A 114,649-nucleotide genomic window follows, 5' to 3' on the forward strand; every position below is an offset into this window, starting at 1 on the left:
GTCGCGTCGTACAGGATCACCGAGAGCAGCGCGGTACCGATCGACGCCGCCACCTGCTGGATGATGTTCAGGCTCGTGGACGCGCGGGCCACGTCCTCCTGCCGCAGCGTCTTCAGTGCCGCGGACATGATCGGCATCATCGTCATGCCCATGCCGATACCCATCACGAACAGGTCGGCCCCGATCAGCATGTACGAGGTGTCCGCCTTTAGCTGGGTGAACAGCACCATGCAGGCGACGATCACGATGACACCCGCCTGGGCGATGCGCGCCGCGCCGACCCGGTCGACGACCAGGCCCGCGATCGGCATCATCACCATGGCGCCGATGCCCTGCGGGGCGAGCAGCAGACCCGCCTGCAGCGCACCCTCACCCCTGACCTGCTGGAAGTACAGCGGGAACAGGAGCATGGCGCCGAAGAACGCGACCACGAACAGGACCATGGTCACCGAGGCGACCGTGAAACCCCTGTCCTTGAACAGCTTGAGGTCGATCAACGCGTTCTTCGTGCGCAGTGCGTGCCACACGAACAACGCGACCAGGATCGCGCCCGCCCCGGCCGGGAGGTACGCCTCCGGGCTGCTGATGCCGTCCTGCGGCGACGCGATCTTCGCGAGACCGTAGATCAGGGCGGCGAGACCCGGCGACAGCAGGACCAGGCCGAGCACGTCCAGCCGCTCGGTCGGGCGCGGCTTGTCCGCCTCGAGGATCCGGGAGCCGAGGATCAGCGTCACGATGCCGATCGGCACGTTCAGGAAGAAGATCCAGCGCCACGAGACGTCGTCGACCAGCCAGCCACCGAGGATCGGGCCGACGATCGGGCCGAGCAGCATGGGCACGCCGATGACGGCCATGACGCGGCCGACCCGCTCGGGGCCGGCGGCCTTGGTCAGGATCGTCATGCCGATCGGCATCAGCATGCCGCCGCCGAGACCCTGCAGGACGCGGAACCCGATCAGCGACTCGACCGACCACGCCGAGCCCGCCGCGGCGGAGCCCACCATGAACAGGAAGATCGCGAGCAGGTAGATCCGTTTGGTGCCGAACCGGTCGGCCGCCCACCCGCTCAGCGGGATGACGGTCGCGAGGGCCAGCGTGTATCCGGTGGCCACCCACTGGATGGTCTCCAGCGTGGTGTTGAACTCTTTGGTCAGGTGGTTGATGGCGACGTTGACCACGGTGATGTCGAGCATCGCCATGATCGCGCCGAGTACGACCACCGATCCGATGGCGAGGATTCTGCGGTCGAGCTTCTGCGAGCCCGCTCCGCCAGCCGAGGTCATCGGCGGAAGCGCTTCAGTCACAAGTTTCCCCTCTTCAACAACCGGTCGTGGTGGCGGGCGGCAGAGCATCCCGGGCGAGGATCGGCGCCAGTGCCTGTGAGAGCTGGTCTCGCTCCGGGTCGCTGAGCGACTCGAGACATTCGCGTACGGCGTCGCGGTGAGCCTGCACGAGCCCGTCGACGAACCGCCGACCCTGCTCGGACAGCCGAACCCGCTTCACCCGGCGATCGTGTGCGTCCTCCCTGCGCGTGACCAGGTCCGCCCTCGCCAGCCCCTGCACCGCTCTGCCCGTCGTCGCGACGGACAGGCCGAGCAGCGAGGCCAGCTCGTGGACCGCCAGTTCCCGCTGGCTGTCCGCGAGGACGAACAGGGCCCGCATCTGCGACAATGACAGATCGAGTCCACGCGCGACACCTAATATGTGCGCTTCTCCGCTCTTCTTCAGCCGCGAAAGAAACGCCATCACCTGATCGGTGACAGTCTCCACGCAGGAGAGCGGCTTTAGTTGCACGCTACAATCATCGCACCGACGCAACTAACTGCAAGTGACTGTGTCCGGCCTCTCATTACCCGTTTGGCGTAATGCTGACGAACCTCGCGCTACGGACTGCCATCGCCCGCCTGTCCTCCTGGACGAGAGCCGCGCCCACTTCGTGACAGCGGACACGACACCGGACTCGGCGCTGTCGGGGGTTGCGGGCAGAATGCTCACCCGTGACAGTCACGGCCACTCCCCCGTCCGTCTTCCTGCGTATAGCCGAGGAGCTCTCCGTCGCCGAGCGGCAGGTCCGCGCGGCAGTGGAGCTGCTCGACGGCGGCTCGACCGTCCCGTTCGTCGCCCGGTACCGCAAGGAGGTCACCGGCTCGCTCGACGACGCCCAGCTGCGCACGCTCGACGAGCGCCTGCGCTACCTGCGTGAGCTGGAGGAGCGCCGCGCCGCGGTCCTGGAGTCGATCAAGAGCCAGGACAAGCTGACCGACGAGCTCGCCGCACAGATCATGGCGGCCGACTCGAAGGCACGCCTCGAGGACATCTACCTCCCCTACAAGCCCAAGCGGCGCACCAAGGCGCAGATCGCCCGCGAGGCGGGCCTCGAGCCACTCGCCGACGGCCTGCTCGGCGACCCCGGCACCGACCCGCAGGCCGCCGCCGCGGTGTTCGTCGATCCCGAGAAGGGCGTCGCCGACGTGCAGGCCGCGCTCACCGGCGCCCGCGACATCCTCGTCGAACGCTTCGGCGAGGACGCCGACCTGATCGGCGGGCTGCGCGAGCGCATGTGGGAGAAGGGGCGCCTGGTCGCCAAGGTCCGTTCGGGCAAGGAGGAGGCAGGCGCCAAGTTCGCCGACTACTTCGACTTCTCCGAGCCGTTCACGCAGCTCCCCTCCCACCGCATCCTCGCCATGTTCCGCGGCGAGAAGGAGGAGATGCTGGAGCTGGTGCTCGACCCGCACCCGGACGAGGAGCAGCCGCCCGGCCCCTCGGACTACGAGGTCCGCATCGCCGCGAAGTTCGGCATCGACGACAGGGGCCGCCCGGCCGACAAGTTCCTCACCGACACCGTCCGCTGGGCCTGGCGCACGCGCATCCTCGTCCACCTCGGCGTCGACCTGCGCTCCCGCCTGCGCCAGGCCGCGGAGGACGAGGCGGTCCGCGTGTTCGCCGCCAACCTGCGTGACCTGCTGCTCGCCGCGCCGGCCGGTACCCGCGCCACCATGGGCCTGGACCCCGGCCTGCGCACCGGTGTGAAGGTCGCGATCGTGGACGCCACCGGCAAGGTCGTCGCCACCGACACCATCTACCCGCACGCGCCCGCGAAGCGCTGGGACGAGTCGCTGGTCAAGCTGCACGCGCTGGCCAAGGCACACGACGTGGACCTGATCGCCATCGGCAACGGCACCGCGTCGCGCGAGACCGACAAGCTCGCCGCCGAGCTGCTGACCAGGGCGCCGGAGCTCAAGCTCACCAAGGTGATGGTGTCCGAGGCAGGCGCGTCGGTGTACTCGGCGTCGGCGTACGCGTCGCAGGAGCTGCCGAACCTGGACGTCTCGCTGCGTGGCGCGGTGTCCATCGCGCGGCGCCTGCAGGACCCGCTGGCCGAGCTGGTCAAGATCGACCCGAAGTCCATCGGCGTCGGGCAGTACCAGCACGACATCTCCGAGACCAAGCTGTCGCGGTCGCTCGACGCGGTGGTCGAGGACTGTGTGAACGGCGTCGGCGTGGACCTCAACACGGCGTCGGTGCCGCTGCTGACCCGCGTGTCGGGCATCGGCTCGTCACTCGCGGCCAGCATCGTGTCACACCGCGACGCCAACGGCCCGTTCCGCTCGCGCACGGCGCTGAAGAGCGTGCCGAAGCTGGGTCCGAAGGCGTTCGAGCAGTGCGCGGGCTTCCTGCGGATCCCGAACGGGGACGACCCGCTCGACTCCTCCAGCGTGCACCCGGAGGCGTACCCGGTCGTGCGGCGGATCGTGTCGGCGACAGGGCTCGACCTGGCCGAGCTGATCGGCAACACCAAGACGCTGAAGTCGCTGAAGCCCGCCGAGTTCGTCGACGACACGTTCGGGCTGCCGACCGTCACCGACATCCTGGTGGAGCTGGACAAGCCGGGCCGCGACCCCCGCCCCGCGTTCAAGACCGCGACGTTCAACGACGCCGTGCACACGCTCAACGACCTCCAGGTCGGCATGGTGCTGGAGGGCGTGGTCACGAACGTGGCCGCGTTCGGCGCGTTCATCGACATCGGCGTGCACTGCGACGGGCTCGCGCACGTCTCGCAGCTGTCGCGGAACTTCGTCAAGGACCCGCGCGAGGTCGTCAAGTCCGGCGACATCGTGCGCGCGAAGGTGCTCGAGGTCGACACCACCCGCAAGCGGATCTCGCTGACGCTGCGGCTGGAGGAGGAGACCCGTGACCGCGGTCAGCAGCAGCCTCGCGGTGGTCAGCAACGCGGTGGCGGCGGTCAGCGCAACCAGCGTGGCGGTGGCGGTGGTGGCCAGCAGCAGCGCCGGGGCGGTCAGCGCCAGGACGCCGGTGGCGGCGGCGCGATGGCGGAGGCACTGAGGCGGGCCGGGTACAAGCCCAAGTGAGGGACGAGGACTCCGGGTTCGCCCGCGTGCGGGACTGCGCGGTGGCCCCGGGGTCCGACTCTCGTCTGTGGACCCTGTCGGCGGATCTGACCAGGTAGATTCGCGTGCATGGGCAAGGTTTACGAAGGGATCACACCGCGGCTGCGTGAGTTCATCGAGGAGCAGAAGGTGTTCTTCGTGGCCTCCGCGCCGCTGGACGGTGACGGACACGTCAACCTGTCACCGAAGGGCCGCGACGGCACGCTGGTCGTGCTCGGCGAGCATTCGCTGGCGTACCTGGACTTCGGCGGCAGCCACGCCGAGACGATCGCGCACCTGCGGGAGAACGGGCGCGTCACGCTGATGTGGTGCGCGTTCACCGGACCGCCGAAGGTGCTGCGCGTGCACGGCCGCGGCACGCCGGTCTTCCGGGACGACCCGCGCTGGCCGGAGCTGATCGGCGAGTTCGAGAACGCCGACGGTCCCGGTGCCAGGGCGATCATCCTCGTCGAAGCCGTGCTGGTGAGTGACAGCTGCGGGTTCGCGGTGCCGTACATGGACTACCGTGAGGAACGCACCCAGCACGCCGGGTACTTCGGCCGCAAGTCCGAGGACGAGTTCGCGGAGTACTGCGCCGGCAAGCCCCACAACGGCACCAGCATCGACGGCCTGCCGGGCCTGCCCCTGCCACTACCGAGAAGGACGGCGTGACATGCCTGTCGCCCGCATCGCGATGACCACACTGGACTGCGCCGACGCGGTGGCGCTCGCCGACTTCTGGGCGTCGTTGCTGGAGGGCACGGTCATCGTGCGGAACGACAAGGTCTCGGTGGTCCGGACGGACACGATCATGCTTGGCACGGTCGCCCTGCCCGACTACACACCGCCGACGTGGCCGGGCGGCACGACGCCGAAGCACATCCACCTCGACCTCGCGGTCAGCGACCTGGACGAGGCGGATGCCGAAGCGGTGCGGCTCGGTGCGACCAAGGCAGGTCACCAGCCGCAGCCCGACCAGTGGCGGATCTTCCTCGACCCGGCCGGCCACCCGTTCTGCCTAACCTCGAACATCCCGTTCTAGGCGGAGCGTGTGGTACCAGACGGACATCTCGGGCCGCACCAGCTCCCGGCTCACGACGACCGTGCGGGTGAACCCGTTAGAAGACGCCCGGTGGCACGACGATGGCGAGCCCGAGGTGGTCGACGGTCTGCTCGCCCGCGGCACGCATGGCGTCGTAGGCGGAGTCGTGCCACGCCCTGATGCGTTCCGTGTCCACCGGCGGCTGGAAGTCGCTCGCGGTTTCGCACCGCAGCGGGCGGGCTTGTGCCGGTGCCTCCCGTTTTGGCACGGTGCCGGCATGGCGAAGCGCGCGCTGCCCAACCACTTGTGGCTGGTTCTCGCGATCCTGTTCACGCAGATCATCCTGAACGTGTTCGGCGGCTCGGTCCTGCTGTACACGATCAGCACCCGCGCCGATGCCGGGCTGCTGTACTTCGTGGTGTGGTTCTCGCTGCTGGCATCGGCGGTGCTGGCGGTGAGCGCGCTGTTCCTGGTGCTGCGCAACGCATGGGCGCGTTATCCGGTCGTCGGCATCGAGGCACTGACGATGGCGAGCGGGCTGGTGGCGCTCGCGACGTCCGGTACCCCGACCGGCATCACGAACGTCGCGCTGGGGTTCGCGGTGATCGCCATGCTGTACCGGCCCGAGGTCCGCACCTGGCTCGCGGACGTCCGCACCCCGACCGGCACCCGCATGACGGTGGCAGGTTCAGGCCACGACCTCGATGGTCAGTGACGTGTGCTCGCCGGGTGCCAGGTCGGTCAGGGGTCCGAGGATCTCGCACTCGACGATGTGTGCCGGCGGGTTCAGGTTGCCCAGCGCGGCTATGGGCTCGGGCTGCGGGTGCTCCAGCCAGACCTCCACCGGCGAGCCCTCGTCCGGATAGGTCGCGGCCGGATCGACCTCGAACGTGAACGTGACGCCCGCGTAGGCGAGCGAACCCGCCGCGCCGGGGAAACCGAGCTTGCCGACGACTTCCTGCGGTGGGACGCGGGCGCTGCCGGCACTCAGCTCGTAGCGGGGGTTGGCGGTACCGGCGATCAGGTCCACGACCGGGTTCGGGTGGTCGCGCAGTGCCACGAGGACCTCGCCGCCACCGGGGAACTGGGTCACGTTCCACAGCGCCCAGCGGACCTCGCGGTCACTCACGTTCGTGGCCGTCAGGTTCAGGGTGTAGCCCGTGGCGGTCAGCGCGAAGTGCCGGGTCAGGCGCAGTCCCGTGCGGGGATCCGGGGCGGAGGTCATCGTGACGGACCCCCGCGCTGTGTCCACCGTGTACGGACCCGAGTCCAGGACCGGGTCGGGCGGGCCAGGCCACTCCCCGTGGCCGGACCAGCCCTGGGGCGCCGGCCAGGTCTTGTCGCCGCCGTAGTTGACCCAGTCACCCATGTCGCCGTCGTTGGGGCCGACCTCGCCACGTGGTTCCAGAGCCGGTGTGAACAGCGTGGGGTCGCGCCACAACAGTTCCGTGCCGTCACGCTGGAGCGACAGCAGCCGACCGCCCAGCTCCGGGACGAACCCCAGCCTCAGGCGCTCGTTCCCGAGCCAGAGCGCGGTCACCACTCCGCCAGGCTGCCGTCGTCGTGACGCCACACGGGTGGGCGCCAGCTGTGTCCTTCCTCCGCCGCCACCCGCACCGCCGCGTCGTCGATCTCGATGCCGAGCCCGGGTCCGACGGGACGATCCACGTAACCGGCCACGCACGTGAACGGACTCGCGTCCAGCAGGTAGCGGCCCATCTCCACGCCCCCGTGGTAGTGCATGCCCACACTTCGTTCCTGGATCAGGAAGTTCGGCGTCGCGAAGGCCACCTGCAGGCTCGCCGCGAGCGCGATCGGCCCGAGTGGACAGTGCGGGGCCAGGGAAGCGCCGTAGATCTCCGCCAGCGCCGCGATCCTGCGCAACTCGGAGATGCCGCCCGCGTGTGCCGGGTCCGGCTGCACCACCGCCACCCCGGCGTCCAGCACCGGTTTGAAGTCCCACCGGGAGTACAGGCGCTCGCCCAGCGCGATGGGCAGCGCCGACGCCGCCACCACCGACTCCAGCGCCGGCCCCGTGATCTCGGGTGGGATCGGCTCCTCCACGAACATCGGCTGCACCTCCTCCAGCATGCGCACGAGTCGGCGGGCCATCGCCGGGGACACGCGCCCGTGGAAGTCGATCGCCAGGTCGCGGTCCGGCCCGAGCGCGGACCTCGCCTCCTGTGCCCGCACCAGGGCCGCCGCCACGTCAGCCGGTGTCGCGATCGCGGGCATGGGCCCCGAGACGTTCATCTTGACCGCGGTGAAGCCCGCCTCCACCTGCTCGGCCACCGCCTCGTACACGCCGGACGGGCGGTCGCCGCCGACCCACGAGTACATCCGCACGCGGTCACGGACCGGGCCGCCCAGCAGCTCGTGCACGGGTGCCTCACGCACCTTGCCCGCGATGTCCCACAGTGCCTGGTCGAAGCCGGACAGCGCGCTCGACAGGACCGGGCCGCCCCGGTAGAAACCCGCGCGCCGCAGCACCTGCCAGTGGTCCTCGATGCGCAGCGGGTCCTTGCCGTGCACCAGCTCCGCCAGCTCGTGCACGGCCGCACGCACGGTCTCGGCGCGGCCCTCCACGACGGGCTCGCCCCAGCCGGTGACGCCCTCGTCGGTGGAGACCTTGAGGAACAGCCACCTCGGCGGCACGAGGAACGTCTCGATGTCGGTGATCTTCACGGGTGTCCCCCTCAGGACGAGTCCTTGGCCGCCGACCAGCCCCCGTCGACGAGCAGTTCCGCACCGGTGACGAACGACGCAGCGGGCGAGAGCAGGAAGGCGATGGCCTCGGCCACCTCGGCCGGGTCACCCAGGCGGCCTGCCGGAGTGGCACGTGCGCTGCGCTGCCGCTCGGCCTCGCCGATGCCGTCCCAGGCCGCGGTCAGAACCGGCCCCGGCAGCACCGCGTTCACCCGCACAGCGGGGGCGTACTCCACGGCGAGCTGCCTGCTCAGCGACACCAGTGCGCCCTTCGTGGCCGCGTAGGCGGAGTGGCCGGGCAGCCCGAACCTCGCGTGGACCGACGACACCAGCACCGCGGCGGCCAGACTCGGCAGGCACACGCGAAAGCCCAGGTAGGCGGCCGTGAGGTTCACCGCGAGCTGCCGGTCCCAGGCGGCGCGGTCCTGCTCGTGCAGTGGTGCGACCGTGCGGGCGAACGCGTTGCTGACCAGCGCCGTGACCGGTCCCGGCGCGGCGGCCACGACCGCGTGCCATGTGTCCTCTTCGGACACATCGCCCAGTACCTGGTGGACGTGTTCCGCGTCGGCGACGGGTGCGATGTCCACGGCCACCACGTCGTACCCGCCTGCCACGAGCCTGCGGACGGTGGCGGCACCGATACCGGCCGCCGCGCCCGTCACCACCGCGCACGTCACAGCGCGTCCTGGTGCACTACGTTGTCCTGCTCACGCACCGCGAGCCAGGCCGACCCGCCCCACGCCCTGTCGACGAAGTTGGGCGGCCACAGGATGCAGTGGCTGCCTCGGGCGAACAGGTCGACCTGGCCGGGGCTGGCGAACGCGCCCGGCCCTCCGAGCATCGCGCCGTGAGTCGGGCCGCCGAGCCTGGTCCAGCACGCCACCGACCGTCCATTATGGATCTCTGACGGAGCGCCCCGTCGGCCCAACGAGCGAAGTCGATACGGACAGGCGGACGTGTCTCCGCCGAGATCTGTCGGCTGTGCCTGCGCCTCTCCCCGGTACCACCGCCCGCTCGCCCCGGTCGACAACGGTATTGGCATACCAGCTGCCCTCCTCTGGGGGTTAGGGTGACGCGCATGGATGTCTGGGTCGGTAGCTACACGTCCGCCAGTGGCGGCAACGGGGTCGGGATCAGCACGTTTCGCCGCTCGCCCGACGGCTCGCTCACACCGGATCGCTCGCTGGAGATGACCTCGCCGTCGTGGCTCACCGCACACCCGACCGCGCCGGTCGTGTACGCGACGAACGAGACGACCGATGGCGCGATCACCACCGTGTCCTCGGAGCTGGAGATCCTGGACACGACCCCGACCGGCGGCGCGGACCCGTGCCACCTCGCACTCAGCGCCGACAACCGCTTCCTGTTGTGCAGCAACTACTCGAGCGGCAACCTGTCGGTGTTCTCGCTCGACGGGGACGGCCGGATCACCGAGCGGACCGACTTCGTCCAGCACGAGGGCAGCGGCCCGCACGCGGAACGGCAGGAGGCTGCGCACGTCCACATGTCGACCGTCCGCGACGACGTCGTGAGCGTCGTCGACCTCGGCACCGACGAGATCACCAGCTACACGTTGGGGGACAACGGAAAGCTGACGCAGCTGTCGGTCTCGGCGATGCCACCCGGCACCGGGCCGCGCCAGCTGGTCCGCCGCGACGGCAGCGACCTGGCGTACGTCGTCGGTGAGGTCAACGGGACACTGGTCGTCGTGCGTGAGGGCCCGGTCGGGACGTTCACGCCGGTCACGGCCGTGCCCGCCACCGCGAAGCCGTGGACAGGCGACCGGCCGAACTGGGTGGCGCACCTGGAGATCCGCGGCGACCGGCTCTACCTGTCGAACCGCAACCCCGACTGTGTCACGGAGTTCGACATCTCCGGCGAGGTGCCGGTGGCGCTGGGCGACCACCCGTGCGGCGCGTTCCCCCGGCACTTCGAGATCGTGGACGACGTGATCTACGTCGCCGCCCAGCGGGACGACGCCATTGTCGCCTTCCCGGTCGGCGGCACCGCGGTCCGCTACGAGACCGGCACGCCGACCTTCGTACTCGTCAGGTAGCCACCTGGTCGAGGACCACGACACCGGTGGGCCGACATCGGCCGGGTACGCACCCGATCTTCTGTCCACATAGGAGGGCGGCCCGACCCTGACACGCGCGGTGGTCAAGTACCGCACGGCGTTCTCCGTTCGGTAGACCTCGCCGATCTGCACGATCCGGCGAATTTGCGGCGCGCACGCCGGCAGAAAGCCGTCTCGGTCCGGCTCGTATCACCCCGTGGGGACATGCCGACAAGGTTGCAACCGGTCTGCCATGCTGTCAAGATGTATTAGTAATTTATGACTTAAGGAGCCTCGGTGTCCCGGTACCGGCCGCGCGGGATCCACGGCCAGACCGTGGAGATCCTGGCCAGCCGCATCCTGTCGAACGAGTACCCGGAGGGAGCGACCCTCGACCTGACAACGCTGCGTGCCGAACTGGACGTCAGCCTCACCGCGTTGCGTGAGGCACTGAAAGTGCTGAGCGCGAAGGGAATGATCGACGCGAGGCAGAAGCGCGGGACGTTCGTCCAGCCGAGGACGTCGTGGAACATGCTGGACGCGGACGTGATGCGCTGGCACACCACGGGCGAGCCAGATCCCGGGCTGTTCGACCAGCTCACCGAGGTCCGGGCGGTCGTCGAGCCCGCCGCGGCCCGGATGGCGGCGGAACGGGCGACCGAGTCCGACCTGACCGGCCTGTCGTCGGCCCTGGACGCGATGGTCGAGGCGTCCGATGTCGACACCGAGGTGGCCGCGGACATCGCGTTCCACCACGCGCTACTGCTGGCCACCCACAACGACTTCCTGGCACAGATCGCCCAGATCATCGCGATCGGACTGGCCGAGCGCGACAAGTTCGTGCACCACGCCACCTCCTCCAACCCGGTCCCCAGCCACCGAGCAGTCCTCGACGCGGTCGTCGCCCACGACCCGGTAGCCGCGGAACGAGCGATGCGGGCACTGGTCGACCAGTCGATGACAGACCTCAAGAACGCGGGCGACAACCGGCTGCCGTGAGCTACCGCATCTCGACCGGGTTGCTCAGCGTGCCGATGCCCTCGACGGTGATGGAGACGTTCTGGCCCGCCTTCATGGGACCGACACCTGCCGGGGTACCGGTCAGGATGACGTCCCCTGGCAGGAGGGTCATCACCTTCGAGACCCACTCGATCAACGCCGGGACGTCGTGGAGCAGCAGGGACGTGCGGGAGTCCTGCTTGGTCTCGTCGTCCAGCTTGGTGGTGATGGCCAGGTCGGCGGGGTCGACCTCCGTCTCGATCCACGGCCCCAGCGGGCAGAACGTGTCGTGGCCCTTGCCCCGGGTCCACTGGACGTCGGCCTTCTGCTGGTCCCGCGCGGTCACATCGTTGGCGATCGTGTACCCCAAGATGACACTCGCCGCGCGGGAAGCCGGGACATCGCGGCACGGCTGGCCGATGACCGCCGCCAGCTCACCCTCGAAGTCCACACGGGACGAGTCCGGCGGCATCTTGACCGGCGCGTTCGGCCCGATCACCGACGTCGACGGCTTCAGGAACATCACCGGGTCCGCGGGCGGCTCGCCGCCCATCTCGCGGGCGTGGTCGGCGTAGTTCTTGCCGATGCAGATGACCTTCGACGGGAGGATGGGGGCCAGCACCCGCACGTCGGCGACCGGCCAGGTGTTGCCGGTGTACGTGGGAGTACCGAACGGGTGGTCCGCCACCTCTCTGGCGACGGCCCCCTCGGCGTCCACGGTGACAAACGCTACCCCGCCTGGGTGGGCTATCCGAGCAATACGCACGTACCGCAGCCTAGCTTCGTCCGGATAGCGGCTAGGCACCGTGGCCGCCACCTGGTTGTGTCGGAGACGTCTGTTAGATCTTTGTCACACTGGGGTGATAATGCGAAGACTATTCACGACACTCGTCGCCGTCGCGGCCTGTCTGGTCGGCCTACCAGCCGGAGCCAGTGCCGCCGTCCAGGACCCGCTCGGCAGCGGAACCGTCCTGTTCAACCCACAGGCCCCGACCAACCGCTCCTGCACCGCCGCGTTCGCGGCCACCGACGGGAACAAGGGCTTCCTCATCGCGGGCCCGACCTGCACCTCGGGCACCCTCTACGCCACCAAACCCGGCGGCGGCATGGCGCTCGTCGGGAACGTCACGACCACGAGCCCCTACAACGGGTACGCCGTCGTCACGGTGTCCAACACGGCCGACTGGGTGCTCGTGCCGTACGTGCTCGCCGGCAGCACCAAGATCGTCATCACGGGTTCGAAGGAGACTCCGGTCGGCGGCAAGGTGTGCCACGTCGGCCCGACGGTCGGGTCGCGGTGCGGCTCGGTCGACGCGACCAACCAGACCGTCACCTTCCCCTGGGGAACGGCCACCGGCGTGACCCGGACCAGCATCTGTTCCGGGTCACGTGACCTCGGCGCCGCCTACCTCACCGACGACCAGGCCCAGGGAGTGCCCCTCGGCGGCCCTGACTTCTGCACCACCGCCGGGGTCAGCTACTTCCTGCCCGTCAACCCGATCCTCGACAAGTTCGGGCTGAAGCTCGTCACCGGCTGACGCCTCACGTCGTCGGCGGGCCACCGTGCCCGCCGACGGCGGTGAGCGGCCTCGACGCCCGCATCGCCTTGTGCACCAACGCGTCGCACAGCGCCAGCCAGCTCGCCTCGACGATGTTGCCGTGCACGCCGACCGTGGTCCACTCGCGTTCGCCGTCGGTCGACTCGACCAGGACCCTCGTCACCGCGTCGGTGCCGGGGTGGTCGACCAGGATGCGAACCTTGTAGTCGGTCAGCTGTACCGCCGAGAGCCACGGCAGGTGCGGCAGCAACGCCTCACGCAGCGCGGCGTCCAGCGCGTGCACCGGGCCGTTGCCCTCCGCCGTCGCGAGGACGCGCGCGCCGTTCACGTGCAGCTTGACCGTCGCCTCCGACACGACCGTGCCGTCGATGCTGTGGTCCATGATCACGCGGTAGGACTCCAGGGTGAACGGCGGCTCGTCCACTTCGGACAGCTCGTGGCGCAGCAGCAGCTCGAGCGACGCGTCCGCCGCCTCGAACGACCAACCGTGGGACTCCAGCTCCTTCACCTTGCGCACGGCGGCGGTCAGCACCTCCGGCTGGCCGGCCAGGTCGACCCCGAGCTCGCGTCCCTTGAGCTCGAGGCTGGCCCGGCCGGCCATCTCGGTGACCAGCACCCGCATGTCGTTGCCGACGACGGTGGGATCGATGTGGTTGTACAACAACGGATCCACCTTGATCGCGCTCGCGTGCAGGCCCGCCTTGTGGGCGAAGGCCGACGACCCGACATAGGCCTGGTGGGTGTCGGGTGCGATGTTGGCGATCTCGGCAAGAGCGTGCGAGACCCGCGACAGCTCGGGCACGGCGTGCGCCGGGATCACCGGCATGCCGAGCTTGGTGACGAGGTTGCCGACAACGGAGAAGAGATCCGCGTTGCCCGCTCGCTCGCCGTAGCCGTTCGCGGTGCACTGGACGTGGGTGGCACCTGCCTGCACCGCGGCGATGCTGTTCGCGACGGCGCAGCCCGTGTCGTCCTGGCAGTGGATGCCGACACGGAAACCGGTGCGGGCGATGACCTCGCCGACGGTGTCGGCGAGGTGGAGGGGTAGTTGGCCGCCGTTCGTGTCGCACAGCACGGCGACGTCGGCGCCCGCCTCGACCGCGGCGGTCAGCACGGCGAGCGCCGTGTCCGGGTCGTGGGCGTAGCCGTCGAAGAAGTGCTCGGCATCGAGGAAGACGCGGCGGCCCTCGCCGACGAGGAAGGACACCGTGTCGCGGACCATCGCGCACGCCTCGGGCACGTCGGTGCGCAGTGCCCGCTCGATGTGGCGGCGGTCGGACTTGGCGACCAGCGTGACGACCGGGGCCGCCGAGTCCAGCAGCGCCCGGACCTGCGGGTCCCGGTCCGCGGTCGTGCCCGCGCGGCGCGTCGACCCGAACGCGACGAGCGCCGCGTGCTGGAGGTCCAGCTCACGTGCCTTCGCGAAGAACTCGGTGTCCTTCGGCATCGCACCCGGCCAGCCGCCCTCGATGAACCCGACACCGACCTCGTCGAGCAACCGTGCCACGGCGAGCTTGTCGGCGACGGAGTACGTGATGCCCTCGCGCTGGGCACCGTCCCGGAGGGTCGTGTCGAACACGTGGAAGGAGTCGCCGAGCGGGGTGTCGGCCGGGGTCGTGCGGGTCACGACAGGTGCCTTTCCTCGGAGCGGAGCTTGCGGAGCGACCGTTTCTGCCGTAGGGCACAAAAAAACCTCCCGCAGGATGCGAGAGGTCAGCGCGTCGGGTGAAGTAGCTCAGCTACCCGACGCGCTCGGCGATAATGATCACGGCAGAGAAGGTCACGGTGGCATGCTGCCACACAGGACAGCCGGGTACCAAGTCCCGGGCGCGTCCTCCCACAATGCGAGAAGGCCCCCTCCGCGTGGAGGGAGCCTTCTCACTGAACTCGATCTACAGCTCGACGTTCGTCGTCGGGGTGTTCGACGACACCAGTGCCGCCAGCCGGTCGCCGATGGCGTAGGTGTTGCCCGGTGACGGGTGGTCCCGCGTCGCCAGGTCGAACGCCACCGACGCCTCGATGCGCCGGGCCGCCTCGTGCTCGCCCAGGTGGTCGAGCAGCAGCGCGACCGACAGCACCGCCGCGGTCGGGTCCGCGACGCCCTGGCCGGCGATGTCCGGCGCGCTGCCGTGCACCGGCTCGAACATCGACGGGTTGCGCCGTGTGATGTCGATGTTGCCGCTGGCCGCCAGGCCGATGCCACCCGTGACCGCCGCGACGAGGTCGGTGAGGATGTCACCGAACAGGTTGTCGGTGACGATCACGTCGAAGCGGGCCGGGTCGGTCACCATGTGGATCGTGGCCGCGTCGACGTGCTGGTAGGACACCGTCACGTCCGGGTGCTGGAGCGAGACCTCCTCCACCACCCGCGACCAGAGCGAGCCTGCGTGCGTGAGCACGTTCGTCTTGTGCACCAGTGTCAGGTGCCTGCGCGGCCTGGTGACCGCGCGGGCGAACGCGTCCCGGACGACCCGCTCCACGCCGTAGGCCGTGTTGACGCTGACCTCGGTCGCGATCTCGTGCGGGGTGTCCTTGCGCAGCAGGCCGCCGTTGCCCGCGTACAGGCCCTCCGTGCCTTCCCGGATCACGACCATGTCGATCTCGCCGGGGTTGGCCAACGGGCTCTGCACGCCGGGGTAAAGCCGTGCCGGACGCAGGTTCACGTGGTGGTCGAGCTCGAACCGAAGCCGCAGCAGCAGTCCCCGCTCGAGGATGCCACTCGGCACCGACGGATCGCCGACCGCGCCGAGCAGGATCGCGTCGTGCTGCCGTAGCTCGCCGAGCACCGACTCCGGTAGCAGCTCGCCAGTCGCGTGCCACCGGGTCGCACCAAGGTCGTACTTGGTGACCTCGACGTTCGGCACCACCTCGTTCAGCACCTTGAGTGCCTCGGCGATCACTTCCGGCCCGATCCCATCTCCTGGGATCACCGCGAGCCGCATGCACACCTCCCGGAGTTTCGGGCTCTCTTAGTAGTTCGTGCAGGCTACCGGGAAGACGTCGGATCTCCTTGCCTGGCCACCCGACTAGGTGGTGTCGCCTAGCCGAAATCCACCGTGCGGATGATCGTCGCGCGCACCGACGCGCCGATGGACTCCAGGATGGAGGGGTCGACCGGGCGGTCCACACGCAGGATCATCACCGCGTCCTCGCCGTCACCCGTCTGGCTGATCTGTGCGGCCTCGATGTTGATGCCGACCTTGCCGAGAAGCGTGCCGACCACACCCATGACGCCGGGTCGGTCCTCGTACTCCAGGAACAGGTTGGCGCCCTCGGCGCGCAGGTCGAACGACCGGCCGTGCACCTCGACGACCTTCTCGACCTCCGCGATGCCGCTGATCGTGCCGCTGACGGTCAGGACGTCGCCGTCCGGGTAGACCGCACGCAGGGTGACAAGGCTGCGGTGGTTGGGGCTCTCCGCCTCCTTCTCCATCGACACGGCCACGCCGAGGCTCTCGGCGATCCTGGTCGCGTTGACGAAGGTGACCTGGTCCTCGACGATCCCGGAGAACACGCCACGCAGCGCGGCGAGCGAGAGCACCGAGGTGTCCTCGTTCGACAGCTCGCCACGCACCTCGACCGCGACCGAGGTGGGCGGGGTGCTGCTGAACGCCGACAGCACCAGCCCGAGCTTCTGGGTGAGCGACAGGTACGGCCGCACCTCCTCGCCGACCACGCCACCCGACGCGACGTTCACCGCGTCCGGCACGAAGTCGCCGCGCAGGGCGAGCATGACCGAACGGGCCACGTCCGTGCCCGCGCGGTCCTGGGCCTCGGCCGTCGACGCACCGAGGTGCGGGGTGACGACCACGTTCGGCAGGCCGAACAGCGGGCTGTCGGTGGTGGGCTCCGACGAGTACACGTCGACGCCCGCACCGCCGATCCGGCCGTCACGGGCCGCGTCGGCCAGCGCCTGCTCGTCGATCAGGCCACCGCGTGCCGCGTTGACGATGATCACGCCCGGCTTGACCTTGGCGAGCTGGTCGGCGCCGATGAGGCCCTTGGTCTCGGGGGTCTTCGGCAGGTGGATGGAGATGAAGTCGGCGCGGGCGAGCAGCTCGTCGAGCGTGACGAGCTCGATGCCCAGCTGCGCGGCGCGGGCCTGCGACACGTAGGGGTCGTAGGCGATCAGCTCGGTGCCGAACGCGGCGAGGCGCTGGGCGAAGAGCTGGCCGATCTTGCCGAGGCCGACGACACCGACGATCTTGCCGTTGATCTCGGTGCCGGAGAACTTGCTGCGCTTCCACTCGTGGTTCTGCAGCGTCGCGTGCGCGGCCGGGATCTGGCGCGCGGTGGACAGCAGCAGGGCGACCGCGTGCTCGGCGGCGGAGACGATGTTCGAGGTCGGCGCGTTGACGACCAGGACGCCACGGGAGGTGGCGGCCGGGACCTCGACGTTGTCGAGACCGACGCCGGCACGGGCGACGACCTTCAGCCGCGTGGTCGCGGCGAGCACCTCGGCGTCGACCTTGGTGGCGGAGCGGACGAGGAGGGCATCCGCGTGCGCGACGGCTTCGAGGAGAGCGGGGCGGTCCGTACCGTCTACGTGACGGACCTCCACCTCGTCTCCGAACACGTCGAGCACGGACGGCGCCAGCTTCTCGGCGATGAGGACTACGGGACGAGTCTGCTGGGTCACGACGCGAACTCCAGGATTGCGCGGCTGTTGAGGGCGCGGTTACGGCGTTGTAACCAACCGAGGGCAGTCTAGGAGCTTTGCTGAATCGTTTCCTCACCTGGTGAGCGAGGCGACAGCCTCGTACGAGTGGTATCCGTCATGAATACGAGGCGACTGTCCGGTTCGTGGGGGCGTATCCAGTTCACGAGCCGTTCACCCTCAGGTCGTCGATCCCGAGGAGCATCACGCGGCCGACGGTCGCGATGTGACCTCGGTAGGTGTCCAGTCCCTCGTCGAGCGTGACCCGGAGGTCGTCGACCTCGTGCCGTGCCCGTTCGGCGTCCATGAGCCGCACGGCCGTCGAGCGGACGGCGGACGCGGTCTCGGCGGCGGCGCGCCGGAGGCGGTCGACGACGGGAGACGCACCCGGCCGTTCGCTCAGCCTGCCCAGCAGTTCCGCCAGCACCTCCTCGGCCTCGGCGAGGTCCGTCATCGGCTGGTACGCGGCCGATCCCTTGCGGGGCACCCGGTACCGCGACTCGATCTCGAGCGTGGGCCGCGGGGTACGCCGGTTCCGGATGGCGAACAGGCCGGAGATCACCATGGGCAGACGATCACGGCGACGAGGACACCGCCGGCGGCGGCCTCGTAGTCCCGCGCCGGGTCGAGCCCGGTCCACTGGGCGACGCGAGTGCCGGGCCGCCAGCTCCACGGAGTCCAGCGTTGTCGCGATCGCGCGGAGCTTCGACGCCGTTCGGCGGCCGTGCGCCAGGACTCCTCGACCACGGACGGCGCGACCCCGGTGGTGCGTATGCGGCCGATCAGCTGGGACAGCGCGGACTCCGTCGCCGCCAGCTGTCGCATGGGCTGCCAGGCACTCGAGTCCGGCGACGGTGACCGGTCGCTCTCGTCGCGGTGGATCGGCGGCAGTGGTGAGGCCTGCGGCTTCGGGACGCTGCGAAGGCGGACCGTGAGCACGCCGAGGGCCGTCAGCACAGCGAAGGCGATGCAGGCGTAGACGCCGCCTACCGTGTCCGGCTCGCCGTCCGACCACGGAGGTACGAACACGGTGGCGGAGACGGCCAGGATTCCCCAGAAGTACGTCCAGACTTTCGCGAACCCGAGCCAGGTCCGTCTTCGGCGGGCCTGGGCACGCCGTGCCGGGGCTTGCTCGTGGCGGGCCATGACCCATGGTCAGTGTGAAACGGCCGGCCCACCACGAAATTTCACCAGGGTTCGTCGAACTCGCCGGCTTTCGCGCCGGCCACGAACGCGTCCCACTCCGACTCGGTGAAGACCAGCACGGTGTCGTCCGGGCCGGTGAACTTCGAGTTCCGCATCGCGATGTAGGTCTTGCCGTCCGTGTGGGGCACGAAGGCGATCTCCACGTACTCGCCGTCCGGGTCGGCGTCCGGCTCGGCCGCGCGCTGCCACTCCGCGTTGGTCAGGTCCAGCTTGCCCCGGACGTGCGCCTTGTCGTCGAAGATCGGGGCCGACGCGCGGGCGGTCGGTTCGTTACTCATGTCAGTCACGCTAACCGATGACCCGGTGGCCCTAAAGAGTGACCACCGGGCCGTCGAATTCACCCGATCAGGCGGTTTCCGTGATGGGGCGGTCTACCCACGACATGAGTCCGCGCAGTTTCTTGCCAACTTCCTCGATCGGGTGCTGCTCGCCCTGCTCCTGCAGCTTGTGGAAGTTCGGGCGACCGTTGTCGTCCTCGTCCACCCACTCCTTGGCGAAGTCGCCGTTCTGGATCTCGGCGAGGATCTTGCCCATCTCCTTGCGGACCGAGTCGGTGATGACACGGGGGCCACGGGTCACGTCGCCGTACTCGGCGGTGTCGGAGATCGAGTACCGCATGCGCGCGATGCCGCCCTCGTACATGAGGTCGACGATCAGCTTCAGCTCGTGCAGGCACTCGAAGTACGCCACCTCCGGGGTGTACCCGGCGTTCACCAGCGTCTCGAAACCGGCCTGCACCAACGCGGTCGTGCCGCCGCAGAGGACGACCTGCTCGCCGAACAGGTCGGTCTCGGTCTCCTCCTTGAAGGTCGTCTTGATGACGCCGGCACGCGAGCCGCCGATGCCCTTCGCGTAGGAGAGCGCGAGTGCCTGCGCCGAACCGGTCGCGTCCTGCTCGACCGCGATGAGGCACGGCACGCCCTTGCCGTCCACGAACTGGCGGCGCACCAGGTGACCGGGGCCCTTGGGCGCGACCATCGCCACGTCCACGTTGCCGGGCGGGGTGATCAGGCCGTAGCGGATGTTGAAGCCGTGCCCGAAGAACAGCGCGTCGCCGTCGTTCAGGTTCGGCGCGATCTCCTCGGCGTAGATCGACCGCTGCTTGGTGTCCGGCGCCAGGATCATGATCACGTCGGCCCACGCGGCGACCTCGGCGACCGTCCCGACGGTCAGGCCCTCCTCCTCGGCCTTGGCCCGCGACTTCGAGCCCTCCTGCAGCCCGATCCGGACCTCGACGCCGGAGTCGCGCAGCGACAGCGCGTGCGCGTGCCCCTGGCTGCCGTAGCCGACGACGGCGACCTTGCGGTTCTGGATGATCGACAGGTCAGCGTCGTCGTCGTAGAAGATCTCGACTGCCATGCTGGTGTGTACTTCCTTCCCTGAATTACTGAGCAAGCCTCAGCGGACGCCGGTGGCCGTGATGGAACGGGGGCCGCGACCGATCGCGACCCGGCCGGACTGCACCATCTCACGCACCCCGTAGGGCTCCAGCATCCGCAGCAGTGCCTCGAGCTTGTCCTCGGTGCCGGTCGCCTCGATGGTCAGCGCCTCCGGCGACACGTCGACCACCTTGGCACGGAACAGCTGCACGGTCTCCAGCACCTGCGTTCGCACGGTCGCGTCGGCACGCACCTTCACGAGCAGCAGCTCGCGCTGTACCGACACGGCCGGGTCCAGCTCCACGATCTTGATGACGTTGACGAGCTTGTTGAGCTGCTTGGTCACCTGTTCGAGCGGCAGCTCGTCCACCGCGACGACGATGGTCATGCGGGAGACGTCGGCGTGCTCGGTCGGGCCCACCGCGAGCGACTCGATGTTGAAGCCGCGCCGGGAGAACAACCCGGCCACACGGGCCAGGACACCTGGCTTGTTCTCGACGAGCACCGAGAGGGTGTGTGTACTCATGGCTTATCAGTCCTCGTCGAACAGCGGGCGGATGCCGCGCGCCGCCATGATCTCGTCGTTGCCCGTGCCCGCGGCGACCATCGGCCACACCTGCGCGTCCTTGCCGACCACGAAGTCGACCACCACGGGCCGGTCGTTGATCTCCATCGCGCGCTGGATGACCGAGTCCACGTCCTCTTTGGACTCACAGCGTAGTCCCGCGCAGCCGAGCGCCTCCGCCAGGAGCGTGAAGTCGGGGATGCGGTGCTTGTGCGTGCCGAGGTCGGTCTGCGAGTAGCGCTCCGAGTAGAAGAGGTTCTGCCACTGCCGCACCATGCCGAGGTTGCCGTTGTTGATCACGGCCACCTTGATCGGCGCACCCTCGATGGCGCAGGTCGCGAGCTCCTGGTTGGTCATCTGGAAGCAGCCGTCGCCGTCGATGGCCCAGACCACCTTGTCCGGCATGCCGAACTTCGCGCCCATGGCCGCGGGCACCGCGTACCCCATCGTGCCGAGACCGCCGGAGTTGAGCCAGGTGGACGGGTTCTCGTACTTGATGAACTGCGCGGCCCACATCTGGTGCTGGCCGACGCCCGCGGTGTAGATCGACTCCGGCCCGGCGATCGCGCCGATGCGCTCGATGACGTACTGCGGCGCCAGCGACCCGTCCGGCGGCCACTCGTAGCCGAGCGGGAATGTCTCGCGCCACGAGTCGAGCTGCTGCCACCACCTGTCGAGGTCGGCCTGCTTGCCGCCGTCGGACAGCTCGGCACGCACCGCGGCCACCAGCTCGGCGATGATCTCCTTGCAGTCGCCGACGATCGGCACGTCCGCGCGGCGGTTCTTGGAGATCTCCGCAGGGTCGATGTCCGCGTGCACGATCTGCGCGTCCGGCGCGAACGTCGACAGCTGGCCGGTGACCCGGTCGTCGAACCGGGCGCCCAGCGCGATCAGCAGGTCGGCGCGCTGCATGGCGGCGACCGCGGCGACCGAGCCGTGCATACCCGGCATGCCGAGGTGCTGGCGGTGCGAGTCGGGGAAGGCACCCTTGGCCATCAACGTGGTGACCACGGGGATGCCGGTCAGCGCGGCCAGCTCCGCCAGCTCGGGGGACGCCTGCGCCTTGAGCACGCCGCCGCCGACGTAGAACAGCGGCCGCTTCGCGTTGACGATCAACTTCGCGGCCTCGCGCACCTGCTTGCCGTGCGGCCGGGTCGTCGGCTTGTAGCCGGGCAGCCGCATCTCGGGCGGCCAGGAGAACGAGGTGGTCTCCTGCAGCACGTCCTTGGGGATGTCGACGAGCACGGGGCCGGGTCGGCCGGTGCTCGCGATGTGGAACGCCTCAGCGATGGCCCTCGGGATCTCCGCGGGGTCCTTGATGAGGAAGTTGTGCTTGGTGACGGGCAGCGTGATGCCGCAGATGTCGGCTTCCTGGAACGCGTCGGTGCCGATCAGGGCCCTGGACTGCTGGCCGGTGATCGCGACGATCGGAACCGAGTCCATGTTGGCGTCGGCCAGGGGCGTGACGAGGTTCGTGGCGCCGGGACCTGAGGTCGCCATGCAGACACCGACCTTGCCGGTGGCCTGGGCGTACCCGGTGGCGGCGTGGCCCGCGCCCTGCTCGTGGCGGACCAGGATGTGCCGGACCTTCGTGGAGTCCAGGAGCGGGTCATAGGCCGGGAGGATCGTGCCGCCCGGAATACCGAACACCACCTCGACGCCTACAGCCTCGAGCGAGCGGACGAGCGACTGCGCGCCGGTCACCCGGACCGGGGTGCCGGTCGGCGGAGCTGGTTTCGGTCGGGGGGCCGCTGGACGCGGCCCGGGCGTTGCGGCGGCCGGGGTCGGCCGCTGTGTCGCACTGGTCATCGGCTTCTGCCTCTTGTCGGGTAGGTCTACCAGGCTCTCAGCACGTGCTCACACACGAAAAAACCCCCGCCGACCGGTGTGGTCGTACGAGGGTCGCGCGTTCGACGCAGCTGACTTCCTCAGCGTCGAACGCGCTGCGGAAGTACGAGACCGGTCTGCTGGGGCACGCCGATGACGTTAGTGCGTTCGCAGTAGGGCGTCAACTCTGCGGGATCGCGGTCCCGGATGGTGAGAGCCCTGCTGGTCGCGAGGCTGGTCGCGCCGCGTGGCACCATGTAGACCGTGACCGTTCAGCAGGTGCCGGCGCGGCTGGTGTTCCGCATCCCGGCGACCGCCGTGCTCGGTGCGCTGCTGCTCGCCGTGGCCGCGACGCCGTTCGCGTGGGCGGCGCCGGGCCTGTACGCGGTCTACCTGGTGCCGGTGGCCGTCATCGTGTGGGTGATGCGTGTCCGCACGACCGCCGACCGGGACAAGCTGGTGACCCGGACCCTGTTCGGGCGGCACGTGCTGCCGTGGTCGGACGTGCGTGCGCTCCGGGTGTCCGAGCGGTCCTGGGTGCGGGCCGTGGTCGAGGACGGGAAGGAACTCCCGCTGCCGACCGTGCGCACCCGCCACCTCCCGGCCCTCGCCCTGATCAGCGGTGGCCGGCTGGACGACCCGACCGAGGCGCCGGAGCCGGCAGGCGTGCCCGCCGCGGAGCCGTCGGAAGAAGACGCTGACTAGGACTTGGAGGAGCCGTGCCTGAGCTCCGTTCCCGAACCACCACCCATGGCCGCAACGCGGCGGGCGCCCGTGCGCTCTGGCGCGCCACCGGCATGACCGACGGCGACTTCGGCAAGCCGATCGTGGCCATCGCGAACTCCTACACGCAGTTCGTGCCGGGCCACGTGCACCTGCGTGACCTCGGCGACATCGTGGCCGCCGCGGTCAAGGAGGCGGGTGGCACCGCCCGCGAGTTCCACACCATCGCCGTGGACGACGGCATCGCCATGGGGCACGGCGGGATGCTGTACTCGCTGCCGTCGCGGGAGATCATCGCGGACAGCGTCGAGTACATGGTCAACGCGCACACCGCGGACGCGCTCGTGTGCATCTCGAACTGCGACAAGATCACGCCGGGCATGCTGAACGCGGCCATGCGCCTCGACATCCCGACGGTGTTCGTCTCCGGCGGCCCGATGGAGGCAGGCAAGGCGGTCGTCGTCGACGGGGTGACCCACACCTCGTCCGACCTGATCACCGCGATCTCCGCGTCGGCCAACGACAACGTGGACGACATCGGGCTGACCGCCGTCGAGCAGTCGGCGTGCCCGACCTGCGGGTCGTGCTCGGGGATGTTCACGGCGAACTCGATGAACTGTCTGACTGAGGCACTGGGTCTCGCCCTGCCGGGCAACGGGTCCACTCTGGCCACCCACTCCGCGCGACGCGACCTGTTCTCCCGCGCGGGCACGACGGTGATGGAGCTGGCCAAGCGGTACTACGGCGAGGACGACCACTCGGTGCTGCCGCGCTCGATCGCGACGCGCGAGGCGTTCGTCAACGCCATGGCGCTGGACATGGCGATGGGCGGGTCCACCAACACCGTGCTGCACATCCTCGCGGCGGCGCGTGAGGGCGAGGTCGACTTCACCCTTTCGGACATCGACGACATCTCACGGCGCGTGCCGTGCCTGGCGAAGGTGTCGCCGAACTCCAGCTACCACATGGAAGACGTGCACCGAGCGGGTGGAATTCCCGCGATCCTGGGTGAACTGTGGCGAGGCGGGAAGCTCAACGAGGGCGTCCACACGATCCACTCGCCGTCACTCGAGCAGTGGCTGTCCGAATGGGACATTCGGGCGAAGTCGCCGTCCGAGGAGGCCGTCGAGCTGTTCCACGCGGCGCCGGGCGGGGTCAGGACCACGAAGGCGTTCTCGACGTCGAACCGCTGGTCCTCGCTGGACACGGACGCCGCCGACGGCTGCATCCACGACGTCGAGCACGCCTACACGGCCGAGGGGGGCCTCGCGGTGCTGCGCGGCAACCTGGCCGAGAACGGCGCCGTGATCAAGGCGGCGGGCATCGAGGAGGAGCTGTTCCGCTTCGAGGGGCCCGCGCGCGTGGTCGAGAGCCAGGAGGAGGCCGTCTCGGTGATCCTCAAGCGTGAGATCCAGCCGGGTGACGTGCTGGTCGTGCGCTACGAGGGCCCGGCGGGCGGTCCCGGCATGCAGGAGATGCTGCACCCGACGGCGTTCCTGAAAGGCGCGGGCCTCGGCAAGAAGTGCGCCCTGATCACGGACGGCCGCTTCTCCGGCGGGACCTCGGGCCTGTCGATCGGCCACATCTCCCCGGAGGCGGCGGGCGGCGGCCTGATCGGTCTGGTCGAGGACGGCGACCGCATCCTGATCGACGTGCACGAGCGCCGGCTGGAGCTGCTGGTCTCCGACGACGTCCTGGCCGACCGCCGCGCGAAGATGGAGTCGGCCGAGCGCCCCTGGCAGCCGAAGGACCGCCAGCGCCAGGTGACGGCCGCCCTCCGCGCCTACGCCCGCCTGACGACCGACGCCTCCTACGGCGCCGTCCGCGACGTCAGTCGCTGACCGAGGAGCACCCACACGGGCCCACACCGATCACGCCGACGTGATCGGTGTGGGCAAGTCTCCGGCCAGCGTCGAACCCGACTGCTTCCCACGACTGCCCGCTGACGGAGCAGACGGCTACTGCCATCGGGCGCATGTCGAGCGTCAATGGAGTATGAGTCGGGTCACGGTGTCCCACGATACGGATCGCGTTGGACCACACCGTGGGCGCGTGGCACGCTGAAAAGCATGATGACCGCGATCGAACTGCTCCTCGTGGCACGGCGCCACGTGGACTTCGTTCGCGTCTCCAGCGCGATCTGCCGTCGGGTCAGCTGACCCGTCGCCGCCGTATTGATCAAGTCGGCGCCCGGGTGCGCCGACCGACCTCCTCCAGTTCCCGAGGGTCCTCCGGTGCGCGCGAGTGCCCTGGACGTCCCGGAGGACTGACGGGTGTCAACTCCCACCACGCCCAAGCGAGCGCCCCGCCGCCGCGGTGAGGGCCAGTGGGCGCTCGGGTACCGCGAGCCGCTCAACCCGAACGAACGCAGCAAGAAGGACGACAACCCGCTCAACGTCCGTGACCGCATCGAGAACATCTACGCGCACGGCGGCTTCGACAGCATCGACCCCGGCGACCTGCGTGGACGTTTCCGCTGGTACGGCCTCTACACCCAGCGCAAGCCGGGCATCGACGGCGGCCGGACCGCCACGCTGGAGCCCGAGGAGCTGGACGACAGCTACTTCATGCTCCGCGTCCGCATCGACGGCGGCGCCGTCACCACCGAGCAGCTGCGGGTCATCGGCGAGCTGTCCAAGGACTACGCCCGCGACACCGCCGACATCACCGACCGGCAGAACATCCAGTACCACTGGATCCAGATCGAGGACATGCCCACGATCTGGGAACGCCTCGAAGGCGCAGGCCTCACCACGATGGAGGCCTGCGGCGACAGCCCGCGGGTGATCCTGGGCTCCCCGGTCGCCGGCATCGCCACCGACGAGGTCGTCGACGGCACCCCGGCCATCGACGAGATCAAAGAGCGCTACATCGGCCTGCCCGAGTTCTCGAACCTGCCACGCAAGTTCAAGACCGCGATCTCCGGCCTCCCGGACGTCGCCCACGAGGTGCACGACATCGCGTTCGTCGGCGTCGACCACCCCGAGCACGGGCCCGGGTTCGACCTGTGGGTCGGCGGTGGTCTGTCCACCAACCCCATGATCGGGCAGCGCCTCGGTACCTGGGTGCCACGCGACGAGGTGCCGGACGTCTGGGCAGGCGTGATCAGCATCTTCCGCGACTACGGCTACCGCCGCCTCCGGCACCGCGCCCGCATCAAGTTCCTGGTGAAGGACTGGGGTGCGGAGAAGTTCCGCGAGGTGCTGGAGACGGAGTACCTGAAGAGGAAGCTCGTCGACGGGCCAGCGCCGAAGGTGCCGGACCAGCCGCGTGACCACGTCGGTGTGCACGAGCAGCGGGACGGCAACTTCTACGTCGGCGCCGCGCCGATCGCCGGACGTGTCTCGGGCTCGACGCTCATCGCGGTCGCCGAGGCCGCCGAGGCAGCCGGCTCCCACCGGGTCCGGTTCACGCCGCAGCAGAAGCTGATCGTGCTGGACGTGGCCAAGTCCGAAGTGGACGGTCTGCGGACCGCTCTCGCCGGGCTCGGCCTGCAGACCGACCCGTCGCCGTGGCGGCGCGGGGTGATGGCCTGCACCGGCATCGAGTTCTGCAAGCTCGCGATCGTCGAGACCAAGGCCCGCGCGGCGAACCTGGTGACCACGCTGGAGGACCGGCTCAAGGACATCACCGCCGACGTGACCACGCCGATCAGCGTGCACATCAACGGCTGCCCCAACTCCTGCGCCCGCATCCAGACCGCCGACATCGGGCTGAAGGGCCAGATCGTCACCGACGCCGACGGCAACCAGGTCGAGGGCTTCCAGGTCCACCTCGGCGGCGGGCTCGGCCTCGACGCCGGGTTCGGCCGCAAGCTCCGTGGCCACAAGGTGACCGCCGACGAGCTGGCCGAGTACGTGGAGCGGGTCGTGCGCAACTACGTGGCCGACCGCGAACCGGACGAGCGTTTCCCGCAGTGGGTCGCCCGCGCCGCCGAGGACGACCTCAAATGACCGAGCGTGCCACGCCTTTCTACTGCCCCTACTGCGGCGACGAGGACCTGCGCCCGCAGGAGGACCCGCACGCCGCCTGGCTGTGCACCGGCTGCCGGCGCGTGTTCACGGTCAAGTTCGTGGGACTCAACCTTGCGAAGGAAGAGGTGACCCGGTGACCACCGCGACCGACCTCGAACGTCTTGCGGAGCAGGCCCAGGAGGAGCTCTCCGACGCGACCGCGGCGGAGGCCCTGGCCTGGACCGCGAAGACCTTCGGCGACAACTTCATCGTCGCCTCCAACATGCAGGACGCGGTGTTGATCGACCTGGCGGTCAAGGCGAAGCCGGACGTCGACATCCTGTTCCTGGAGACCGGCTACCACTTCGCGGAGACCATCGGCACCCGGGACGCCGTCGAGGTGACCTACCCGTCGATCCGCATCGTGAACGCCGAGGCCGAGCAGTCGGTCGCCGACCAGGAGGCGGAGTTCGGGCTGCTCAACAAGACCGACCCGACGCAGTGCTGCTTCCTGCGCAAGGTGGTACCGCTGCAGAAGACCCTGGCGAGGTACGGCGCGTGGGTGACGGGCGTGCGCCGTGTCGACGCGCCGACCCGCGCGAGCACACCGATCGTGCAGTGGGACGACCGCAACGGCCTGGTGAAGGTCAACCCGATCGCGCCGTGGACCGACGAGGAGTTCCGCGACTACATCGACGCCAACGGCATCCTGGAGAACCCGCTGGTCGGCGAGGGCTACCTGTCCATCGGCTGCGCGCCGTGCACCGCGAAGCCGCTGCCGGGTCAGGACGCCCGCAGCGGTCGCTGGGCCGGGCTCGCCAAGACCGAGTGCGGGCTGCACGGATGACCGCGACCGTCGAGACGCTGGACGCCCTGGGACGCCTGGAGTCCGAGGCCATCCACATCATGCGTGAGGTGGCGGGCGAGTTCGACCGGCCGGTGATCCTCTTCTCCGGCGGCAAGGACTCGACGCTGCTGCTGCACCTCGCGGTCAAGGCGTTCTGGCCGGCGCCGGTGCCGTTCCCCCTGCTGCACGTGGACACCGGGCACAACTTCGACGAGGTCATCGAGTTCCGCGACCGGGTCGTCGCACGTTACGGCCTGCGGCTGGTGGTCGCGCACGTCCAGGACTGGATCGACGACGGCAGGCTCACCGAGCGGCCGGACGGCACCCGCAACCCGCTGCAGACCGTGCCGCTGCTGGACACCATCACGGCCAACAAGTTCGACGCGGTGTTCGGCGGCGGGCGCCGCGACGAGGAGCGGGCCAGGGCGAAGGAGCGGATCTTCAGCCTGCGCAACGCGTTCGGCCAGTGGGAGCCACGCAGGCAGCGGCCGGAGCTGTGGAACCTGTACAACGGACGGCACCGGCCGGGCGAGCACGTGCGGGTGTTCCCGCTGTCGAACTGGACCGAGCTGGACGTGTGGCGTTACATCGCCCGCGAGCGCATCGAGCTGCCGTCGATCTACTACGCCCACGAGCGGGATGTCTACCTGCGTGACGGCATGTGGCTCGCCGAGGGTCCCTGGGGCGGCCCCCGTGACGGGGAGACGTTGACGCACAAGATGATCCGGTACCGGACGGTCGGCGACGGCTCGTGCACCGGCGCCGTCGAGTCGACCGCGACGACCCTCGACGAGGTGATCGCCGAGGTGGCCGCGAGCCGTCTCACCGAGCGCGGCGCGACCCGCGCCGACGACCGCCTGTCGGAGGCGGCCATGGAGGATCGCAAACGGGAAGGCTACTTCTGATGAGCGATCTACTCAGGCTGGCCACCGCGGGGAGCGTGGACGACGGGAAGTCGACGCTCGTCGGCCGGCTGTTGTACGACACGAAGTCCGTGCTCGCCGACCAGCTCGACGCCGTGCACCGCGCGAGCGTCGACAAAGGACTATCTACTCCGGACCTGTCGCTGCTCGTGGACGGGCTGCGGTCGGAGCGGGAGCAGGGCATCACGATCGACGTCGCCTACCGGTACTTCGCCACCGACAGGCGGTCGTTCGTGCTCGCCGACACGCCCGGCCACGTGCAGTACACCCGCAACACCGTGACCGGCGCGTCGACGGCCGAGCTGGCGATCCTGCTGGTGGACGCACGCAAGGGCGTCCTCGAGCAGACCAAGCGGCATGCCGCGGTACTCGCGCTGCTCGGCGTGCCCAGGCTCGTGCTCGCGGTCAACAAGATCGACCTCGTCAACTACGACAAGGGCACGTTCGAGGTGATCGCCAAGGAGTTCGCCACCCACGCGACCTCCCTCGGCTACCCGACGGGCGCCGTGCTCACGATCCCGCTGTCCGCGTTGCGCGGCGACAACGTGGTGGAGCACTCCCCCAACACGCCCTGGTACGCCGGCCCGACACTGCTGGAGCACCTGGAGACCGTGCCGGTCGAACCGGACCCGCACGAGGCGCCGTTCCGGTTCCCCGTGCAGTACGTGATCCGGCCGCGCACCGAGGCCTACCCCGACTACCGCGGCTACGCGGGACAGGTCGCCGCGGGCACGATCCGCCCCGGCGACGAGGTCGTCGTGCTGCCCGCGGGCGCACGGACCACCGTCACGAAGATCGACACGCCGGACGGCGAGCTGTCCGAGGCGGCGGCCGGCCGTTCGGTGACGCTGCTCCTGGCCGACGACATCGACATCTCCCGGGGTGACCTCATCGCGGGCGTCGCGGAGCCGCCGGAGCTGACGGACGAGCTGTCCGCGACGCTGGCGTGGCTCGCGGACAAACCGTTGCGGGCCAGCCAGAAGGTACTTGTCAAGTCCGGAGCCAAGACCGTCCAGGCTGTGGTCACCGAGTTGCGCACCCGGTTCGACGAGCAGAGGCTGTCCACCCAGGAAAACCCGGAAACGTTGACGCTCAACGAGATCGGCCAGGTGACCCTGCGCACCGCGGAGCCGCTGCCAGTCGATCGTTACACGAGCCACGGACGGACCGGCGCTTTCCTGGTGATCGACCCGGCCGACGGCACCACGCTGGCCGCGGGGTTGGTCGGGGCACCGCTTCCGTTACTCGACAAGGACTAGAGAGGCCCGAGCCAGTGCGAACCCGCCTACTCCTCGCCACGACCGTCGCGTTGTCCCTGCTGGCCGCGGCGTGCTCACGAGCCGACAGCGGTTCGACCGAGTCGGACACACCCGCGAAGGACACCAGCCCTGCCACCGAACTGCGGCTCGGCTACTTCCCCAACGTCACCCACGCCCCCGCGCTGATCGGCCTGGACAAGGGCCTGTTCGAGAAGGAGCTGGGGAAGACCAAGCTGACCCGCCAGGAGTTCAACGCGGGTCCCAACGAGGTGTCCGCACTGCTCGGCGGCTCGCTCGACATCGGCTTCATCGGCTCGGGCCCTGCCATCAACGCCTACGCGAAGTCCAACGGCGAGGCTGTCCGGCTGATCTCGGGTGTCACCTCGGGTGGCGCGCAGTTCGTGACCACGCCGGACATCGCCAGGCCCGAGGACCTCGTCGGCAAGACGGTCGTCACCCCGCAGCTCGGCAACACGCAGGACGTGTCGCTGAAGAAGTGGTTGGCGGACAAGAAGCTCACCGGCAAGGTGCAGGTCACCAACATGGACAACGCGCAGACCCTCGACGCGTTCAAGGGTGGCCAGGTGCAGGCGGCGTGGCTGCCGGAGCCGTGGTCGTCGCGGCTCGTGCTGGAGGCGGGTGCGAAGGTCCTCGTCGACGAGAAGGAGCTGTGGCCGGACGGTCAGTTCCCGACCACGGTCCTGGTGGTGCGCACGCAGTTCCTCGAGGAGCACCCGCAGACCGTACGTGCGTTCCTGAAGGGCCTGGTCGCCTCGATCGACTACGCCAACGACAACGCGGCCGACGCGCAGGCCGCGGTCAACAAGCAGCTGGAGACCTTAACCGGCAAGGCACTCAAGCCGGAGACCATCGAGCGCGCGTGGTCGAACATCACGCTCACGTTCGACCCGATCGCGGGTGAGTTCAAGCAGCTGGCCCAGGACCAGGTGATCGCGGGCATCGCGAAGGAAGCGCCGGACGTGGCCGGGTTCGCGAACCTGACCGAGCTCAACGCGGTGCTCGAGGACGCCGGTCAGCCCGAGGTCGACGCGGGCGGGCTGGACAAGAAGTAGGAGCAGGGGAGAGTCACCATGACCGCGACGCTCGACATTGGCGTTCAGACCGACTACGCCGTACGCCTTTCCGGCGTCGGCAAGACGTTCGGACAGGGTCGGCGTGCGGTCACGGCGCTCGACGGGGTCGACCTCGACGTCGCTCCCGGCGAGTTCGTGTGCCTGCTCGGCGCGTCCGGGTGCGGCAAGACGACCGTGCTGAACCTGGTCGCCGGCCTCGACGCGCCGAGTGCCGGCGAGATCGAGCTGAACACCTCGCGGCCCGCGGTCATGTTCCAGGAGGCGGCGCTCATGCCGTGGCTGACGGCGGCCCGCAACGTCGAGCTGCCGCTGCGCCTGGCCGGCGTGAAGCGGGCCGACCGCCGTGCGCGGGCCGACGAGCTGCTCGACCTGGTGCGGTTGAGCGGTGTTGGCGACAAACGGCCGCACGAGCTGTCCGGCGGCATGCGCCAGCGCGTGGCACTCGCCCGCGCGCTGGCGTCGGCCGTGGACGGGGACGCGAACTCGCTGCTGCTCATGGACGAGCCGTTCTCCGCACTCGACGCGATCACCCGGGACGTGCTGCAGTCGGAGCTGGTGCGGATCTGGCGCGCGACCGAGACGGCGGTCCTGTTCGTGACGCACGACGTCCGCGAGGCCGTGCGGCTGGGGCAGCGGGTCGTGCTGCTCTCGTCCCGGCCGGGCCGTGTCGTGCAGGAGTGGCACGTCGACGAGCTGAACCCGGCCGCGCAGCCCGCGGTGGTCGACGAGATCAACGCCCGCCTGCACGAGGTGATCAGCAGCCATGCCGGATAGCCCGGCCGAGACGGTCGACGAACCGTCGGTCGACCCGGCCCTCGACGCGTCGGTCGGCGCCGGTCTCGACGCGCTCGACACCCCGGTCGGGTCCGCGACGGACGGTCCCGGCCGGACCCGCCGGATCCTGCGCCAGGTGCTGCCACCGGTCGTCGTGCTGGTCGTGGTCGTCGTGATCTGGCAGGCGCTGTGGGCGGCCGCGATCTGGCCGGAGTACAAGCTGCCCGCGCCGGCGGCCGTCGGCGACGAGATCTGGAGCCGGGTGCTCGACGGCGAGTTCTTCGGCTTCCTGTGGGTCTCGGTGCACCGCGCGGTGATCGGCTTCGCCATCGCGATCGTCGTCGCCGTCCCGCTCGGACTGCTGATCGCGAGCTTCGGCCTGGTGAGACGAGGAATCGGACCGATCGTGTCCGGCCTGCAGAGCCTGCCGTCGGTCGCGTGGGTACCTGCCGCGATCCTGTGGTTCGGGCTCACCGACGCGTCCATCTACTTCGTGGTGCTGCTGGGCGCGGTCCCGTCGATCGCGAACGGCCTCGTGTCGGGCATGGACCAGATCCCGCCGATACTGCCGAGAGTCGGCAAGGTACTCGGGGCGGGACGACTGGCGTCGGCACGACACATCCTCCTGCCTGCGGCGCTACCGGGGTTCCTGGGCGGCCTCAAGCAGGGTTGGGCGTTCTCGTGGCGATCGCTGATGGCGGCGGAGCTGATCGCGACGTCACCTCAGCTCGGGGTCGGGCTGGGGCAGTTCCTGCAGAACGGCATGTCGCTGTCGGACATGTCGATGGTGATGGCGGCGATCATCCTGATCCTGTTCGTCGGCATCGGTATCGAGCTGGCGGTGTTCCGGCCGCTGGAGCGCACGGTCCTGCGGGCCCGCGGGCTGACCGGGGCGTTCTGATGGCACCACCGCTCGTGGCCGTCGCACACGGCAGCCGCGACCCCCGCTCGGCGGCGTGCATCAGCGCCCTGCTGGACGTGGTGCGTGCACAGCGGCCGGAGCTGGACGTCAGGGCGGCGTTCCTGGAGCTGTCCGCGCCCCGGGTGCCGGAGGTGTTGTCCGCGCTCGCCGCGGAAGGTCACCGGGAGGCAGTGATCGTGCCGCTGCTGCTCGGTTCGGCGTACCACGCGCGGGTCGACCTGCCGGGGCTGGTAGCCGAGGCACGGGCAAGGCTGCCGCGTCTGTCGGTGTCGGTGGCCGACGTACTGGGCCCGGACGAGCGGCTGTCCACCCTGGCACTGCGCCGGCTGGCGGCCACGGGTGTGTCGCTGGAGGACCCGTCACTGGGCGTGGTGCTGGCGGGTGCCGGTTCGTCACATCCGCGGGCGAACGCCGCGGTGGCGGCCGTGGCCGAGTCCTGGGCCCGACGGTTCCCGGTGGCTGGGGTGCTGCCCGCGTTCGCGTCGGCGGCCGAGCCGTCGGTGCCCGCGGCGGTGGCGGAGTTGCGGGCGCGTGGGGCGCTGCGGGTTGCCGTGGCGTCGTGGTTCCTCGCGCCGGGCCGGCTGCCGGACAAGGTCGCCCGACTGGCAGGCGACGCGGTCGTGGCCGAACCGCTGGGGCCGGGCTCCGAGCTGGCGTCGCTGGTGGCGGACCGGTACGCCGCGGCACTCGCGCCCGTCGCGCAGTACGCGTAACGCGACCGTTCACCTACCTTCGGTATTAGTGGCGTGTTGATCAAAAACACTGTCCACTTTTTGTCAACTATTTCCGCGAGCCGGTAACTTATGCTTTGCACCGCAACGTCGAGCGGGGTCAGAGGGGCGACGGGGGCGCGGTGTCCGACTACGAGTTCGACGTGTTTCTCAGCTATTCCCGCAAAGGCAGCTCGGGAAAGTGGGTGCACAACCACTTCCTACCCAAGTTACGTGACTGCCTCACCGACGAAATAGGCATAGTGCCGAAGATCTTCGTCGACCAGGAGATGGACGTCGGCTCGGTCTGGCCCAGTCGCCTCGAACAGGAGCTGATGCGCTCCAAGATCCTCGTGGCCATCTACTCCGCACAGTACTTCCAGTCGGACTGGTGTGTCGCGGAATGGAAGTCCATGGCCGCCCGAGAGGACCTGCTCGGCCTCGCTTCCCCCGACCTCACCCGGGGCCTGATCTTCCCGGTGCTCTATTCGGACTCCCACAACTTTCCCGAGTTCGGGCTCGATCGGATGTGGCACGACATGAAGGGGTATGACAACCCCGACCCCATGTTCCAGCAATCGCTCGACTGGCTCGAGTTCCACCGCAGAATGCGCCGGATAGCGGTCGACGTCGAGAACATGTTGCTGCAGGTGCCGAAATGGCAGGCGGACTGGCCGGTAGTGCGTCCCGATGTGCCCATCCGGGCGACTACCAAATTCCCGGGGTGGTGACATGGACGGGACCATCGTCACCTTCTACTCCTACAAGGGCGGCGTGGGCCGCAGCTTCACGCTGGCCAACATCGCGATCCTGCTGGCCCGCTGGGGACATCGCGTCCTCACCATCGACTGGGACCTCGAGGCGCCCGGTCTGCACGAGTACTTCGCGCCGCTGCTGTCCGAGCCCCCGCGCACCGGTCTGGTCGACCTCGTCTCCGACTTCACCACCGGCGGCGTGGGCGCGACGTCGAACTACATCACCAAACTGAGTTCCGACGACGGCGTCGTCGACCTGATGGCGGCGGGCCGCCGTGACGAGGACTACGCCAGGCGGGTGCAGAACATCGACTGGGCGGACCTGTACGAACACGGGTTCGCCGACGTGCTCGAGCGTCTACGCAAGGACTGGGTCACCGACTACGACTTCGTGCTCATCGACAGCCGGACCGGGTGGGCCGACATAGCCAGTATCTGCACCGCGCACCTCCCCGACCGCCTGGTCCTCGTGTTCACCGCCAATGACCAGAGCGTCGGTGGCGCTGTCGACGTCGCGAAACGGGCGGCCGTCGTGCGGGACCGGATGCCCTACGACCGGCCGAAGCTCCCCGTCCTTCCCGTGTTGTCCCGGTTCGACAGCCGCGTGGAGTACAAGCGGGCCGAGACCTGGTACCAGACCTGCACGGCGATGACCACTCCGCTGTTCAGCAACTGGCTGGTCAAACACGTGTCGCCCGCGTTGATGCTGCGCCACCTCACGCTGCCCTACGTCTCCTACTGGAGCTTCGGTGAGCAGTTGCCGGTGCTGGAGGAGACCACCCCCTCCGCGGACCAGATCGCGTACGCGCTCGAAACCGTCGCCGCGATCGTGGCGCACCGGTTCGACCGGACGGATCTGCTGGCGGACAACCGGGACGCCTACGTGGCCTCCGCACAGGGGCAGGCGCGCACCTTCGAGCTGGACATGCTGGTCAGCAGCCCCCGTTCCGCGGAGCGGCTCGCCACGGAGCTGGTCAACGGTCTGCGCGAGCACGGTATCCGCGCGAACCGGTCCCTGTCCGGCGACATCGACTTCCTCGGCACCAAACGGGACACGGCCCGGCACCTGTGCCTGGTCATCGACGACAAGGTGAGCCGCTGGCAGACCGCCGAGGCCGAGTGGTTCCTGCGCCGCACACTCGTCGCCGAGGACCGGCGGCTCTTCCCCGTCCTCACCGACACGACCAGCTCCCCCTCGCTGCCCGGCTTCCTCCGCAACATCCGGCGACTGGAGCTCGGCCCCGGCGTCACCGCGCACGACATCGCCCGCCAGTTGCGCGGTGAGCTCGGCGGCGAGCCGGTGCCCGAGGTCGACGGGGCGCGGACGTTCGCCGACACGGTCGCCGTGCTGGAACGGACGCGCCAGGTCAGTCTCAGCTACGACGGCTGGTTCCTCGTCCAGCAGACGCTGCGCACCATGTCGCCCGCCGTCGCCGCAGGCGAGTTCGAGCAGTTGCGCACGCTGACACAGGACCTGGACCTGGCGGTCCGCAACGGAGCAGGCAGCGGCTACCCCACGCCGCCGGAGGTGCAGGACCTCGTGGCCGGCCTGATCAGCGAGATCCGGTGGCGCGGCAAGAAACTTCCCTGATTTCCATCCGTGGTGAGCAATTTCGGAGGCTTCCCCCCAATGAATGACCGACTCGGCACCCAGCACATATCCGCGTTGTTCGCCCTCATGGGCGCGGCGCGGGAGATCACCAACACCGAGCTGCAGGAGCTCGCGGGCTTTCGCATCGACGGTCAGCTGCGCCGCACGCTCAACGAGCGCCACCTGGTCACGAGCACCCGCCAGGGCAACCGGCCCTTCGTGCACGAGCTGACCGACGCGGGCTGGAAACGCTGCGAGGCGGAGCTGGCCGGCGAGCGCCCCGAGGGCTCCGGCCACCTGGGCGGCGCGTTCTACCTGGTCCTCGACGGCATCGGCCGCTACCTGCGGCGCGACAACAAGATCCTCGCCGACGTGTTCCAGCCGGACGCCGGGGAAGGGGACCCCGGGCCGACGCAGTCCGACCCGGTCACCGACGCGACGATCGCCACCCTGTACCGCCAGCTGGCCGACAAGCAGGGCGACTGGGTCCGCCTCGCACAGCTGCGCCCCCTGCTCAACGGCGCCGACCGCACCGACGTCGACAAGCTCCTCAAGACGATGAGCAAGGCGGGCCGCGCCCACCTGGCCCCCAACCCGGACCGCAAGTCCGTGACCACCGCCGATCGCGAAGCAGCGATCCGGATCGGTGGTGAGGACAACCACCTGCTGGTGGTCGAACGGTCATGACCGATCCCCAGCGAGAAGCACTCGCCGCCCTCCGCTTCAACTGGTCCGAGACGCCGGACCACATCTGGAGCACCTCGCCCTACCATGTCGACGGCCTGCACGAGCACATCGAGCAGGAGATCCGCCTCGGCATCAACGACGCCAACTGGAGCGAGGGGCCGAGCCCCATCGGCCTGGTCCTGCAGGGTCAGAAAGGGGTCGGCAAGACCCACCTGCTCGGCTGGGTCCGCAGGGAGGTGCAGCGGCAGAAGGGCTACTTCTTCCTGATCGCCCTCAACTCCGGCACCTCGTTCTGGGCGGACGCCTCCGACGCCGTGCGCGCCGGGCTGATGCGCGGCGACGGCGGTGGCGAGACCCAGCTCTCGACCTTCCTCCGGCGGCTGTGCGAGCGCGTCGGCACGTCCGAGGCCGTCACGCAGGCCATCGCAGGCGACGCCCCGCTCACCGGCGAGGACCTCGAGGCGTTCATGTCCAGGCTCCGCAGGACCGACCAGATGGTCGGCCGCGAGTGCGGCGACACCGCCCGCGCTCTGGTCCTCTACGGGTCGGCCAGCGCGGACAACAACACCGTCGGCCAGGACTACCTCAGCGGCAAGCCCGGGCAGGACGACCACGGCAGGCAGACCTGGGGCATGCGACGGGAAGCGAGGGAGCCGCGCCAGATCGTCGGCGACGTCTCCAAGCTCCTCGCGATGACCGGGCCGAGCGTGATGGCGGTCGACCAGCTCGACACCCTGCTCGCCAAGGCGACCCAGGACCCCAGCGACCCCGAGCGGGACAGCGAGTACGGCCGCGAGGTGGCCCTCATCGCCGACGGTCTGATGCTGCTGCGCGAGCAGACGAGACGCACGCTGTCGCTGGTCGCCTGCATCCCGATCTCGTGGCAACGCCTGCGTGGCAAGGCGGTCGACTCCGTGCCGGACCGGTTCGTCGACTCGCTGACCGTCGGCCGGATCAAGAACCCGGACCGGGCCAGGGCGTTCGTGGAGGCCTGGCTCGACGTGCCGTACCAGAAGATCGGGTTCGACCCACCGCACCCGACCTGGCCCGTCGCGCCGGAGGCGTTCGAGGACTGGGACGAGCACTCCGCCCGGGAGGTGCTCAAGCACATCCGCTCCCACGCGGAGGCGTGTCTGCGGGGCGAGGTCCGCGAGCTGACCTCGTTCGACACCGACGTGGTGCGGGTAACGAACCCCGGACCGGTCCCCGAGCACGAGCCTGCGTCCTTCGCCGAGCTGGACGCCAGGTTCGACAAGCTGCGGGCCGACGCCAACGTCGAACCGGCGATGGACGAGCGGACCGAGGACGAGGTGATGCCCGGCTACCTCTCGGCGGCGCTGCGGGCCTGGATCACCGAGATGGGCAACGACGACATGACGTGGGAGGCCGAGTCGCAACCGGACGACACGACCGTCCACGCGGGGCTGTCACGGGTGATCGACGAGGACCTCGACGTCGAGGAGCACTGGGCGTTCCGCGCCATCGCGGCCACGCACCACCTGTCGGCGCTGCGGCGGCTGCGCAACGCCAAGGCGGCAGCGGGCGGGCGGACCAGTGCGGAGGGGCGGCACCTCATCCTGATCCGCAACATCGCCTGGTCCAAGGGCACGAAGACGCAGGCGGAGTTGAAGGAGTTCGAGTCCGCGGGCGGACGGGTGCTGCGGGTCTCCGAGGAGGACCTGCGGACGTTCAGCGCCCTCGAGGAGCTGCTGCGGACGCAGAGCTACGAGCTGCTGGAGTGGCTCGTGGCGCGCAGGCCTGCCAGCCAGTCCGCGCTGTTGCGCGAGATCCTGCCGGTGATGGCCCCAAAAGGAGTGCGGCCGTCGCCTGAGAAGGTGCCGGTCGACGCCGGGCCGGTTGCCGAGGTGGCGTCGGCCACCACCATCTCGCTCGGGGTCGACGGGCCGGTGCCCATCGACCTGGAGACGTTGCGGAAGCACGTGGTGATCTTCGCTGGGTCCGGGTCGGGGAAGACCGTGCTCATGCGGCGGATCGTCGAGGAGTGTGCGCTGCGCGGGGTGTCCTCGATCGTGCTCGACTCGAACAACGACCTCGCTCGGCTCGGCGACCCGTGGCCGGTGGCGCCGGAACAGTGGGGGCACGGCGACGACGAGCGGGCGCGGGAGTACCTCGACAACACCGACGTCGTCGTGTGGACGCCGGGGCGTGCGGCGGGGCGGCCGCTCAGCTTCCAGCCGCTGCCGGACTTCTCCTCGGTCCTCGACGACGCGGACGAGTTCAACCAGTCCGTCGAGGCGGCGGTCGCCACGCTCGCGCCCTACGCCAAGGTCAACGGGACCACCGACAAGGCGACCCGGGGCAAGGCCGTGCTGCGGGAGGCGCTCACCCGCTACGCCCGCGACGGCGCCCGCAGCCTGCCCGGCTTCGTGGAACTGCTGGCCGACCTGCCGGACGGTGTGAGCGGGCTCAGCAGCGGTCACAAGATCGCCGGTGACCTCGCGGAGACGCTCAAGGCCGCGATGGTCAACAACCCGCTGCTCGGCGGGATGGGCACGCCGGCCGACCCGGCCGCGCTCCTGACGCCGGCCGACGGCAAGCGGGCGCGGATCTCCGTGATCAGCTTCGTCGGGCTGCCCTCCGACGAGCAGCGGCAGGGGTTCGTCAACCAGCTGCAGATGGAGGTCTTCGCGTGGGTCAAGCGCAACCCCGCGCGTGATCGTCCGCTGGGCGGCCTGCTGGTCATGGACGAGGCGCAGATGCTGGCCCCGTCGCAGGCGTCGACCGCGAGCCTCTACAGCACGATCGTCCTGGCGTCGCAGGCACGGAAGTACGGCCTCGGCCTGCTGTTCGCGACCCAGGCGCCGAAGGGGCTGCACAACCAGATCACCGGCAACGCCACGACCCAGTTCTTCGGCAAGCTCAACAGCCCGGCCCAGATCGCGGCGGCCAACGACATGGCCCGCGCCAAGGGCGCCACGATGAACGACATCTCCGGCCTCGGCGTCGGCCAGTTCTACGTCACCAGCGAGAAGTTCGGCTTCCGCCGCATGCGGTCGCCGTTCTGCCTCAGCCACCACCCACCCAGCCCGCTGCGCGACGAGGAGGTGCTGGACCGGGCCAGAAAGGGACTTCGGGCAGACTGAGGAACATGCCCAGAGCCCCAGGGGCTGTCGTGTTGCTTCTCTGTGGTGTCGCGGGTTCGTCTCGATGGTCTGGGGCCCTGTCGGCCAGCTGTGCCACTCCGCGTGAGGGCCTCGACCACGACCTCATGGACGTCGAGCGGCAGATCGACCGGAACGAGCTGCGGATCGGGGACGCGCTGCTCGCCATGGGCAAGCACGTCCGCCTGTTCGAGCGATGGACCGATGCCACCCGGACGAGCTACGTGGCCTACGACTCCGGGTCGACCCCTGTCAAACACCAGGTCTACGTGCGGGCGCGCCCGGGTGAGTACGACTACGTCCCCATCCGCTACGACCCTCGCTAGTCTCACCGGCATGGCTGACGAGCTGGTGCACTACACGGTCGACAGGGGCGTCGGGACGATCACGCTGGACTCGCCGCACAACCGCAACGCGCTGTCGGCGCAGATGCGGCGTGAGCTGCGGGACCACCTGACCACGGCGACGGGCGACGACGCGGTGCGGGTGATCGTGCTCGACCACACCGGGCCCGTCTTCTGCTCGGGCATGGACCTCAAGGAGGCAGGCACCCCGGAGTCGGCCGTCAGCGGCGTCAACGAGTTCCCCGAGATCCTCGGGCAGATCTGGACCAGCTCGAAGCCCGTCGTCGCGAAGCTCGCCGGGCCCGCGCGGGCGGGTGGTGTCGGCATGGTCGCCGCGGCGGACATCGCGGTCGCCGTGGACACCGCCACGTTCGCGTTCACCGAGGTGCGGATCGGCGTCGTGCCCGCGGTCATCTCGGTGACCGTCCTGCCCCGGCTGCTCCCCCGCGCCGCGCACGAGCTGTTCCTGACCGGCGAGAAGTTCGACGCCGCCAGGGCCGTCGAGATCGGGCTGCTCAACGCCGCGGTGCCTGCCGAGTCGCTGGACGCCGAGGTCGACCGCTACACCGGCATGCTCGCGCTCGGCGGGCCGACCGCGCTCGCGGCCACCAAGGAGATGCTGCGCAGGGCCAGGGCGGCCGACCTCGCCGACGACTTCGCGGACATGCTGGAGCTGTCGGCCGGGTTCTTCGCGAGCGAGGAGGGTCAGGAGGGCATCAGGGCGTTCGCGGAGAAGCGGCCTGCCGCCTGGGTGCCCAGGGAGTGACGGTCAGCCACCCCGGGCCTGCACGAAGTACCCCACGACCACGAGGATGACCAGCCCGACCAGGGCGAGCGTGATCCGTTTTGTCGACCCCACGCGACCACCCTACGGAGTCACCGAGTCGACCAGGTCCTCGGTGCGGGTGTCTTCTTCGGGCTCCTCGTCGATCGCCTCGCCACCGATCGGCTCCTCGTCCCCGGGGTCCGGTCCGAACCAGGTCGACGCGTGGTCGACAGTCCGGTCGATGACCCAGGCGACGCCGACGCACAGTGGCCCGAGGAACACGACGACGAGGGCGAACTGGAACGGAAAAGCGAGCCCGGCGACCCACAGTTCGACGCCGTTCCACCAATCCGACATGACACGAGAGTAGACCTGCGCCACTCCAGGGGTTCGCCGAATGCCCCAACTGGGTAACTTGAGAGCATGTTCGCCGTTTACGCAGCCGAGCCCCAACCCGAGAGTCCGCTGGACGCCCTGCGGGTCGGCGAGCGACCCGATCCTGAGGTCCCGGACGGCTGGGTTTCCGTGTCCGTACGTGCCGCCAGCCTGAACATGCACGACCTCTGGACGTTGCGCGGCGTCGGCATCAAGGCGGAGCAGTTCCCGATGATCCTCGGCTGCGACGGGGCGGGCGTGCTCGCCGACGGTAGCGAGGTCGTGCTGCACGGTGTGATTGGTGACACATCTCACGGGGACGAGACCTTCGACCCGAAGCGGTCGCTGCTCACGGAGAAGTACCAGGGCACCTTCGCCGACAAGGTGGCCGTGCCTGCCAGGAACGTCCTGCCCAAGCCCAGGTCGCTGTCGTTCGGCGAGGCGGCGTGCATGGGCACGGCGTGGCTGACCGCCTACCGGATGCTGTTCACCCGGTCGGGGCTGCGGCCGGGCCAGACGATGCTGGTCCAGGGCGCCTCAGGCGGGGTGTCCACGGCGTTGGTGTCGCTGGGTAAGGCCGCCGGCATGCGTGTGTGGGTGACGGGCCGGACCGAGGAGAAGCGGGCCCTGGCGGTGTCGCTCGGCGCGGACGAGGCGTTCGAGTCCGGCGCGCGGCTGCCGGAGCGGGTGGACGCGGTGTTCGAGACGGTCGGCAAGGCGACATGGGGTCACTCGATGAAGTCCCTCAAGCCGGGTGGCGCGATCGTGGTGTCCGGCGCGACCAGCGGCCCTGACGCGGGTGCCGACCTGCAGCGGCTGTTCTTCATGCAGATCAGGGTGATCGGCTCGATGATGGGTAACCGGGACGAGCTGGCCGACCTGCTGGCGTTCTGCGACCTCAAGGGCCTGCGCCCCACGATCGGCAGCGAGCTGCCGATGACCGAGGCGAAGACCGGCTTCGAGCAGATGCTCGCGGGCGAGACCGCCGGGAAGATCGTGTTCACCCGATGAGTGGGGCTTGCGGAGCGAACCAGCGGGCGCGGCGGTGCCACGCAGCGGGCGAGGGAGTGTCATGAAGTTCACTCTGGACGAGGCGATCCAGGTCGCCCGACGCGCGCACGAGGGTCAGCTCGACAAGTCGGGTCGGCCGTACATCAGCCACCCGCTGCGGGTGATGGGCTCGCTGCGTGACGAGCACGAGCGGATGGCCGCCGTGCTGCACGACGTCGTCGAGGACACACACGTCACGCTGGCCGACCTGGAGGCGGCGGGCTGCCCCGAGGTGGTCCTCGCGGCGGTGGCGGCGATCAGCAAGCAGCCGGGAGAGGACCAGGCGACGTACCTGGCGCGGGTCGCGGCCAACCCGCTCGCCCGGACGGTGAAGCTGGCGGACATCGCGGACAACCTGTCGCCGGACCGCCTGGCCCGCCTGGACCAGGCCACCCAGGAGCGGCTGCGGGCGAAGTACGAGTCAGCGCTGAGGCAGCTGGGCGACTAGCTTCTGGGGCGCGACCGTGCGGAAGGCGTCCTGGACGACCTCGGCGAGCTCGTCCCAGTCCTGCGCGGTGTCGAGGTAGACGCCGAGCCAGCCCCGGTGCCCGACGTACGGCGGCCGGAAGTACCGGACATCGTCGACCATCGCCTCCTGCGCGCCGGGCGGCGCGGCGCACCAGAACGCGACCCGGTCGTCGTGGTGGTGGTCGGCAAAGCTCACGAAGAGGCGTTTGCGCACGAACCAGGCCGGCTCGCCGTGGCTGACCTTCTCGGTCACCTCCGGCAGGGCCAGGCACAGTGCCCGGAGCTTCGTCAACGCGTCGTCCACAGGCGTGACCGTAACCCGAGGCGGTCTAGGTCGGCCGCCCGAGCAGCTCGGTGAGGACGACACGGACACGGAACGGGTCGTCGGTCTCGAACGGCTCCTCCGCGCACACCTTGGCGACCTTCCGGTACCGCGCGCCGTCGAGCCGGTGCGCGAGGAGCGACGGCCTGGTGGGATCGAGGACCCAGTAGTGCGGGACGCCCATGCGTGCGTACGCGACCTTCTTGTTGTTGAGGTCGTTGATCGTCGTGCTGGGGTCGACGACCTCGACGACCAGCTCAGGGGCGTCGAGCACGACCTCCTCCTCGATGTCGACCTCCCACGCCACCTGCAGGTCGGGTCGCAGCTCGGTGTCGGGCGACATGCACACGACGTACGGCGGACACAGCACGGCCAGGTCCTCGGGGCAGACCTCGTCGAGCAGCGCGGCAAGCCTGGTCAGCGCCCGCTGGTGGCGACGGCCGGGAGGCGGGCTCACGATGAGACTGCCGTCGATCAGCTCGTAGACGTTGCCGTCATCCGGCATGAAGTCCAGATCCTCCACCGTGAACGGCCGCCCCATGCCGACATGGTGCACTGCTGACGTGCGTAACACCATCCTCAGCGCTGCTGGTGCCCTGATCCTCGACGAGGCGGGCCGCGTACTGCTGGTCGAACCCAACTACAAGGACCACTGGGAGATCCCCGGCGGGGTGATCGAAGTCGGCGAGACCCCGTCGCAGGGGTGTGCGCGGGAGGTCGCGGAGGAGCTGGGCCTGACCCGCGAGCCCGGCCGCCTCCTGGTCGTCGACTGGGCGCCGCATCCCACGGGCGGCGACCGGGTGCTGTTCGTCTTCGATGGCGGCACCATTACGCAGGCCGACATCGAGGCCATCCGTCTACAGCCGGAGGAACTGGACTCGTACGAGTTCCTTTCACCCGCCGAGGCACTCGAGCGCCTGATCCCCCGCCTACGCCGCCGTGTCGACGCCGCACTACTCGCGCGCGCCGAGAATCGCACGCTGTACCTGGAACACGGCGTCCCGCACTAGCCCAACCGCCACCGCACCCAACGCCGAGCCGCGTCGGTCAGTCTTTCGCGGTGAGGTAAGGGCTGGTCCCGCTGGAGAAACTCCCAGATACCGAGCACCGCCACCGCGAACGCCGTCCGGTCGTCCGACGAGGCGCCGTGCCAGGTCTCGACGTCTTCGGCCCACCGCTCAGCCGCGTCCGGCGAGTGCCCGGCGTCGATCAGCCGAAGGAGCGAGAACCCGGCGTCCAGCCACGGCACGGCCGCGCGCGACCACGCCCAGTCGACAACCCGCATCCGATCACCGACCAGGAGGTTGAGCGCGTGCAGGTCGGTATGCGCAAGCCGATCACCCGCGACGGCGTCGATGGCACGCCGCTCCCACTCGACGAAGTTGTCGAGGTTCGCCCGAGACCAGGGATGCAGATCGGCGGGTGTGGCATGCCGGAGGCGTCGCCACGCGGCAAGCCGCGCCCACTGGGCGGCCAGGTCCGGTGCGTCCCCTGCGGGCAGGCCGGCCAGTTCGCGAAGCGCATCGACGAGCAGGGGAAGATCCGCTGAGCCGGGAGTGAGATCAGCATGCCGCCCGTCGACATGTTCGTACCCGAGCAGCAACCAGCCGCCGCACTCGACGGTCCACAGTAGACGAGGAGCGATAGCGGGAAGACGCGCGTTGACAGCCAACTCGTGGCGATGTCCACGCACCCCAGGGTTGTCTGTGGTGATGCCCTTGACAAAGACCCGGCCAGCCGAGGTCCCCAACGCGGCGGAAAACTCCGAATGCCGCCCGGCGACAGCAGGCCTCTCGTCGACAACGACACCCGCATGCCGCTCGACCTCTGACCGCACCTCCGAGGGCAGCTCACCCCAACCCCGACGAACCATCACGAGACAGGGGGCGGATCGTCGTGGCATCCGCCATGACACCCGGTGCAATCCGCAGCCGAGAACCACAGCACGTCGTCCACCTGGTAACCGGCACGCCGCATGGCCGCCACGGTACGACGAACGGCCGACGCCCACTCACCCGAACCGCCGGGCGGACCGCCGGTGGGCACGTGATCGATGAACCGTCCCGCGATCCGCCGGCAGAACTCGCGATAGTCGCGCGTGTGCAGGACAAACATGTGCCATCCGTCGTCAACGGCCCGACTCGGCGACAACGGCTCCCCCCGATGAACGGCCGACGTCCCGAGAAACGCCAGCGCCTGATCCATCACCCGACCGGCGAAATCAGGCGAGTGCCCTTCATCGGACACCAACCGAGCGACAAGACGCTCGAACAGCCTCTCCGAAACCAACGAGCGGCCGGTCAGCCGCTCGGTGACAGTGCTGGTCACGGCAGTCCTTCCCTTCTGCTGGTTGTCACAACGACGACTCCAAGCATGTCTGGTCCCAGCCGGGGTCGAAACGAATCGATGTTGTACTCGTGTTGCACTCGCGACGCAGGCTGTCGACGCCGCGTGGTGAACTGGACCAGACGGGGAGGTGCGAGTGACCACGGTTCGCCACTGGAGCGGCCACGAGGCTCGAACGCTGCGACGGGCGTTGCGGATGAGCATCCGTGGGTTCGCTGACCATCTCGGCGTGGCCGCGCGCACCGTGTCGAAGTGGGAGGAACGCGGTGCGGCGACGACCCCGCTACCCGACACGCAGGCCATCCTCGACGTGGCATTGCACCGCGCGGACGACAGTGCCAAGAGACGGTTCAAGTCATTCCTGGATGAGCACCCAGATGACGAGATGGACGACATGAATCGGCGCACCGTCCTGGGCATTCTCGGGCCCCTGGCAGCATCCCCACTGGCTGGCCGGCTGGAGGAGGTGCGCCGCGGCCTGGACGGCATGCTGGGAGCAGAACCAGCGGATCGCGATGCGGACGACTGGGAGCAAACGGTCGCCGACTACGCACGCGAGGTTGGTTGCCTGCCCGCAACAGAGGTACTTCCCAACATCGTCGCCGACTTCGCCGACATCCAGAGCGATATTGCTCGGGCACGAGACACGGTCAGGAAGAGGCTCGTACACAACGCTGCGCAGCTGGCCGCACTGACCGCGATCTCGCTGATCAACGCGGATGAAAGACACGCTGCGCAACGCTGGTGGCGCACTGCGGCACACGCCGCAGTCACCACGGGGGATCACGCCCTGGTCGCTCTGGTGCGTGGTCGCCACGCGGTGATGTCGCTCTACAACGGACCTCTCGAACGAGTGATAGAACTAGCGGACCACGCAGTGTCGGCAGGGAGGTCGGCGCCGTCCGTTGGTGTCATCAGTGGCCTTGCCGCGCGAGCGCAGGCTCTGAGCCAGCTGGGCCGACGCGACGAGGCCGCCAAGGCACTGCAGGAGGTCCTGGATCTGTTCTCTCTCTTGCCGGCCAGCGCCGGCTCTTGTTCCGACAGTCAGTGGAACTGGGGGGAACAAAGGCTTCACCACGTGACAAGTCATGTGCATGCGCACGCCGGACGCCTGAAGGAGGCCGGCCAGGCTCAGGATGCCGCGCTTGCCGTGTATCCCAGAGGCAACTTCCAGGGACGTAGCCAGATCGAGTTGCATCGTGCTGCCGCACTCATCCGGGGTGACATCGGCGCCGGAGCCGATCACCTGCTATCCACACTGGAGCGATTGGAGCCGTGGCAGCGTGCTGATGGCATCGTGATGCGAAGCGTGGTGCTCACACTCGACATGGTTCCACCAGGCCAGCGCGATCAGGCAAACGTCCGGCTGGCTCGCGAAGCCATCACCTCAGGAAGGGATCGGTAGCACACAATCATGCAAACAACGTTCCGCCATGCTGACGGCAGCTCCGCCGCCGGGATCCTCGACTCGGTGGTAGCACCGGTCTACGAGGCGAGCCATGCCGACGTGATCGACACCCCCTTCTACTCGACCGAGCGGTTCGTCGAGCGAGTTCGGGGATACCTTCGTGCACCGGGGTTCGAGTTGGTCGCGGCCCATGCGGACAGCACACCCGTCGGTCTGGCGTTCGGGTATGCCCTTCCGACCAACGCACGCTGGTGGGAAGGGCTGACGACACCCGTTGACGAGGGCTTCACCGACGAGACCGGCCGGCGCACGTTCGCGCTCAACGAACTCATGGTCGTGCCCGAGTGGCAGGGCAAGGGCGTCGCGCACGCGCTGCACGACGCCCTGCTCGGCGGTCGTACGGAAGAACGCGCCACGCTCCTCGTTCGCGAGGACAACGCCTCCGCCCAGACCGCGTACGCCCGGTGGGGTTGGCACAAGGTTGCCAAGCTGCGCCCCTATTCGGACGCGCCGCATTTCGACGCCTTGGTCCTGCCGCTGCCGCTCGGGTCCCGATAGCGCCTACTTCTTCTTGGTCTTGTCCGGGGACTCGTCGGTGGACAGGGCGGCTACGAAGGCTTCCTGGGGGACCTCCACGCGGCCCACCATCTTCATGCGCTTCTTGCCCTCCTTCTGCTTCTCCAGCAGCTTGCGCTTACGCGTGATGTCACCGCCGTAGCACTTCGCCAGGACGTCCTTGCGCATGGCGCGGACGGTTTCGCGGGCGATGACCCTTGCGCCGATCGCTGCCTGGATCGGGACCTCGAACTGTTGTCTCGGGATCAGCTCGCGCAGTTTCGAGGCCATCCTGGTGCCGTAGCCGTAGGCCGACTCGCGGTGGACGATCGCCGAGAAGGCGTCCACCGGTTCGCCCTGCAGCAGGATGTCGACCTTCACCAGGTCGGCGGCCTGGTCGCCCGTCGGCTCGTAGTCCAGGGACGCGTAGCCGCGGGTGCGGGACTTCAGGGTGTCGAAGAAGTCGAAGATGATCTCGCCCAGCGGCATCGTGTAGCGCAGCTCCACGCGGTCGCTCGACAGGTAGTCCATGCCGCCGAGCTGGCCACGCCTGCTCTGGCACAGTTCCATGATCGCGCCGATGTAGTCGCTCGGTGCGATGATCGAGGTCTTCACCATCGGCTCGTACACCTCGGCGATCTTGCCCTCCGGCCAGTCCGACGGGTTCGTCACCGTCACGTCGCCGCTGCCGTCGTCCAGCACCACGCGGTAGACCACGTTCGGCGCTGTCGAGATCAGGTCCAGGCCTGCCTCACGTTCCAGGCGCTCTCGCACGATCTCCAGGTGCAGCAGCCCCAGGAAGCCGCAGCGGAAGCCGAAGCCCAGCGCAGCGGAGGTTTCCGGCTCGTAGCTCAGTGCCGCGTCGTTCAGGCGGAGCTTGTCCAGTGCCTCACGCAGGTCCGCGTAGTCCGAACCGTCCACCGGATACAGTCCCGAGTAGACCATCGGCCTCGGCTCGCGGTAGCCGGCGAGTGGGTCGGTCGCGCCGCGCTTCTCTGCCGTGACCGTGTCGCCGACCTTCGACTGCCGGACGTCCTTCACACCCGTGATCAGGTAGCCGACCTCGCCGACACCCAGACCGGTACTCGGCTTCGGCTCCGGCGAGATGATGCCGACCTCGAGCAGCTCGTGCGTGGCGCCCGTCGACATCATCCTGATGCGCTGCCGCGGCGTGATCTTGCCGTCCACGACACGGATGTAGGTGACCACGCCGCGGTAGGTGTCGTACACCGAGTCGAAGATCATCGCCCGGGGTGGCGCGTCGTCGACGCCCGTCGGCGCGGGCACCAGCCGCACGATCTCGTCCAGCAGCTCGCGGACCCCCAGGCCGGTCTTCGCCGAGACACGCAGGACGTCGCTCGGCTCGCAGCCGACGATGTGCGCGATCTCCTCGGCGTACTTGTCCGGGTCCGCCGCGGGCAGGTCGATCTTGTTGAGGACCGGGATGATCGTGAGATCGTTCTCCATCGCGAGGTAGAGGTTCGCGAGGGTCTGCGCCTCGATCCCCTGGGCCGCGTCGACCAGCAGGACGGCGCCCTCGCACGCCTCGAGCGCCCTGGACACCTCGTAGGTGAAGTCGACGTGGCCGGGCGTGTCGATCATGTGCAGCACGTGGTCCTGACCGTCGAGCTGCCAGGGCAGCCGGACGTTCTGCGCCTTGATCGTGATGCCGCGTTCACGCTCGATGTCCATGCGGTCCAGGTACTGCGCCCGCATCGCCCGCTCCTCGACGACGCCGGTGAGCTGCAGCATCCGGTCGGCAAGGGTCGACTTGCCGTGGTCGATGTGCGCGATGATGCAGAAGTTCCTGATCAACTCAGGATTGGTGAACGTCGTGTCGGCGAAAGTCGTCACTCGGGTTCCTCGCGTGTCATGGGTACGACCTATCGTCCCATGTGCGCGTAGGTGACCTCAGCGAACCGGCAGCACGAGTGGAGTGCCCGTGCGCGGGTGCTCCAGCACCTCCACCTCCCGCTGGTACACCTCGGTCAGCAACGCGCTGGTCAGCACCACCGACGGCGGTCCGCACGCCCGCAGCTCACCCGCCGCGACCACGGCGAGCCGGTCGGCGTGGGCGGCTGCCAGGTTGAGGTCGTGCAGCACCGCGAGCACCCCTGCGCCGGTCCGTGCCCGCTCGGCCGCCACCCGCAGCACCAGGTCCTGGTGTCGCAGGTCGAGGGCTGCCGTCGGCTCGTCGAGCAGCACCATCGGGGTGCGCTGCGCGAGCACCCGCGCGAGCGCCGCCCGTGCCCGCTCACCGCCGGACAACGTGCCGAACGTGCGTTCTGCGAACTCCGTCACCTCCGTCTCGGCCATGGCCTCCGTCACGACCGTCTCGTCGTCCGCCGCCTCCGCCATGCCCGCCCACGGCGCCCTTCCCATCTCCACCACCTGCCGGACGGTGAAGGGGAAGGCCACGGTCGTGTGCTGCGGCAGGACCGACCGCCACAGCGCCAGCTCCCTCGGTCGCCACCGCTCCACGGGCCGCCCACCGACCGACACACTGCCAGAGCCCACCGACAGGTCCCCCGAAAGCAGGCTGACCAGCGAGGACTTGCCCGCGCCGTTGGGACCGACGACCGCGAGCACCTCCCCGGCCCGCAGCGTCAGGTCGATGTCCCTGAGCACCTCCCGACCACCGCGGGAGACCCCGACGCCGGACATGGTGGCGAGGGGCTCTCCGGCTTCCGGCCACGCGGGCGGGTGGCGCCGCACTCCCAGCCTCATGCCGTCCCACCTCCGTGGCCTGGCGTCGTCGGCCCCCGCATCACGCCCACCCGCCCTGGCGGCTTCTCGTGCGGCGGAGCAGCCAGAAGAAGAACGGGCCGCCTACCAGTGAGGTGAGCATCCCCAGCGGCAGTTCCGCGTTCTCCACGGCCGTCCTGGCCAGCAGGTCGGCCGCCACCAGCACCAGCGCGCCACCCACCGCGCTCGCCGCCAGCAGCGACCGGTGCGCGGGTCCCGCCACCATCCGGATCACGTGCGGCACCACCAACCCCACGAACCCGACGATCCCCGTGAACGCGACTCCCGCCCCGACCAGCAGCGCCACCGCGAACACCACGACGAGCCGCAGCCGCTCCACGTGGACGCCCAGGTGCCGTGCCGGGCCCTCACCCAGCGACAGCAGGTCCAGCCGCCCGGCCACCGACGCCGCCAGCACCAAGCCTACGAGCGCCAGGGGCGCCACGGCGGACACCGCGGACCACGTCGCGCCGTTCAGGCTCCCGAGCTGCCAGAAGATGATCTGCTCCCGCGCCTGAGGATCGGCCACGAACGTCAGGAACGCGATCACCCCGAAGGCGAACGCGTTGACGGCGATCCCCGTCAGCACCAGGGTGACCACTTCGGTCCGCCCACCCGACCGCGCGAGCCAGTACACCGCCAGCGTCGTCCCGAGACCGCCGACGAACGCCGCCGCCGCGACCGTCAGGTTCCCGAGCAGGGAGATGCCGAACACGATCGCCGTGCACGCGCCGACCGCGGCGCCGGACGAGACCCCGATCACCGCGGGCTCGGCCAGCGGGTTGCCGAACACCCCCTGCAGCAACGCGCCTGCCACACCGAGGCACGCGCCGACGAGGACGGCCAGCACCACACGCGGGAACCGCACCGCCCACAGCGCGTTCTCCCCCTGCGGATGCGTCGGCAGCGGGCCGGTGTCGATCCCCAGGTGGTGCAACACCGACCCCATCACCTCGAAGGGTGGGACCGCCACCTGGCCGCTGCCTGCCGCGACGAGCACCATCACGACCAACCCGACCGCCAACCCGAGCACGAGCGGCCACCTAACCCTCATACAGCACCTTCGCCAGCGCCGTGATCGTCCGGCCGACGCGGGGACCGAAGCCCAGCAGGTCGGTGTCCGCCACGTCGACGATCCGCCGCGACTGCCCCGCGGGCGTCTGCGCCACCCCCGGGATGCGGAGCAGTCCGTCCACCCCGCCGACCGACTCGAGCCCTTCGGTCATCACGAGGATCACGTCCGGCTGCGCGTTGAGCATGCCCTCGCTCGTGATCGGCACGAACGGCTTGTCGAGCCCGATGTCCGTGCCGACGTCGGTGGCGCCGACCGCCTCGATCATCGCGTCCGCACCGGAACCCGGCCCCGACATCAGGTACACGCCCGCCGAGCCCCGGACGTACAGGAACGTCACGCGGGGCGGCGTCCCGGCAGGCGCCAGCGCTCGGGCCGCCCTGATCTCGCCATCCACTTCGGACACGAGTTCGTCGCCCGCAGCCGACACCCCGAGAGCTGCCGCCACCGCGCGGATGTGTCCCGCCACGCCGGTCAACGTTCGCGTCGGGTCGAAGAACACCACGGGGATGCCGGCCTCCCGCAACTGCTCCTGCACCTCCGGCGGACCGATGCTCGTGTCGGTCAGCACCACCGTGGGGTCCAGGTCGAGGATGGCCTCGGCGTTCAGGTCGTGGCCACCGGACGTCACCACCGGCACGTCCGCCGCGCTGGGGAACCCGGTCGATGGGTCCCGCCCGACCACCCGGTCGCCGAGCCCGAGGCTGAACACGATCTCCCCCAGCGTCCCGTACAGGTCGACCGCCACGATGCGGTCCACACTGGACACCCGGACGTCTTCGCCGTCGAAGGAGCGCACGGTCACCGGCAGCGCCGGTGTCGGGTGGGCGACCGGGTGCACGTCCTCGTCCGCGAGCCGGGCGGAGGCCGGGCCGGACAGCGCCAGCGCGGTCGGTGCCGACCGCGCGCCGGTCGCCACCCCGCCACAGCCCGCCAGGAAGAGCACCAGGAGCAGGCCTACTGCTCGCACGAGCCCACCCAGCCGACCCCCAGCGCCTTGCCCAGGTCGTCGAAGACCCCGCGGTTCAGCCGGAACGCCTCGTTCGCCTCCGCCAGCAGGTTGGCCGGCTCGCCCGCGGCCCACTCGGCGGTGTCGATCAGTGCGCGGTAGTCGTCCTTGAACACCTTCGGCTTCGCGATCTGGTCGAACACGTAGAACCGCACGCCGTCGCCGGTCAGCCCGTACAGCGACCGCAGCTTGGCACGGATGATCTGCCCGCCCGACAGGTCACCGAGGTAGCGCGTGTAGTGGTGGGCCACGAACCCGCTGCGCGACGAGAAACACACCTGCCGAAGTCGGTCGATGTAGCGGCTGGTCGCGGGCAGGGGCGCGACCTCGTCCCGCCAGCCGGGGCCGAACAGCCACGCGAGGTCGGCCTCCAGCGCGTCACGTCGAAGCAGAGCGTCCGAGACGAACGACCCCACCACGGCGTCCCCACGCCATCGCTCCCCCGCCTCCTCGATCACGACGTAGAAGAGGTACGTCTGGCCGAGCATCGCCGCGTACGCGTTCCGGTCCAGCTCGCCGGCCATCAACGCGACCACGAACGGCGACGACTCGGTGCGCTCGTGCTCCTCCTTCGTCGCGTCGCGCAACCGGGTCGAGAGGCTCCCTAACGCAAGATCGGTCATTGTCACCCGCACATCCCTAAGGTTAGGCTGCCCTCAGTAAACTCAGCCTAACCTAATGATTGGCGGCCCTTCTAGTGCCAAGTGGACGAATCGCGGCGGTGCTGGTCATGGTCTCCGCCGCGCTGCTCGCGACGGCGGCACCGGCATGGGCAGCGCCGGGCATCAGTGTGTCGAAGAGCACCGGGCTTGATCCGGCCGGCGACACGATCACCGTCAGCGGGTCGGGGTTCGACGTCACCAAGGGCATCTACGTGGCCGTGTGTGTCGACAACGGGCCCGGCCAGGTGCCCACGCCGTGTCTCGGCGGTGCCGACACGAGTGGCGGCGCGGGCGGGTCGAAGTGGATCTCGTCGAACCCGCCCAGCTACGGGCAGGGGCTCGCGACGCCCTACGGGCCGGGCGGCACGTTCACGGTGACCCTCTCGGTGGTTGCCGTCGACCCGGTCACCGGCACGGACTGTACGAAGGTCCGGTGCGCGGCGGTCACGCGCGCCGACCACACCCGCACGTCCGACCGCTCGCAGGACGCGCGCGTCCCACTCGCGTTCGGTCTGCCACCCGCCCCGAGAACGACGACGACCACGACCGCGGCACCCCCACCACCACCACCGCCGACCACCACGACTCCGACCACGACCACGACCACGACCACCACGTCCGCGACGACAACGACGACCACGTCCACGACCGCACCTGCCGTCGAGAACACCGCCGCGCCAACGAGTCCGAGCCGTACGGGCTGGTGGCTAGGCGGCGCCGCGGCGGTCCTGCTCGCCGCGGTCGTCGTACTGGTGCTGCGCAGAAGAAGACGTACCCGCTGACTTCCCCACCACCACGGAGCTGCCCGGTCCCTCGGAAGAAGGAGCAGTCAGCTCACCATGTCCACTCGAACCACCAAGGCCAGACCGCTCGCCGCGGGACTGGTCGTCGCGCTCGGCCTCCTGGCGGGCCCACTGGTCGGCACCGCGCAGGCCGCGACCGTGTCCGGCGGTCAACTCGACTGGGGCGTCAAGCAGTCGTTCCGCAGCTACATCGGCGGCCCCATCGCGCACGGCACCATCACCGCGAGCGACGGCGCGACGAAGAACGCCGACGGCACGTTCCGGTTCCCGTCGGCGACCGGCTCGGTCGACGCCGACGCGAACAGCGCCGAGCTGGCGTTCACCGGCAAGGTCGAGTTCACCGGACACGACAGCGGCTCGGGACCGCTGCTGTACATGACGATCGAGGACATCCGCGTCACACTCACCGCCTCCGGTGGCACGCTCGTCGCGGACGTTGTCAGCAAGTCGCTGTCCTCCGGCCAGCTGACCACCTACGACGACGTCGAGTTCGCCACTCTCTCCGCGGCGGACCTCACCGGCACGGACACGGTCACCGGCACGAACGTGGCCGCGACGCTCACCGAGGCCGGTGCTCCGGCCTTCGCCGACTTCTACCCCGCCGGTACCGCGCTCGACCCGCTGTCGTTCGCCGTGACCGCGGCACCCGACCCGGTGTGGGAGCCCGCGGTGACCGTGAGCAAGACATCGGGCCTCGACCCGACCGGCGAGACGATCACCGTGACGGGCAACGGTTTCGACCCCGCGGCCAACGTCGGCACCCGCCCGCCGCTCGCGGGACAGCGGACCGGTGTGTACGTGGTGTTCGCGAAGATCGCCCAGCCCTGGAAGCCCTCGGAGGGCGCACCGTCCGCCGCTCGAACCGTGCTGGACCAGAAGTGGGTGCTGCCCGCCGCGTCCAGGGCGATCCTGGACCCCACCGGCACGAACCCGGACTTCGCGGAGCTGACGTCGGAGGGCACCTTCTCCACGACGCTCGACCTGACGGCCGTGACCGACGGTGTGGCCGACTGCACGGTCGACACCTGTGGAGTGATCACCTACGCGGCTGGTGGCGCGGTCAACGCGGCACACGAGTTCTTCACGCCACTGTCTTTCAGCACGACCGACCCCACGGACCCGACCGACCCCACGACCACTCCCGAGCAGCCGGCCGGAGTCACGAACGCGCGTCTCGACTGGGGCCTGAAGCAGTCGTTCCGCAACTACGTGCGCGGACCGATCGCCCACGGTTCGTGGACCCTCGACGGGGTGACGGGCGAGTTCCGTTGGGAGACCGTCACTTCCGCCGAGTACGAGGCCGGGACGGGCGGCCAGGTCGCGTTCTCCGGCGGGGTGCGGTTCACCGGCCACGACGGCCAGCTGGACCTGACCATCTCGCAGCCACAGGTGCGGTTCGCCGACGGCAGCGCGGAACTGGTGCTCGACGTCCGCAGCAAGAGCCTGGAGACGGGTGAGTTCACCGAACTGGACGACGTGGTGTTCGCGACGCTCGGCACGGCCGCCCCGACGGTCGCCGACGGCGTGGTCACCTACACCGCCCTGCCTGCAAAGCTGACGGCGGAAGGAGCGGCCGGTTTCGCCGGCTTCTACGACGCGGGCGCGGATCTGGACCCGGTCACGGTCACGATCGCCCTGGACGGTGCCACCCTCCCACCCGGCGGTGGCACTGACACGGGTGACAACACCTCCACGACGCCGGCGTCCGCGTCGGGTCTCGCGGAGACCGGCTCGCCGATCGCGCCGTTGGTCGCACTCGGCGCGTTGCTGCTTGTCGGTGGTGCCGGCTTGCTCAGGGCGCGCCGCCGCGCCTCGGTCTGACCCCCACGCGGCGGCCCGCTACGACTCAGCGGGTCGCCGCGAACCGGGTCACGGCTCCCGAGTGCTCGAGCCGGTCCACACGCAGACCGGCGTCGGTGAGCCACCGCACGATGTCGTCCGAGGTACCACCCGGACCGAACAGACCCAGCCGTCGCAACACGGTGATCGCCAGGTCCTGACGCCGGCCGGCACCGAGGACGAGCGTGTCGCCGATCAGGCGGCCACCCGGCCGAAGGCACCGCGCCAACTCCCGCACCGCGAACGCGGGCTCCGGCAGGCAGTGCAACCCGTTGAAGCTCACGCACACGTCGAAGTCGTTGTCGGCGAAGGGAAGCCGCGCGATGTCCGCCTCGACGGTCGTCACGTCGAGGCTTCGCCGCCGCGCCTCCCGACGAGTACGGCCGAGCATCACCGGCGAGATATCCGCCGCCACGTAACGGATGTCGCGCCGAACCCCACGCAGGACCGGCCCGCCGCCGCACGGCACGTCGAGCACGGACGTGCCTGCGGGCAGGACGGCCAGCGTGCGGATGGTGCTGTACAGCTCACGGGTGTCCGTCCCCCACAGCAGGGACCCGACCGGCCGCGCCAGCCACTCGTGCCGCACCCCCAGGTCGTAGACGACGGCGGGCAGCCGCCCGGTGGTCCAGTTCAGCATGCCGCCAACGGTAGTCAGCCCCGGCACTCGGCGCCCGGGATGACCGTACCCATCCCGGGTGACACCGGCCGGTCGGCTGTACCGATGTGAATCATCTCTGTGGAGTTGTCAAGCTGCTGGTGCCGCTCCGGCTTCACGCCCGAGGGGCCGATCACTTCCAGCCGAGGTCGGTCAGGTCCACCACGACGGTCGCGGTGTGGTCGTCACCGGACTTCGGTGCCACGACGACCACTTCCTCGTCCTTGGCGACGGAGCCGATCGCGTCGGAGTCGCCGTGGACCTTGGTGTCGCCGTTGACCGTGTACGTGGCCGTGACGCCGTCGGCGCTCTTCACGGTCACGCCGGTGCCGCTGACGTCGGTGACGGATCCCTTCTGCACCAACACCGTCTGCGTGCCGCCGCCCTCCTTGGCCAGTACGACCTCCGCGTGCACGAAGTCGGTCACGTCGGCGCCGAGCACGTCGTCGAGGGCACCACCGAACGGGCCGCCACCGAACGGGCCACGTGGTCCACCGCCCCATGGGCCGCCGTGCCACGGATGGCCGTCAGGTGTCGCGTCGGTCGTCCCCTGTGCCGCCGGCCGCACCGGTCCGTCGGACGCCGACGCGATGCCGATCGCACCGACACTCACCGCCCCGACCACCGCGACAGCGATTCCCGCCTGCCACAACGATTTCCTGTTCATGCACCAATCATGGGCGAAGACGGCGGAAAAATCGTCGGACCCGGGAGTGGACCTGAAATACATACCACGGGGTAATGCCGACCATGTGTGTACTACCGGGGGAGTACGTCAGCACGTCACCCTGTTGACAGGGCGGGTTCAGATTTCCGGGTCCACCGGGCCGCCGAGGAGGTCACCGGCCGACTGGTGGATCTTCGCGATGGCGGCCGCGAGGTGCTCCCGTTCCGCCTCGGTCAGGTTCTCGGTGATCTTCTCCTCGATCAGCGGCCGCTCCCGTTCGACCCGCCTGTTCCGCTAGACCGGCTTCGCCACCTGGGCCAGCAGTTCCGGTCCCCGCGCGGCGAGTCTGCGTGCCGCGATACCACCCCACCACCAGAACATCAGCACCCCGACCGCGATCCCCACCGGCAGGCCGAGCCACTCGACCACCGGCGCGTCCAGGGCCTTACCGAGGATCACGACTGCCACCACCGGCAGTGCCACCACCGCCAGCAGCAGGCCGATGCCCAGCTGCGTCAGGGCGCGCAGCAAACCAGGGCTCCTGCCTGCCGCGAACGGACTCGCCTTCCGATCGGGCATCGGGTAAGCGGCGAACACCGACAACAGCACCACCAGCCCTCCCCCACCGCCGAGAAGCGCGGGAACGAGACCCAGCACCCACGGGTACAGCCCGGGGTCGGTCACCGCGGGCAGCACGATCGCGAGTACCAGAGCCACCGGGCCGACGATCATCGTCCACGCCAACTGCCGCCCACGCACGTCGACGCTCGCGGCACCCGGCACGACCAGCGTGTGCCACAACGCGCTGCCGTCCATCCCGTACAGGTTCCCCGCCATCAGCGACCCGAACGCCACCAGCATGATTCCCCCGTACGGCGACGGCCCGCCGGTGCCGGACACCAGCGGCTGGACCGTGAGGATCAACCCGACCAGCACCGTCGACATCAGCGCGACCCGCCGCCGCGCGTCGCGGGCCCACGTCCGCAGTTCCTTGCCGACGACCGCGCCGAGTGGCGTCCTGCTGCTGAACGACCGGCCGTGTGCCGGGCCCTCGGACGACGCGACCCGTGTCGTCCTGCGCACCAGCAGCACACCCCACAGCGCGAGCAGCGCCGCGTCCGCGACCGCCAGCCCGGCCAGACCCGCGAGCGCGACCGGCCACGACGACGTCACGGCGGCGGTTCCCCACCCGGACGGCGACCAGCGCAGGACCGCCGACAGCACTGGCGAGTCGCCCGAGGCGATCATCGGTCCGAAAGTCCTGACCAGCAACTGCACGACGAACCCCGACATACCGACCAGCGCGGCGAGCAGGATCCCCAGGTCCCGGCCGCGTCGGGAGCGCAGCGCGGCGCCGAGTGCCGCGATCGTCACGCGTGACAGCAGCACGACGAACACCAGCTGCAACGGCACCGCGAACACCGCGACGACGACGTGTGCGCCGTCCGCGAGCACCAACAGCCCGCAGAAGGCGATGGCGGTGACGATGGCCGGCACACCGACGAACGCCGCGCCGAGCAGCCCCGCGGCCAGCCGGCGTGGTGTCAGCGGCAGCAACGCGAAGTGCTCCGGCCGCAGCGTCTCGTCCCCGCCACCCGACAGGATCGGCGCGACCAGCCAGCCGAACGTCCACATGAGATAGACGGCCGCGAGGAGGTCGACCTGCACCCCGGGTTCGTCGAAGTCCGCGGCAGCTACTGCGAACGTGGCCCCGGCGGCGAGCAGTCCGAACAGGAACCCGATGACGGTCACCGCCGCCTGCTTGCCGCGCAGCGAGTGCCGCAGCACGCGCCAGCGCATCCGGATCATCACGCCAACCACGACAGTCCCTCCCCACCACCGGTCCGGCCACCGACGATGTGCACGAACGCCTCCTCCAGACTCGTGGCGCCCCGCACGAGGTCGACCGGGCCCGCCGCGACCACACGCCCGCGCGTGATCACGGCCACGTGTGTGCACAGCTGCTCGACCAGCGCCATCACGTGGCTGGACAGGATCACCGCCCCGCCGGAGGTCACGAACCGCTGCAGGATCGTGCGGATCGTCGACGCCGACACCGGGTCCACCGCCGCGAACGGTTCGTCGAGCACCAGCAGGCGCGGCGCGTGCAGCAGGGCGACCGCGAGCCCGATCTTCTTCCGCATACCGGCCGAGTAGTCGATCACCAGCTTGTGCTGCGCGTCGGTCAGCTCCAGGACGGCCAGCAGCTCGTCGGTCCGCTCGGTCACCGTGCGTGCCGGGATGCCGCGCAGCAGACCCATGTAGGTGAGCAATTCGCGCCCGGTGAGCCGCTCCGGCATCGACATACCGTCAGGCAGTACCCCGATCAGGGCCTTGGCGCGCACCGGGTCGTCCCACACGTCGACGCCGAAGATCGTCACCGTGCCACCGTCCGGCCGCAGGAGCCCGACGGCCATCGACAGTGACGTGGTCTTGCCCGCGCCGTTCGGCCCGACCAGACCGAAGAACGAGCCGGCAGGTACCTCCAGGTCGACGTGGTCGACGGCGATGTTCGAACCGAACGTCTTGTAGAGCCGGGACAGTCGTAGTGCCACACCCTCGGTCATGGGCTTGACAGTACGCTAAAGTGATATCACTTTGCTAGACCAGTGCCTCTAAGGGGACGCACCATGAACACCGATCTCGCCATCGACACACCGACGATGCCTGCCCCGCACGTCCGCGAGCGCGTGGCGTTCGGCAGCTCCGGACTGCCCGTGCTCGGCCTCGTCCTGCTCGCCTACCTCGCCGCGGCCGCACTCGCGCTGATCGGCATCCTGCGGCTGGCCAACCCGGACGGCGACCCGCGCACGCCCGGCGTCGTCCTGCTGGTCATCGGCGTGTTGCTGCTGATCGGGGCCGTGATCCTCAACGGGGGGCTGATCATGGTCGCGCCGGGCGAGGCACGCGTGCTGCAGTTCCTCGGCCGCTACGTCGGCACCGTGCGCCTCGACGGGCTGCGCTTCATCAACCCGTTCACCTTCCGCAGGCGCATCTCGACCAGGATCCGCAACCACGAGACCGCGGTGACCAAGGTCAACGACGCCGACGGCAATCCCATCGAGATCGCGGCCGTGGTGGTGTGGCGGATCACCGACACCGCCCGCGCGGTGTTCGAGGTCGACGACTACGACGAGTTCGTGACCATCCAGACCGAGACCGCCGTGCGGCACATCGCGACCAGCTACCCCTACGACGCGCACGGCATCGACCAGCTGTCGCTGCGGGAGAACGCCACGGAGATCACGGAGAAGCTGTCCGCCGAGATCGCGGCGCGGGTCGAGGCCGCGGGTGTCGAGGTGATCGAGTCCCGCATCACGCACCTGGCATACGCGTCGGAGATCGCGGGCGCGATGCTGCGCCGCCAGCAGGCCGGGGCGGTGGTCGCGGCACGCCAGCGGATCGTCGAGGGTGCGGTCGGCATGGTGCAGCTGGCGTTGCGTGAGCTGGCCGAGCAGGACGTGGTGGACCTGGACGAGGAACGGAAGGCGTCGATGGTCAGCAACCTGCTCGTCGTGCTGTGCTCGGACCGAGACACCCAGCCGGTCGTGAACACCGGTTCGCTGTACCACTGAGCGTGCCGGAGCGTAAGAAAGTCCTGCTGCGCCTGGACCCCGCGGTCCACGACGCGGTGGCGCGCTGGGCAGGGGACGAGCTGCGCAGCACGAACGCGCAGATCGAGTTCCTGCTGCGCCGGGCGCTGTCACAGGCGGGGCGGCTGCCGCGCGACACGGGCGGGATGCCACGACGCGGCAGGCCCCCTAAGGAAAGTCCCGGAAGCGAGGAAGGTGACAGGACGGGCACTCTGGACGAGTGAACGTTACCGACGCCCACGAACTGGCTCGTGCCGTACGGGAGCTGTTCGAGTCCGCCCAGCAGGCACTCCGTGGCGCCTCCGGCTCGCCGCTCATCGAACGGATCACCGGACACCTCGGCTGCCCGATGGCCGAGATCCCGAACGTCGCCCTGCACCTGCCGATGTTCGAACACGTGAACCTGCAGCGCGGCGTGGACGCCTACCTCGCGCGGCATACGCCGGACGCCGCGTGGTTCGGCATCGCGGGCAACAAGGGCTTCCTGACGGTGATCGACATGCTCGCCGAGGCCACGAACGGCAGCGCCTACAGCAGCACCTACCAGCTCGGCGCGGTCGACTACACGACCGTGGCGACCGGTCCGTCGGCCTCCACCGAGGCGGTCCAGCTGGGCCTGGTGTGCACGTCGGCGCCGGACGGGTCGCCGGTGGTGCTGGCTCTCCAGGGTGCGCAGGAGGACCGCGGCGAGGAGCGCTGCCACCTGCAGATCCTGGCGGCGCACCGCACGACGGCGGCCGCGGTCCGCGAGGAGATCTCGAAGCTGATGCGCGGCCACGACGCGTTCCGCGGCCAGGTGCTGTCGTTCGGGGTCAGCGAGCACCACCACAACCAGCTGCTGACGTTCCTCCCTCGGCCGTCGATGGCGGCGTCGGACGTGGTGCTCCCGGAGGGCGTGCTCGCGCTCATCGAACGGCACGTGGTCCGCTCGGCCACCCAGACCGAGGCGTTGCGGGCGCAGGGCCAGCACCTGAAGCGGGGGCTCCTGCTGTACGGGCCGCCCGGCACCGGCAAGACCCACACCGTGAGGTACCTGCTCAGCAGGTTGCCGGAGTCGACGGTGTTCGTGCTGAGCGGCGTGGCGATGTTCCGCTACCTGCGTGCGACGACCGCGCTGGCGCGGCGCCTGGCGCCGTCTGTGGTCGTGGTGGAGGACGTGGACCTGATCGCGGAGGACCGGTCGCGCTCCGACGGCAACCCCGTGCTGTTCGAGCTGCTGAACGAGATGGACGGGATCGGTTCGGAGGCGGACGTGACGTTCGTGCTGACGACCAACCGCGTCGAGGTCATGGAGGAGGCGCTGACACAACGCCCCGGCAGGGTCGACCTCGCGGTGGAGGTGCCGAAACCCGACGGCGAGTGCCGCGAGCGACTGTTCCGCCTGTACGCGGCGAGCACCAGCCTGGTGCTCCCGTCCGCGGGAAGCGTGGTGGAGGCGACCGAGGGTGTGACGGCGTCGTTCATCAAGGAGCTGGTGCGCCGGTCGGTCCTGCGCCACATCGACGAGGGCGGCACCTTCGACGAGAAGGTGGTCGACGGTGCGCTGGCCGAGCTGATGGCCGAGCGCCAGACCCTGACCAGGAGCATCCTCGGCGGCCGCTGATCCGAGGCAGGTCACCCGCTGTTAAGCTGTGCCGGTCGTGCCCGTGTGGCGTTCCGCCCAGGAGGAAACCCGCTTTCGCGGGGCCACCCCAAATGCGTGCACGACTTCCGTGATCGACATCGAGGAGTAGCCCCATGGCGAACATCAAGTCCCAGATCAAGCGGATCAAGACGAACGAGAAGGCGCGCCTGCGCAACAAGTCCGTCAAGTCCTCGGTGAAGACCGCGATCCGCAAGTTCCGCGAGGCCGCCGACTCCGGCGACAAGGCGAAGACCGTGGAGCTTCTGCAGGAGGCCAGCCGCAAGCTCGACAAGGCGGCCAGCAAGGGCGTCATCCACGCCAACCAGGCGGCGAACAAGAAGTCCGCCATGGCGAAGCGGGCGAGCCAGCTCTGAGCTCGAACTGACCAGCGGGGCCGCACCGGCGCAAGCCGAGGCGGCCCCGCTGTGCGTTACCCGTCAGCTGCGGCGCCGGGCCTCACCCAGGCGCAGCACCGCCCGTTCCAGGGCATAGCCTGCGTCTACGGCGACGCCCTTGACGTCCGCGTTGACCTCGGCCACCACCTGCATGGCAGCCACCAGCCCCACCGGGTGCCAGCCCCTGGACTGGGCCTGCGCCTTACGCACCTTCCACGCCGGCATTCCCAGCTCACTCGACAGCCGGTAGGGGTCGGCGCGGCCCGCCCCGGCCACCTTCGCGACCGTGCGGACCGCGTCCGCGAGAGCGTCGGCCACCAGCACGTGCGGTACTCCGAGCAGCATCGCCCAGCGCAGCATCTCCAGCGCCCCGGCGATGTCGCCGGTCACTGCCTTCTCGGCAACGGCGAACCCCGTGACGTCGGCCCTGCCGCGGTGGTAGCGGCGGATCGCCTCGATCGTGATCTGGCCGTTCGTGTCCGCGACCAGCTGGGCGGACGCGGCGGCGAGCTCGCGCAGGTCGGAGCCGACCGAGTCGATCAGTTCGCGCACCGCCTCCGCCTCGATCCGTCCGCCGGCCAGCCGGACCTCGTTGCGGACGAACGACTCCCGGTCCTGCGGCCTGGTGATCTTCGGGCAGTCGACGACCAGCGCGCCTGCCGACTTCATGGCGGTCAGCAGGTCCTTGCCGGGCTTGCGTCCGCCGCCGTTGTGGAGCACGACCAGCTGCACGCTGTCGGCGGGCGACTTCACGTACGAGGTGATCACCGCGCCCATGTCCTTGCCGACCTCCTGGGCTCCTTCCAGGACGATCACCCGCCGCTCGGCGAAGAGCGAGGGGCTCACGAGCTCGGCCAGCTCGGGCCCGGTGAGGTCGGTCACCTTCACGCGGGTCATGTCGGCACTCGGGTCGGCGAGCCGAGCGGTCTCGATTGCGGTCTGCACCGCACGTTCGACCAGCAGTTCCTCGTCCCCGAGAACGAGCTGCAGTGCGGGCGGTGTCACGGCGGGCGCCTTCACCCGGTCATCCTCGCATCAGCCCGGCTCGGCGGATCGGCGGGCACGAACCTGAGCCGTCGCTCTCTCGAATGATGGACCTCACATTGGCCGAGTGACCGCGTCGTGCCGTAACGTGTCCGGCAGGACAACTTCATATAGCTCATCCAGAGGGGCAGAGGGATCGGCCCGAAGAAGCCCCGGCAACCAGCGTCAGCCACATCATTCGCGACCGCGAGACGGCGACGACCATGGTGCCAATTCCGACCCGCACGCGGGACAGATGAGGAGATACCTCGCGATGACGCTCACTGCCGACGCCGGCACCACCACTCTCGACCTCGGGCCCGCTCGCGCCCTGACCTGCAGGGAGTGTGGACACCAGATCCCGCTCGCCGCGGAGTTCGCCTGTGCGGAGTGTTTCGGCCCGCTGGAGGTCGCGTACGAGTTCGGCAACATCACCCGGGCCCAGATCGAAGCGGGCCCCAAGTCGATCTGGCGCTACCGCAACCTGCTGCCGGTCCCGTCCGATGTGGACGCACACCCGAACACCGAACCTGGCCTGACCCGCCTGGTGAAGACCGACCGCCTGGCCGCGGCCCTCGGTGTGAAGTCGTTGTGGGTCAAGGACGACACCGGCAACCCGACACACTCGTTCAAGGACCGCGTCGTCGGCGTGGCGCTGGCCGCCGCCCGGCAGCTGGGCTTCCGGGTCCTGGCGTGCCCCTCGACGGGCAACCTCGCCAACGCCGTGGCCGCGGCGGCTGCGCGGGCGGGCTGGCAGTCGGTGGTGCTGATCCCGTCGTCCCTGGAACGCGCGAAGGTCCTGACGACAGCGGTGTACGACGGCGCCCTGATCGCGGTGGACGGCAACTACGACGACGTGAATCGCCTGGCGACGGAACTGGCCGCCGAGCACGAGGACTGGGCGTTCGTGAACGTCAACGTCCGCCCGTACTACGCGGAGGGCTCGAAGACGCTGGGGTTCGAGGTGGCCGAGCAACTGGGCTGGCGCCTGCCGGACCAGGTGGTCGTCCCGGTCGCGTCGGGCTCGCAACTGACCAAGGTGGACAAAGGCTTCCGTGAGCTGATCGAACTGGGCCTGGTGGACGCGAAAGAATATCGGGTATTTGGCGCGCAGGCCACGGGTTGTTCCCCGGTGGCGGCGGCCTTCAAGGCGGGTCACGACGTCGTGACTCCGGTAAAGCCGGACACGATTGCCCGCTCCCTGGCAATCGGTGCTCCCGCCGACGGCCCCTACGTGCTGGACGTGGTCCGCCGAACCAACGGCGCGGTGGAGAACGTCTCGGACGAAGAGGTGGTGGAGGGCATTCGCCTACTGGCCAGGACGGAAGGCATCTTCGCCGAGACAGCGGGCGGCGTGACCGTGGCCACGGCGAAGAAGCTGATCGAGACCGGCCAGCTGGACCCGGACGCGGAAACCGTTCTCCTGATCACTGGCGACGGCCTCAAGACCCTCGACGCCGTCGAGGACAAGATCGGCCCCCGCGCGACGGTCCCCCCGTCGTCCGAGGCCGTCCGCGCCGCACTGGCGGACTGAACCCAGGCCGAACTCGGGGTTGAACTGCACCACGGCCCAACCCCGAGTTCCGCATGAGCCACGGCCCACCCGCCGCCCGGGTCGTCAGGGTGGCGACCTGGACGGACCGCGAGTCACAGCCCGTGGCCCAGCGGAGGTCGCCACGATCGCGGTGTCCCCGCTCGTGTCGGTGCGCAGGACCAACGCGCCCGTGCCGGTGAGCGCTCGAAGCGTGATAGGGCTGGGATGCCCGTACTGGTTCTGCGCTCCGACACTCACCAACGCGATCCGCGCCCGCACCGCCGCGAACAGCTCGGGCGAGGTGTAGCGCGACCCGTGATGCGGCACCTTGATCACATCGGCCGACAGGTCGAGGTGCTCGTCCAGCAGCCGCGCCTGTGCGGCCAGTTCCACGTCGCCGCTCAGCAGCACCCGACCGGCCGGCGTCACCGCCCGCAACACCAGCGAAGCGTTGTTGATCTCCGTGCCCTCCGACTCCTCAGCCGGCATCACCTCCTCGTCATCCGGTGCCAACACCTCCATCACCAGGCCCGGCCACGACAACCGCTGGCCGGCGCTCAGCTGCACCACCGGCACGCCTGCGTCTCGCGCCTTGTCGCGCACCTCCTCCCATGCCCAGCCCGGCACCCGCGCCCGGCTCACGGCGACACCGCCGACCGCCCGGTCCGACAGCACCGCGTCCAACCCGCCGATGTGATCGGCGTGCAGGTGGCTCAGCACCACCAACGGCACCCGCGACACACCCAACCGGTCGAGGCACGCCGTCAGCGGCGCCTCCTCCGGCCCGGTGTCCACGACCACCGCGCGTCCTTCTTCGCCCGTCGAGAGGACGATCGCGTCGCCCTGCCCGACATCGCAGGCAACGGCGGCCCACCCGTCCGGCGGCCATCCCGGAGCGATGACCCGCGCCGGGATCACGACGAACAGCAGCCCGACCAGCATCACGGCAACCAGCACCCGTACCCGACGCCAGCGCAACGCCACCAGCAGCAGCGCGACACACACGGCGAGCAGAAGCCCACCCAGCCACCCGGTCGGCCACGCGACCACCGCACCCGGCACCTCGGCACCGTGCCGGGCGACGAAGATCAGCCAGTCCGCCTCCGGCCCGGCCAGCCGGACCAGAAGCTCGGCTGGCCACGACGCCACCGGCGCAACCACCGCGGCCAGCACCCCGACCACCGTCGCCGGCGCGACGACCGGAGCCGCCAGCAGGTTCGCGACGATCGCGACCATGCTCACCTGCCCGGCGAACCCTGCCACGACCGGCGCGGTGACGAGGTGCGCCGCCGCCGGCACGGCCAGTGCCTGCGCCAGCCCGCGCGGCACGCCTCCGTCGGCGAGCCGCTCGGCCCAGCGAGGCGCGATCAGCACGAGCCCACCCGTCGCGAGCACCGACAACGCGAACCCGATACTCACCGCCAGGGCGGGATCCCACAGCACCAGGACGATGACCGCGACACCCAACGCCGGTAATGCCGCCCGCTGACGTCCGACCGCCAGGGCCAGCAGCCCGACCACGCCCATCGCCCCGGCCCGCAGCACGCTCGGCTCCGGTCCGGCGAGCACGACGAACCCGACCAACGCCAGCATCGCCCCCGCTGCCGCGGCACGCGGCCCGCAACGGAGTGTCCGCAGCAGCAACAGCACTGCCACACACACCACCGCGAGATTCGTGCCGCTGACCGCGAGAAGGTGGGCCAGTCCCGCGGCCTGGAAGTCGTCGACGACCTGCGGCGACAGATCGTCGGTGTCGCCGACCACCAGGGCGGGCACCAACCCACGCGGTTCCGGGTCGAGCACTCCGGCCGCGTCCCGCAGGCCCGATCGCAGCGTCTGCGCGATCCGCTGCCACACCGAGGCCTCTCCCACCTCCCGCGGGGGCCCGCGGACTCGCAGCATGGCCACGGTGAGCGTGCCCTGTTCGGCAGGTGCCAGGGCCGCCGTTGCCGCGACCCGCTGGCCAGGCAGCAGAGCCCGCCACCGGTCACTGGGCGCCACCACGACGACGGCTCCGGTCGAGGGCACCGAGCGACCGCCCACGACCGCGGTCACCAGCCGCGCCCGCAGGATGACCGCACGGACGCCGCCCTGTCTGCCACCGAACCCGGCCGAGAACACCGGCTTCGCCCGCTCGGCGATCTCGATCCGGAACGTCCCCGTGGCACCCACGTTCGCGGCGTCCCGGAGCGGATCGTCGGCGGCCGTCCGCAGCCGCGGCGTGCCGAAGATCCCGACCGCCAGGCTGCACGCGAGCAACGACCACGCCGCCCCGAGCCGCCACCACCGGACAGCGGCCGGCCTGCCGCGCGCACGGGCCAGCAACACGAGTCCCGCGACAGCGCCGGCGAACGCACCCACCGCGGACCACCACCAGCCCAACAGCAGACCCGCCATCGTCGCGAGCCACACGACGAGCGCGGCAGGCACCAAGCGCACGTCCGCACGGCCACGAGTGTCCGTGCCGAGCCAGCTGCTCATGACCCCGCCCTCGACTGGAGGTCCCGGGCGGGCGGCGGACAGCACCGGTTCATCGGGCCACGACCAGGTCGTGCAGTTTCGCGAACTTGGTCGGGCCGATCCCGTCGATCTCACGCAGCTGGTCCACGCTGTCGAACCGGCCGTGCTCGGTCCGCCAGTCGACGATCCGCTGCGCGGTCACCGGGCCGACGCCGGGCAGCGTGTCCAGCGCGGCGAGCGTCGCCGTGTTGAGGTCGACCTTCTCCCCCGGGCCCGGCGCCCCCGAAACCGCTGGAGCCGGCTCGGCACCTGCCGGCACCGGGATTCCCACGTAGATCTGTTCGCCGTCAGCCAGCCGACGAGCCATGTTGAGGGTCGTGAGATCCAGACCTGGAGCCGGGCCGCCCGCCTCCCGCACCGCGTCCGCGACCCGCGCGCCTTCGGGCAGCGTGACCAGGCCGGGGTTGGCGACCTGCCCGACCACGCTCACGACAATGGACGGCTCGGCGGCCGCGCTGGTCTCGGACGCGACCGCCACCGGCAGCACCGACGGCGTCTCGTGCTCCACGCCGCCGGACATGATCGCCACACCCACCGTGGTCAGGACTGCGAGGACAACCCCGCAGGCGAGCGCCATGGTCAGTCGACGACGTGCGTCGGCGGACATCTCGGGTACCCACTCGGCCACCAGGCGCCCGGTCATGCCACGTCTCCACCACGGCTCTCGTGGCGGCGGGTCGGGCGGATCCGCCGAGACGTCCTCCCACTGCTGGTCCGGTGCCAGCTCGGTCATCTCCTCCCGGGGGTTGGCGCGCGCCTGGCCCATCAGGAGGGCGAGGCGGTCACGAGTGCCTTCGGTTCTACGGTCGTGGCGTGAGATTGTTTCGATCACGGGTTCGACGATAGGCGCGGAAGGGCTGGGGAGCCGGGGAGCGAGGCCGGGGTGTGGACAACTGCCCGGGCTGTGGACAAGTGGTCCGGAACGCCTGGTCAGGGCCGTGGAGATGTCGGTGTGGTATGCGAAGCTGGGAGGTTATCCGTCAGTCGGGCAGACGACGACGGCCAGCATGCCGGGGCCGGTGTGCGCACCGATCGCGCCGCCCAGCTCGGACACCACACAGCCGGAGGCAGGCGAGATCCGCTCGTCCAGCCTGGTCGCGAGCTCGACCGCCCGGTCGTGGGCCGCGAGGTGGTGCACCGCGAGCTCGACGCTGGTTGCCCCCGTCTCGGCAGCGGCCTGCTCGGCCAGGTCCACGAGCCGCGCCACCGCCCGGTTGGTGGTCCGCACCTTCTCCAACGGCACGATGCGGCCGTCCTTGACGTGCAGGACCGGCTTGACCGCGAGCGCCGTGCCGAGGAACGCCGCCGCCGAGCCGATCCGGCCACCCCTGCGCAGGTACTCGAGGGTCTCGACCATGAAGAACGTCCTGGTCCGCGCGGCAGCGGCCGCCGCGACGTCCTCGACCGAGGCACTCGACGCACCACCGGCCGCCGCCGTCGCCGCCCGCAACACGGCGAACCCGAGGCCCATGACGGCGGTACGCGAGTCGACGACCCGCACCCGGTCGTCGCCGACCTCCTTCGCGGCCAACCGCGCCGACTCCCAGGTCCCGGACAGCTCACGGGAGAGGTGTACGGACACGATGCCGTCCGCGCCGTCGTCGAGCAGCCGTTGGAAGGTCTCGGCGAACTCCTCGGGGTTCGGCCGCGACGTCGTCACCGCGCGCCGTCCGGTGAGCGCGGCAGCCACGTCCGAGGGTCCGATGTCGACACCGTCGCGACCGGAACAGTCGTCGATCAGCACGTGGATCGGCACGACGTGCACCGCATGCCGGTTGGCGAAGCCATCCGGCAGGTACGCACTGGAATCGGTGACGACGGCGACCGGCACGGAGGGAGCCTACGTGGTCGGCGCCGGGATGAGCGTCAGCCCGGCCGACGCAGCAGCGCGCCTGCCTCGTCGGCAAGGGCCTTGCCTACCAGCTCGTGTGCTTCCCAACCCCAGTGCATGCCGTCCGGGTTGGCACGCCCGCCGAACACGTGATCTCCGACCAGCGCGGGGAGATCCAGCAGGGGCACACCCGTCCGTTCGCCCCAGGCACGGACCGCGGTTGCCGCGGCCAGGTGGCCTGTGTGGACATACCCGTACGAGCCGGCGACGTGTACCGAGGGCACGACTCCGACCGTGGGCAGGTCCGGCCGCAGCATCCGGATCGAGCCGAGGATCCGGTCCAGGTAGTGGACTGTCAGCGCGGGCGGCAGGGCGACCGGCCGGCCCCGGGTGCCCTTGGCGAGCCACGGCTGTGCGGCGACGTAGCGGTCCCGCACCCAGCGCCGAAACGGGTCCGGCCGCAGGTAGCGCAGGCCTTCACGGAGGTAGGTGGGCAGTGGCGACGGCAGGGTGTCCATGCTGCCGACGGCGAGTACGAGCACGTCGACCTTGGGCAGCTGTGTCCACACCCTGGGGTCGCCTGCCAGCGTCCAGAACGCGTCCCGCGCGGTCCAGCCCGACCGTGCGAACAGCTCGGCGTGCCCGCCCAGCATGGTGGCCGCGCGGTTGGGCCACAGTCGCTCGTCGTCGGAGGGACACGGTCCGTCCGGTCCCTGGAAGCTCAACGAGTCCCCGAACACCAGCAGGGTCGTCATGCTCAGCCGGTGATCCCCGCGTTGTAGGCGATCAACCGCCAGGCCAGCCCGCTCGAAGCGCGCCGGGCCAGCACCACCCAGTGGCAGTTCCCGATGCCGCCCAGCTTCGCCCACGCGGCGACCGGCAGCTCCAGCAAGTGGCCGGTCAGCGCCGTGATCAACCCGCCGTGCGCGGCCAGGACGGCGGTGCCCTCGGCGGACTCGTCGAGCTCGGCGACAACCTCGGCGGCACGCGCCGCGACCTCCACCCGCGCCTCGCCGCCGGGCGGCGTCCAGGCCGGGTCCGTCTGCCAGAGCTGCCGCGCGCCTGGCCACTGCTCGTCCACCTGCGGACCGGTCATGCCCTGCCACAGGCCGAGATGGGTCTCACGCAGACGCTTGTCGAACCGCAGCGGCACGCCGGCGGCCTCGGCGAAGATGGTCGCGGTATCCGTGGCCCGCTTGAGGTCCGACGCGACGATCAGATCCGCCGAGAACCTGGCGAGAGCCGGTACCGCGAACTGGGCCTGCTTGCGGCCCACGTCCGTGAGCACGGAGTCCAGGTGGCCCTGCATCCGGCCCGCGGCGTTGTAGTCGGTCTCGCCGTGCCGCCACAGCACGAGCCGACTGAGTGTCACGTCGTCCCGCCGTTGGTCTCACCCACGCCGGCATCGGAGTCGAAGTCGATGCGCGGGCAGTCCTTCCAGAGCCGCTCGAGACCGTAGAAGGCACGCTCGTCGGCGTGCTGGACGTGGACGACCACGTCGACGAAGTCCAGCAGGACCCAGCGGCCTTCGCGCGCGCCCTCACGCCGCACCGGCTTGGTACCCGCGTCGCGCATCTTCTCCTCGACGTTGTCGACGATGGCGCCGACCTGCCGCTCGTTCGGCGCGGAGGCGATCACGAAACAGTCCGTGATGACCAGCTGGTCCGAGACGTCGAGCACGATCACGTCGCTGGCCAACTTGTCGGCTGCGGCGTTGGCAGCGACCAGCGCCAGCTCCCGTGCGTCGTGCGTTGCGGACACGTCACTCCTCGATAATGCGTATTCTGGTGAACCGGTCTGTTCAACCCTGGGAGAATACCCGGGCGGCGGCCGTTCGGGTCACGCGTTCCGGTACAGATCGCGCTTGGAGATGTACTGGACAACCCCGTCGGGCACCAGGTACCACACGGGGAGGCCAGACGCGACCCGCTCCCGGCACGCCGTCGAGGATATCGCCATCGCCGGCACGTCGATGAGGCTCACCGACCCGTTGGGCAGATGGGTGTCGTCCAGGTTGTATCCGGGCCTGGTCACGCCGACGAAATGGGCCAGCGAGAACAGCTCCTCGGCCTGCCGCCAGGACAGGATCTGCTGCAGCGCGTCGGCGCCGGTGATGAAGAAGAGCTCCGCGTCCGGGAAGGCGTTGCGCAGGTCGTGGAGCGTGTCGACGGTGTAGGTGGTGCCGCCCCGCTCGACGTCGACCCTGCTGACGGAGAAGTGCGGGTTGGACGCGGTCGCGATGACGGTCATGAGGTAGCGGTCCTCGGGAGCGCTGACCTTGCGGTCGGTCTTCTGCCACGGCTGGCCGGTGGGCACGAAGATCACCTCGTCCAGGTCGAACTGTGCCTGAACCTCGCTGGCGGCGACCAGATGCCCGTGGTGCACGGGATCGAACGTGCCACCCATGATCCCGATCCGACGACCCGTCATAGCTGGTCAGCGTACGTGTCAGGGGTCGTCGACGTGTATGTCGTCCACCACTTTCCCGTACGAAAGTCCCATTCGCTCGGCCCTCTCCTGGCCCACTCGCCCCCGATGCGCCATCGTGGACCCCGTGGACGAGCAAGCACTTCGCAACTCAGCAGAAACCCGGCTCCGCGCCCTCGCAGGCGAAGGCGCATCCCTGCGGGACGACCAGTGGACCGCCATCGAGGCGTTGGTCGTCAACCGCAGGCGTGCCCTTGTCGTGCAACGCACGGGGTGGGGCAAGTCAGCCGTGTACTTCCTCGCCACCGCTCTGTTACGAGAACTGGGCAACGGGCCGACGGTGATCGTGTCGCCGCTGCTCGCGTTGATGCGCAACCAGATCGAGGCGGCGGCGCGGGCGGGCGTGCACGCGGTGACGATCAACTCCGCGAACCTCGACCAGTGGCACGAGGCCGAGCAGGACGTCCTCGCCGGACGCACGGACGTGTTGCTCGTGAGCCCGGAACGCCTCAACAACCCGGACTTCCGCGAGTCGGTCCTGCCAGAGCTCACCGCGTCGGCAGGCATGCTCGTGGTCGACGAGGCGCACTGCATCTCCGACTGGGGACACGACTTCCGACCCGACTACCGCAGGTTGCGGACGTTGCTGGCCGAGCTCCCGGCAGGGGTTCCGGTGCTGGCGACCACGGCCACGGCCAACGACCGAGTGGTACGCGACGTGGCGGACCAGTTGGATCTCGGCCGTCGGGACACGCTCGTGCTGCGTGGCGAGCTGGACCGGGAGAGCCTGCACCTCGGGGTGCTGGAGCTGCCGAGCCCGCAGGCGCGGATCGCGTGGCTCGCCGAGCATCTCGGCGAGCTGCCCGGGTCGGGCATCATCTACACGCTCACCGTGGCCTCGGCGCACGAGACCGCGTCTTTTCTGCGGGACAACGGGTTCGAGGTGGCGGCGTACTCGGGACGGACCGATCCGGCCGAGCGGGAAAGCATCGAGCAGGACCTGCTGGCCAACCGGATCAAGGCCGTCGTGGCGACGTCGGCACTGGGCATGGGGTTCGACAAGCCCGATCTCGGCTTCGTGATCCATCTCGGATCTCCCGCCTCGCCGATCGCGTACTACCAGCAGATCGGCCGCGCGGGCCGCGGGGTCGAGCGGGCGGAGGTGTTGCTGCTGCCGGGTTCGGAGGACCAGGCCATCTGGAAGTACTTCGCCTCACTGGCATTCCCGCCGGAACCCCTTGTGCGTCAGGTGGTCGACACGTTGGCGAGCGCCGGGCGCCCGCTGTCCACAGTGGCTCTCGAACCGCGCTGCAACCTGTCCCGGTCGCGCCTGGAGATGGTCCTGAAGGTCCTGGACGTGGACGGCGCGGTGCAGCGGGTGAAGGGCGGCTGGCTCGCGACGGGCGCGGACTGGCAGTACGACGCGGAGAGGTATCGGGGTATCGCCGAGGCGCGGCGGGCCGAGCAGCAGACGATGCTCGACTACCAGTCGACGAGCAGTTGCCGCATGGAGTTCCTGCTGCGGCAGCTGGATGATCCACACGCGGCTCCGTGCGGCCGGTGCGACAACTGTGCCGGCGCCAGGTGGAGCATCGAGGTGTCGTTGGACCGGGTCGCTTTGGCCGGCGAGCGGTTACGTCGTCCCGGCGTCGAGGTCGAGCCGCGTCGTCAGTGGCCGAGCGGTATGGCCGGGCTGGACGTGCCTCTTTCTGGTCGGATCGGCGCCGACGCGGTCGCGGCGACTGGTAGGGCTCTGGGTCGGCTCACCGATGTCGGGTGGGGCAACCGTTTGCGTGACCTGTTCTCGCCAGGGTCGACCGTCCCGGACGGTCCGGTGCCCGACGACCTGTTCAACGCCTGTGTGCAGGTCCTGGCGTCGTGGGACTGGGAACAGCGCCCTGTGGGTGTGGTGACCATCGGCTCTCGGAGCCGGCCGAAGCTGGTCGCCGACCTGGGTGAGCGCCTCGCGTCGATCGGCCGGCTGAGTCTGCTGGGTGAGATCGGGTCCGAGCAGACGGGCGAGCCGAGGGCGAACAGCGCGTTACGTCTGGCCCAGGTGTGGCAGAAGCTGACTGTCGACGCTGGTCTCGCGGAGCGGCTGTACGGGCTGGACGGTCCGGTCCTGCTGGTCGACGACCGCATCGACACCGGTTGGACGATGACCGTCGCCGCGAAGCTCTTACGCGACACCGGGGTGCCGGCCGTGCTGCCGTTCGCCCTGGCCACGACCACCTGACAGGGGCGGCCTTGGGCTGACGGGCGAAGGAGATCGTCAAGGACCGTCTCCGGTTCGCGACTCGAGCGCTGCCTTCCAAGGGGATGTGGCAACCCTTTGTCCGTCCGGAGTCGACGCGTCCTCCGGGATGGAGAGGGTGGTGCGCGGAGGAGACGAACCGTGCCGGGGTGGTGCCCTGCATGGTTTGTTCAGGCACGGGCGTTGGTGCGCGTCAGTTCGGTGGTGCTTGGCGTGCACGCGTCACAGCCGATTCCGCTGCTCGAGGCGCGGTGGAGATGGCGGTGTCCGGGTCGGTCTGGGTAGGGCCGGCCTGGGCACCGACAACAGAGAGGAGACAGGGTTTGTTCGGTGATGCTTAGGGTCGGTCGTGCGGCGTTTGTTGCCTCGGTGAAAGGAGGATGGGTACGGGAAGATTGCGCGGTGGGCTGTCCGGTTCGGGGACTGGCTTGGCGTCAGAGACGGTGTTTCGAGGTGTTGGGTCAGTGGCGTAGAGGGACCAGGTCGTCGGCGTGGACTACCTCGCGGCGGTGTTCCGGGGCCAGGTCGCGGCTTGAGTGGCCTATCAGGGCGGGAAGCTCTGTCGAGTCGAAGGCCACGACACCTCTGGCTACCACGGTGCCGGTCGGGTCGGCCAGCTCCACGACGTCGCCCGCTTCGAAGTCGCCGGTCAGCGCGGTTATGCCGGCCGCCAGTAGGGACCTGCGGCGGTCGACGACGGCTCTTACGGCGCCTTCGTCCAGGTGGAGCTTGCCGTTCGGGTCGGCTGCGTAGGCCAGCCAGAAGCGTCTCGGGGTCAGGCGGCGGCCGCCCGTCGCGAACGCTGTGCCCACGTCGGCTGGTCCCAGGGCTCTGGCGGCGTCGGAGGCGGCTGCGAGCAGCACCGGTACGCCCGCTGCCGAGGCCAGGCGTGCCGAGGCCAGCTTGGTGGCCATGCCGCCGGTGCCTACGTCGGAGCCTGCGTCGTCCGCTTGCACGTGTGCGACGTCCCTGTGGTCCAGCACCTCGGGGATGCGTTGCGCTCCGGGGCGGCGGGGGTCGCCGTCGTACAGGGCATCGACGTCGGAGAGGAGGACCAGCGCGTCCGCTGCCACCAGGTACGCCACGAGGGCGGCCAGGCGGTCGTTGTCGCCGAAGCGGATCTCCTCCGTGGCCACGGTGTCGTTCTCGTTCACTACCGGGACCGCGCCCAGGGCCAGCAGGCGGGACAGGGTCCGTTGGGCGTTGCGGTAGTGGGAGCGTCGGACGACGTCGTCCGATGTCAGGAGGACCTGACCCACGCGGAGGCCATAGCGGGCGAAGGACGACACGTAGGCGTGGCCCAGCGCGAGTTGGCCGACGCTGGCCGCGGCCTGCTGGGTGGCCAGGTCTCGGGGGCGGCGACTGATGCCCAGCGGGGCCAGGCCCGAGGCGATGGCCCCGGAGGACACCAGGACCACCTGGCTGCCCGCGTTTCGGCGGGTGGCCAGGGCGTCGACCAGTGCGTCCAGATGGGCTGGGTCGAGGCCGCCCGCCGCAGTGGTGAGGGACGACGAGCCGACCTTCACCACGATCCGTCGGGCGGCCGCGACCTGCGACCTCGTCGCGGACAGCACACTGGTCACGGCTGCTTTTCGGCTTCCCGCTGGTCGATCTCGTCGACGTAGGTCTCGTCGGCGTGGGTGTCGTCGACGTAGGTGTCGTCGGCGGGGTCGTCGTCCTCGACGGCGGCTGGGTCGGCTGGGCCTGGGGGTGTGTCGCCGGTGGGGATGCGGCGGGCGATCTTGGCTGCCTTGCGTTCCGATGCGCCGACGCGGTTGTTGCGTGCCAGGCGGGGGTCGGCGCCTCGGCCGTGCATGACCATGTCGATGCCGGCCGGGGTGGAGGGTTCCCAGTCGAAGGTCATGGTGCCGATGGTGACCGGGCTTCCCGGTTGGGCGCCCGCCTCCGCCAGGGCCTGTTCCACGCCCAGGCGGGCCAGGCGGTCCGCCAGGTAGCCGACGGCCTCGTCGTTCTCGAACGCGGTCTGGCGGACCCATCGCTCCGGGCGCTCGCCTCGGACGATGAAGGCGCCTTCCTCGTCCGGGTCCTCGGCGACGGTGAAGCCGGTGTCGTCTACCGCCTGTGGGCGCAGGACGATCCGGCTCGCCTCCATGGCCGGGCGGGTGGCGCGGTCCTCCTCGATGATCTTGGCGAGGGCGTACGACAGCTCGCGCAGGCCCTCGTGGCTGGCCGTGGACACGGCGAAGACCGGCAAGCCGCGCTTCTCGAGGTCGGGGCGGACCATCTCGGCGAGTTCGCGGGCGTCCGGCACGTCGATCTTGTTGAGCACGACGATGCGCGGGCGGTCGGCCAGGCTGCCGCCCAGGGCGGGCGTGTACTGGGCCAGCTCCTGCTCGAGCACGTCGACGTCCGACACCGGGTCGCGGCCCGGCTCGTAGGTGGCGCAGTCGATGACGTGCACCAGCACCGAGCAGCGCTCGATGTGGCGGAGGAAGTCCAGGCCAAGGCCCTTGCCCTGGCTCGCGCCTGGGATCAGGCCCGGCACGTCGGCGACCGTGTACGTCGACTCGCCTGCCGTCACGACGCCCAGGTTCGGCACGAGCGTCGTGAACGGGTAGTCGGCGATCTTCGGACGCGCCGACGACAGGACCGAGATCAGCGACGACTTGCCTGCCGACGGGAAGCCGACGAGCCCCGCGTCGGCGACGGACCGCAGCTCGAGGACGAGGTCCGACTCCTCGCCCGGCTCGCCGAGCAGCGCGAAGCCCGGGGCCTTGCGGGCCCTCGACGCCAGAGCTGCGTTGCCGAGGCCGCCTCGGCCGCCTCGGGCCGCTACGAAGCGGGTGCCGTTGCCCGTGAGGTCGGCGAGGATCTCACCTTCCTCGGTCAACACGACCGTGCCTTCGGGAACCTTCAGCTCCAGCGACTCACCGGCGGCACCGTCGCGGTTGCTGCCCTGGCCCTGCTTGCCGTTGGACGCCTGGGCGTGCGGTCGGAAGTGGAAGTCGAGCAGCGTGTGCACGCCGTAGTCGACGACGAGCACGATGTCCCCGCCGTTGCCGCCGTTGCCGCCGTCGGGACCGCCGAGTGGCCTGAACTTCTCGCGGTGCACCGAGGCACAACCGTTGCCGCCGCTGCCGGCAGCCGCGTGGAGGACCACACGATCAACGAACCTGGACACTGCGAAACCTTCCTCAGAACGCAAAGGAGGGGCGGGCCGCATATCTGCCGGCCCGCCCCTCGTGGGTCTTGCTCAGATCGCGGGCTTCAGCCCTCGACCAGGACGATGTTCACGGTCTTGCGACCGCGCTTCTCGCCGAACTGGACCGCACCGGCGGCCAGGGCGAACAGCGTGTCGTCCTTGCCGCGGCCGACGTTGATGCCCGGGTGGAACTTGGTGCCACGCTGGCGGACCAGGATCTCGCCGGCGTTGACCTTCTGGCCACCGAAGCGCTTGACGCCGAGGTACTGGGCGTTCGAGTCGCGTCCGTTGCGGGAGCTGGACGCACCCTTCTTGTGTGCCATAGCTGTTCAGCTCCTACTTGGTCTTGATGTCGGTGACCTCGACGCGGGTCAGCTTCTGCCGGTGACCCTGGCGCTTGTGGTAGCCGGTCTTGTTCTTGAACTTGTGGATCCGAATCTTCGGGCCCTTGGTCTGGGTGACGATCTTGCCGAGCACCGAGACCTTGGCCAGCGCGTCGGCGTCGGTGGTGATGTCACCGTCGTCGACGACGAGCAGCGCGGGGAACGTGAGCTCAGCGCCCGGCTCACCGACGAGCTTCTCGACCTCGACGATGTCGCCAACGGCGACCTTGTACTGCTTGCCGCCGGTTTTGACGATCGCGTACATCGGACGCAACTCTCCTGCTACTCGACTGCTTCGGAAAACCTTGGGTGACGCGGCGGCCGGGCGAGATGACACCGGGCTCGCGCACGCGTCGGCCCACCAGCGCGGCGGGCCGACCTACAGGATACGTGCCCGTTGGGCGGAGGCCCAATCGGGGTCAGCCATCGTGCCCCGCGGACACCGGAGGGCCAGCCGGCCGCGACGCCGCGCGGCGCGGTTGGCGGCGGGGCGGAGTCGCCGGGGCGGGTACCACCGACTCTTCCGACTCGTCGGAGTCCGACCCCTCCGCGAACGAGGAGCCGTGGGCTGACGTCTCCGCCGACGATCGCTCGGACGACCGCGTCCCGAAGGACGACGCCCCGACCGACGACTGGTAGTCCGACGACCCCTGCGACGAGGACCCGTGCGTTGGGGCATCGGCGGCAGGCGGGCCGGTCACCGAGTAGTCGGCGGACCCGCCGCCGACGGCGCCAGACCCCGCATCCTCACCCGACGCAGCCGACGTCGATTCAGACGAGGCCGATCCGGCGGGGGTCTGCCCGGCAGAGGTGGAACGGGCGAACCGGTCCGACCCGGCAGAGGCGGACTCTCCGGACGCGGAGTCGGCGAACGTGTTCGACTCGTCGCTGCCGGTTGGGCCGTCGGAGGCGGAACCGAATGCGTCGGAACCGACCCCGTCACCCGACCCGGCGAGGCCCGACCCGACAGAGGTCGGGTCGGTGGCAGCTGACCCGGTGGATGCCCGGTCGACCGAGGAGGACCCGGCCGAGGTCAACCCAGCGGAGGCCGATCCAGCCGAAGCCGAACTGGCGGAGGTGGCGTCGACTGTGTCGGAACCGCCACCTCCCCTGGTGGCAGCGGAATCGGCGAACGTGTCGGAGCCGGTGGACGCGGCCGATTCGGTGCCGTCCGGGCCCGTGTGGGTGCCGTTGGCGGACGGGGATGCGGCGGCGGGTGAACCCGAGTGGTCGCCGCTGCCGTTCACGTGTGCGTGCGTGTCCTGGTGGGACGGGGTCGCCGTCGCGTCCGAGGACTCCAGGGGTGTGCCGTTCCGGGTCGCCGGTCGGTGGGCGCGGGTTCGGGTGCGACGCCGTTCGCCTCGGGGCTGCTCCTCGGGGGAGGGAGGCGTCTCGGCCTGGACCGGTGCCTCCTCGGGCTCCGGGGCGGGTTCGGTGTGCGTGTCGTCCTCGGGCCTGTCCGGGGTCTTGGTCGTGGCCTTCGCGATGTCGCGGACCGCTTCCTTCGCCGCCTGGGCCGCTGCTTCCTTCGCGGCGTCCTTGGCCTGGGGCTTGTCCTTCGTGTCCTTGGGCTCGTCGGCGCGACCGCCCCGGGAGCGGCGGGTGCTGCCGCGCGCGGGCTCGGTGTGGCCGTTCGAGCCGTTCGGCTTGGTCACCGGCTCCGGGGTGACCAGCACGCCTCGGCCCTTGCAGTGCTCACACGTGGTGCCGAATGCCTCCAGGAGCCCGGTGCCCACGCGCTTGCGGGTCATCTGGACGAGCCCCAGCGAGGTCACCTCCGCCACCTGGTGGCGGGTGCGGTCCCGGCCGAGACACTCGGTCAGCCTGCGCAGCACCAGGTCCCTGTTGGACTCCAGGACCATGTCGATGAAGTCGATGACGATGATGCCGCCGATGTCGCGCAGCCGCAGCTGGCGCACGATCTCCTCGGCCGACTCCAGGTTGTTCCTGGTCACCGTCTCCTCGAGGTTGCCGCCCGACCCCGTGAACTTGCCGGTGTTCACGTCGATGACGGTCATGGCCTCGGTGCGGTCGATGACCAGGTAGCCGCCGGAGGGCAGCCACACCTTGCGGTCCAGGGCCTTGAGCAGCTGCTCGTCGATGCGGTACTCGGCGAAGACGTCCGTGTTCCCCACGTGTTTGCGGAGGCGGTCGGCCAGCTCGGGCGCCACGTGGCGCACGTACGCGTCGACCGTCTCCCATGCGATGCCGCCCTGGACGACCAGTGCGGAGAAGTCCTCGGTGAACAGGTCGCGGACGACCTTGACCAGCAGGTCCGGCTCCTCGTAGACCAGCGACGGCGCACCGACCTTGCGGGCACCGTTCGTGCCCTCGGTCTTGTCCTTGATGACCTGCCACTGCGCCTGGAGCCGCCGCACGTCGCGGGCCAGCTCCTCCTCGCTGATGCCCTCGGACGCGGTGCGGATGATCACGCCCGCGTCCTCAGGCACGACGCGCTTCAGCACGTCCTTCAAACGCCTGCGCTCGTTCTCCGGCAGCTTGCGGGAGATGCCCGTCGCCCCGCCGCCCGGCACGTACACCAGGAAGCGGCCCGGCAGCGAGATCTGCGTGGTCAGCCGGGCGCCCTTGTGCCCGACCGGGTCCTTGGTGACCTGCACCAGCACGCTGTCACCGGTCGACAGCGCCTGCTCGATCTTGCGGGCCTTGCCCTCGAGACCGGCGGCGTCCCAGTCGACCTCGCCCGCGTACAGCACGGCGTTGCGGCCCCGGCCGATGTCGACGAACGCCGCCTCCATCGACGGCAGCACGTTCTGGACCCTGCCCAGGTACACGTTGCCGACCAGCGACCCCGTGCCAGCCGAGGTCACGAAGTGCTCGACCAGCACGCCGTCCTCGAGCACGCCGATCTGGATCCGGTCGGCCTTCTCACGCACGACCATCGCCCGGTCCACCGCCTCGCGGCGGGCCAGGAACTCCGCCTCGGACAGGATCGGCGCACGCCTGCGACCCGCCTCGCGGCCGTCGCGGCGGCGCTGGCGCTTGGCCTCCAGCCGGGTCGAGCCGCGCACGCTGCGCACCTCGTCGCGGCCGTCGGACTCGGGCTTCTCCTCGCGGACCTCACGGGCCTCACGCGCCTCGCGGACGTGGACGACCGTGTTCGGCGGGTCGTCGTCGGTCGTGGCGCCTGCCTCGCCGTCGTCGCCACCGCGGCGGCGGCGCCTGCGACGGCGACGCCGTGAGGCGGGATCGTCGCCGTCCGCGGCCTCGGTCTCGTCGGAGTCCTCCGCCTCGGCGGGCTCCTCCTTGGTCGGCTTGGCGCGCCTGCTCGGCTTCTCCGGCTTCTCGGTGGCCTTCGGCTCGTCCTCGGCGACCTCGTCACCGGCCTCGTCCTGACCGCCCTTGCCCCTGCCGCGACCACGGCGGCCACGGCGGCGGCGCGGCCTGCCCTCGTCGGAGTCGTCGCCGAACGCCTCGTCGGTCTCGTCGGTCGCCTCCTCTTCCTCGACGACCTCCGGCTCCTCCTTGTCCTTGGCGCGGGCCGGGCGCTGCGGTGGTGCCCCGGTCGGCTCCGGCGGGAGGAACAGCGGGGACGCGGACGCGAAGACGGGCGTCGGCGGGATCACACGGGAGGACTCCGCCGGCGCCTGGCCGGACGGGGCCGGGCGGGTGCTCGGCTCGCTGAACGGCGAGTTGGTCCCCTGACGGAAACCGCTCTCGGCGGGCTGGGCAGACGTGGGCTCGGCCACCTGGGCCGGTTCCTCCGGCGCGGCGACCACCCCGAGGGCCTGGGCCACCCGGAGCGCCAGCTCACGGTCGATGCTCGACTGCACGCTGCGACCGTCGACACCGAGTTCGGCGACGGCGGCCAGAACCTCGCGGCTGCTCTTGTCCAGCAGCTTCGCCAGCGCGTGCACGCGGATGCGGGCAGGCAGATCCGCGAGTGCGGCTGCGATGGGGTCCCCGCCGGGGTTTCCGGCAGGGGTCGACATATCCGACATGTAGCTCCTTCACCCCCGGGCGCGTCCGCAGGGCCGGTACCTCGGCACCGGCACTCTCAGACGCGGCCACACAGGGGCCTCGTTGTCCAGCTTCACCGTGCTCCATCGGTGAAGCGTTGCTGTCTATCGCCGTCGCAGCAGCGACGGGAATCCTCGCCTCACGCCGTGTGTACCGGGTGGCCCGGCGACCACGGCAGGTCAGTCACGACGTCGCGCCGGGCGTCACCCGATCGCCGAGGCCCGCGCGGCCCGATCCTGGGCCAGCGGGTCGGACAGACCTCCGCCGTCGTCGAGCCGCCCCTGGGCCATCCGGGTCGCCTTCGCGGGCACCGGCGGTTCCAGAGCGGCGACGACACGGAGCGCGCTCAGCACGTCGTCCGGTCGCACGGCAGGTGTCAGTTGCCGGACAACCACGACGAGTATCCCACACGCCTCGCCGGGTGGTGCCGAAGGAGACACGGCCGGGTCATCTTCGACCCGTCCGGTGACGACCGCGGCCCTCGCGTCGATGGTCCGCATCCCGTGCTTCGTGAGCCGCTCGACCTCGACGACCTCGGCATCGAGCAACCGCGAGAACGCCGTACGCAGTGTGTCCGGTGACACACCCGAAAGCTCGATGCGCCACAGGCTCGCCTCCATGCGGTCCGCGAGCGACCCGCCGTCGGCCCCGACCGGCACCCCGACCGCCTCCAGCACGTCGAGACCCGGGGGCATGGCCGCGTCCAGCATGTGGACCAGCGCGTCCGGTTCGAGCTCCTCGACCAGCTGCAGCTCGACGTACTCGGCCTCGCTCGCGACCCCGGTCGGCGACGCGCCGATCCAGGAGATCCTCGGGTGCGGGTTGAAGCCCTGGGAGTACGCCATCGGCACCTTCGCCCGGCGCAGCGCCCGTTCGAAGGCGCGGGCGATGTCCCGGTGTGAGGTGAACCGCAGCGGGCCGCGCTTGGCGTAGCGAAGCCGTAGCTTCTGCACCGCCGCCGCGGAGGGATTCGGGCGGTCGTCGCTGGTCAGCGTTACTCCTTCTGGTGGTATCCGGCTCGTCCGGTGGTGTACACCCGCCGATGCTGGCACCGTACCCCCAGGCCAATTCGGACAGCGAGCTTGTCGGGCAGCGGCAGGCTGGCTACCGTCCGGACATTGGAGTGCCGGCATTCCCCGGACCGGCCGCCCCAACAACTGGAGGTCACCCCGTGCCTCTGCTGCGCCGTGTGCCGGCGGCAGCGGTCAGTGCCGTGGTACTCGCGACATCCCTGGTGACGACCGGTGCGAACGCGAGTGCCACTGTCGTGGACCCACCGCGCGACGCCTGCTCACAAAGTGGCGCGGAGCTGCGTTACCTCGTTCTGCTGACCCCCGGCACCACCGAGGCGGAGGCCTCGGCGGACGTCACGGCGGCATGTGGCGCGCTGAGCGTGTACTACCCGGAGATCGCCGTCGGGGTGGCCGGCTCGGCCGACGCGGCGTTCGGGACGCTGATGGGCACGGACCGGGCGTTCAGCGCCGAGAAGGTGCTGAAGGCGAACCAGAACCGGGCCGGGAAGGTGAAGGGCGGCGAGTCGGTCACGGCCGACCCGGCGGACGTGGACCCCTCGGACCTCACGGGCCAGCAGTGGGACATGACGATGATCGGCGCGGACCGTGCCAGGAGGATCACGCCGGGTAGCAGGGACGTGCTCGTCGGGGTCCTCGACTCGGGCGTGGACCCCGACCACCCCGACCTGACGGCCGCGCTGGACCCGGCGGCCTCCGCCGGGTGCCTGACCGGCAGGCCCGACACGTCGCAGACGGCCTGGGAGCCGACCGCGTCGTCGCACGGCACCCACGTCGCTGGCACCATCGCGGCGGCGGACGACGGCCACGGCACGACCGGCGTGGCACCCGGGGTGCGGATCGCCTCGGTGAAGGTGGTCGACGACAGCGGCTACATCCTCCCCGAGTACGCCGTGTGCGGGCTGATGTGGGCGACCGCCAACAAGATGAAGGTGACCAACAACAGCTACTTCGTCGACCCCTGGCTGATGACGTGCGACCGGGACAGCGAGCACGTGGTGTACGAGTCGGTGCGGCGCGCGGTGGACTACGCGACCCAGCACGGCGTGCTGACCATCGCCGCCGCCACGAACGAGGGCGCCGACCTGGCCGACCCGAGTGGCCGGACGGCCGGGAATCCCGCGTCGTCGCACCGGCGGACACTCGACTCGAGCTGCAAGGTGTTGCCCGCGGGGCTGCGTGGCGTGGTCGCGGTGTCCGCGGTCGGGCGCAACGAGCTGAAGGCGAGCTACAGCTCCTACGGTCTCGGCGTGGTCGACGTGGCCGCGCCGGGCGGGGAGACCAAGCAGCAGGCCTACGACCCGTCCGGCGGCAAACAGCAGGACAACTCGTGCGTGCTGTCGACCGTGCCCGGCGGCTACGACAGCCTGTGCGGCACGTCGATGGCCACCCCGCACGTGGCCGGGGTGGCCGCGCTGCTCGCGTCGGAGCACCCGTCGGCGACACCGCAGACGCTCAGCAAGATGCTGACCGAGCAGGCCGAGCCGCTCCCCTGCCCGGCCGACTACGACCTGGACGGTACCGGCGCGCAGGACGCCTACTGCACGGGCTACGAGCCGTACAACAGCTTCTACGGCCACGGCCTGGTGAACGCCCTCGCCGCGGTGACTCCCTAGACGGGGGTCAGCGGCAGCAGCTTGCGCCCGGTGGGGCCGATCTCGATGTCGGTGCCCATGGACGGGCAGACACCGCAGTCGAAGCACGGGGTCCAGCGGCAGTCGTCGAGCTCCTGTTCGGACAGCGCGTCCTGCCAGTCGTCCCACAGCCACTGCTTGTCGAGGCCGGAGTCGAGGTGGTCCCACGGCAGGACCTCGTCCTCGGTGCGCTCGCGGGTGGTGAACCAGTCGAGGCTCACGCCGAGCGGCTCCAGCTCGTTCGCGGCGGCCTCGATCCAGCGCTCGTAGGAGAAGTGCTCGCTCCAGCCGTCGAACCGGCCGCCCTCGCGCCAGACCCGCTCGATGACGCGGCCGACGCGGCGGTCACCACGTGAGAGCAGTCCTTCGACGAGGCTGGGCTTGCCGTCGTGGTAGCGCATGCCGATGTTGCGGCCGATGCCCCGGTCGGAGTTGACGGCGTCACGCAACTTGCGCAGGCGCGCGTCCACGGTGTCCGGGTCGCACTGGGGTGCCCACTGGAACGGCGTGTGCGGCTTGGGGACGAAGCCGCCGATGGAGATGGTGCAGCGGATGTCCTTGCGGCCACTGGCCTTCCGGCCCGCGCGGATGACCTCCTGGGCCATGGCGGCGATCTGCAGCACGTCGTCGTCGGTCTCGGTCGGCAGGCCGCACATGAAGTACAGCTTCACCTGGCGCCAGCCGTTGGCGTAGGCCGCGCTGACCGTGCGGATGAGGTCGGCCTCGGAGACGGTCTTGTTGATGACGCGGCGGATGCGCTCGCTGCCGCCCTCCGGCGCGAAGGTCAGGCCGGAACGGCGCCCGTTGCGGGACAGCTCGTTGGCGAGGTCGATGTTGAACGCGTCGACGCGGGTGCTCGGCAGTGAGAGGCCGGTGTTGGTGCCCTCGTAGCGGTCCGCGAGGCCCTTGGTGATCTCCGCGATCTCGGAGTGGTCCGCGCTCGACAGGGAGAGCAGGCCGACCTCCTCGAAGCCGCTCGCCTCCAGGCCCTTGTGGACCATGTCGCCGATGCCCTGGATGGACCGCTCGCGCACGGGCCTCGTGATCATGCCTGCCTGGCAGAAGCGGCAGCCCCGGGTGCAACCGCGGAAGATCTCGACGCTCATCCGCTCGTGGACGCTCTCGGCGAGCGGGACGAGCGGCTTCTTCGGGTACGGCCAGGCGTCGAGGTCCATCGTGGTCCGCTTGGCCACGGTGGCGGGGACGCGGTCGCGGTTGGGCACGACCGGGTCGAGGGCGGCGCCGGTGTAGGTGACGTCGTAGAACCGGGGGACGTAGACGCCGCCGGTCTCGGCAAGGCGGGTGAGGATCTCGTCGCGTCCGCCGGGGCGGCCCTCCTGCTTCCAGGCACGCACGAGGTCGGTGATCTCGAGGACCGCCTCCTCGCCGTCGCCGAGCACGGCCGCGTCGACGAAGTCGGCGATCGGCTCGGGGTTGAACGCCGCGTGACCACCGGCGAGCACGATCGGGTGGTCCTCGGTCCGGTCCGCCGCGTGCAGCGGGATGCCGGCGAGGTCGAGCGCGCCGAGGAGGTTCGTGTAGCCGAGCTCGGTCGAGAAGCTGACCCCGAGCAGGTCGAAGGCGCCCACGGGGCGGTGACCGTCCACCGTGAACTGCGGCACACCGTGCTCGCGCATGAGCGCCTCGAGGTCGGGCCAGACCGCGTAGGTCCGCTCGGCGAGGACGTCCGCCAGCTCGTTGAGCACCTCGTAGAGGATCATGACGCCCTGGTTGGGCAGCCCGACCTCGTAGGCGTCCGGGTACATCAGCGCCCACCGCACCGTGGTGGTGTCCCAGTCCTTGACCGTGGAGTTCAGCTCTCCACCGACGTACTGGACCGGCTTGGACACCCTCGGCAGCAACGGCTCCAGCTGGGGAAAGACGGACTCAACGCTCATAGTGGCCCCAAGGGTAACCCCCACCCGCGCGAGCCGTTCAGCGCAGGAGCAGAACCCCCAGCCTGCGGGCCGACACCACCACACCGACCCCTGCCATCACCACGAAGTACGCGGCGTGACCGAGCAGGGCCGGCTCGACCACGCCCGCGCACAGCTTCCGCATGAGCTCGATCGCGTGGTAGAGCGGGAGGCACTCCACCACCGCCCCCACCGCCGGTGGGTACACCGTGAGGGGGAAGAACGTCGTCGAGAACAGGAACATCGGCATCAGGGCGAGCTGGATCAGGTCGAAGTCCTGCCACGACCGCATGAACGTCGTGCACGCCATCCCCACCGAGGCGAACGAGAACGCGACCAGCAGCGACGCGGGCAGCGCCAGGAGGGCCCACGGGGATGCCAGCAGCCCCATCACCAGCATCACCGTCAGGAAGCCCGCCGCGTACAGCCCACCCCGCAGCAGGGCCCACGTGATCTCCCCTACCGCGACGTCGACGGGGCCGAGCGGCGTGGCCAGCATCGCGTCGTAGAGCCTGGCGTACTTGAACTTGAAGAAGATGTTGAAGGTGGCGTCGTAGATCGCGCCGTTCATCGCCGACGCCGCCAGCAGCGCGGGCGCGAGGAACGCCACGAAGCTCACCCCGGCGACCTCGCCCACCAGCGAGCCGAGGCCGACGCCCATCGCGAACAGGTAGAAGAGCGGTTCGCAGAAGCCGGACACCACCGTGAGCCAGGCCCGCCGGTTCACCAGCAGGGACCGTTCGACCAGCACGTGCGCGCGGCCGACGTACAGACCGGCGGGTACCACCCTCAGCAGCATCACGCGGCCAGCCTCCTGGTGAAGGTGCGGACACCGAGCCACGTGCCGACGGCCAGCATCGCGAGCAGGAACGCGAGGTGACCGAGGGTGGCGGACAGCGAGAGGTGGCCGAGTGCCGCGCCGCGGCTCAACTCCGTGCCGTGCCACAGGGGTGTCGCCCAGGCGAGTGGCTGCGCCCATCCGGGTAGCTGTGTCACCGGGAAGAAGGTGCCCGCGAACAGGGTCATCGGCACCACCACGAACCTGAACAGCGCGCTGATCTGCTGTCCCTCGCTGTACAGCGTCGCGGAGTACGCGGCGACCGGCGCGGCCAACGCCAGGCCGCTGAGCACCGCCACCGGCAGCGAGAGCAGCACGCTGGGGCTGGTCAGGGTGCAGAGCGCCGCGGCGGCTGCCAGGTACCCGGCCCCGGACACGGTCAACCGAGCCGCCACCCAGAGCAGGTGGCCGCCGAAGATCTGGCCGGGCGTGATGGGAGACGCGGCGATGCCGAGGTAGGTCTGCTGCCACCTGAACGCCGACAGGACGGGATAGGTCGACTCGAACGCCGCGATCTGCACGGCCGTCGCTACCAGGAGCGCGGGTGCCAGGTACACGACGTAGGCGAGGCCGCCGGTCTCGGCGCCCGGCGTCACCTGGGAGCCGAGGCCGAACCCCAGCGCCAGCAGGAACAGCACCGGCTGGACGACGCCGGACACGACCGTGGCACGCCAGTTGCGGCGGTACCACGTCCACGTGCCGTCGACGACCATCAGCGCGGCCCGCACCGGGCCGATGGCCCGCGCCGGCGCGTTCCCCGGTTGGGTCATCCACTCTTTCGCCATGAACGCCTCCACCAGTCGGGGGCGGAGCAAGGGGCCGATCGGATGATAAACACATTCCGTGGCTGAAGCTTCACTCTTTCGCCGGACATCCATTTCTCGCTCGATAAGGAAACATTTTCTGTTGGTTTCGCCATGGACGAAAGGCCACAGAGTGGTTCTGCGCGCACGCCCGTCCCGCCATGACACCGCCGCCATGGGTTTTCTTTCCGTGGCCGCCGATCTCATGGACGCGTATCTCCAGGCGGAGCCTATCGGCCACCGGCAGTCCCAACAGCTCGGCCACTTCACCTTCCCGACGGCGCTGGAATGGCTGCGCACCGACGACGTCATCCGCCTGGCCCCGAAGTGGTCCTCCGGTGAGGCGGCGCGGCGGCGGGCGTTCTTCAGCCGGTGGCCGACCCGTGACGCCTTCCTCGCCGACGCGGTGGTCTACGCGCTGCTCCGCGAGCAGCCCGAGATCCCGACGCAGCGACACGCCGGTGACACCTCGATGTCCCAGCTCATCGGGCACGTGACCGAGGACCTGCTGACGAGCCTCGTCCAGCACCCGCGCAGCTACCTCGTGCTGCACCTCGGCCCGCTGCTCCCCCGGCACCCGGAGCTGACCAGGGCGCTGTCCCCCGGCTCGCACGAGGCGACGCGCGCGTGGCTTCGGCTATACCACATGCTTTCCGACCAGCACGACCTCGTGCTGCGTCCCGAGTGGACGTTCAAGCGGCTGGCCAGCGTGCTCCAGGCCATGCTCGACGGGTTCGTGCTGCGCTACCGGCTGCGGCCGGGCGGACATCCGCGCCACAGCTGGAAAGAGGCCAACATCCTCGCCGACGCGGTGGTCGCTCTGCTGCTCGGCGCGGTCGACTGGAACCTCAGTGGACAGTCGGGGCGGGAGGCGCTCGACTCGCTGACGTAGCGCGTGCCCGCCGCCGTGGGCACGCGCTCTCGCCGTTGCTACAGGCCGTACCTGCTCTTCAGGTGACGCCACCAGTCACGGAGCATCCACTTGTCGAACTCCGTGATCTGTGTCGCGCTGCCCGCCTTCATGAGGAAGCCGCCCACGCCGGTCGGCGTCCAGTCGTAGAAGTCGTCGAGGCCGAACGTGTGCCCGACCTCGTGCAGGTAGATGTGGATGTTCTCGGCGTTGAGGTTGCCGGTGAAGTACTCACTGCCGACCCGCTGCCCCCAGTCACCGCCCGCGCCACCACCGAACCCGGCGGTCAGCCACAGCGACATGTCGTAGTGCCTGGCGGCACCGCCGGGGCACTGCGAGTAGTTGCCGTCCTGGTGGAAGAACCGGCCGCAGCCGCGTGCGCACTGCGGTGCGTTCTCGTTGATGTCGTTGACGTAGACGTCGACCGAGTTGTCCGTCCACTGCAGAGTCGAACGGTTGCGCACCGCCCAGCCGACCACCTTCACCGGCACGGTCTGGTAGGGCCAGTTCTCCCAGCCCTGGCCGTTCTCCTGCATCACGTTCATCCACTTGGTGAACTGGCGGGACAGCGCGGCGTGGATCTGGTCGCGCAGCGCGGCGGACACCGGTGCACTGGAGTCCCAGCGCACACAGTAGTTGACGTACCCGCGGTTGGCCATGATCTGGTCCCAGCCGTAGTTGCGGAACCCGTACAGGTTCCCGTACGTGCTCTCGACGTGCTGCCACACCTCGTTGAGCGGTGTCACGAGGTTCGACGGCGGGTTCCACGCCTGGATCGAGACGTCGGCCTTCGCGGTGCCCGTTCCCGCCGCGAGCACAATCGCGGCGAGTGGGGCGAGTATTCGGACAAGGATCTTTCGCATAGCGACTCCTGTTTCGCTTGCAGGGTTGCGACAGGCGCTATTTCTCTTCGGTATTCGGTTGTGCGGCGCTCAGCCTCCCTGGCCTCCGCGCCGAACCTCGACCGTGGCAAGGACTGTGCGAGGAATGTCGGTGGTGTAGCCGGGCACGGTAATACGACCAGGACGCGAAACCTGCGCGATGGAGACCGGTGCCCAGATGACGGGTGAGTCCACGTGTGTCCCGTCCGCGTAGACGCGGGTGACCGTGGCAGGCATGGTGGGCGGGATGCCCTGGCGGGTCTCCAGTCGCGGCACCTCGACGGTCGACGGCTCGTTGTGGACCTGCCACTCCAGCACGCCGACCGACGCCGTCTCACCACGCAGGACGGCCCGCAGGCGGGTGGTGGTCACCCCGGGGAAGTCGTCGTGCACGTACCTGTTCGCGGCGACGTCGTAGGTGCCGGGGATGTCCACGAAGGACGTGCCGTCCCAGTACTGGAGCTTCCAGGACGCCGGGAGCCGCACGCCCCCGCCGTCGTCGAAGAAGTAGAGGTCGGAGGCGTTGACCCGCACGGGGTTCGGCCACTCCAGCTGCACCCAGTGCTCGCCCTGTTCCGGCCAGGTGCCCCAACGGCGGTTGACGCCGTCGTTGGAGGAGGGCGGGTCGACGCCGTCGTTGACCGCGGCGGCCAGCTCCCACGGCGAGGTGTAGGAGGCGGTCACCGTGGCCGCGGTCGCGACGTTGGCCACCGCCGGGATCGCGGTCGCCGTGACGTCCACCGTGGAGACAGACGACCGCTCGCCGTCGGACGCCGTCAGCCTCAGCTGGTAGTCGCCGGGTTCGGTGAAGGTGGCGAGGGTGCTGGGCGTGTTCGGGTCCGCGAAGACGACGCTGCCGGGGCCGCTCACCTTCGACCAGGCCGAGGTGAGGGCACCACGCGGCAGCGCGTCGTCCTTGACCACGCCGGTCAGCCGCGCCTGGCCTGCCTGGCGGAACGACGAGTCCACCGTGGCCAGCGCGTACGGCGCCGCGTTGCCGACGGGCGGTGGAACCACGCCCGTACGGAACACCTGCAGCTCCTTGAGCCCGGTTCTGTGACCGGACTGGTGGGTCATGAGCACCCGGAGCCGCTGGGCCGTGAGTGCCGGGAACCGCACGTGGTTGTAGTTCGCCCTCGGGATCGCGGGTGTCCGCGCCTGGCCCGGCACGTCCACCCACGCCGTGCCGTTGTGGTACTGCACGCGGTAGGTCGCGGGTTCGGCGAGACCCGTTGTGGTGCGGTCGCGGTAGAAGTACAGCTTCATGTCGTCGACCTGTCGCGGCGTACCGAGGTCGACCTCGACGGTGTCCTCGGCGTGCGGCGAACCACGGCTGCTCCAGATCGGCGCGCTCACGGTCGTGCCGTCGACCGCCGCGGCCGGGCTGCTGCCGGACGCGGTGTACGACGCCGACGCCGGCCCGCCCACGGCCAGGTCCGGTGCCGCCGACGTCAGGTCCGCACCGGCCTTCTGGAACAGGTCGACCACGCGCTCGCCCGTCAGCACGACGTCCGCCGGAGCGTGCACGCCCTCGATGCCCGTGCTGTACAGGACGTTCCCGGTGGTGTCGACCTGCCCGGTCGCCGGGTCCCACACCGCCTTCGTGAGGCGGTCGACGGTGAACGCCCTGGCGCCGTCGAGGAACACCGAGTAGCCCTCCGGCACGCCGGGGTAGTGGGCGACGCCGTCGGCCGGGTCGTCCCACACGACCGTCAGGTCACGGTCCCGGTAGCGCAGGTTGTCGACCATGGCGTGGTCCCAGCCGATGTCGATCGGCGCCAGTTCCACCTTCGCGTCGGTGCGTGGCCGCAGTCCCAGCACGTCCTCGATCACGGTCCAGTTGCTGCTGCCCAGGATCGTGTGGTGGATGAACGAGCGACCGCCGATCGTCCGGGTGGCGGGGTTCCAGTCGTACCAGTACTCGTTGGAGTCCGGCCACGCCGTGTCGCCGCCGATGAACGCGGCCCAGGAGTTCCAGTACAGCAGCTTCTTGTAGTCCGTCGCCGTGAGGTGGGGCGTGGTGTAGTTGTGCAGCACCGACGAGAAGAGCCGGAACTGGACGGTCGAGTTGATCTGCGAGAAGTTGTTCGAGCCGGGGTTGCCCTGCTCGGCCGCCTCCGCCTTGTCGGCCTGGTTCGCCGTGTAGAACGGGAAGATCGGGTACTCGGCGGGGTCGGCGAACAACCGCAGCGCGTCGGTGTAGGGCTCCTCGTCCGGGACGGCGCCGACGGAGAACGGGTAGTAGTTGTTGATCTCCTTCCACGGCACGTGCGTGTCCGTGGCCACGTGGCGGTGCTCGAACAGCCGGTCGTCCGGGTTCCACAGCACGTCGAGGATCGCGGTGCGGACGCGGTCGGCGATGCCTCGCAGCTCGGCGGCCTTCGCCGCGTTGCCCAGCTGCTCGTACGCCGCGGCGGCGGCCAGCGCGCCGCTGTACTGGTAGGCGGCCTCCGCGCGGTCCAGGTTGCCGTCGCGCCAGTGGAAGGAGACGGCGTCGGCGTCGTTGCCGGTCAGCGCGCCCCAGTCGTACTCGATGAGGCCGTTGCCGTCGTGGTCGTAGAAGTCCAGCTGTCCCTTGACGTCACCCTCGGCGTAGCGGGCCAGGTTGGCCACGATCGGCGCCTGGCCGCCGTGGACCTCGTAGCTGCGCCACGCGGCTTCGGCGATGTACTGGGTGTAGCTGTTGCTCCAGTTCTCCGGGTCGCCGGGGTTGTCCACGAATCGGCCGCCGCCGGACGACTCGCCGGTCGACACCCACGGTCCGTAGGAGTACATCGGGTCACGCAGGTACTTGAGGTCGTCGATGAACATGGGGACCGTCAGGGCGATGGCGTTGTTGTAGCCGAGGACGCCCTCGATCGAGGTGGGGAACTGGAAGTCGTTGCCGGGGATGTCGGCGTCGAGGAAGTTGAAGCGCATCAGCCACCAGCGGTAGTAGACGTGCTTCTTGATGGCGGGCTCCGGCACGTCGACGTACGGGATGTTGTCTGCCCACCAACGGTTGTAGGTCCGCACGTGGGTGGCGAACGCGTTGGCGGGCGAGAGCCCCCGGTACTGGTCGTACTCGGTGCGGGACGCGGGGATCTCGTCGGCCACGAAGCCGAGCTGGACCTTGACGGTGACGGTCTGTCCACTGGGAACCGTGACCTCGCCTGCCAGCTTGCCGCCGCTCGGGCTGAGCCCCTGCGCGGACAGCCGCGGGAAGATCGTGGTGAGGCGTTCGCCCCGCGAGTTGCGGACCTCCTGCAGGCCGGTCAGCTCGGCGCCTGTCGCGGTGCGGGTGAACGGGGAGTCCACTGTCAGGGCAAGGGTTCGCGACGCCGCGCCGGTGTTCGTGAGTGCCATGACGGTTACCGCGACGTTGTCGTGCGTGACGAACTTCTTCACCCCGGCGCGGAGATCGCTGTTGGTGTAGGAGCCACTCCAGTAGCTGGGCGTCTGCAGGCGGTCGGCGACGTTCTCCGTGAAGCCACCGCCGCCGATGGTGACGGTGTAGGCGTTCTGGTTCGAGAACGAGCCGAAGAACTCGTTGTAGTAGGCGACCCGGCCACCGAAGCCGATGACCGCGTTGTCGTGCTGTCGCATGTAGACGGTCCGACCGCGGGTCATCAGCCAGCTGCCTGCCGGATCGTTGCCCCTGCGGGCAAGCAGGCGGTCCATCCAGAAGTCGGTGCCACCGGCCTCGGCGTCGTACATCGCACGCATCATGCGGTTGCCGTAGGCCACCGGCTCGGCGGGCGGCGGCTGACCGGTGAAGGTCGGGAACCCGATGGCCTGCTCGGCGCCGGCAGGTGTGTCGACCGCGGTCAGCATGGCGGCGGCGAGCACGGCCGCGAGTACCGGCGGTCTCCACCTCGTCGTGGAGATTCGCATCTCTGTCACCTCGTCACCGAAAACGTTTTCGGCTCTTTGAAGGTAAAGCTGGCGTTAGAGTTGTGTCAAGCAGCGAAACCTCTTCACGAAAGGCGTGCCGTTGACGAGGCAGCGTTCGGGATCGGTCACCCTCACCGACGTGGCGAGGTTGGCCGGCGTGTCCGTCGCCACCGCGTCCAAGGCGCTGAACGGCCGCGACGAGGTGGCGACGGCGACCCGCGACCGTGTGGTGGCGGCGGCGGAGAAGCTGTCGTTCCAACCGAACGCGCTGGCCCGTGGCCTGATCTCCGGACGTACCAGGACGATCGGGCTCCTCACCGACGAGTTGGGCGGCCGCTTCGCCATCCCGGTCCTCCTGGGGGTGGAGAACGCGCTGGGCAACGAGCAGATGTCGGTGTTCCTGTGCGACGCGCGAGGCGACCCGATCCGGCGGCGGCACTACATCCGCACGCTGCTCGCCCGCCAGGTCGACGGCCTCATCGTGCTGGGCGACAGCAACGACGTGCGCTCGTCGGTGACGAAGGACATCCCGGTGCCGGTGGTCTACGTCTACGGCGAGTCGGACGACCCCGCCGACCTGTCACTGCTCGCCGACGACGCCGGTGGCGCACGACTGGCCGCCGAACACCTGGTGTCGTTGAACCGCAGGCACATCGGCCACATCACCGGCCCGTCGAGCTACCGCGCGGCCCGCGACCGCGCGACGGCACTGCGGGAGGTGCTGTCCGAGGCGGGCCTGTCCCTGGTGGGCGACCCGCTGCACGGTGAGTGGTCCCAGAGCTGGGGTCGGCAGGCAGGCCGCATGCTGGCGACCACCCACCCCGAGCTGGACGCGATCTTCTGCGGCAGCGACCAGGTGGCGGTCGGCGTGTCACAGGCGCTGGCCGATCTGGGCCGTCGGGTCCCCGACGACATCGCCCTGGTGGGCTTCGACAACTGGGAGATCTTCGCCGCCGACTGCCGCCCGCCCCTGACCACGGTCGACGTGAACCTGGAACGCCTCGGCGCGAGCGCGGTGGAGTACCTGTTCGCCGCCCTCGACGGCGTCCGCCACTCCGGCGTCGTCCGCCAGGCCTGCCGCCTGGTCGTCCGCGACTCCTCGGGTTAGTCCAGGAGGGTGCGGCCCGTCAGCCGGAGGTAGACGTCCTCCAGGGTGCTGCGCCGCACGAGACTCGAGAGTGGCCTGACGTCACGCAGCTCGGCTGCGGCAAGGGCGGTCTCGCCGTCGGTGGCGTACAGCAGGACGCGACCGGGGAGGGCTTCCACGCGGTCGGCGAGGCCCGCGAGACGAGCCTCCATCGCGGTGGTGTCCACGCCGGGCGGGAAGCGCAGCTCGACGACCTCCTTGGTGGAGTAGCGGGCGATCAGCTCGGCCGGGCTGCCCTCCGCGGCGATGTGGCCGCGGTCCATCACGACGAGGCGGTCGCACAGCTGCTCGGCCTCGTCCATGTAGTGGCTGGTGATGATCAGGGTGACGCCGTCGTGCTTGAGGCGCACGAGGCGGTCCCACAGCAGGTGCCGGGCCTGCGGGTCGAGACCGGTGGTCGGCTCGTCGAGCAGGAGCAGCTCGGGGTCGTTGATGAGCGACCTGGCGATGGTGAGGCGGCGCTTCATCCCGCCGGAGAGCCGGTCGACCTCGTCGTCGGCGCGTTCGGACAGCTGGGCGAACGCCAGCAGCTCGGTCGCCTTCTCCCGCACGTACGGCTTGAGCAGGCCGAAGTAGCGGCCGTAGACGTGCAGGTTCTGCCGGACGGTCAGCTCGGTGTCGAGGTTGTCCTGCTGGGGCACCACCCCGAGCCGCGCGCGGATGCGTGGGCCGTCGCGGTCGGGATCCATGCCGAGTACCCGCAGCTCACCGCTGGTGCGCGGGGAGACGGAGGCGATCATGCGCATGGTCGAGGACTTGCCCGCCCCGTTCGGCCCGAGGAAGCCGAACGCCTCGCCGCGCCGCACCTCGAGGTCGATCCCGTCGACGGCGGTCAGCCGGCCGAACCGCTTGACCAGACCGCGGGCCGTGACCAGTGCGTCACACACGCACCGAGCGTAGCGGGGCGGGCTGACTCTCCGTCGCCCACATCGACGAGGGCCCGGCCCGATGGACCAGGCCCTCGTGTCGGGGGAAGCTCAGACGCCCGGGAACCAGAGGTCGATCTCGCGCTTGGACGACTCCGGGGAGTCCGAGCCGTGCACGATGTTGTACTGGACCTCGACGGCGTAGTCGCCGCGGATGCTGCCGGTGGCGGACTGAACCGGGTTCGTGGCACCGGCGAGCTGGCGGAACGCCGCGATGGCGTTCTCACCCTCGACAACGGCCGCGACCACGGGACCGGACGTGATGAACTCCAGCAGCGACTCGAAGAACGGCTTGGCGGCGTGCTCGGCGTAGTGCTGCTCGGCCACACTCCGCTCGACGTTGCGCAGCTCCAGCGCGGCCAGCGTCAGGCCCTTGCGCTCGATGCGGGAGATGACCTCGCCGACCAGCCCACGGCTGACGCCGTCCGGCTTGACCAGGACCAGGGTGCGCTCGCTCACGACTGTGGGTACTCCTTTGGAAACAGGGAAACTTCTCGCGCGCGTGAGCCTAGCTGGCCTCTTTCCCGGCCTGCTGGCTCGGTAGCGTGCCCTGCGCCATCCGCCGCGCGACGTCGTGCCGCATCCACAGCAGCAGGGCCCACACGAGCCCGAAGATCAGCCCGAGGATCCCGAGCGCGACCATCGCGAACCAGCACGCGATCATCACCACCTGCAGGCCCGCGGCCACCCACCTGCCCCACGGCCTGCGCAGGACACCGCAGGTCAGCAGCAGTGCGAGCGCCAGCACACCGACCAGGACGCCCTGCCAGGTGGCCAGCCCGTCGCCGAGCTTCGCGACCACCGGCAGCGCCAGCAGGACCACGATCACCTCGAGCACGAGTGTCGCCAGCATGACGCTGACGAACGACTTCATCGGATCGGTCCTGGTGGTCATGTGGGCTCCCTGCCGAACAGCGCGCGTGCCTCGCCCGCCGTGACCACCGAGCCTGTCACGACCACGCCGACGCCGGACAGGGGCTCGCCCGCGTCCTCCTCGGCGAGCGCGACGCCCGTGTCGATCGCGTCGTCGAGGCGTGGCCGGACCTCGACCCGGTCGGGCCCGAAGATCTCCGTCGCCACCTCGCCGAGCTCCTCGGCGGGCATGGCGCGTTCCGAGGAGTTGGTCGTGACCACCAGCTCGTGCAGCACCGGCTCCAGCGCGGACAGGATGCCCCGCACGTCCTTGTCCCCCATCACGCCGACCACGCCGACGAGGTTGCGGAAGCTGAAGTCCGCGTCCAGTGCCGCGGCGAGCGCAGCCGCGCCGTGGGGGTTGTGCGCGGCGTCGACGAACACCGTCGGGGACGAGCGGACACGCTCCAGCCTGCCCGGCACCACGACCGACGCGAAGCCCTCGCGGATCGCCTCGGGGTCGAGCCCGCGTTGCGCGCCCGCGCCGAAGAACGCCTCGACGGCCGCCAGCGCCAGCGCCGCGTTCTCGGCCTGGTGCGGGCCGTGCAGCGGCAGGAAGATGTCGTCGTAGGCACCGCCGAGTCCCTGCAGCTTGACGACCTGGCCGCCGACGGCGACGTCCCTGCGCAGCACGCCGAACTCCAGACCGGCGCGGGCGACCGTGGCGTCGACCTCGACGGTCCGGCGCAGCAGCACGTCCATCGCCTCCGGCGTCTGCTCGGCGAGCAACGCGATCGAACCCTGTTTGATGACCCCGGCCTTCTCCCGCGCGATCCCGGCGATGTCGGACCCGAGGTATTCGACGTGGTCGATGGAGATCGGTGCCACGACCGCGACCTTCGCGTCCGCGATGTTCGTGGCGTCCCAGGTGCCGCCGAGACCCACCTCCAGCACCGCGGCGTCGACCGGCGCGTCCGCGAACGCCGCGAACGCCATGCCGGTCAGTACCTCGAACTTGCTCATCCGCACGTCGGCGCCCTTGTCGATCATCTCGACGTACGGCTCGACGTCGCGGTACACCTCGACGTAGCGCTCCGGTGCGATCGGGGCGCCGTCGATCGCGATCCGCTCGGTCACCAGCTGCAGGTGCGGGCTGGTGTAGCGGCCGGTCCGCAGGCCGATGCGCGTCAGCAGCGCGTCGATCATGCGGGTGACCGACGTCTTCCCGTTCGTGCCGGCGACGTGCAGGACAGGGTAGGACCTGTGCGGGTCGCCGAGCAGGTCGACGAGCGCACCGATCCGCTGCAGTGTCGGCTCGATCTTCGTCTCGCCCCAACGGGTGTTGAGCTCCGTTTCGACCTGGCGAAGGTCGTCGAGGGCCTCAGTCACCGAAGGACTCCAGGCGCGCGGTGATCCGCGTGATCTCCGCGGCCGCCAGCTCCCGGCGCGACCGGATCTTGGCGACCACCGCCTCGGGTGCCTTGTCGGTGAAGCTGGGGTTGCCGAGTTTCGCCTCGGTGGTGGTCAGCTCCTTCTGTGCCGCCGCGAGGTCCTTCTCGAGCCGCTTGCGCTCCGCCGCGAGGTCGACCGTGCCGGACAGGTCCAGCTCGACGTGCACGTGGCCACCCGGCAGCGACACCTCGATGGACGCGCTGGCCGTGAACGCCTCGCCGGGCGCCTCCAGCCTGGCGAGCGAGGAGACCGCACCGGACAGCGCGGAAAGCCCTGCCTCGTCCACACCGGACAGTCGCGCCGGGACACGCTGCCCCGGCTTGACGCCCTGGTCGTTGCGGAACCGGCGGACCTCGGTGACGAGCTTCTGCACCCCCGCGATCCGCCGTGCCGCGTCGGTGTCCGCCTCGGCGGCCGACGTCGACGGCCACGCGGCGACCACCAGTGACTCGCCGCCGGTCAGCGTCGTCCACAGGCGCTCGGTGACGAACGGGGTGATCGGGTGCAGCAGGCGCAGCACGGTGTCGAAGACGTGCCCGAGCACCGCGCGCGTCGAGTCGGCACGCGTGCCGCCCTCGGCGATCTGGACCTTCGCCAGCTCCAGGTACCAGTCACACAGCTCGTCCCACGTGAAGTGGTAGAGCGCGTCACACAGCTTGGCGAACTGGTAGTCGTCGAACAACTCGTCCACTTCGGACACGACAGCGTCGGTGAGGTCGAGGATCCACCGGTCGGCGTCGGTCAGCGCATCCCGTGCGGGCACCGGCACCTCGACCGTCGCGCCGTTCATGAGCGCGAAACGCGTTGCGTTCCACAACTTGTTGCAGAAGTTGCGCGAGCCTGCCGCCCAGTCCTCCGCGATCGCCATGTCCGAGCCGGGGTTCGCGCCCCTGGTCAGCGTGAAGCGCGTGGCGTCCGCGCCGAACCGGTCCAGCCAGTCGAGCGGGTCGATGACGTTTCCGCGTGACTTCGACATCTTCTTGCCGGACGAGTCGCGGATGAGCCCGTGCAGGAACACGTTGTCGAACGGCTGCACACCGTCCATCGCGTACAGGCCGAACATCATCATCCTGGTGACCCAGAAGAAGAGGATGTCGTAGCCGGTCACCAGGACGCTGTTCGGGTAGAACTTCGCGAGGTGCGCGGTCTGGTCAGGCCAGCCGAGCGTCGAGAACGGCCAGAGCGCGGAGGAGAACCACGTGTCGAGGACGTCGGGGTCCTGCGTCCAGCCCTCGCCCGGCGGCTCCTCGTCCGGGCCGACGCACATGACCTTCTCGTTCGGCCCGTACCAGACCGGGATGCGGTGGCCCCACCACAGCTGGCGCGAGATGCACCAGTCGTGCATGTTGTCCACCCAGTCGAAGTACCGCTTGGCCAACTCAGGCGGGTGGATGGTGGTCCGACCATCACGCACCGCGTCGCCTGCGGCCTTCGCGAGCGGCTCGACCTTGACGAACCACTGCAGCGACAGCCGAGGCTCGACCACCGTGTCGCACCGCGAACAGTGGCCGACGGAGTGGAGGTAGGGCCGCTTCTCCGCGACGATCCGGCCCTGCTCCCGCAGCGCCGCGACGACCGCGGGCCGGGCCTCGAACCGGTCGAGGCCCTCGAACGGACCCCTCGCCGTGATGTTCGCGCGCTCGTCCATGATCGTGATCGCGGGCAGCGAGTGGCGTCGCCCGATCTCGAAGTCGTTCGGGTCGTGTGCCGGGGTGACCTTCACCGCGCCGGTGCCGAACGACGGGTCGACGTGCTCGTCGGCCACGACCGGGATCAGCCGTCCGGTGAGCGGCAGCTCCACCTCGGTGCCGACCAGGTGCCGGTAGCGCTCGTCGTCCGGGTGGACGGCGACCGCGGTGTCACCGAGCATCGTCTCGGCACGGGTGGTGGCCACCACGATGGACCGGTCGCCGTCGCCGTAGCGGATGGAGACCAGCTCGCCCTCGTCGTCGGAGTGCTCGACCTCGATGTCCGAGAGCGCGGTGAGGCAGCGCGGACACCAGTTGATGATCCGCTCCGCGCGGTAGATCAGGCCGTCCTCGTACAGCTTCTTGAAGATCGTCTGGACCGCCTTGGACAGTCCCTCGTCCATGGTGAACCGGTCGCGGGCCCAGTCGACACCGTCGCCGAGCCTGCGCATCTGGCCCAGGATCCTGCCGCCGTACTCGCTCTTCCACTCCCAGACGCGTTCGACGAACGCCTCACGCCCGAGGTCGTGGCGGTTCAGGCCCTCGTTCGCGAGCTCGCGCTCGACGACGTTCTGGGTCGCGATGCCCGCGTGGTCCATGCCGGGCTGCCACAGCGTCTCGTAACCCTGCATGCGGCGTCGCCTGGTCAGCGCGTCCATGATGCTGTGGTCCAGGGCGTGCCCCATGTGGAGGCTGCCCGTGACGTTCGGCGGCGGCAGCACGATCGAGAACGCGGGCTGGTCGCTGTCCGCGTCCGGGGAGAAGTACCCGGCGTCTACCCACCGCTCGTACAGCTCCGCCTCTACCGAGGCCGGCTCCCAGGCCGGCGGGAGGTCTCTGGGCTGGTGCGATGCGGTGTCGGTCACGCAGAAAGTTTACGAACCGTGTCCGGCCCTCCGCATTCGAGTTCCACACGACACCGCTTGTTAACGCCGGGGTCGGCCCGATCGATGTGCTGAGCACCGGAAGATTGTTGTTTTACCTGGTTGGGTCAGGGTGGGGAGCAGGTGAAGGCTCGGTCGCGTGTCACGGCGCCAGCGGTCCCCGAGACCGGCTGGGGCGGCGACGTGGTGGGCACGGACAGCGAGGACGTGCGTGAGTTGCTGCGCGCCGAACGCAGGCGCCGCCGTGGCCGCTGGTTCGCCGGCGGGCTCGTGGTGGTCGCGGTCGGCGCCGTGGCGACGTTGCTGTTCCGGAGCAGCGTCTTCGAACCCGTCGCGGGCGACGCGGGCAGCTCGACCTCGCCCGTCTCGGGCACCAGGGGCGAGTTGGTCGACCTCACGAGGCCCTTCGCGGGCACCCCCGCCTCGGTCTGGCCGGACGGCGCGGCCGGGATCGTGCCGCCCGCGCCGGAGCCCGTCGGCGGCTTCACCTCCCAGCAGGTGACGCAGGCCACACAGCTCGTGCGCGACGTGTTGATCGCGAGCCGGCTGGACAACCGGATGCTGGTCGGCCACGACCCTTCCGCCTATCTGGCGTTGCTCGCGCCGGACGCGCGTCGCCAGCTCGAACCGCTGTTCGCGAGCGGCCGGGAGCCCGAGGTGCAGTCGCTGGTGAGCCTGACCGCGCCGGGCAGCGAGCTGCTACCCGTGGGGCCCAAGGTCTCCGGGACGATGACCGTGCGGGCCGGGGATGCCGGTGAGCTGGTCGTGCACACGAACTACGTGTTCGCGTACGCGTTCGCGCCGCCCGCGCCGCTGCGGCTGATCGACGCCATGAACACGATCGTCGTCGTGCGGGCCGATGTGGACTACGTCATGCGGGCGGGCGACCGCTGGACGCCGAACAGCCGAGGCCTGTGGTTCGACGACGCCACCGGGTTCGGCTACTCGATCGGGTGCGACGCGTACCGCAAGGGGTTCCTGGCACCGGTCACGACCGAACGGAACGTGACCAGCCAACCCGACGACGTCCAACCGGGTGGCTACTTCGACCCCACGTCACCACTCCCGCCTGCCGGTGGGTGCCGTCGCTGAGTCGTCAGGGCATGTTTTCGGGTCTCTCGACGTTGTGTCGGTGGAAGGTCCCCCGGCCGACAGGAGTGGAAATGACGCAGACACCCGAGGCGCCCGCGAAGCTGACGATGTACTCGACGACCTGGTGCGGTTACTGCAGGCGCCTGAAGTCGCAGCTCGAGCGCGACGGCATCGAGTACGCCGAGGTCGACATCGAGCGGACCCCCGGGGCGGCCGAGTTCGTGATGCAGGTCAACGGTGGCAACCAGACGGTGCCGACACTGCACTTCCCCAACGGGAAGGCGCTCACGAACCCCACTCTGGCGCAGGTCAAGGCCGAGCTGAACTGAGCGGGGCCAGCACGGCGTTGGCGGCGTTGTGGCCGCCGATGCCGCTGACCCCACCACCACGACGTGAGCCGCTCCCGCACAGCAGCAGGTTGGGGACGTCGGTCTCCACACCCCAGCCGCCACGCTCCTCGGTGAACGGCCATGCCAGGTCGCCGTGGAAGATGTGGCCGCCCGGCATGGCCAGCTCGTCCTCGAGGTCGAGTGGCGTGCGTGCCTCGATGCAGGGGCGGCCGTCCTCGTCGGTGGCCAGGCAGTCCTCGACAGGTTCGGCCAAGTACCTGTTGAGCCCGGCGAGGTAGCGGGCGACGAGCTCGTCGCGACGGCCCCGGTTGTCGGCGGCGAACAGTGTCGCGGGGGTGTGCAGGCCGAACAGCGTGAGGGTGTGCAGTGGCCCGTCGACGATGGACTCGTCGGTGAGGGTGTGGCAGTACATCTCGCCGGGAAGCGGGTCCGGTACGCCTCCCGAGGCGCTCGCGGTGTAGGCGTTCTCCAGCTCCCGGTAGGACTCGTCGAGGTGGAACGTGCCCGCGAACGCCTGCCTGGGGTCGACCCCGCTGCGCAGCCTCGGCAGCCGGGACAACAGCACGTTGATCTTCAGCTGTGCACCGGTCGGTTTCGTGCTTTCCCTGCCGCGCAGGCGATCCAGTACCGCGGGCGCGACACCGGCGAGCACGTGGCCCGCCGCGACGGTGTGCTCGGCTCCCGCGTGCCGGTAGGTCACCTCGGCCGTGGTGCCGTCGGCGTCCAATCGCGTCACCGTCGCGGCGGTGCGCAGTGTGGCGCCGTTCTCCTGTGCCACACGGGAAAGCTCGCGGGTGACCGCACCCATACCGCCTACCGGGACGCGCCACTCGCCGCCGATGAGGTGGTAGAGGAAGCACCGGTTGGCGAGCAGCTCGGGTGACGTGAGGGACGTGTGCGTGCCGATCAGGGCGTCGGTGGCGACGACTCCCCGCACCACGTCGTCGGCGAAGGTGTCCTCGATGGCGGTGCCGATGGGCTGCTCGAAAACCTGTTCCCACAGGCGTTCCCCTGCCGCCCCGGTCACGAGCGCGCGGAACTCGGCCCGTGACGGCAGCGGCTGGAGCATGGTCGACGCGGTGGCCGAGGCCATCGCGGAGAGCGACTCGTAGAACGACACCCATCGGGCGAACTCGGCGTCCGATCCGGTGAGCTTTCGGAAGGACGCGGCGGTGGCCTCGCCTGGCTCGTGCTCGACGAGCAGCCCCTCGGCGCGCCCGTCCAGCTCGACGGGTGTGTAGGACGAGACGGCGCGCGACCGGAGTTCGACCCGCAGCCCGAGATCGCTGATGATCGCGCCGGGCATCAGGCTGACCAGGTAGGAGTACCGGGACAGCCTGGCGGACACGCCGGGGAACGGTGTGGCGCTGACGGCCGCGCCCCCGACGCGGTCGAGGCGTTCCAGCACGAGCACCGACCTGCCGGCACGTGCGAGGTAGGCGGCGGCGACCAGCGCGTTGTGGCCACCACCCACCACCACGACGTCGTAGCGTTCCGTCACGGCAGTCACGCTACCGGTGTCGCGAGGGGATCACGCAACACGAACGCGGCGGGCACCACCGGGTGCCGGCTTCGGCGCGGGCCGTGACTCCTCGCGCGCGTCCTTGGCGCGGCGGCTGACCCGGGACTCGTCCGCCTCGCGGACCAGGTCGTCGTGCCGGGCGGTCATCAGCTGCTGGATGGTGTACGGGTCCATGATCATCTCCTTGTTCGCGGGCAGGTCGAAGAGAGCTGTCGTCGGTCACGACAGCTGAGCTGTGGATGTGGTGCGGTTAGGGCTGCTGCGGCGCGACCGTGCTGGAGAGCAGCATCGTCACCGGCCGCGACCCCTCCGGTCGCAGTGACGGGTCGGCCCGGCGCTCGCCGAACTTGTCCAGAAGCGTCCGGACGGTGTCGACGATCTCCTGGACCTCGGCGGGCGTCATGTAGTCGGTGTTGTTGCTGATGCCGAGCACGAGCCGCCACTCGTCGGGTTCGAGGTGCGCGGTGAGGCTGCGCTCCTTGATCTGGGCGAGGGCGTAGTCGAGGAACGCACCCGAGGCGGCCTGGGCGGCCAGCTCGGACTCCTTGTCCATGCCGACGTCGCTGATGCTCTGCCCCTGGTGGACGAGGCGCCAGGGTTTCTCGCGCCCCTGCCCGCCCTCGGCCTGCTCCACGTAGTCGTACTTCGCGAGCAGGTTGAGGTGATACGAGCAGTTGGCGACGCTCTCGCCCGTCTCCTGGGCGCACTGGGTCGCCGTCGCGGTGCCCTCACGGCCGACGAACTCGATGAGCTTCCACCGCAGCGGGTGGGCGAGCGCCCGCAGCGCCTTCGGGTCCGTGATGTTCCTGCGTTCCTCCATGCTTCACAAGGTACGTTGCTCAAGACTTCTTGCGCAAGAGTTCTTTAGAAAGGGTTCTTTAGATCCTCGGTGTAGGCTGTATGCATGGGACGAGTGACCGTGCGCCGCCCAGTTCTCCGGGTCACCGAGGACGGCAGGAAGCGTCGCCAGGACGCCCTGGCCGCGGAGGAGCCGCTGGAGATCCGCGTGGGAGGCAAGGCCCTCGCGGTGACCATGCGCACCCCGGGGCACGACGTGGAGCTGACGCATGGCTTCCTGCTCACCGAGGGCGTGATCGGCAGCCCGCTCGACGTGAGCACGGCGAGGTACTGCGACAGCGTCGACGACCAGGGCCGCAACACCTACAACGTCCTGGACGTGGCGCTCGCCCCCGGCGTTGAGCCGCCTGATGTGGGCGTGGAGCGCAACTTCTACACGACGTCGTCCTGCGGGGTGTGCGGCAAGGCGGCCCTGGACGCGGTGAAGCTGAAGACCCGCTTCTCCCCGGCCGAGGACGCGTGCCGGGTGAGCCCGGAAGCCCTGGTGACGTTCCCGGACCTGCTACGCGAACGCCAGCGTGTCTTCGAGTCGACCGGTGGTCTGCACGCGGCGGGCATCTTCACCACGGCAGGCGAGCTGCTGGTGGTCCGCGAGGATGTCGGCAGGCACAACGCGGTGGACAAGGCGACGGGTTGGGCTCTGCTGGAGAAGCGCGTTCCCCTGGGTGGCACGGTGCTGATGGTGTCGGGCAGGGCGTCGTTCGAGCTGGTGCAGAAGGCCGCGATGGCGGGCATCCCCGTCCTGGCGGCGGTGTCGGCTCCGTCGTCGCTCGCCGTGGAGCTGGCGGACGAGCAGGGCATCACGTTGATCGGCTTCCTGCGGGGCACGAGCATGAACGTGTACACCCACGCGGAGCGCATCACCGACTAGCGACCCCAACCACCTCCACGTTCGGGTGACACGTCGCCGGATCGGGTGGACAAACCCCCATCGGGGTAACTCGCAGGTAACCGCCTGCGACCCCCGTGCCATGAAGCGCGCACTGACAGCCGCAGCCCTCCTCATCACCCTGACCGCATGCGGCGGCACACAACCCGGCTCGGACCCACTCCCAACCATAGAAACCCCGAAAACCACGACCGAGCGCACAACACCACCCCCCACAACTCCAACGACAGCAGCACCACCAACGTCGACGACGACCACCACCACACCCCCTCCGGCAGCACCGGCAACAGAGGCAACGAACGTCGCACCCCCACCGGTACAGCCAGCCCCCTACACCCCACCGGCAGCACCACCTGCGCCCTACACCCCACCAGCCGCACCGGCCGAGGCCTACTACGCGCACTGCTCCGAGGCCCGCGCAGCCGGCGCAGCCCCCCTGCACCGTGGCTCCCCCGGCTACCGCTCCGCCCTTGACCGCGACAACGACGGCGTGGCCTGCGAAAACTGACGAACAAACACAGACGGCATGGGCCACCCCAACACCGAAAGGGGTTCGGCCCATGCCGAGATACAAGAGCCTGACCGCCACACAGGCCCAGAACAGCACACAGTGGCCGCTAACTACCACCCACAGCTAGCTGAAGAACAAGCCTCTGGACACCGCCACCCGCTGGGCCAGGCACCGCCAAACCTGTCAGCGCCCTATCCCCTACCCGAACCGCTCACCACCGCAGGGCAACAAGCGGCCACACCCAACGCCGCTTGCCAAACCCCTGTCTGCCCCGGGCCGCTCGACCGGCCTGGGATCAACCCGCACCAATCAGGCGGACTTCTCGCGGCGCTCCCGCCGGGATGGCTGCCGAGCGACGATCGTCGGGTTCACGTTCTCCCGGACCGTCTGCTCGGTGATGACGACCTTCGCCACGTCGGTCCGCGACGGGATGTCGTACATGACCGGCTGCAGGACCTCCTCCATGATGGCCCGAAGCCCGCGGGCCCCGGTGCCACGGAGGATCGCCTGGTCGGCAACGGCCTCGAGAGCGGCGTCGGTGAACTCCAGCTCGACACCGTCCATCTCGAAGAGCTTCTGGTACTGCTTGACCAGCGCGTTCCTCGGCGCGGTCAGGATCTGCACCAGCGAGGTCTTGTCCAGGTTGGTCACCGACGCGACGACCGGGAGACGACCGATGAACTCGGGGATGAGCCCGAACTTGATCAGGTCCTCCGGCATGGTGTCGGAGAAGAAGTCGGCCGTGTCGATCTCGGCCTTGGACCGGATCTCGGCGCCGAAGCCGAGGCCCCGCTTGCCGACCCGGTCCTGGATGATCTTCTCGAGGCCCGCGAACGCCCCGGCCACGATGAACAGCACGTTCGTCGTGTCGATCTGGATGAACTCCTGGTGGGGGTGCTTGCGGCCACCCTGGGGCGGCACCGAGGCGGTGGTCCCCTCGAGGATCTTCAGGAGCGCCTGCTGCACGCCTTCGCCCGAGACGTCCCTGGTGATCGAGGGGTTCTCGGACTTGCGGGCGATCTTGTCGACCTCGTCGATGTAGATGATGCCGGTCTCGGCGCGCTTGACGTCGTAGTCGGCGGCCTGGATCAGCTTGAGGAGGATGTTCTCGACGTCCTCGCCCACGTAGCCGGCCTCGGTCAGCGCGGTGGCGTCCGCGATGGCGAACGGCACGTTCAGCAGCTTCGCGAGCGTCTGGGCCAGGTAGGTCTTGCCGCAGCCGGTTGGGCCGAGCAGCAGGATGTTGGACTTGGCGAGCTCGACGGTCTCCTCGCGGGACTCGCGGCCCTCACGCCCCTCGGGGCGGGCCCGGTCACCGGCCTGGATGCGCTTGTAGTGGTTGTAGACGGCCACGGCCAGCGTGCGCTTGGCCTCGTCCTGGCCGATGACGTACTGGTCGAGGAACTCGTCGATCTCCGCGGGCTTCGGGAGCTCGTCGAGTTTGACGTCGCCGGCCTCGGCCAGCTCCTCCTCGATGATCTCGTTACAGAGGTCGATGCACTCGTCGCAGATGTACACGCCGGGGCCGGCAATGAGTTTCTTCACCTGCTTCTGGCTCTTCCCGCAGAAAGAGCACTTCAGCAGGTCTCCGCCGTCGCCGATACGCGCCATGACCGCTGACCTCTGTCCCCTCCGGCGTGCCTCGGAGTGCACGCCTGGAATTTCTGGCCTTGCACGGGCCCTCGAGTGACAGTGTCGCGCACGCCACTCCAGGCCCGGTCGTGCCTGTTGCCTTCGACGGTACCTGCCAACCCCCACCTAGTGGGAGAACCTGACCGCCGAGTTGTCGGATTCGGCCGATCAGGTGGCCCCGGACCTCACGGTCCGGAGCCACTCCGCACCCAGGTCAGGGACGGCTGGCCGACAGCTTCCGGTACGGAAGCACCTCGTCGACGATGCCGTACTGCTGAGCCTCATCGGCAGTCAGGATCTTGTCGCGCTCGATGTCGATACGGATCTGCTCGGCGTCCCGGTTGGTGTGCCGGGCCAGCGTCGACTCCATGAGACGGCGCACGCGCTGGATCTCGTTGGCCTGGATCTCCAGGTCGGAGACCTGCCCGTACACGCCTTCCATGGCCGGCTGGTGGATCAGGATGCGGGAGTTCGGCAGCGCGAAACGCTTGCCGGGGGTTCCCGCCGCCAGCAGGACCGCGGCCGCCGAGGCGGCCTGACCGAGGCAGTAGGTCTGCACGTCGGGACGTGCGAACTGCATCGTGTCGTAGATCGCCATCAGCGAGGTGAACGAGCCACCGGGCGAGTTGATGTACATGATGATGTCGCGGTCGGGGTCGACCGACTCCAGGTACAGCAGCTGCGCCATCACGTCGTTGGCGGACGCGTCGTCGATCTGGACGCCGACGAAGATGATCCGCTCTTCGAACAGCTTGTTGTACGGGTTCGACTCCTTGACCCCGTAGCTGGTCCGCTCGACGAAGGACGGCAGCACGTACCGCGACTGCGGAGAGTAGTTGTTCACTGGTCTGTCCTCCTTCAGCGGTGGTGGCCGTTCGGCGTCTGGGCGGCGTGCCCGACGACGTGGTCGACGAAGCCGTACTCGCGGGCTTCCTCCGCGGTGAACCACCGGTCACGGTCGGCGTCCGCGGTGATCCGGTCCACGGTCTGGCCGGTCTGCTCCGCGGTGAGCTCCGCCATCTCGCGCTTCCAGCGGCCAAGCACCTCGGCCCGGATGGCGATGTCGGAGGCGGAGCCGCCGATGCCGCCGGAGGGCTGGTGCATCATGATCCGCGCGTGGGGCAGCGCGTAGCGCTTGCCCGGCGCCCCCGAGGAGAGCAGGAACTGCCCCATCGAGGCCGCCATGCCCATCGCCCAGGTCTGGACCTCGGGCTCGACGAGCATCATCGTGTCGTAGATCGCCATACCCGCGGTGACCGAGCCACCCGGCGAGTTGATGTAGAAGACGATGTCCTTCTCGGGGTCCTCCGCGGCGAGCAGCAGCAGCTGCGCGGTGATCCGGTTCGCGATCTCGTCGTCGACCTCGGAACCGAGGAACACGATCCGCTCACGGAGCAGCCGCTCGTACACCGAGTCGTTCAGGGTGAGCCCTGCGGTGCCCGACCGCATCTCGGGCATCTGCCGTGGTTGCGTCACGTCTGCCTGCCTTCTCCGCTCTGGTTGCGAGGTTGAACTGGTGTCATGTCCGACATTAACGAAGGCGGGCGGTATCGAATGCCCGACACCGCCCGAGTTCGCTCAGAGCGTCACTTGGCTTCTTCGACCTCGACCGGCGCGTCGGCGACGGCCTCGGCCTCACGGGGACCGAACAGCTCCTCGAGGTCCACGTTGTTGCCGCTCTCGTCGGTGACGACGGCCAGGCGCACGACAGAGGCAAGCGCCTTGCCGCGGCGCACGTCCGCGAAGATGGCGCCGAGCTGGCCGGACTGCTGTGCGCGCTGCACGTACTCGTCCGGGCTGATGCCGAAGCGCTGCGCCTGGTAGATGATCCGCTCGGTCAGCTCGTTGTCGCTGACGTTCACGTTCTCGGCGTCGGCGATGGAGTCGAGGACGAGCTGGGTCTTGACGGCCTTCTCGGCCTCTTCCTGCACCTCGCCGTTGAACTCGTCGAGGGTGCGTCCCTGGGAGGTGAGGAACTCCTCGAAGCGCGCCTCGTCGTGGTCGAACGTGTGGACCGCGTCGTGCTTGCGGACCTCGACCTCGGACTCGACGACCTTTTCCGGCAGTGGGACCTCGGTGACCTCGAGCAGCGCCTCGAGGACCTTGTCACGGGCCTGGACGCCCTGCTGCATCTTCTTGACGCGGGTCAGGCGCTCGCGGAGGTCGGCCCTGAGCTCGTCGATCGTGTCGAACTCGGAGGCCAGCTGGGCGAACTCGTCGTCGGGCTCGGGCAGCTCCCGAACCTTGACTGTGTTCACTTTGACCGTGACCTGAGCGTCTTCCCCGGCAAACTCACCGGCGACGAGCTTGGTGGTGAAGACCCGCTCCTCTTCGGCGGACAGCCCGGTGATGGCCTCGTCGATGCCTTCGATCATCTCGCCGGAGCCGACCTCGTAGGACAGGCCGCTGGTGTTGGCCTCCTCGACCTCGGTGCCGTTGACGGTGGCCGACAGGTCGATGGAGACGAAGTCGCCACTCTCGGCGGGCCGCTCGACACCGGCCAGGGTCCCGAACCGAGCCCGCAGCTCGTCAAGCTGCTCGTCGACTTCGGCGTCGGTGATCTCGAGGTCGTCGACGGTGACGGCAAGCTCCCCGAAGGCGGGGACAGTGATGTCAGGCCGAATGTCCACCTCAGCGGAGAACGCGATGTGGTCGCCGTCCTCCAGCTTGGTGACCTCGATGGCGGGCTGCCCGAGGGTGCGGACCTCACCCTCGGTGATGGCCTCCATGTACTTGGCGGGGATGGCCTCGTTGACGACCTCGTCAAGGATCGGCCCGCGCCCGATGCGCGACTCGATGACCCGAGCGGGGGCCTTGCCCGGCCGGAAGCCGGGGATGCGGACCTGCGAGGCGAGTTTCTTGTACGCGCGGTCGAAGTTCGGCTTGAGCTCGTCGAATGGCACCTCGACGTTGATCCGGACCCGCGTCGGGCTCAGGTGCTCGACGGTGCTCTTCAACGTGATCTCCCGGGTAGCGATGGTGTGGGCTCCCGCGAGTCTATGGAACTCGCCGGGACAGGCGGCGCGCGGGGCCGACCTGCAGGTCCAACACCATGCAGGCCGCCCCAAGCGAAGTCGGGCTGACAGGATTTGAACCTGCGACCCTTCGCTCCCAAAGCGAATGCGCTACCAAACTGCGCCACAGCCCGGCAGTCCCCAACCGGGGACGCCCGACACAGCGTATCGCGGCGCGCTAGGCTGTCTTCGCGCCGGCATGGGTTACGCGGCGCACGCGGGTGTAGCTCAATGGCAGAGCCCCAGCCTTCCAAGCTGGTCATGCGGGTTCGATTCCCGTCACCCGCTCGTTCGTGGGTCTCCCCTGTTCGCGGAGAGCGCTCACCCTGCTCACTCGCCATATTCCTTGGGGGCGCAGCCCCCAAACCCCACCCGGCGGGCTTCGCCCCCGGACCCCCTTCGGTGGTCGTCGTGCCCCTCGCGTGCCCCTTCGTGTCCGCCGTATCTCCTCCGGCCTCCGCCGCGCCGCTCTTGCGCTTCTTGGCGCCCTTCTTCTTGGCCTTCTTCCGAGCCTTCTTGACCATGGCGTCCATTCCGGCGGCGATGTCCTTGCCCCGCTCCTCCCGCGCGTGGAGGTAGACGAGCGCCGCGCGGGTCGAGCCGTGGCCCATCCGGTCCATCAGCTCCCGCAGGGTCGCGCCGGTCTCGGCGGCGAGGGTGTTGCCGGTGTGCCGGAGGTCGTGCAGGTGCAGGTCCGGGATGCCTGCCGCTTCCCGGGCCTTGGCCCAGATGGTGTGGAAGTTGTTCCTGGTGGGCCGCCCGCCCTTCGCGCCGAGGAACACTCAGGCGGACTTCGCCGGCTTCACGAACCGGTCGAGGTGTGCCGTCATCTCGGCGACCATGAATGGCGGCACGATGACCCGACGCTTACCGGCCGCGGACTTCGGGTCTGTCGAGATGATCTGCTGCTTGTTGGTCTGAATCGCCTGCCGCCGGACGTGCACCACCCCGTTCACGAGGTCGAGGTCCTGCCGCTGGAGCCCGACCATCTCCGCGAACCGCAACGAGGCGAATGTGGCGAGCAACACCATCAGCCGGTATCGCGGCTGGATCGCGTCGGCCGCCTTGAGCGCCTCCTTGATGGTGGCGATGGGACGTTCCGGGCTCTTCTCCGCACTGGCGCCCTTGATGACGCACGGGTTGGACTTGATCAGCCCGTCTTCCAGGTGGGCTGTGTTCATCGCGGCCTTGAGCAGCCGGTACGCCTTGGCCACGGTCACCGCGCCGACCCCGGCATCCAGCAGGTCCTTACGCCAGGTCCGGACCCGTGCGGCGGACATGTCGCCGAGCATCACCTGCCCGATGTGCGGACCGATGTGGTTGCGCAGCAGCCCCTCGTACAGCTCCACGGTCCGAATGGCCAGACCGGGCCGCTCCTCGATCCACCGGCCGATGTACTCCCCGACCGGCACGATGCCCGCCTCAGGATCAGCCCAGTCCCCACGCCCGAGGTCCGTCTCGGCCGCCGACAGCCACCGTTCAGCGTCACCCCTCCGAGTGAAGGTCTCCGGAGCGTTGCGAAGCACACCGTCCGGCCCCGGATACCGCGCCTGCCACCGCCCGGAGGGAAGTTGCCGAACTCTTCCGAACCGACGCCGCACACTCATGACGCCCTCCGCACATACCGCCGCACCGAAGCCCGATCGAACGCCTCCACACGCCCCGCACTGGCGAAAGCCTCCAGGTCATCGATGTCGAGCCGCACGTACTTACCGACCTTGTGGAACGGAATCCGCCGCTCCGCGATCAGCCGGCGCACGAACCGGACGCCCGTGCCGAGGTACTCGGCCGCCTCTTCCACCGTGTAGCACTTCTTCACTTCGCTCCCCCTCTACGCCGCTGACCGAGTTGCCGAAACTTCCCCGGCCGCGAGTAACGCCTTGTCGTACTCAGCCCGCCATCGGATCCGCTCAGCGATCGCGTGCATGAGCAGGTGCGCCCGAGGCGGGACGTTGGGGTCACCGGGCTGGACCTTGTGCCAAACCAGCCGCCGAGGCTCCTCAACCGTCTTCTCGATCCCGATGTCGGCGAGCGCCTGGAGCACGAAGGCCCGCCGGTCCGCCCGGTGGTCGGCGAGCGTCTTGCCCGACCACTTCCGCGAGACCAGCACCCGCCGACCCGGAAGCCCGAGCGTCGTGCGGCGGTGTGCCCGCGCCTTACAGTGACCGGGCGATGTCTTACTGCTCGTTCCAAGCGGTTGGACGCCATAAAGCAGCCAGACCGCGCACCGGGGCGAGCACGGCGTCAGGGACAACTCGGCATGCAGCCGGTCGTGGTGCCGCCGCTGACGGTCGGAGTCCGCCTCCACGATCTCGCCGAGCGACTTGGTCAGGTACTTCGTCAGGTAGCCGATGTGCCGCCCGGACTCCTCCGAGCCGCCGAGGATGCCCTTGGAATGCACCTGCCGCCCGAACGTCGACACGTGCGCCGGCTCCTCCACCGCCTCGAGCGCATCAGCCCACACGGTCAGCGGCACGCGGGTGTCCGGGTCCACGAACTGCTTCCCGTCCCACACCGGCAGCCGATCACCGCCGTAGACCGATAGGTCATGCGCTGGCCTTAGTCGATCATCCACCCGCCTAATTCGACCATCTATAATTTACCCAAAGTCACTTTGACAACAAACTCCCACCTTCGAAACGCTAAGACTTGGATCAATAATTATCTTCGCCCCTGATCTCCCTTTCGGTTAAGCACAGTTATAAGCTTCGAAATACCGTCGGTTGGGCTACCACTTAAAATATCCTGTAAACTAATTCCGTAATGCGACAGTACAGTAGTGTTTAAATAATAGTGATTGGGGGCGCGATCAATAACGCCCAATTCACACAGACGCGCAAGGAAACGCTTCCGGTGGACGTTATCTTTGACTACGCGCTGATCCAAAAGATCAGCGTAAACGCTCGGCATTGGACCGAGCCCCTGACTAAATCGTCGCAATAGCGAACGCAACGTCAAGAACCCGTACCAATCAATAACCTCTCCAGCTTCAGACTCATCAACCAAATACGGAATGAAGGCGGAGACGGGATGTCTGCCTACTACTCGGAGAGCTCCCACCTTGGGGCTATCAATATTCAGATTCTTTCGCACCTCGATTGTCTTCACTGCGAGAATGCTGGGTTCTCCGATTGGGTCGACAGAAAGGCTACCGACATCAATCATCAGCTCATTGCATCGAACGGTCACACTAGGGCCGATTGTAAACCGATCACGAGCGCCCAAAAATCCCACTCCCGCATCAGTATTAATATACACCCTCCGCAAGTTATCTCTGATTTCAAGGAACCCAGAAAGCTCTACAACATCAAATTCCAGAATAATTCGGAATTCTTTACCACGAGTTTCGACAAGGATAACACGAGCCCACGTGTCTTGCTGGAAGAAGAACGCCATCCGTTCACCATACGGAATAAAAGACTGACTGTAGGAATCCAAAATCCACACGACAAGATTCTCACGAAGCTGCGCGATATCATCAGCTATTCTCGGTGCAAATTCATGTACAAACTGATAGAAGAATGGTCCAACAGATGTTACGTGACTTATCGGCTCACGATCGAGCACGACACGAACCGCTACGTCTACCGCAGCCTTCGCGCGAATGTAGTCGGCAAATACAACATTAACGGCCTCCCGTTCGACCAAGAAAGGATGGTCTGCGATCTGCAATTCAGTGAAAGAATCATACTCCGCGCGGATACTACTTGGAATATCGACAGGAAAAGGTGTGGCCAACGCAAGTCTACCGCTACGCGCCACCAAGCGGATTCCCTGCTCTTCCGGCGCATACATTCTTGCAAAATTGTCCCAGTCATCATTAGCGGGAAGCTTGGCGCGCAATTGGGGCACCACTTGATCTGTAAACTTCTTCTGCTCACGAACCAATATGTTCTCAATGATCTCCAGAAGAACCTTGGCTGGCGTAGCTCGAAATGATCGGTTATCACCTTGCTCCTTCTGTGGGTTGGCCACCGCTAGGTACTCCGCAAGCACGGAGAGAACCGGCGCATAACCAAGAAAACTACTCAATTCCTCCCAACGTTCAGAAGGCTCCTTCACGACCGATGAAGTCAATGCTGACGCGACTTCTCTAATTCGTTTGTCGCGCATCGCGGCGAATGGCCCCGGATGTTTTCTTGCCACATCATAGAACCGACCGCTGCCGTGATGCACGCTATCTTGCACGTTCAAGTACGAAGTAATGTAGTCGCATGCCTGACGATAGGTGAAAAACTCTATTGTTGCAGTCGCTATCGACGTGGCATGTTCTGTAAAATACGTTCTCACAAGGTTCGCAGTGTCTGGACGGCTAAACAGAATTATATTTGGCCGCCGGGATATTCGACCCGAACCGGCAAGCTTCCTCACGTTGTCCAGAAACGCTT

General features: G+C 69.3%; 111 protein-coding genes, 2 tRNA genes, 2 pseudogenes and 1 riboswitch (1 of these 116 cut by a window edge). Of the genes and pseudogenes, 46 read left to right on the plus strand and 69 right to left on the minus strand.

The features are described from left to right. On the minus strand, nt 1-1,304 hold a 1,304-nt coding region (locus CLV71_RS43085), incomplete at its 3' end, for a DHA2 family efflux MFS transporter permease subunit (protein WP_243867358.1). A gap of 13 nt (nt 1,305-1,317) precedes the next feature. Then, complete coding sequence (locus CLV71_RS43090) at nt 1,318-1,746, minus strand: MarR family winged helix-turn-helix transcriptional regulator (RefSeq protein ID WP_133908756.1); 429 nt, start codon at nt 1,744-1,746, stop codon at nt 1,318-1,320. A gap of 251 nt (nt 1,747-1,997) precedes the next feature. Here CLV71_RS43090 and CLV71_RS43095 point away from each other — a divergent pair, with 251 nt between their 5' ends. The 3 genes from CLV71_RS43095 to CLV71_RS43105 all read left to right on the plus strand — a co-directional run bounded on the left by CLV71_RS43095 (nt 1,998) and on the right by CLV71_RS43105 (nt 5,430). Beyond that, complete coding sequence (locus CLV71_RS43095) at nt 1,998-4,370, plus strand: Tex family protein (RefSeq protein ID WP_133908757.1); 2,373 nt, start codon at nt 1,998-2,000, stop codon at nt 4,368-4,370. Between the two features lie 108 nt (nt 4,371-4,478). Continuing rightward, on the plus strand, nt 4,479-5,060 hold the full coding sequence (locus CLV71_RS43100) for a pyridoxamine 5'-phosphate oxidase family protein (RefSeq protein ID WP_133908758.1): 582 nt from the start codon (nt 4,479-4,481) through the stop codon (nt 5,058-5,060). Nucleotide 5,061: 1 nt separating this feature from the next. Beyond that, nucleotides 5,062-5,430 carry a VOC family protein gene (locus CLV71_RS43105; RefSeq protein ID WP_133908759.1) on the plus strand — a complete coding sequence of 123 codons (369 nt, stop codon included), beginning with the start codon at nt 5,062-5,064 and terminating at the stop codon, nt 5,428-5,430. Between the two features lie 76 nt (nt 5,431-5,506). On the opposite strand, the gene CLV71_RS43110 is transcribed toward CLV71_RS43105, so the two are convergent. After that, nucleotides 5,507-5,698: a hypothetical protein gene (locus CLV71_RS43110; RefSeq protein WP_133908760.1), complete on the minus strand. Its 192-nt coding sequence runs from the start codon at nt 5,696-5,698 to the stop codon at nt 5,507-5,509. A gap of 9 nt (nt 5,699-5,707) precedes the next feature. Here CLV71_RS43110 and CLV71_RS43115 point away from each other — a divergent pair, with 9 nt between their 5' ends. Next, the gene (locus tag CLV71_RS43115; RefSeq protein ID WP_133908761.1) at nt 5,708-6,145 is read left to right on the plus strand and encodes a hypothetical protein; all 438 of its coding nucleotides are present in this window, start codon (nt 5,708-5,710) and stop codon (nt 6,143-6,145) included. Here the strand turns inward: CLV71_RS43115 and CLV71_RS43120 are convergent. From CLV71_RS43120 to CLV71_RS43135, 4 genes are read right to left on the minus strand one after another with little or no spacing between them, the layout of a single operon-like run. Then, nucleotides 6,119-6,973 (minus strand): DUF4380 domain-containing protein, encoded by an 855-nt coding sequence (locus tag CLV71_RS43120; RefSeq protein WP_166664490.1) that lies wholly within the window; start codon nt 6,971-6,973, stop codon nt 6,119-6,121. The two genes, CLV71_RS43115 and CLV71_RS43120, sit on opposite strands and share 27 nt — an antisense overlap. Next, a complete protein-coding gene (gene dgoD / locus CLV71_RS43125) occupies nt 6,967-8,115 on the minus strand; it encodes a galactonate dehydratase (protein WP_133908763.1) in 1,149 nt (382 codons plus the stop codon). The genes CLV71_RS43120 and dgoD overlap by 7 nt, the downstream gene beginning before the upstream one ends. 11 nt (nt 8,116-8,126) lie before the next feature. Continuing rightward, complete coding sequence (locus tag CLV71_RS43130) at nt 8,127-8,813, minus strand: SDR family NAD(P)-dependent oxidoreductase (RefSeq protein WP_133908764.1); 687 nt, start codon at nt 8,811-8,813, stop codon at nt 8,127-8,129. Beyond that, entirely contained in the window at nt 8,810-9,019 is a 210-nt protein-coding gene (locus CLV71_RS43135) for a hypothetical protein (protein WP_133908765.1), read from the minus strand. Before CLV71_RS43135 ends, CLV71_RS43130 begins: the two co-directional genes overlap by 4 nt. 195 nt (nt 9,020-9,214) lie before the next feature. On the opposite strand from CLV71_RS43135, the gene CLV71_RS43140 reads away from it, so the two are divergent. Next, nucleotides 9,215-10,192 carry a lactonase family protein gene (locus CLV71_RS43140; RefSeq protein WP_133908766.1) on the plus strand — a complete coding sequence of 326 codons (978 nt, stop codon included), beginning with the start codon at nt 9,215-9,217 and terminating at the stop codon, nt 10,190-10,192. Nucleotides 10,193-10,489: 297 nt separating this feature from the next. Continuing rightward, the gene (locus CLV71_RS43145) at nt 10,490-11,191 is read left to right on the plus strand and encodes a FadR/GntR family transcriptional regulator (RefSeq protein ID WP_133908767.1); all 702 of its coding nucleotides are present in this window, start codon (nt 10,490-10,492) and stop codon (nt 11,189-11,191) included. Nucleotide 11,192: 1 nt separating this feature from the next. On the opposite strand, the gene CLV71_RS43150 is transcribed toward CLV71_RS43145, so the two are convergent. After that, nucleotides 11,193-11,957, minus strand: coding sequence for a fumarylacetoacetate hydrolase family protein (locus CLV71_RS43150; protein ID WP_133908768.1), 765 nt, complete (start codon nt 11,955-11,957; stop codon nt 11,193-11,195). Nucleotides 11,958-12,057: 100 nt separating this feature from the next. Between CLV71_RS43150 and CLV71_RS43155 the strand changes: the two genes are divergently transcribed. Further along, nucleotides 12,058-12,729 (plus strand): S1 family peptidase, encoded by a 672-nt coding sequence (locus tag CLV71_RS43155; protein ID WP_133908769.1) that lies wholly within the window; start codon nt 12,058-12,060, stop codon nt 12,727-12,729. Nucleotides 12,730-12,733: 4 nt separating this feature from the next. Here CLV71_RS43155 and cimA read toward each other — a convergent pair whose 3' ends face one another. From cimA to CLV71_RS43200, 9 genes are all read right to left on the minus strand, one after another. Then, on the minus strand, nt 12,734-14,377 hold the full coding sequence (gene cimA, locus CLV71_RS43160; RefSeq protein WP_133908770.1) for a citramalate synthase: 1,644 nt from the start codon (nt 14,375-14,377) through the stop codon (nt 12,734-12,736). A 265-nt stretch (nt 14,378-14,642) separates the two neighbouring features. After that, nucleotides 14,643-15,692 carry a 3-isopropylmalate dehydrogenase gene (locus tag CLV71_RS43165; RefSeq protein ID WP_133908771.1) on the minus strand — a complete coding sequence of 350 codons (1,050 nt, stop codon included), beginning with the start codon at nt 15,690-15,692 and terminating at the stop codon, nt 14,643-14,645. A gap of 98 nt (nt 15,693-15,790) precedes the next feature. Continuing rightward, entirely contained in the window at nt 15,791-17,389 is a 1,599-nt protein-coding gene (gene serA, locus CLV71_RS43170; protein WP_133908772.1) for a phosphoglycerate dehydrogenase, read from the minus strand. Between the two features lie 181 nt (nt 17,390-17,570). Continuing rightward, nucleotides 17,571-17,972: a hypothetical protein gene (locus CLV71_RS43175; RefSeq protein ID WP_133908773.1), complete on the minus strand. Its 402-nt coding sequence runs from the start codon at nt 17,970-17,972 to the stop codon at nt 17,571-17,573. Further along, nucleotides 17,966-18,553: a hypothetical protein gene (locus CLV71_RS43180; RefSeq protein ID WP_133908774.1), complete on the minus strand. Its 588-nt coding sequence runs from the start codon at nt 18,551-18,553 to the stop codon at nt 17,966-17,968. Before CLV71_RS43180 ends, CLV71_RS43175 begins: the two co-directional genes overlap by 7 nt. A gap of 41 nt (nt 18,554-18,594) precedes the next feature. Beyond that, on the minus strand, nt 18,595-18,891 hold the full coding sequence (locus CLV71_RS43185) for a DUF397 domain-containing protein (RefSeq protein ID WP_133908775.1): 297 nt from the start codon (nt 18,889-18,891) through the stop codon (nt 18,595-18,597). Between the two features lie 67 nt (nt 18,892-18,958). Continuing rightward, nucleotides 18,959-19,972 (minus strand): ketol-acid reductoisomerase, encoded by a 1,014-nt coding sequence (gene ilvC / locus CLV71_RS43190; protein WP_133908776.1) that lies wholly within the window; start codon nt 19,970-19,972, stop codon nt 18,959-18,961. 39 nt (nt 19,973-20,011) lie between these two features. Beyond that, the gene (ilvN, locus tag CLV71_RS43195; protein ID WP_133908777.1) at nt 20,012-20,518 is read right to left on the minus strand and encodes an acetolactate synthase small subunit; all 507 of its coding nucleotides are present in this window, start codon (nt 20,516-20,518) and stop codon (nt 20,012-20,014) included. Between the two features lie 6 nt (nt 20,519-20,524). Next, nucleotides 20,525-22,366, minus strand: a complete 1,842-nt coding sequence (locus tag CLV71_RS43200; protein WP_133908778.1) for an acetolactate synthase large subunit — start codon at nt 22,364-22,366, stop codon at nt 20,525-20,527. Between the two features lie 282 nt (nt 22,367-22,648). Here CLV71_RS43200 and CLV71_RS43205 point away from each other — a divergent pair, with 282 nt between their 5' ends. The 18 genes from CLV71_RS43205 to CLV71_RS43285 all read left to right on the plus strand — a co-directional run bounded on the left by CLV71_RS43205 (nt 22,649) and on the right by CLV71_RS43285 (nt 40,854). Continuing rightward, nucleotides 22,649-23,089 (plus strand): PH domain-containing protein, encoded by a 441-nt coding sequence (locus CLV71_RS43205; RefSeq protein ID WP_133908779.1) that lies wholly within the window; start codon nt 22,649-22,651, stop codon nt 23,087-23,089. A 14-nt stretch (nt 23,090-23,103) separates the two neighbouring features. Further along, complete coding sequence (ilvD, locus tag CLV71_RS43210; protein WP_133908780.1) at nt 23,104-24,948, plus strand: dihydroxy-acid dehydratase; 1,845 nt, start codon at nt 23,104-23,106, stop codon at nt 24,946-24,948. A gap of 228 nt (nt 24,949-25,176) precedes the next feature. Continuing rightward, on the plus strand, nt 25,177-25,266 hold the full coding sequence (locus CLV71_RS50535) for a putative leader peptide (protein WP_341771717.1): 90 nt from the start codon (nt 25,177-25,179) through the stop codon (nt 25,264-25,266). A 114-nt stretch (nt 25,267-25,380) separates the two neighbouring features. After that, the gene (locus CLV71_RS43215; RefSeq protein WP_133908781.1) at nt 25,381-27,060 is read left to right on the plus strand and encodes a nitrite/sulfite reductase; all 1,680 of its coding nucleotides are present in this window, start codon (nt 25,381-25,383) and stop codon (nt 27,058-27,060) included. After that, nucleotides 27,057-27,218: an Insertion element protein gene (locus CLV71_RS43220; RefSeq protein WP_133908782.1), complete on the plus strand. Its 162-nt coding sequence runs from the start codon at nt 27,057-27,059 to the stop codon at nt 27,216-27,218. Before CLV71_RS43215 ends, CLV71_RS43220 begins: the two co-directional genes overlap by 4 nt. Further along, nucleotides 27,215-27,907 (plus strand): phosphoadenylyl-sulfate reductase, encoded by a 693-nt coding sequence (locus CLV71_RS43225; RefSeq protein WP_133908783.1) that lies wholly within the window; start codon nt 27,215-27,217, stop codon nt 27,905-27,907. The genes CLV71_RS43220 and CLV71_RS43225 overlap by 4 nt, the downstream gene beginning before the upstream one ends. Continuing rightward, complete coding sequence (gene cysD / locus CLV71_RS43230; protein WP_133908784.1) at nt 27,904-28,812, plus strand: sulfate adenylyltransferase subunit CysD; 909 nt, start codon at nt 27,904-27,906, stop codon at nt 28,810-28,812. Before CLV71_RS43225 ends, cysD begins: the two co-directional genes overlap by 4 nt. Continuing rightward, nucleotides 28,812-30,089, plus strand: a complete 1,278-nt coding sequence (locus tag CLV71_RS43235; RefSeq protein WP_133908785.1) for a sulfate adenylyltransferase subunit 1 — start codon at nt 28,812-28,814, stop codon at nt 30,087-30,089. Before cysD ends, CLV71_RS43235 begins: the two co-directional genes overlap by 1 nt. Before the next feature lie 14 nt (nt 30,090-30,103). Then, complete coding sequence (locus CLV71_RS43240; RefSeq protein WP_166664491.1) at nt 30,104-31,162, plus strand: ABC transporter substrate-binding protein; 1,059 nt, start codon at nt 30,104-30,106, stop codon at nt 31,160-31,162. A gap of 18 nt (nt 31,163-31,180) precedes the next feature. Beyond that, nucleotides 31,181-31,957, plus strand: a complete 777-nt coding sequence (locus CLV71_RS43245) for an ABC transporter ATP-binding protein (protein ID WP_133908786.1) — start codon at nt 31,181-31,183, stop codon at nt 31,955-31,957. After that, nucleotides 31,947-32,858 (plus strand): ABC transporter permease, encoded by a 912-nt coding sequence (locus CLV71_RS43250; protein WP_133908787.1) that lies wholly within the window; start codon nt 31,947-31,949, stop codon nt 32,856-32,858. Before CLV71_RS43245 ends, CLV71_RS43250 begins: the two co-directional genes overlap by 11 nt. Next, nucleotides 32,858-33,592, plus strand: coding sequence for a sirohydrochlorin chelatase (locus CLV71_RS43255; RefSeq protein WP_133908788.1), 735 nt, complete (start codon nt 32,858-32,860; stop codon nt 33,590-33,592). Before CLV71_RS43250 ends, CLV71_RS43255 begins: the two co-directional genes overlap by 1 nt. A gap of 140 nt (nt 33,593-33,732) precedes the next feature. Further along, nucleotides 33,733-34,320 (plus strand): toll/interleukin-1 receptor domain-containing protein, encoded by a 588-nt coding sequence (locus CLV71_RS43260; protein WP_166664492.1) that lies wholly within the window; start codon nt 33,733-33,735, stop codon nt 34,318-34,320. A gap of 1 nt (nt 34,321) precedes the next feature. Continuing rightward, complete coding sequence (locus CLV71_RS43265) at nt 34,322-35,935, plus strand: CATRA system-associated protein (protein ID WP_133908790.1); 1,614 nt, start codon at nt 34,322-34,324, stop codon at nt 35,933-35,935. A gap of 39 nt (nt 35,936-35,974) precedes the next feature. Next, nucleotides 35,975-36,622, plus strand: a complete 648-nt coding sequence (locus CLV71_RS43270; protein WP_133908791.1) for a hypothetical protein — start codon at nt 35,975-35,977, stop codon at nt 36,620-36,622. Further along, a complete protein-coding gene (locus CLV71_RS43275; RefSeq protein ID WP_133908792.1) occupies nt 36,619-39,726 on the plus strand; it encodes a helicase HerA domain-containing protein in 3,108 nt (1,035 codons plus the stop codon). Before CLV71_RS43270 ends, CLV71_RS43275 begins: the two co-directional genes overlap by 4 nt. Before the next feature lie 125 nt (nt 39,727-39,851). Then, complete coding sequence (locus tag CLV71_RS43280) at nt 39,852-40,070, plus strand: hypothetical protein (RefSeq protein WP_133908793.1); 219 nt, start codon at nt 39,852-39,854, stop codon at nt 40,068-40,070. A 10-nt stretch (nt 40,071-40,080) separates the two neighbouring features. Beyond that, nucleotides 40,081-40,854 carry an enoyl-CoA hydratase-related protein gene (locus tag CLV71_RS43285; protein WP_133908794.1) on the plus strand — a complete coding sequence of 258 codons (774 nt, stop codon included), beginning with the start codon at nt 40,081-40,083 and terminating at the stop codon, nt 40,852-40,854. A 102-nt stretch (nt 40,855-40,956) separates the two neighbouring features. Here CLV71_RS43285 and CLV71_RS43290 read toward each other — a convergent pair whose 3' ends face one another. After that, on the minus strand, nt 40,957-41,211 hold the full coding sequence (locus CLV71_RS43290; RefSeq protein ID WP_133908795.1) for a hypothetical protein: 255 nt from the start codon (nt 41,209-41,211) through the stop codon (nt 40,957-40,959). 66 nt (nt 41,212-41,277) lie between these two features. On the opposite strand from CLV71_RS43290, the gene CLV71_RS43295 reads away from it, so the two are divergent. Next, nucleotides 41,278-42,240, plus strand: coding sequence for a zinc-binding dehydrogenase (locus CLV71_RS43295; protein ID WP_133908796.1), 963 nt, complete (start codon nt 41,278-41,280; stop codon nt 42,238-42,240). Nucleotides 42,241-42,301: 61 nt separating this feature from the next. Next, entirely contained in the window at nt 42,302-42,727 is a 426-nt protein-coding gene (locus CLV71_RS50315; protein ID WP_133908797.1) for an HD domain-containing protein, read from the plus strand. Here CLV71_RS50315 and CLV71_RS43305 read toward each other — a convergent pair. Together CLV71_RS43305 and CLV71_RS43310 are read right to left on the minus strand one after the other, a co-directional pair. After that, the gene (locus tag CLV71_RS43305; RefSeq protein WP_133908798.1) at nt 42,701-43,051 is read right to left on the minus strand and encodes an MmcQ/YjbR family DNA-binding protein; all 351 of its coding nucleotides are present in this window, start codon (nt 43,049-43,051) and stop codon (nt 42,701-42,703) included. The genes CLV71_RS50315 and CLV71_RS43305 overlap by 27 nt on opposite strands. A gap of 25 nt (nt 43,052-43,076) precedes the next feature. Further along, the gene (locus CLV71_RS43310) at nt 43,077-43,610 is read right to left on the minus strand and encodes a Uma2 family endonuclease (RefSeq protein ID WP_243867359.1); all 534 of its coding nucleotides are present in this window, start codon (nt 43,608-43,610) and stop codon (nt 43,077-43,079) included. A gap of 22 nt (nt 43,611-43,632) precedes the next feature. Here CLV71_RS43310 and CLV71_RS43315 point away from each other — a divergent pair, with 22 nt between their 5' ends. Then, nucleotides 43,633-44,079 (plus strand): NUDIX domain-containing protein, encoded by a 447-nt coding sequence (locus tag CLV71_RS43315; protein ID WP_208298011.1) that lies wholly within the window; start codon nt 43,633-43,635, stop codon nt 44,077-44,079. Here the strand turns inward: CLV71_RS43315 and CLV71_RS43320 are convergent. Further along, entirely contained in the window at nt 44,076-44,906 is an 831-nt protein-coding gene (locus CLV71_RS43320; protein ID WP_243867361.1) for a phosphotransferase family protein, read from the minus strand. The genes CLV71_RS43315 and CLV71_RS43320 overlap by 4 nt on opposite strands. Before the next feature lie 35 nt (nt 44,907-44,941). After that, nucleotides 44,942-45,397, minus strand: coding sequence for a glycine-rich domain-containing protein (locus CLV71_RS43325; RefSeq protein WP_133908801.1), 456 nt, complete (start codon nt 45,395-45,397; stop codon nt 44,942-44,944). A 154-nt stretch (nt 45,398-45,551) separates the two neighbouring features. Between CLV71_RS43325 and CLV71_RS48960 the strand changes: the two genes are divergently transcribed. Together CLV71_RS48960 and CLV71_RS43335 are read left to right on the plus strand one after the other, a co-directional pair. Further along, entirely contained in the window at nt 45,552-46,820 is a 1,269-nt protein-coding gene (locus CLV71_RS48960) for an NsdA family TPR-like regulatory protein (RefSeq protein WP_208298012.1), read from the plus strand. A gap of 102 nt (nt 46,821-46,922) precedes the next feature. Beyond that, entirely contained in the window at nt 46,923-47,381 is a 459-nt protein-coding gene (locus CLV71_RS43335) for a GNAT family N-acetyltransferase (RefSeq protein ID WP_208298013.1), read from the plus strand. A gap of 3 nt (nt 47,382-47,384) precedes the next feature. Here CLV71_RS43335 and lepA read toward each other — a convergent pair whose 3' ends face one another. Genes lepA through CLV71_RS43360 form a run of 5 tightly spaced genes read right to left on the minus strand, consistent with a single transcriptional unit; the run spans nt 47,385 to nt 52,827 of the window. Then, nucleotides 47,385-49,232, minus strand: coding sequence for a translation elongation factor 4 (gene lepA / locus CLV71_RS43340; protein ID WP_133908803.1), 1,848 nt, complete (start codon nt 49,230-49,232; stop codon nt 47,385-47,387). Nucleotides 49,233-49,289: 57 nt separating this feature from the next. Continuing rightward, nucleotides 49,290-50,105: a heme ABC transporter ATP-binding protein gene (locus tag CLV71_RS43345; protein ID WP_133908804.1), complete on the minus strand. Its 816-nt coding sequence runs from the start codon at nt 50,103-50,105 to the stop codon at nt 49,290-49,292. 40 nt (nt 50,106-50,145) lie between these two features. Then, nucleotides 50,146-51,177 (minus strand): FecCD family ABC transporter permease, encoded by a 1,032-nt coding sequence (locus CLV71_RS43350; RefSeq protein ID WP_133908805.1) that lies wholly within the window; start codon nt 51,175-51,177, stop codon nt 50,146-50,148. Further along, nucleotides 51,167-52,165, minus strand: a complete 999-nt coding sequence (locus CLV71_RS43355) for a heme/hemin ABC transporter substrate-binding protein (protein ID WP_166664493.1) — start codon at nt 52,163-52,165, stop codon at nt 51,167-51,169. The genes CLV71_RS43350 and CLV71_RS43355 overlap by 11 nt, the downstream gene beginning before the upstream one ends. Beyond that, entirely contained in the window at nt 52,153-52,827 is a 675-nt protein-coding gene (locus tag CLV71_RS43360) for a biliverdin-producing heme oxygenase (protein ID WP_133908806.1), read from the minus strand. The genes CLV71_RS43355 and CLV71_RS43360 overlap by 13 nt, the downstream gene beginning before the upstream one ends. Before the next feature lie 74 nt (nt 52,828-52,901). Between CLV71_RS43360 and CLV71_RS43365 the strand changes: the two genes are divergently transcribed. Together CLV71_RS43365 and CLV71_RS43370 are read left to right on the plus strand one after the other, a co-directional pair. Continuing rightward, nucleotides 52,902-53,648, plus strand: a complete 747-nt coding sequence (locus CLV71_RS43365; protein WP_208298014.1) for a neocarzinostatin apoprotein domain-containing protein — start codon at nt 52,902-52,904, stop codon at nt 53,646-53,648. Nucleotides 53,649-53,705: 57 nt separating this feature from the next. Then, nucleotides 53,706-55,490: an HtaA domain-containing protein gene (locus CLV71_RS43370; RefSeq protein ID WP_133908808.1), complete on the plus strand. Its 1,785-nt coding sequence runs from the start codon at nt 53,706-53,708 to the stop codon at nt 55,488-55,490. Nucleotides 55,491-55,515: 25 nt separating this feature from the next. Here the strand turns inward: CLV71_RS43370 and CLV71_RS43375 are convergent, their stop codons facing one another. The 4 genes from CLV71_RS43375 to CLV71_RS43390 all read right to left on the minus strand — a co-directional run bounded on the left by CLV71_RS43375 (nt 55,516) and on the right by CLV71_RS43390 (nt 59,400). After that, on the minus strand, nt 55,516-56,148 hold the full coding sequence (locus CLV71_RS43375) for a class I SAM-dependent methyltransferase (RefSeq protein ID WP_133908809.1): 633 nt from the start codon (nt 56,146-56,148) through the stop codon (nt 55,516-55,518). Between the two features lie 151 nt (nt 56,149-56,299). Beyond that, nucleotides 56,300-56,833 carry a hypothetical protein gene (locus CLV71_RS43380; RefSeq protein ID WP_133908810.1) on the minus strand — a complete coding sequence of 178 codons (534 nt, stop codon included), beginning with the start codon at nt 56,831-56,833 and terminating at the stop codon, nt 56,300-56,302. A gap of 294 nt (nt 56,834-57,127) precedes the next feature. Then, on the minus strand, nt 57,128-58,654 hold the full coding sequence (locus tag CLV71_RS43385) for a hypothetical protein (protein WP_133908811.1): 1,527 nt from the start codon (nt 58,652-58,654) through the stop codon (nt 57,128-57,130). Further along, complete coding sequence (locus tag CLV71_RS43390) at nt 58,642-59,400, minus strand: ABC transporter ATP-binding protein (protein ID WP_133908812.1); 759 nt, start codon at nt 59,398-59,400, stop codon at nt 58,642-58,644. Before CLV71_RS43390 ends, CLV71_RS43385 begins: the two co-directional genes overlap by 13 nt. Before the next feature lie 63 nt (nt 59,401-59,463). Between CLV71_RS43390 and CLV71_RS43395 the strand changes: the two genes are divergently transcribed. From CLV71_RS43395 to rpsT, 4 genes are all read left to right on the plus strand, one after another. Continuing rightward, complete coding sequence (locus tag CLV71_RS43395) at nt 59,464-60,408, plus strand: SPFH domain-containing protein (protein ID WP_133908813.1); 945 nt, start codon at nt 59,464-59,466, stop codon at nt 60,406-60,408. Between the two features lie 2 nt (nt 60,409-60,410). Next, on the plus strand, nt 60,411-60,650 hold the full coding sequence (locus CLV71_RS43400) for a type II toxin-antitoxin system antitoxin (protein ID WP_133908814.1): 240 nt from the start codon (nt 60,411-60,413) through the stop codon (nt 60,648-60,650). Then, nucleotides 60,647-62,029 (plus strand): ATP-binding protein, encoded by a 1,383-nt coding sequence (locus CLV71_RS43405; RefSeq protein WP_133908815.1) that lies wholly within the window; start codon nt 60,647-60,649, stop codon nt 62,027-62,029. Before CLV71_RS43400 ends, CLV71_RS43405 begins: the two co-directional genes overlap by 4 nt. 134 nt (nt 62,030-62,163) lie before the next feature. Continuing rightward, nucleotides 62,164-62,424, plus strand: coding sequence for a 30S ribosomal protein S20 (gene rpsT, locus CLV71_RS43410; protein WP_133908816.1), 261 nt, complete (start codon nt 62,164-62,166; stop codon nt 62,422-62,424). 63 nt (nt 62,425-62,487) lie between these two features. On the opposite strand, the gene holA is transcribed toward rpsT, so the two are convergent. Further along, complete coding sequence (holA, locus tag CLV71_RS43415; RefSeq protein ID WP_133908817.1) at nt 62,488-63,465, minus strand: DNA polymerase III subunit delta; 978 nt, start codon at nt 63,463-63,465, stop codon at nt 62,488-62,490. Between the two features lie 136 nt (nt 63,466-63,601). Next, nucleotides 63,602-63,731: riboswitch (SAM riboswitch) on the plus strand. 11 nt (nt 63,732-63,742) lie between these two features. On the opposite strand from holA, the gene thrC reads away from it, so the two are divergent. Next, nucleotides 63,743-65,002: a threonine synthase gene (gene thrC / locus CLV71_RS43420; RefSeq protein WP_133908818.1), complete on the plus strand. Its 1,260-nt coding sequence runs from the start codon at nt 63,743-63,745 to the stop codon at nt 65,000-65,002. 84 nt (nt 65,003-65,086) lie between these two features. Here the strand turns inward: thrC and CLV71_RS43425 are convergent, their stop codons facing one another. From CLV71_RS43425 to nadD, 7 genes are all read right to left on the minus strand, one after another. Next, nucleotides 65,087-67,483, minus strand: a complete 2,397-nt coding sequence (locus CLV71_RS43425; RefSeq protein WP_133908819.1) for a ComEC/Rec2 family competence protein — start codon at nt 67,481-67,483, stop codon at nt 65,087-65,089. Between the two features lie 49 nt (nt 67,484-67,532). After that, the gene (locus CLV71_RS43430) at nt 67,533-68,354 is read right to left on the minus strand and encodes a ComEA family DNA-binding protein (protein ID WP_243867363.1); all 822 of its coding nucleotides are present in this window, start codon (nt 68,352-68,354) and stop codon (nt 67,533-67,535) included. Between the two features lie 141 nt (nt 68,355-68,495). After that, on the minus strand, nt 68,496-69,353 hold the full coding sequence (locus CLV71_RS43435; RefSeq protein ID WP_133908821.1) for a DegV family protein: 858 nt from the start codon (nt 69,351-69,353) through the stop codon (nt 68,496-68,498). 35 nt (nt 69,354-69,388) lie between these two features. Continuing rightward, nucleotides 69,389-70,108 (minus strand): diglucosylglycerate octanoyltransferase, encoded by a 720-nt coding sequence (octT, locus tag CLV71_RS43440; RefSeq protein WP_133908822.1) that lies wholly within the window; start codon nt 70,106-70,108, stop codon nt 69,389-69,391. 2 nt (nt 70,109-70,110) lie between these two features. Then, a complete protein-coding gene (locus CLV71_RS43445) occupies nt 70,111-70,725 on the minus strand; it encodes a histidine phosphatase family protein (RefSeq protein WP_133908823.1) in 615 nt (204 codons plus the stop codon). Next, nucleotides 70,722-71,114, minus strand: coding sequence for a ribosome silencing factor (rsfS, locus tag CLV71_RS43450; RefSeq protein WP_133908824.1), 393 nt, complete (start codon nt 71,112-71,114; stop codon nt 70,722-70,724). Before rsfS ends, CLV71_RS43445 begins: the two co-directional genes overlap by 4 nt. 78 nt (nt 71,115-71,192) lie before the next feature. Next, nucleotides 71,193-71,783 (minus strand): nicotinate-nucleotide adenylyltransferase, encoded by a 591-nt coding sequence (gene nadD, locus CLV71_RS43455; RefSeq protein ID WP_133908825.1) that lies wholly within the window; start codon nt 71,781-71,783, stop codon nt 71,193-71,195. A gap of 124 nt (nt 71,784-71,907) precedes the next feature. Here nadD and CLV71_RS43460 point away from each other — a divergent pair, with 124 nt between their 5' ends. Then, nucleotides 71,908-74,016 carry a RecQ family ATP-dependent DNA helicase gene (locus tag CLV71_RS43460; protein ID WP_243867365.1) on the plus strand — a complete coding sequence of 703 codons (2,109 nt, stop codon included), beginning with the start codon at nt 71,908-71,910 and terminating at the stop codon, nt 74,014-74,016. 479 nt (nt 74,017-74,495) lie between these two features. On the opposite strand, the gene proB is transcribed toward CLV71_RS43460, so the two are convergent. The 6 genes from proB to CLV71_RS43490 all read right to left on the minus strand — a co-directional run bounded on the left by proB (nt 74,496) and on the right by CLV71_RS43490 (nt 82,511). Then, nucleotides 74,496-75,605 (minus strand): glutamate 5-kinase, encoded by a 1,110-nt coding sequence (gene proB, locus CLV71_RS43465; protein ID WP_133908890.1) that lies wholly within the window; start codon nt 75,603-75,605, stop codon nt 74,496-74,498. 8 nt (nt 75,606-75,613) lie between these two features. Further along, on the minus strand, nt 75,614-77,218 hold the full coding sequence (gene obgE, locus CLV71_RS43470) for a GTPase ObgE (protein ID WP_133908827.1): 1,605 nt from the start codon (nt 77,216-77,218) through the stop codon (nt 75,614-75,616). Nucleotides 77,219-77,262: 44 nt separating this feature from the next. Further along, nucleotides 77,263-77,520: a 50S ribosomal protein L27 gene (rpmA, locus tag CLV71_RS43475; protein ID WP_133908828.1), complete on the minus strand. Its 258-nt coding sequence runs from the start codon at nt 77,518-77,520 to the stop codon at nt 77,263-77,265. Between the two features lie 13 nt (nt 77,521-77,533). Then, nucleotides 77,534-77,845, minus strand: coding sequence for a 50S ribosomal protein L21 (gene rplU / locus CLV71_RS43480; RefSeq protein ID WP_133908829.1), 312 nt, complete (start codon nt 77,843-77,845; stop codon nt 77,534-77,536). Between the two features lie 154 nt (nt 77,846-77,999). Continuing rightward, entirely contained in the window at nt 78,000-81,539 is a 3,540-nt protein-coding gene (locus tag CLV71_RS43485) for a translation initiation factor IF-2 N-terminal domain-containing protein (protein ID WP_133908830.1), read from the minus strand. A gap of 222 nt (nt 81,540-81,761) precedes the next feature. Beyond that, nucleotides 81,762-82,511 (minus strand): TIGR03936 family radical SAM-associated protein, encoded by a 750-nt coding sequence (locus tag CLV71_RS43490; protein ID WP_133908831.1) that lies wholly within the window; start codon nt 82,509-82,511, stop codon nt 81,762-81,764. 218 nt (nt 82,512-82,729) lie between these two features. Between CLV71_RS43490 and CLV71_RS43495 the strand changes: the two genes are divergently transcribed. After that, a complete protein-coding gene (locus CLV71_RS43495; RefSeq protein WP_243867369.1) occupies nt 82,730-84,205 on the plus strand; it encodes a S8 family peptidase in 1,476 nt (491 codons plus the stop codon). Here CLV71_RS43495 and CLV71_RS43500 read toward each other — a convergent pair. Genes CLV71_RS43500 through CLV71_RS43510 form a run of 3 tightly spaced genes read right to left on the minus strand, consistent with a single transcriptional unit; the run spans nt 84,202 to nt 87,762 of the window. Further along, a complete protein-coding gene (locus tag CLV71_RS43500) occupies nt 84,202-86,121 on the minus strand; it encodes a TIGR03960 family B12-binding radical SAM protein (protein WP_133908833.1) in 1,920 nt (639 codons plus the stop codon). The genes CLV71_RS43495 and CLV71_RS43500 overlap by 4 nt on opposite strands. Nucleotides 86,122-86,158: 37 nt before the next feature. Next, nucleotides 86,159-86,938, minus strand: coding sequence for an ABC transporter permease (locus CLV71_RS43505; RefSeq protein ID WP_133908891.1), 780 nt, complete (start codon nt 86,936-86,938; stop codon nt 86,159-86,161). Next, a complete protein-coding gene (locus tag CLV71_RS43510) occupies nt 86,938-87,762 on the minus strand; it encodes an ABC transporter permease (protein ID WP_243867371.1) in 825 nt (274 codons plus the stop codon). The genes CLV71_RS43505 and CLV71_RS43510 overlap by 1 nt, the downstream gene beginning before the upstream one ends. Before the next feature lie 193 nt (nt 87,763-87,955). On the opposite strand from CLV71_RS43510, the gene CLV71_RS43515 reads away from it, so the two are divergent. Beyond that, the gene (locus tag CLV71_RS43515) at nt 87,956-88,672 is read left to right on the plus strand and encodes a hypothetical protein (protein WP_133908834.1); all 717 of its coding nucleotides are present in this window, start codon (nt 87,956-87,958) and stop codon (nt 88,670-88,672) included. A gap of 38 nt (nt 88,673-88,710) precedes the next feature. On the opposite strand, the gene CLV71_RS43520 is transcribed toward CLV71_RS43515, so the two are convergent. Both CLV71_RS43520 and CLV71_RS43525 read right to left on the minus strand, forming a co-directional pair. Beyond that, nucleotides 88,711-89,553, minus strand: a complete 843-nt coding sequence (locus CLV71_RS43520) for a hypothetical protein (protein WP_133908835.1) — start codon at nt 89,551-89,553, stop codon at nt 88,711-88,713. 69 nt (nt 89,554-89,622) lie between these two features. Continuing rightward, nucleotides 89,623-93,444, minus strand: a complete 3,822-nt coding sequence (locus CLV71_RS43525) for a discoidin domain-containing protein (protein ID WP_133908836.1) — start codon at nt 93,442-93,444, stop codon at nt 89,623-89,625. Between the two features lie 139 nt (nt 93,445-93,583). Between CLV71_RS43525 and CLV71_RS43530 the strand changes: the two genes are divergently transcribed. Then, nucleotides 93,584-94,552, plus strand: a complete 969-nt coding sequence (locus CLV71_RS43530; RefSeq protein ID WP_243867373.1) for a LacI family DNA-binding transcriptional regulator — start codon at nt 93,584-93,586, stop codon at nt 94,550-94,552. On the opposite strand, the gene CLV71_RS43535 is transcribed toward CLV71_RS43530, so the two are convergent. The 5 genes from CLV71_RS43535 to CLV71_RS43555 all read right to left on the minus strand — a co-directional run bounded on the left by CLV71_RS43535 (nt 94,549) and on the right by CLV71_RS43555 (nt 100,375). Further along, nucleotides 94,549-95,478: an ABC transporter ATP-binding protein gene (locus CLV71_RS43535; RefSeq protein WP_133908838.1), complete on the minus strand. Its 930-nt coding sequence runs from the start codon at nt 95,476-95,478 to the stop codon at nt 94,549-94,551. The genes CLV71_RS43530 and CLV71_RS43535 overlap by 4 nt on opposite strands. A gap of 90 nt (nt 95,479-95,568) precedes the next feature. Further along, complete coding sequence (gene ndk / locus CLV71_RS43540) at nt 95,569-95,976, minus strand: nucleoside-diphosphate kinase (protein WP_133908839.1); 408 nt, start codon at nt 95,974-95,976, stop codon at nt 95,569-95,571. A 49-nt stretch (nt 95,977-96,025) separates the two neighbouring features. Further along, on the minus strand, nt 96,026-96,412 hold the full coding sequence (locus CLV71_RS43545) for a DUF4233 domain-containing protein (RefSeq protein ID WP_133908840.1): 387 nt from the start codon (nt 96,410-96,412) through the stop codon (nt 96,026-96,028). Beyond that, a complete protein-coding gene (folC, locus tag CLV71_RS43550) occupies nt 96,409-97,758 on the minus strand; it encodes a bifunctional tetrahydrofolate synthase/dihydrofolate synthase (RefSeq protein ID WP_133908841.1) in 1,350 nt (449 codons plus the stop codon). The genes CLV71_RS43545 and folC overlap by 4 nt, the downstream gene beginning before the upstream one ends. Next, complete coding sequence (locus CLV71_RS43555) at nt 97,751-100,375, minus strand: valine--tRNA ligase (protein WP_133908842.1); 2,625 nt, start codon at nt 100,373-100,375, stop codon at nt 97,751-97,753. The genes folC and CLV71_RS43555 overlap by 8 nt, the downstream gene beginning before the upstream one ends. 141 nt (nt 100,376-100,516) lie before the next feature. On the opposite strand from CLV71_RS43555, the gene CLV71_RS43560 reads away from it, so the two are divergent. Further along, on the plus strand, nt 100,517-101,485 hold the full coding sequence (locus CLV71_RS43560) for a hypothetical protein (RefSeq protein ID WP_133908843.1): 969 nt from the start codon (nt 100,517-100,519) through the stop codon (nt 101,483-101,485). 71 nt (nt 101,486-101,556) lie between these two features. Next, a complete protein-coding gene (locus tag CLV71_RS43565; protein WP_133908844.1) occupies nt 101,557-101,814 on the plus strand; it encodes a mycoredoxin in 258 nt (85 codons plus the stop codon). On the opposite strand, the gene CLV71_RS43570 is transcribed toward CLV71_RS43565, so the two are convergent. The 3 genes from CLV71_RS43570 to CLV71_RS43575 form a co-directional block, all read right to left on the minus strand. Beyond that, a complete protein-coding gene (locus tag CLV71_RS43570) occupies nt 101,795-103,336 on the minus strand; it encodes a phytoene desaturase family protein (RefSeq protein WP_133908845.1) in 1,542 nt (513 codons plus the stop codon). The genes CLV71_RS43565 and CLV71_RS43570 overlap by 20 nt on opposite strands. A 30-nt stretch (nt 103,337-103,366) precedes the next feature. Continuing rightward, nucleotides 103,367-103,531 carry a hypothetical protein gene (locus CLV71_RS48200; protein WP_166664494.1) on the minus strand — a complete coding sequence of 55 codons (165 nt, stop codon included), beginning with the start codon at nt 103,529-103,531 and terminating at the stop codon, nt 103,367-103,369. Between the two features lie 76 nt (nt 103,532-103,607). After that, nucleotides 103,608-104,177 carry a winged helix-turn-helix domain-containing protein gene (locus tag CLV71_RS43575; protein WP_133908846.1) on the minus strand — a complete coding sequence of 190 codons (570 nt, stop codon included), beginning with the start codon at nt 104,175-104,177 and terminating at the stop codon, nt 103,608-103,610. 84 nt (nt 104,178-104,261) lie between these two features. Between CLV71_RS43575 and fdhD the strand changes: the two genes are divergently transcribed. Both fdhD and CLV71_RS50830 read left to right on the plus strand, forming a co-directional pair. Then, the gene (gene fdhD, locus CLV71_RS43580; protein ID WP_133908847.1) at nt 104,262-105,086 is read left to right on the plus strand and encodes a formate dehydrogenase accessory sulfurtransferase FdhD; all 825 of its coding nucleotides are present in this window, start codon (nt 104,262-104,264) and stop codon (nt 105,084-105,086) included. A 100-nt stretch (nt 105,087-105,186) separates the two neighbouring features. After that, the gene (locus CLV71_RS50830) at nt 105,187-105,612 is read left to right on the plus strand and encodes an excalibur calcium-binding domain-containing protein (protein ID WP_133908848.1); all 426 of its coding nucleotides are present in this window, start codon (nt 105,187-105,189) and stop codon (nt 105,610-105,612) included. 312 nt (nt 105,613-105,924) lie between these two features. Here CLV71_RS50830 and clpX read toward each other — a convergent pair whose 3' ends face one another. From clpX to CLV71_RS43610, 5 genes are all read right to left on the minus strand, one after another. Then, nucleotides 105,925-107,226: an ATP-dependent Clp protease ATP-binding subunit ClpX gene (gene clpX, locus CLV71_RS43590; protein ID WP_133908849.1), complete on the minus strand. Its 1,302-nt coding sequence runs from the start codon at nt 107,224-107,226 to the stop codon at nt 105,925-105,927. Nucleotides 107,227-107,461: 235 nt separating this feature from the next. Beyond that, nucleotides 107,462-108,091, minus strand: a complete 630-nt coding sequence (locus tag CLV71_RS43595; protein ID WP_166664495.1) for an ATP-dependent Clp protease proteolytic subunit — start codon at nt 108,089-108,091, stop codon at nt 107,462-107,464. Nucleotides 108,092-108,105: 14 nt separating this feature from the next. Further along, nucleotides 108,106-108,705: an ATP-dependent Clp protease proteolytic subunit gene (locus tag CLV71_RS43600; protein ID WP_133908894.1), complete on the minus strand. Its 600-nt coding sequence runs from the start codon at nt 108,703-108,705 to the stop codon at nt 108,106-108,108. A 128-nt stretch (nt 108,706-108,833) separates the two neighbouring features. Further along, nucleotides 108,834-110,204 carry a trigger factor gene (tig, locus tag CLV71_RS43605; RefSeq protein WP_133908850.1) on the minus strand — a complete coding sequence of 457 codons (1,371 nt, stop codon included), beginning with the start codon at nt 110,202-110,204 and terminating at the stop codon, nt 108,834-108,836. 117 nt (nt 110,205-110,321) lie between these two features. Then, nucleotides 110,322-110,395, minus strand: a tRNA-Pro gene (locus tag CLV71_RS43610). An 83-nt stretch (nt 110,396-110,478) separates the two neighbouring features. Here CLV71_RS43610 and CLV71_RS43615 point away from each other — a divergent pair. Beyond that, a tRNA-Gly gene (locus tag CLV71_RS43615) sits at nt 110,479-110,549 on the plus strand. A 281-nt stretch (nt 110,550-110,830) separates the two neighbouring features. On the opposite strand, the pseudogene CLV71_RS50835 reads toward CLV71_RS43615, so the two are convergent. The 6 genes and pseudogenes from CLV71_RS50835 to CLV71_RS43640 form a co-directional block, all read right to left on the minus strand. Continuing rightward, a pseudogene (locus tag CLV71_RS50835) lies at nt 110,831-111,043 on the minus strand (tyrosine-type recombinase/integrase); the annotation flags it as partial. Then, nucleotides 111,044-111,673: a tyrosine-type recombinase/integrase gene (locus CLV71_RS43625; protein WP_166664496.1), complete on the minus strand. Its 630-nt coding sequence runs from the start codon at nt 111,671-111,673 to the stop codon at nt 111,044-111,046. It abuts the pseudogene before it with no gap. 48 nt (nt 111,674-111,721) lie between these two features. Beyond that, nucleotides 111,722-111,868: pseudogene (locus CLV71_RS50890) on the minus strand (hypothetical protein); the annotation flags it as partial. After that, nucleotides 111,865-112,062: an excisionase family DNA-binding protein gene (locus tag CLV71_RS43630; protein ID WP_133908852.1), complete on the minus strand. Its 198-nt coding sequence runs from the start codon at nt 112,060-112,062 to the stop codon at nt 111,865-111,867. The gene CLV71_RS43630 and the pseudogene CLV71_RS50890, both read right to left, overlap by 4 nt. Nucleotides 112,063-112,092: 30 nt before the next feature. Then, nucleotides 112,093-112,860 (minus strand): replication initiator, encoded by a 768-nt coding sequence (locus tag CLV71_RS43635; RefSeq protein WP_341771718.1) that lies wholly within the window; start codon nt 112,858-112,860, stop codon nt 112,093-112,095. Between the two features lie 62 nt (nt 112,861-112,922). Beyond that, nucleotides 112,923-114,649, minus strand: partial view of a hypothetical protein gene (locus CLV71_RS43640; protein ID WP_133908853.1) — the 3' portion only. The gene runs 412 nt beyond the window's last position; 1,727 of the gene's 2,139 nt are visible here — the last part of the coding sequence; its start codon lies off the right edge, out of view; the stop codon is at nt 112,923-112,925.

This window comes from Actinophytocola oryzae (assembly GCF_004364325.1).
GTDB classification, from domain to species: Bacteria; Actinomycetota; Actinomycetes; order Mycobacteriales; family Pseudonocardiaceae; genus Actinophytocola; species Actinophytocola oryzae.

Excerpts from the sequence above, each read along its gene's own strand:
- CLV71_RS43390 (WP_133908812.1), bottom strand. The coding sequence starts at position 59,400 with ATGACCGAGGGTGTGGCACTACGACTGTCCCGGCTCTACAAGACGTTC.
- octT (WP_133908822.1), bottom strand. The coding sequence starts at position 70,108 with ATGACGACCCTGCTGGTGTTCGGGGACTCGTTGAGCTTCCAGGGACCG.
- CLV71_RS43295 (WP_133908796.1), top strand. The coding sequence starts at position 41,278 with ATGTTCGCCGTTTACGCAGCCGAGCCCCAACCCGAGAGTCCGCTGGAC.
- CLV71_RS43520 (WP_133908835.1), bottom strand. The coding sequence starts at position 89,553 with ATGCGAAAGATCCTTGTCCGAATACTCGCCCCACTCGCCGCGATTGTG.
- CLV71_RS43100 (WP_133908758.1), top strand. The coding sequence starts at position 4,479 with ATGGGCAAGGTTTACGAAGGGATCACACCGCGGCTGCGTGAGTTCATC.
- rpsT (WP_133908816.1), top strand. The coding sequence starts at position 62,164 with ATGGCGAACATCAAGTCCCAGATCAAGCGGATCAAGACGAACGAGAAG.
- CLV71_RS50830 (WP_133908848.1), top strand. The coding sequence starts at position 105,187 with ATGAAGCGCGCACTGACAGCCGCAGCCCTCCTCATCACCCTGACCGCA.
- CLV71_RS43280 (WP_133908793.1), top strand. The coding sequence starts at position 39,852 with ATGGACGTCGAGCGGCAGATCGACCGGAACGAGCTGCGGATCGGGGAC.
- fdhD (WP_133908847.1), top strand. The coding sequence starts at position 104,262 with ATGGGACGAGTGACCGTGCGCCGCCCAGTTCTCCGGGTCACCGAGGAC.
- obgE (WP_133908827.1), bottom strand. The coding sequence starts at position 77,218 with ATGCGGCCCGCCCCTCCTTTGCGTTCTGAGGAAGGTTTCGCAGTGTCC.
- CLV71_RS43350 (WP_133908805.1), bottom strand. The coding sequence starts at position 51,177 with ATGAGGGTTAGGTGGCCGCTCGTGCTCGGGTTGGCGGTCGGGTTGGTC.
- CLV71_RS43505 (WP_133908891.1), bottom strand. The coding sequence starts at position 86,938 with ATGCTGCTGAGGGTGGTACCCGCCGGTCTGTACGTCGGCCGCGCGCAC.
- cysD (WP_133908784.1), top strand. The coding sequence starts at position 27,904 with ATGACCGCGACCGTCGAGACGCTGGACGCCCTGGGACGCCTGGAGTCC.
- CLV71_RS43545 (WP_133908840.1), bottom strand. The coding sequence starts at position 96,412 with ATGACCACCAGGACCGATCCGATGAAGTCGTTCGTCAGCGTCATGCTG.
- CLV71_RS43115 (WP_133908761.1), top strand. The coding sequence starts at position 5,708 with ATGGCGAAGCGCGCGCTGCCCAACCACTTGTGGCTGGTTCTCGCGATC.
- ilvC (WP_133908776.1), bottom strand. The coding sequence starts at position 19,972 with ATGGCAGTCGAGATCTTCTACGACGACGACGCTGACCTGTCGATCATC.
- CLV71_RS43600 (WP_133908894.1), bottom strand. The coding sequence starts at position 108,705 with ATGCCCGAGATGCGGTCGGGCACCGCAGGGCTCACCCTGAACGACTCG.
- CLV71_RS43395 (WP_133908813.1), top strand. The coding sequence starts at position 59,464 with ATGAACACCGATCTCGCCATCGACACACCGACGATGCCTGCCCCGCAC.
- CLV71_RS43290 (WP_133908795.1), bottom strand. The coding sequence starts at position 41,211 with ATGTCGGATTGGTGGAACGGCGTCGAACTGTGGGTCGCCGGGCTCGCT.
- CLV71_RS50315 (WP_133908797.1), top strand. The coding sequence starts at position 42,302 with ATGAAGTTCACTCTGGACGAGGCGATCCAGGTCGCCCGACGCGCGCAC.
- nadD (WP_133908825.1), bottom strand. The coding sequence starts at position 71,783 with ATGACGGGTCGTCGGATCGGGATCATGGGTGGCACGTTCGATCCCGTG.
- CLV71_RS43500 (WP_133908833.1), bottom strand. The coding sequence starts at position 86,121 with ATGAGCGTTGAGTCCGTCTTTCCCCAGCTGGAGCCGTTGCTGCCGAGG.
- CLV71_RS43375 (WP_133908809.1), bottom strand. The coding sequence starts at position 56,148 with ATGCTGAACTGGACCACCGGGCGGCTGCCCGCCGTCGTCTACGACCTG.
- CLV71_RS43105 (WP_133908759.1), top strand. The coding sequence starts at position 5,062 with ATGCCTGTCGCCCGCATCGCGATGACCACACTGGACTGCGCCGACGCG.
- CLV71_RS43510 (WP_243867371.1), bottom strand. The coding sequence starts at position 87,762 with ATGGCGAAAGAGTGGATGACCCAACCGGGGAACGCGCCGGCGCGGGCC.
- CLV71_RS43200 (WP_133908778.1), bottom strand. The coding sequence starts at position 22,366 with ATGACCAGTGCGACACAGCGGCCGACCCCGGCCGCCGCAACGCCCGGG.
- CLV71_RS43380 (WP_133908810.1), bottom strand. The coding sequence starts at position 56,833 with ATGAACAGGAAATCGTTGTGGCAGGCGGGAATCGCTGTCGCGGTGGTC.
- rpmA (WP_133908828.1), bottom strand. The coding sequence starts at position 77,520 with ATGGCACACAAGAAGGGTGCGTCCAGCTCCCGCAACGGACGCGACTCG.
- CLV71_RS43235 (WP_133908785.1), top strand. The coding sequence starts at position 28,812 with ATGAGCGATCTACTCAGGCTGGCCACCGCGGGGAGCGTGGACGACGGG.
- CLV71_RS43270 (WP_133908791.1), top strand. The coding sequence starts at position 35,975 with ATGAATGACCGACTCGGCACCCAGCACATATCCGCGTTGTTCGCCCTC.
- CLV71_RS43185 (WP_133908775.1), bottom strand. The coding sequence starts at position 18,891 with ATGAGTAACGAACCGACCGCCCGCGCGTCGGCCCCGATCTTCGACGAC.
- CLV71_RS43345 (WP_133908804.1), bottom strand. The coding sequence starts at position 50,105 with ATGAGGCTGGGAGTGCGGCGCCACCCGCCCGCGTGGCCGGAAGCCGGA.
- CLV71_RS48200 (WP_166664494.1), bottom strand. The coding sequence starts at position 103,531 with ATGGACCCGTACACCATCCAGCAGCTGATGACCGCCCGGCACGACGAC.
- CLV71_RS43245 (WP_133908786.1), top strand. The coding sequence starts at position 31,181 with ATGACCGCGACGCTCGACATTGGCGTTCAGACCGACTACGCCGTACGC.
- CLV71_RS43370 (WP_133908808.1), top strand. The coding sequence starts at position 53,706 with ATGTCCACTCGAACCACCAAGGCCAGACCGCTCGCCGCGGGACTGGTC.
- CLV71_RS43425 (WP_133908819.1), bottom strand. The coding sequence starts at position 67,483 with ATGAGCAGCTGGCTCGGCACGGACACTCGTGGCCGTGCGGACGTGCGC.
- CLV71_RS43485 (WP_133908830.1), bottom strand. The coding sequence starts at position 81,539 with ATGTCGGATATGTCGACCCCTGCCGGAAACCCCGGCGGGGACCCCATC.
- CLV71_RS43140 (WP_133908766.1), top strand. The coding sequence starts at position 9,215 with ATGGATGTCTGGGTCGGTAGCTACACGTCCGCCAGTGGCGGCAACGGG.
- CLV71_RS43565 (WP_133908844.1), top strand. The coding sequence starts at position 101,557 with ATGACGCAGACACCCGAGGCGCCCGCGAAGCTGACGATGTACTCGACG.
- CLV71_RS43220 (WP_133908782.1), top strand. The coding sequence starts at position 27,057 with ATGACCGAGCGTGCCACGCCTTTCTACTGCCCCTACTGCGGCGACGAG.
- CLV71_RS43155 (WP_133908769.1), top strand. The coding sequence starts at position 12,058 with ATGCGAAGACTATTCACGACACTCGTCGCCGTCGCGGCCTGTCTGGTC.
- CLV71_RS43525 (WP_133908836.1), bottom strand. The coding sequence starts at position 93,444 with ATGCGAATCTCCACGACGAGGTGGAGACCGCCGGTACTCGCGGCCGTG.
- CLV71_RS43515 (WP_133908834.1), top strand. The coding sequence starts at position 87,956 with ATGGGTTTTCTTTCCGTGGCCGCCGATCTCATGGACGCGTATCTCCAG.
- rplU (WP_133908829.1), bottom strand. The coding sequence starts at position 77,845 with ATGTACGCGATCGTCAAAACCGGCGGCAAGCAGTACAAGGTCGCCGTT.
- CLV71_RS43180 (WP_133908774.1), bottom strand. The coding sequence starts at position 18,553 with ATGGCCCGCCACGAGCAAGCCCCGGCACGGCGTGCCCAGGCCCGCCGA.
- CLV71_RS43575 (WP_133908846.1), bottom strand. The coding sequence starts at position 104,177 with ATGGAGGAACGCAGGAACATCACGGACCCGAAGGCGCTGCGGGCGCTC.
- CLV71_RS43310 (WP_243867359.1), bottom strand. The coding sequence starts at position 43,610 with ATGGGGCGGCCGTTCACGGTGGAGGATCTGGACTTCATGCCGGATGAC.
- CLV71_RS43255 (WP_133908788.1), top strand. The coding sequence starts at position 32,858 with ATGGCACCACCGCTCGTGGCCGTCGCACACGGCAGCCGCGACCCCCGC.
- CLV71_RS43285 (WP_133908794.1), top strand. The coding sequence starts at position 40,081 with ATGGCTGACGAGCTGGTGCACTACACGGTCGACAGGGGCGTCGGGACG.
- clpX (WP_133908849.1), bottom strand. The coding sequence starts at position 107,226 with ATGGCGCGTATCGGCGACGGCGGAGACCTGCTGAAGTGCTCTTTCTGC.
- ilvN (WP_133908777.1), bottom strand. The coding sequence starts at position 20,518 with ATGAGTACACACACCCTCTCGGTGCTCGTCGAGAACAAGCCAGGTGTC.
- thrC (WP_133908818.1), top strand. The coding sequence starts at position 63,743 with ATGACGCTCACTGCCGACGCCGGCACCACCACTCTCGACCTCGGGCCC.
- CLV71_RS43360 (WP_133908806.1), bottom strand. The coding sequence starts at position 52,827 with ATGACCGATCTTGCGTTAGGGAGCCTCTCGACCCGGTTGCGCGACGCG.
- CLV71_RS43250 (WP_133908787.1), top strand. The coding sequence starts at position 31,947 with ATGCCGGATAGCCCGGCCGAGACGGTCGACGAACCGTCGGTCGACCCG.
- CLV71_RS43265 (WP_133908790.1), top strand. The coding sequence starts at position 34,322 with ATGGACGGGACCATCGTCACCTTCTACTCCTACAAGGGCGGCGTGGGC.
- CLV71_RS50535 (WP_341771717.1), top strand. The coding sequence starts at position 25,177 with ATGATGACCGCGATCGAACTGCTCCTCGTGGCACGGCGCCACGTGGAC.
- CLV71_RS43275 (WP_133908792.1), top strand. The coding sequence starts at position 36,619 with ATGACCGATCCCCAGCGAGAAGCACTCGCCGCCCTCCGCTTCAACTGG.
- CLV71_RS43175 (WP_133908773.1), bottom strand. The coding sequence starts at position 17,972 with ATGGTGATCTCCGGCCTGTTCGCCATCCGGAACCGGCGTACCCCGCGG.
- CLV71_RS43165 (WP_133908771.1), bottom strand. The coding sequence starts at position 15,692 with ATGCGGCTCGCGGTGATCCCAGGAGATGGGATCGGGCCGGAAGTGATC.
- CLV71_RS43090 (WP_133908756.1), bottom strand. The coding sequence starts at position 1,746 with ATGGCGTTTCTTTCGCGGCTGAAGAAGAGCGGAGAAGCGCACATATTA.